Origin of the sequence: Acidovorax sp. WCS2018Noco2-16 (assembly GCF_031843945.1) — a bacterium.
GTDB lineage: Bacteria > Pseudomonadota > Gammaproteobacteria > Burkholderiales > Burkholderiaceae_C > Paracidovorax.
In genome coordinates this window covers 1-111770 of record NZ_JAVTJJ010000011.1, presented here as the reverse complement: position 1 = coordinate 111770, position 111770 = coordinate 1, and the positions used below count along the sequence as shown (strand labels likewise).

Genomic DNA, 111770 nt, shown 5'->3' with positions numbered 1-111770 from the left:
TCCGCGCGGCGGGCTCCACGGCGCAGATCGTCACGCTGTCGAACAACGCCTCCAGCGGCTTTGCCAAAAGCCTGGGCAACAACGCGCGCGGCGTGATCGTCACCCAGGTGTTCCCTAACGAGCGCTCCATCAACTTCCCCATGGTGCGCGAAGCACAGGAACTGGCCAAGGCCAAGGGCAAGGAAATCAGCCCCGCCATGCTGGAAGGCTTCGCCGCGGCCAAGGTGCTGGTGGAAGGCTTGCGCCGTGCGGGTCCCAAGCCAACGCGCGAGCGCATTCAGGCGGCGCTGGAAGGGCTGCAGAAGTTCGATTTGGGCGGGCTGGAAATCTCGTACACGCCCGATGACCATTCCGGCCTGGACTTTGCCGACCTCTCCATCATCGGCACCGACGGCAAGTTTCGCCGCTGAAGCACCGGCCGCAGGGTAGCGGTCACAGGCGACCGCTGTGCATTTTCCAAAAGCAAAAAGCCCGCATTGCGGGCTTTTTGCATGGTGTAGCGACGGCGAGCCACCGGCTCAGCTTCCATCGTTGAGTGAGTCAAGCGCAGGGCCATGGCGGTCCATCAGGCCAGCACACCGACCGGTGGAGGTGGATGGCAGCCATCACGGCAGCAGCATAGGCACCAAAGCCAAGCTCCCGCTGCCTTGCTGCCTTACTTGGCGGCGCTGGCGGCGGATGCTGCAGAGGCTGCCGGAGTGACCACCGTGGAAGCAGGTGCCACGGGTGCCGGCGCATGGGCGACATCGCCACTGTGCTTTTCTCCGCTCATATCCACTTTGTCTCCGGCCTTCATGATCACGAACAATGACAGGGCGGCGAACAGAACGAAGCCCACGACGATTTTCCACATGCTTTTTGTCTCCTGGATGGTTGAACTGACGACTTGAACTGGAGGATAAGGAAAAGAAAAAGCCCCACGCCCTTGCGGGGGTGGGGCTCTTGCACTTGAGTCACCACCGGCGGCAGGCTCCTTCAAGCCCGCAGCCGGTGCGGCCATCAGAAAGCGTGGCGAACGCCTACAGCCACGGAGCTGAAGTCGTTGCCGGCGGCCGAGCTGAAGTAGCTGGCACCTGCCTTGTTGTCCACACGGGTGTAGTAGCCGTACAGCTTGGTGCGCTTGCTCAGGTTGTAGTTGTAGGCCAGCGTGTATTGCATGGCGGAGCTGTTGGCGACGTTGTCGTACTTGCCGGCGCGGCCCACGTTCAGGTGGAATTCGGAAGCGCCCATCATGTAGGCGCCCACCAGACGGTAGTTGTCACGCTTGCCCACGGCAGCAGCCGTGTCGGTCATGGCGTTCCAGTCGTCGCTGCGCTGGTAGTAAGCGCCGACGATGAAGGGGCCCATCGTGTACATGGCGCGCAGTGCGACCTGGTTCGCGTCGTCCAGCTTGGAATAGCCGCCACCCAGTTCGAGGGCGCCCAGCGTGTAGTAAGCAGCCAGGTCATACACGTTCTTGCCGCCGACGGTCTGCTCATGCATGCCCACCGAACCCTGCACGGTGAGGCCACCGAAGTCAGGGGTCTTGTAGGCGACCGTGTTGGAGTTGGTGAATGCGTTGCGCATGACGGATGCGTAGAACGCGTCCGACGAAGAGCCGGTGTCGTGGTTGTGCAGACCGATGTAGTCGGCGGTGGCGTAGTACGACTCGGCGGTCATGCGGCCCAGGCGCAGGGTACCGAAATTGCCCGACAGGTTCAGTTCGCTCTGGCGAGCGAAGAAGCCGCGCGAGTCGGTGGTGCCGGTATCGGAATTGAAGCCGCTTTCCAGAACGAAGCCAGCCTTCAGGCCGCCGCCCAGATCTTCGGTGCCACGGAAGCCGAAACGCGAAGCGTTGTTGGCCACGACGGTGTTGGTGGTGCCGCCGTCTTTTTGACGCTCGACCGTCGTGTTCACGCGGCCGTAGATGGTCACGCTGCTTTGAGCGAATGCAGCGGAGGTGCTCAGCAGTGCCAGGGAAGCGAGCAGCAGGCGATTGGTTTTTTGCATGTGGAGTCCTTGAATGCTTGTGTCCATCGGGTGATGTAGGCACCGCTTGCAGCCTGGTGGGCCGTCAGCACCGTGTGCGACTACTCCGTCAAATTCTAGGTGTAACGGTCCGGTTAACACATGCGAAAGTAGTTTTCATGATTGTCCTGATGTATCGCCACCACACTTTTAGAGACATTCCCCAATCGTGTGCGGCGACGCACCAGGAAAACCAGGTTCTGCGCCAAGGCAGGTCAGTCGTCGGCGTAAATGTCGACGTCCTTGGTTTCGCGGATGAACAGCGTGCCGATGATGGCCGTGGCGCCAGCAATGATGATCGGGTACCAGAGGCCGTTGTACATGTTGCCGGTCTGCGCCACGATGGCGAACGACATGGTGGGCAGCAGGCCGCCGAACCAGCCATTGCCGATGTGGTACGGCAGGCTCATCGACGTGTATCGGATGCGGGTTGGGAACATTTCCACCAGCATGGCGGCGATAGGACCGTAGACCATGGTCACCAGCAGCACCAGGTAGAACAGGATTCCGACGATCAATACCTTGTTCATCTTGGCCGGATCCGCCTTGGCTGGGTAGCCGGCGGTGGTCAGGTCGGTCGCGACTTCCTTCTTGAACGCGGCGATGTTCTTGACCGAGGCTTCATCGAACTTCAGGTTGACGACGTTGCCCGAGGGTGCCGTAACGAGCTTGTCGCCGATCTTGACCACAGCGGCAGAGCCTGCAGGGCCGGCCACGTTTTCGTAGCTGACCGAGTTCTGCACCAGATAGCGCTTGGCGATGTCGCACGAGCTCTTGAAGTCAATTTCACGCGCCACCGGGTTGCCCTGGAAGGAGCAGGTGGCAGGGTCGGCGGTCACGGTGACGGCGGCAGTGGCCTGCGCACGGGCCAGATCGGGGTTTGCAGCAGTGGTCAGCGCCTTGAATGCCGGGAAGTAGGTCAGCACAGCCAGCACACAGCCCGCCATGATGATCGGCTTACGGCCGATCTTGTCCGACAGCGTGCCGAAGATCAGGAAGAACGGGGTGCCCAGCAGCAGCGCTGCGGCGATCAGCAGGTTGGCCGTGGTCGCGTCGACCTTGAGCTGTTGCGTCAGGAAGAACAGCGCGTAGAACTGGCCGGTGTACCAGACCACGGCCTGGCCGGCGGTCAGGCCGATCAGCGCCAGGATCACGATCTTCAGGTTCTTCCACTCGCCGAACGATTCAGCCAGCGGCGCCTTGGAGGTCTTGCCCTCGGCCTTCATCTTCTGGAAGGCGGGCGACTCGGACAGCGACAGCCGGATCCACACCGAGATGCCCAGCAGCAGGATGGACACCAGGAACGGAATGCGCCAGCCCCAGTCACCGAAGGCTTGCTCGCCCAGAATGGTGCGGGTGCCCAGGATCACGATCAGCGACAGGAACAGGCCCAGCGTCGCCGTGGTCTGGATCCAGGAGGTGTACGCACCGCGCTTGCCCTGCGGAGCATGTTCGGCCACGTAGGTGGCGGCACCACCGTACTCGCCGCCCAGGGCCAGGCCCTGCAGCATGCGCAGCACGATCAGGATGACCGGCGCGGCCACGCCGATGCTGGCGTAGGTCGGCAAGATGCCCACGATGAAGGTGGACAGGCCCATGATCAGGATGGTGACCAGGAAGGTGTACTTGCGGCCGATCATGTCCCCCAGCCGGCCGAACACCAGTGCGCCGAAGGGCCGCACGATGAAGCCCGCAGCGAAGGCGAGCAGCGCAAAGATGAAGGCCGCGCCAGCATCCAGACCGCTGAAGAACTGCTTGGCGATGATGGCCGCGAGCGACCCGTACAGATAGAAGTCATACCACTCGAAGACAGTGCCTAGCGAGGAGGCAAAGATGACTTTCTTTTCTTCCGGCGACATGGGCCGGGGAGCGACATTGGTAGCCATGGTATTGGTCTCCATGAATTTCGGGGCGATAACGGCAGCACCCATACAGGTGCCTGCGGCGCAATATGTGCGCGCCATCTGACCGAAAACTGACAACCCAACTGCGCCTCCCGCCGCGGGTCTTACGCGCCGCTGACAAAACCGGGCGCAACCCCTAGCGCCGTTTTCTTGATGTGAGATAAGCCTGCTTTTCGCGTGGCTCGACCGTCAGTAGCTCCTCTGTGGTGCGGGTAAACACCGAGGAAGTTTTGCGGGTTATCCCTGCCAAGGACAAACCCTGGTGGCTCTGCTTTGATAGGGCCTGCGGGCAATGCAAGATGCGGGCAGCCACTGAACGAGGCTGGGACCAACCTCAGTCTGGGCGACTCGCCAGCCCGCTGGGCACGCGCGACGCGGCGTCCCAAGCGGGCCCGTCGAACCAGGCATCTGCCTGCAGGCTGGCACGCAGCATGGGCAAGCCGTCCAGGCCCCAGAACAACCGGTCCGCAACCAGGAAGCTGGGCACGCCGAACACGCCCCGCGCCGTGGCCTCGTCGGTGTTGGCGCGCAAAAGCGCTTTCGCTTTGGCACCCTGGCCGTCCGGATCGGGCCGCAACTGCGCCGTCAGCTCCACCTCCAGCGCCGCGAGCCGCGCCGGGTCGAGCGCATCGTGCCCGCCCAGCCAGACATGGCGCAGCACGGCACCGGCCACAAAGCGGTTGATGTAGCCGTCGTCACTGCAGGCCAGCGCCAGCCGCAGCAGCGGCAGCGGGTTGAACGGGTGGCGGGCGGGCATGTCCAGCCCGCAGCCTTGGGCGTGGCCCAGCCACGATGCGTGGCGGTAGGTCCAGTCGCGCTTGGGCGGCACACCGGCCGGGCCCGGGTTGCCATGCTGTTGCAACAGCGCGCCCAGCAGCACGGGCCGATAGCGCACCTCGTAGCTGAGCCCTTGCAGCGCCTTCGGCAAGGCATCGAAAGCGAGCCAGGCGTAAGGCGAGACGAAGTCCAGGTAGAACGTGATCTGGTGCATGGCGAAGTCCTTTGCGATGGCTGGGGCGAGAGCTTTCTGTTTGCGCGGCGCCCGATCCTTCAGCGCGTAGCCGGCTGCGCCGCCAGCGGGGGCAGCCCGGCGCGATGCAGCAGCGTGGCCCAGATGGCGCGGCGCTGCAGGCTGCTCGCCGTGGACCAGACGCGGATCTCGTCGAGCGTGCGAAAGCAGCCCTCGCACTGGCTGCGGTCCGCCGTCATGCGGCACACGCCGATGCAGGGCGACGGCACCGCAGCCTCGCTTTCAGCATCAAAATGGCCTGCAGCGCTTATCTCACAAGCGCGAGCAGCTATTAATTCAATAGCATCAGCCATCAGAGTGCCGCTTGTCATCCCACCACAGGCGGCTGCACCACGTCGGCCACCGGCGCGTTGGTGAGCGCTTCTAGGTCGTGCGGTCGCAACTGAAACACGCCGTTCGGATGGCCCGCCGCCGCCCAGATCTCGTCGAAGCGGAACAGGTCGCGGTCGATCAGCGTGACGGGAGGCGTGGCGTGCGCCACCGGCGAGACGCCGCCGATGGTGAAGCCCGTGCGGGCTTTGACGAACTCCGCGTCCGCACGGCCTGTCTTGCCCACCAGCGCATCAACCTTCTTTTCGTCCACGCGCCGGTCGCCCGAGGTGATAACCAGCACGGCCACGTCGTCGCTCTTGCGCCGGAAGATGATGCTCTTGGCGATCTGCCCGACGGCGATGCCCAGGGCGTCGGCCGCCTCCTGCGCCGTGCGCGCCGAGCTGTCGAGCATGCGCGGCGCATGCGGATGGCCCTTGGCCTGCAGGGCCGCAGCGACGCGTTGCACGCCTTCGGGAAGGGACTGGAGTTCAGCGCCACACATCAGAAAGATCCTTGCTCGGGTTGGGTTGGACTGGGTTCGTTGCTTGGTGATCTTAGCGAGCATCGCCCACTCAGATCACCGTCCTTGCGCCCCTATCCCGCCCGCTTGTTGAGCAGGGCCGTCGCCGCCCGCGAGTTCGGCTTGCGGCCCAGAAAGTCGCTGATGTAGGCGCCTGCATCGATCAATTGGTCCAGGTCAATGCCGGTCTCGATGCCCATGCCGTGCAGCAGGTAGACCACATCTTCCGTCGCCACATTGCCCGTCGCGCCTTTGGCGTAAGGGCAGCCGCCCAGGCCGGCCACGGACGACTGGAAGTTCCACACGCCCAGGTGCAATGCCGCCAGCGTGTTGGCAAGCGCCTGGCCGTAGGTGTCATGGAAGTGGCCCGAAACGCCATTGATGTCGAAGTGCTGCAGCGTCGCCTCGATGGCGCGCTGCACCTTGAGCGGCGTGCCCACGCCGATGGTGTCCGCCACATCCACCCGCTGCACGCCGATGCCCTTGAGCAGGCCCGCTAAGTAGGCCACGCGCTCCGGGGCGACCTCGCCCTCGTAAGGGCAGCCGACGGTGCAGCTCATCGCACCGCGCACGGCGATGCCTGCCGCCAGGGCGGCCTGCACCACCGGCGCGAACCGCTCGATGCTCTCGGCGATGCTGCAGTTGATGTTGCGCTGGCTGAAAGCTTCGCTCGCCGAGCCGAACACCACGATCTCGTCGGGCTGGTCGAGCACCGCGGCCTCGAAGCCTTTGAGGTTGGGCGTCAACACCGAGTAGCGCACGCCGGGCTGCCGCGCGATGCCGGACATGACGGCATGGTTGTCTGCCATCTGAGGCACCCACTTGGGGCTGACGTAGCTGGTGACCTCGATCTCGCGCAGACCAGCTTGCTGTAGACGCTGCACCAGCCCGATCTTGATGTCGGCGGGCACGGGCGACTTCTCGTTCTGCAGCCCGTCGCGCGGGCCGACGTCGATCAACTGGACGCGGGAGGGAAGACTGCTGCTCATGACAAATTTCCTTGAAAGAATCAATAACCCCGCGCCGCATCCACCGTACCCGCCAGCGCCTCGCCGCGCTGCAGGGCGGCGATCTTGCCGGCGATCTGCGCAATGCTTTCTTCGCGCAGCGTGCGGGCCGAGGTGTGCGGCGTCGCCACGATGCGCGGGTGGCTCCAGAACGGGTGGCCGGGCGGCAGGGGTTCGGTGCGGAACACGTCCAGCGTGGCGCCCGTCAGGTGGCCGGCGTCCACCAGTTCCAGCAGGTCTTCCTCGACCAGGTGCGCGCCGCGCGCCACATTGACCACATAGGCACCTGCAGGCAGGCGCGAAAGCGCGTCACGGTTCAGGATGTCTTCGGTGTCGGGCGTGAGCGGCAGCAGGTTCACCAGCACTCGGCTGGTGGCTAGGAAGTCATTGAACTGTTCTGCACCGTGGAAGGCGCGCACGCCCGGCACCGACTTGGGCGATCGGCTCCAGCCGACCACCGGAAATTCGAAGTGCGCCAGCGCGCGGGCAACGCGCTCGCCCAGCACGCCCAGTCCCATCACACCCACGGTGAACTCCGACCGCGCACGCGGCCGGCGATAGCCCCAGCGGCCGTCGCGCATGTCGGCCTCATAGGCGTCCAGTTCGCGGTAGTGGCGGATGACGGCATGGCTCACGTACTCGGCCATCTGCACGGACATGCCCGCGTCGTCCAGCCGCACCACGCGCACGCCGGGCGGCAGGCGCAGACGCAGCAGCGCATCCACGCCCGCGCCGATGTTGAAGAGCGCTTGCAGGCGCGGCTGCTCGTCCAAAAATTGTTGGGGCGGCGCCCACACCACGGCCACGTCGGCCTGCGGGGCGCCCGGTTGCCAAACAGTGACGATGGCGCCAGGCAGGGCCGCGCTCAGCCCGGCCACCCAGGGCTCTGTTTTCGTATCGGTACAGCAGATGGTGATGTTCATGACCACCGAGCCTACCGCGCGAGAACCACACGTGCTCTCACGCTGCGGAAAGCCTGAGCAATTCAGCGCCTTCGGTCACCTGGTCGCCCGGCGCGTAAAGCAGTTCCTGCACCACCCCGTCGGCCGGTGCTGCGATGGTGTGCTCCATCTTCATGGCCTCCATCACCGCGAGCGGCTGGCCGCGCGAGACGGTGTCTCCGGCGCGCACAGCGAACGACACCACCTTGCCCGGCATGGGCGCTGTCAGCCGTCCGCCCTCAGCCTGGGTGTCGCCCGCGTGGGCCAACGGGTCGATGATGTCGATGCGCGTGGCGCCGTGGAGCGTGAAGACATGCACGGCATCGCCCAGTACATGCACCGCGGCCCGCGTGCGGCGACCGGCGAACGTAAGGTCGATGGCGCCGTCATGGGCGGTGCTGAATTCCAGCGGCCCGGCGACCTCGCCCACTTCCAGCGTGGGCGCGCCGCCCGGTGCGTACGTGAGCCAGGCCTGCGCCGGCTCGCCGCCGAATTCGAAGTCGAAGGGCCGGCGATAGGCGCTGTTGGAACGCCAGCCATCACGCTGCCCGAAAGGGCTGGCGCCCTCGCCTTGGCCCGCACGTTCGCGCAGCAGCGTGTGGGCCACCGCCACGGCTGCAGCCGTCGGCAGGCCCACGGGCTCCTGGTGGAACAGCACGGCCGCTTCGCGCTGGATGAGCGCCGTGTCGAGCTGGGCTTGCAAGAAAGCATCGCTTTGGGCCACGCGCCGCAGAAACTGCACGTTGGTCGCCAGGCCCACGATGCGGGTCTGCGCCAGTGCATCGTCGAGCCGGGCCAGCGCCTGCTCGCGCGTGTCGCCTTGCACGATCAGCTTGGCGATCATCGAGTCGTAGAACGGGCTGATGGCGTCGCCCTCGCGCACGCCGTCGTCGATCCGCACCACGGCCCGCTCGAAGCTGGCGGCCTGCGGCTTGCGGTAGACGTGCAGCGTGCCGGTGGCGGGCAGAAACTGGTTGTCGGGGTTTTCGGCACAGATGCGCGCCTCGATGGCGTGGCCGGTGATGCGCAACTCATGCTGCGCCAGCGGAAGCGGCTCGCCTGAGGCTACGCGCAGTTGCCATTCCACCAAGTCCTGGCCGGTGATGGCTTCGGTCACCGGGTGCTCGACCTGCAGCCGCGTGTTCATCTCCATGAAGTAGAACTTCATCTGGTCGGGCCGCTCATAGCCGCCCGGCTGCTCGACGATGAATTCCACCGTACCCGCGCCCACGTAGTTCACGGCACGCGCGGCAGCCACGGCGGCCGCGCCCATGCGTTCGCGCAGCTCGGGCGTCATGCCGGGTGCGGGCGCTTCTTCCAGCACCTTCTGGTGGCGTCGCTGCACGGAGCAGTCGCGCTCGAACAGATAGACGCAGTTACCTTGCGTATCGCCGAACACCTGGATCTCGATGTGGCGCGGGCGTTGCACGTACTTCTCGACCAGCACGGCGTCGTCGCCGAAGCTGTTGATGGCCTCGCGCTGGCACGATTGCAGCGCCGCTGCAAAGTCTTCGGACTTGTCCACCGCCCGCATGCCTTTTCCACCACCGCCGGCGCTGGCCTTGATGAGGACGGGATAGCCGATGCGGTCCGCCTCGCGCTGCAGCAGCGCCGGGTCCTGGTCGGCGCCGTGGTAGCCGGGCACCAGCGGCACGCCGGCCTTTTCCATCAACTGCTTGGACTCGGCCTTCAGCCCCATGTCCTTGATGGCCGACGGTGGCGGGCCGATGAAGACCACACCCGCATCGGCGCAGGCGCGTGCGAAGTCTTCGTTTTCCGACAGGAAGCCATAGCCGGGGTGAATGGCCTGGGCGCCGGTGGTGCGCGCTGCTTCAAGGATGCGCTCCCAGCGCAGATAGCTGTCCTTGGGCGCGCTTCCGCCGATGTGGACGGCCTCGTCGCAAGCAGCCACATGCTTGGCGCCCGCGTCGGCGTCGGAATAGACGGCCACGGTCTTTACACCCAGGCGGCGCGCGGTGGCCGCAACCCGGCAGGCGATCTCGCCGCGGTTGGCAATCAGGATCTTGTTAAACATGGCGTCCTCCCGAGGCCAGATCGCCTGCGCACGCTGCGCGTGCCAAGCCATTTGCAGAAACACCCACTGCGCGGATTTTTTCACCGCGGTTGGCCATCAGAATTTTTGTCAACATGTCACGCCACCTTCGCAGGGCTGGAAAAGAGAGAAGACACGCGCCGCAGCACGGCACGCAGGAACTTGAAGAGCACCACCAGCAGCAGCACCGACAGCACGACCATGACCACCAGCGCCACGCCGAACAGCACCGGGTGTTGCGTGGCCATCCAGACCACGGCCACGACCAGGCCGTCTTCGAAGAGCGAGAGCAGCCAGTTGGAAAAGGGCTCGGGCGAGGTGTTGACGGCGGCGCGCGTGGTCATCTTGGTGGCCAGCGCCGTGGCCGAGAGCGAGCCTCCCACCAGCCCCGCCGCCACAGCCATGGCGCCGTTGTCAGCCCCGAAGACACCCGCGGCCAGCAGGGCACCGGCGGGCACGCGGATGATGGCGTGCGCCGCGTCCCAGGCACTGTCCAGCCAGGGCACCTTGTCGGCGAAGAACTCGACGAAGAGCATGAAGCCGCTGGCGAACAGCACCATCGGGTGCTGCAGCAGCGCCAGGCCGGGTGGCAGCGGCAGCCAGCCGGCCCATCCCATCATGCCAACCAGGAACATCACTGCATACAGCCGAAAGCCGCTGGCCCAGCCCAGCGCGGCCGCCAGGGCCATCAGGGCCGGCATGTCGAGCGCGCTGGTGGCTTGGCGTGCGCCTTCGGCCACGGCCTGCGCCGCGCCCGCATCGACATGCAGGCCCAGCGTGTGCAGCCACTGCACGATGGAAAGCCAGAGCGAATCCATGGCGAATGTCAATCCGTCGCCAGCCACGACGGCTTGCGCTTGTTCAGAAAGGCCTGCACGCCTTCCCGGCCCTGTTCGCTGGCGCGGATATCGGCGATGCCCTCCACCGTGCTGGCGATCAGGCCGGCATCGATCTCCCGCTCTGCGACCTGGAGCACCAGTCGCTTGCAGGCGCGCACGGCATGCGGGCTGGCCTGGGTCAGTGCCTTGAGCAGTTCGTCCACCTTGGCGTCCAGTTGCGCGACCGGCACGACGTCATGCACAAAGCCGATGCGCAGCGCCTCGGCCGCGTCAAAGCGCTCTGCCGTCAGAAAGTAGCGGTGCGCCGCGCGCGCGCCCATGGCGCGGGCCACGTACGGGCTGATGGTCGCGGGGATCAGGCCCAGCTTGACCTCGGACAGACAGAACCCCGCGGTATCGACCGCCACCGCCATGTCGCAGGCGGCCACCAGGCCCATGCCGCCTGCATAGACATCGCCCTGCACGCGGGCTATTGTTGGCGTTGGGCATTCGTATATCACGCGCAGCATCTCTGCCAGCTTGGCTGCATCCGCCAGGTTCTCGGCCCGCGTGTAGTCGGCCATACGCCGCATCCAGTTCAGGTTGGCGCCGGCGCAGAAGGCCGGGCCTTCGGCCGCCAGCACCACGGCGCGCACGTCGCTGCGGGCGCCCACATCCTGGAAGGCGGCAGTGATCTCGGCGATCACCTCGTCGCTGAAGGCGTTGCGGATCTCGGGTTGCGTGAGCGTGATGCGCGCGACCGCGCCAGCTTGGGTGATGGAAAGGTTCTGGCTCATGGTGTGGAGGGGTCCAGGAGATAGGGAGCAAAGTCGAGTGACGGGCACGGCTGGCCCAGCGCCGTCAGCGCGGCCGTGATCTGCCCCCGGTGATGGGTGGAATGGTTGAAGACGTGAGCCAGCGCGGCGGTGAAGGGCAATGAAGCCGCGACGCCACGGGTGGTGGTGTAGTCCAGCGTGCCGCTCCAACGCTCGGGCGGCAGGGTGGCGATCAACGGCTCCCAGCGCGCCACGCCCGAACGCAGGCGCGCGTCCAGCCGGGCCCGGTCGGGTTCCAGCTCCGCATCCAGCGCCAGCTGCGGCGCGGCGCCTTCGGCAAAGCGCGGAAACCACAGGTGGTGTTCACCCACCAGCAGATGATTCAGCGTGCCGTGGATGCTGCGAAAGAACAGCCTGACGTCGCGCCGGTAATCATCGTCATGCAACTGCGCCACCGAATCCAGAAGGCGCGCGGTCGCCCACGCGTTGAACCGCGCCAAGCTGCAAAAATGGCCCATCGCGTCCACGGCAGGCCTTACATGCGGAACAGGCCGAACTTCGTCTCGCCGATGGGTGCGTTGCGCGACGCCGCCAGGCCCAGTGCCAGCACGCGGCGCGTGTCGGCAGGGTCGATGATGCCGTCGTCCCACAGCCGCGCGGTGGCGTAGTAGGGATGGCCCTGGTCCTCGTACTGCTGGCGGATGGGCGCCTTGAACGCCTCTTCCTCCTCGGCGCTCCAGCTGCCGCCCTTGCCCTCGATGCCGTCGCGCTTGACGGTGGCCAGCACGCTGGCGGCCTGCTCGCCACCCATCACGCTGATGCGTGCGTTGGGCCACATCCAGAGAAAGCGCGGTGAATACGCCCGGCCGCACATGCCGTAGTTGCCCGCACCAAAGCTGCCGCCAATGATGATGGTGAACTTGGGCACACCCGCCGTGGCCACGGCCGTCACCATCTTGGCGCCGTTGCGGGCGATGCCTTCGTTCTCGTACTTGCGACCCACCATGAAGCCGGTGATGTTCTGCAGAAAGACGAGCGGAATCTTGCGCTGGCAGCACAGCTCGATGAAGTGCGCACCCTTCAAGGCGCTTTCAGAGAACAGAATGCCGTTGTTGGCGATGATGCCCACGGGCATGCCTTCGATGCGCGCAAAGCCCGTGACCAGCGTGGTGCCGAAGCGCGACTTGAACTCGTCGAACTCGCTGCCGTCGACGATGCGGGCAATGATCTCGCGCACGTCGAAGGGCTTGCGCGTGTCGGTCGGAATCACGCCGTACAGCTCTTCTGCTACAAATTTAGGAGCTGCCGGCGCTTGTCCATCAAGCGCTGGAGGCTCTTTTTTATTCAAATTCTTCACCGCTGCACGCGCCAGTGCCAGTGCATGCAAGTCGTTCTGCGCCAGGTGGTCGGCCACGCCCGACAGGCGCGTGTGCACGTCGCCACCGCCTAAGTCTTCGGCCGTCACTACCTCGCCCGTAGCGGCTTTGACCAGTGGCGGGCCGCCCAGGAAGATGGTGCCCTGGTTCTTGACGATGATGGTTTCGTCGCTCATGGCCGGCACGTAGGCGCCGCCGGCCGTGCAAGAACCCATCACCACGGCGATCTGGCCGATGCCCTTGGCGCTCATGTTCGCCTGGTTGTAGAAGATGCGGCCGAAGTGGTCGCGGTCGGGGAACACCTCGTCCTGGTTGGGCAGGTTGGCGCCGCCCGAATCCACCAGGTAGATGCACGGCAGGTGGTTCTGCTCGGCGACCTCCTGCGCGCGCAGGTGCTTCTTCACGGTGAGCGGGTAGTAGGTGCCGCCTTTCACCGTGGCGTCGTTGCAAACGATCATGCAGTCCACGCCCGCCACGCGGCCGATGCCGGCGATCAGGCCCGCGCCGGGCGCGTCGTTGTTGTAGAGGTTCAGCGCGGCCAGCGGCGCCAGCTCCAGAAAGGGCGTGCCCGGGTCCAGCAGCCGGTCGACCCGCTCGCGCGGCAGCAGCTTGCCGCGCCCCGTGTGCTTGGCGCGGGCCGCTTCGCCGCCGCCCTGGGCGACGCGCGTCACCTGGGCGCGCAAGTCCTCCACTACGCTGCGCATGGCGGCGGCGTTGGCTTGAAAGTCCGCCGAACGCGGGTTGAGTTGGGATTCGAGAATCATGCTGTGGTGCTTTCCTGCAAACCGAGTTCGCCCTTCATGGCGTCGCGGATCTTGAATTTCTGGATCTTGCCGGTCACCGTCATCGGAAACTCGGCGACGAAGCGGATGTAGCGCGGCACCTTGTAGTGCGCGATCTGGCCCTTGCAGAACGCGCGGATGTCGTCCTCCGTGGGCTGCGTGCCGGGCTTGGCGATGACCCAGGCGCACAGCTCTTCGCCGTAGCGTGCGTCGGGCACACCCACCACCTGCACGTCCTGCACCTGCGGGTGGCGGTAGAGAAACTCCTCGATCTCGCGCGGATACACGTTCTCGCCGCCACGGATCACCATGTCCTTGATACGGCCGACGATGTTGACGTAGCCCTCGGCATCCATGGTGGCCAGATCGCCCGTGTGCATCCAGCCCTCGGCATCGATCGACTCGCGCGTCTTGGCTTCATCGCCCCAATAGCCATGCATGACCGAATACCCCCGCGTGCACAGCTCGCCCGAGGTGCCTCGGGGCACCACCTCGCCAGTCTCGGCGTGGATGATCTTCACCTCCAGGTGCGGCTGCACCGTGCCCACGGTGGACACGCGTTTTTCCAGCGGCGTTTCGGTGCTGCTCTGGCAGCTGACCGGGCTGGTTTCGGTCATGCCGTAGGCGATGGTGATCTGCTCCAGATGCATATCGCGCACCACGCGCTTCATCACCTCGGTGGGGCATGGCGAGCCGGCCATGATGCCGGTGCGCAGCGTGGACAAATCGAACTCGGCAAAGCGCGGATGGTCCAGCTCGGCGATGAACATGGTGGGCACGCCGTGCAGGCCGGTGCAGCGCTCGGCCTGCACCGCCTGCAGCACCTTGAGCGGGTCGAACCCGTCGCTGGGGTAGACGATGGCCGCGCCATGCGTGATGCAGGCCAGGTTGCCCAGCACCATGCCGAAGCAGTGGTACAGCGGCACCGGAATGCACAGGCGATCAGCGGGCGTGAGCCGCATGCATTCGCCGATGAAGAACCCGTTGTTCAGGATGTTGCGGTGCGTGAGCGTGGCGCCTTTTGGAAATCCGGTGGTGCCGCTGGTGAACTGGATGTTGATGGGGTCGGTGTTCTGCAGGCTCGCCGCCACAGCGTCGATGCGTGCGTCCTCGGCGTCGCCCTGCTCCATCAGTTCAGAAAATCGCAGCAGGCCGGGCTCATCGGTGCCCTGCCTGGCTTCGTCGATCCACACCACCGTCTTCAGTTGCGGCAGACGTGGCGACTGCAGCCGGCCGGGCGCGCTGGCGGCCAGTTCAGGCGCCAGCTCGCGCAGCATGCCCAGGTAGTCGCTGGTCTTGAACCGCGCCATGGTCACCAGCGCCTGGCAGCCCACCTTGTTCAGCGCGTATTCCACCTCGGCCGTGCGGTAGGCCGGGTTGATGTTCACCAGCACCAGGCCCACCTGCGCGGTGGCGAATTGCATCAGCACCCATTCGGCGTTGTTGTGCGACCAGATGCCGACGCGATCGCCTTTTTGCAGCCCCAGGCCCAGCAACGCGCTGGCCAGGCGGCGCACTTCGGCGTGCAACTGGCCGTAGGTGTAGCGCAGGTTCTGGTGCAGACTGACCAGCGCCAGGCGATCCGGCCCCTGGCGCACCATGTCGTCAAAGAACGCGCCGAGGGTTTGCTCGATCAGCGGCACGTCGGTGGTGCCGCGGTCGTAGCTCAGACCCGGCTCCGCGGCGGGGGCGCTAGAGGGTTGCATGTCATGTCTCCTGGTCTTTTCGCGTTCAAGGAACAGCGCTTTTCCTGGCCACAGCATACGCCCGCCACCCGCCCACATAAAGCCACGCGGGTTGCAATTTACGCCACGTCACAACACACTTTCGGCCATGACCGTACCTGCCTCCGCCGCACGCGACCTGCCCCCGCTGGCCGTCGCAGCCACGCCCGGTGCCTTCGTGGCCGCCATCATTGAGGCCTACCACCAGCGCGGCATGGACCCAGCGCCCGTGCTGCAGCAGGCACAAATTGCGCCAGCCCAGTGGCAGGGCGAACATGCCCGCATCACCGCCTGGCAGATGGAAGCGCTGTCCGACGGCGCCATGCGCGAGCTCGACGACGAGGCGCTGGGCTGGTTCGGGCGGCGCCTGCCCTGGGGCAGCTACGGCATGCTGGCACGCGCTTCCATCAGTTCGCCCACGCTGGGCCTGGCGCTGCACCGCTGGTGCCGCCACCATGCGCTGCTGACCGATGACATCGCTCTGCAGCTGACTGTGCAGGACGGCATGGCCTGCGTCACCCTGACCGAACACCGCGGGCTGGGCACGCTGCGCGAGTTCTGCATCGTGTCAGTGCTGCGCAACCTGCACGGCGTGGCCTGCTGGTTCATCGATTCGCGCCTGCCGCTGCACGGCGCGCAGTTTCCCTATGCGCCGCCCGTGCATGCCGACGCTTACGCCGTCATGTTCCCCGGCCCCGCCACCTTCCAGGCACCGGTGGCGGCGATTCGCTTCGACGCGCGTTACCTGGCGCTACCGCTCACCCGCGACGAGGCCGCGCTGCGCGTGATGCTGCAGCGCGCCCTGCCGCTCACCGTGCTGCAGTACCGGCGCGACCGGTTGCTGGTGCAGCGCGTGCGCCAGGCGCTGGCGGCCGACCCGTCCGCGCCGCACAGCGCCGAAGCACTCGCCGACCGGCTGCACCTGTCGGCGCGCACGCTGCACCGGCAGTTGAAAGAAGAAGGCGCCTCGCTGCAGGCGCTGAAAGACGAGGTGCGCCGCGCCCGCGCCGTGGAGCTGCTGCAGCGCACCGACCGGCCCATCAAGCAGGTGGCGCAGGCGGCAGGTTTCATGAACGAGAAGAGCTTCATTCGCGCTTTTCGGAGCTGGACGGGCAGCGCGCCGGCGCAATTTCGGCGGCATTCGCGCATGCCGTCCTGATGTGCGCCCCTGGTGGCAACATTTGCGCCGCCTGCTGCGGCACGCTGTGCACATGACGATGACCCTCTACCACTGCATGAGCGCCCGCTCGTTCCGCCCGCTCTGGATGCTGGAAGAGCTGCGCCTGCCCTATCGGCTGCACATGCTGCCGTTTCCGCCGCGTGTGCTGGCCCGCGACTATCTGCAGCAGAACCCGCTGGGCACCGTGCCGCTGTGGGTCGATGGCGATGTCCGCATGACCGAATCCGCCGCCATCTGTCAGTACCTGGCGACCCTGCACCCCTCGGCAAGGCTGGATGTACCGACCCACGATCCAGCCTACGGCGCCTATCTGAACTGGCTGCACATGGGCGAGGCGACGCTGACTTTTCCGCAAACGCTGCTGCTGCGCTACGGCCGTTTTGAAACACCCGACCGATTGCAGCCCCAGGTGGTAACCGATTACACCCGCTGGTTTCTCGCGCGCCTGCGTGCGGTCGAAGCCGCCGTGGCCAGCGCGCCCTACCTCTGTGCGGGCCGCTTCACAGCGGCGGATGTGTCGGTGGGCTATGCACTGCTGCTGGCTCAGCACCTGGGCCTGCAAGACCAGTGGGGCGACGCCACACGGGCCTACTGGCACCGCCTGCAAGAGCGGCCCGGCTACCAGCGCGCGCTGGCGGCGCAGCACACCGCAGCAGAGGAACAGGGCGTGTCCACGGTGCCGTCGTCCCAGGTGCAGCCAGGATGATTTGCTATTTAATTTATAGCTAATAGCGCTTTACCCATAAGCGCTAGAGGCCGATTTGGCTTAAAAAACGCTGGACAACAGCTCTGGCAACTCCGCCATGTCACCGATCACATGGCGCGCGCCCGCTGCCAGCAAGGCATCGCGCGAATCGTGTCCGTGGGTGGAAGGGCTGTAGCCGACCACCGTGGCACCCGCCGCCACGCCCGCCGTCACACCGGTGGCGGAATCTTCCACCACCAGGCAGCGGCCCGGCTCCACGCCCAAGGCAGCGGCCGCCGCCAGGTACACGTCGGGCGCGGGCTTGGTGCGAGGCATTTCGTGGCCGCTGAACACGCGGCCGTCGAAGAAATGCGCCAGGCCGGTCTTGGCCAGCTGCAGTTCCACCTTGGCCCGGTCGGCCCCCGAAGCGCAGGCGATGCGGCCCTGCAGCCGCTCGTGCACGGCCGCGACGGCCTCGGCAGCGCGCGGAATCGCCTGCAGCTCGGCCTGCAGCGCCTCGTTGCGGCGGGCGTAGAAAGTGGCCATCCATGCGTCGGTCAGCGGTTGGCCGGTGTGGGCCTCAATGCGCGCGGCCTCGGACCGCACGGCCTTGCCCAGAAAGATGTGCAGGCATTCCTCCTGCGTCAGCACCCAGCCGGATTCAGCCAGCTGCTCGCGCAGCACGCGGTGGGTGATGGGTTCGCTGTCCACCAGAACACCATCGCAATCGAACAGCACCGCATCGAAGGCCAGCATGGGAAGAAGTCTTTCTTGGAAACGAGAGGGACGAATGAACGGCACTGCAGCTGTGCCGCGAGCAGAACGCAAAAAGGCGCCCGAAGGCGCCTGGGAGCAGAGACCAAGTATGCCTTGGCCGTGCGTCAGATCACGACGGGAACGTGATGCCCGCCAGCGGGTTGCGCAAGCTGGCGGCGTTGCGCACCGACAGCGTGAAGCGCGCCCGGTCGTCGGTGACCAGATCGCTGTAATAGAAATAGCCTTGCGCCGCACGCTCGTTGATGCCGGCCAGCAACTGGGCAATCGACGCCTGCGGGTTCGCGTCGCGCAGGTCGTATTCGATGGCGCCGCTCTGGGCCGAGCTGCGCTCGAACACCTGCGCCCCGGCACCGCCCTGCAGCACGAACGCGCCCAGGAACAGCTGCCCCTGCGAACCTTGGGCATTCAGGCGCTGGCGCAGCGCTTCGCCACTGGCCATGCCGTAGGGGCTGGGCAGATCGAACAGCGTGTAGCTGTACGTGGTGGCGGAGGAATCCTTGGCATACAGGTTGAACGAATCGGCACCTGCCAGCAGCGGGCCGACCAGGCGGTAGCCGCGTGCGCCCTGGGCGTTCAGCTGCGCCAGAAAAGCGGCGGTAGACAAGGTGCCGGATGCCGGCAGTTGCTCGTACGAGAAGGTGGTGCTGCGCGATGCGTCGCGCACCGTGATCGATCGCGAATCGCTGCCGCCGAAGAAGCCGGGTGCCTTGTAGGCAAAGCCGCGAGCGCCCTGCTCGTTCAGCCGGGCGATTGCACCGGCAGCCGATTCCGGCACGGTGATGGTTTCGTATTCCAGCCGAGATCCGCTGTGCGCGCTGTCGCTCACGTAGAAGTCGCCCTGCTCCGAGTTGGCGCCGGTGACATTCGTGGCCAAGCGCCCCAGATAAGCGTACCCCTGCGCGCCCTGCTCGTTCCAGGCGGCAAGCAAGGGCGCGCCGTTGGCGGCAGCGGCCAAGGCGCGGTACTGGCCGGTGACGCTCACCGGATTCGGCGTGGGTTCGGGGGTGGGTGTCGGTGTCGGCGTGGGGGTTGGCGTGGGCGTCGGTGTAGGAGTGGGAGTGGGAGTGGGAGTGGGCTCCGGTGTGGGCGTCGGCGAGGCGATGAGGTCGCTGTTGCCACCGCCACCGCAAGCGGCCAGCGAAGCGACAAGAATCAAAGCCGCCGAACGGCGAGTGAAGTCAAGAGTTTTCATGAAGGATTTCAGTCAAGCGTGTGAAAGATGCAAAGCGGTGGCGACACGCCGGCTGTTACAGGCACAGGTGTCAAGAGCGAGCCGGATTTTCAGTACAGTGCGGGGATTACCCCTACCCCCCCACCGTCGGGTATTTGTTACGCACTGCACGCGCTGCGGCTTATGCACCTGGCAATGGCCGGCCCCTCGAGCCCGGCGAATCTGCCCTTCTACGACTGTTCGACTTGAGTCTCTCCGACACCCCCCTTCGCACCCACGGCGACCGCTATGCCCTGGTGGTGGACGACCACCCGCTGGTGGCGCGCGGCATGAGCGAATTCCTGCGGCTGCACCCGGGCCTGGACGATGCCGTGTGCGTGTGCACGACGCAGGAAGCCCTGCGCACCATTGCCGCCCAGGGCGCGCCGGCGCTGGCGCTGGTGGACTTCTGGCTGGCCGACGGCACGACCACGCATTTCATCCGCGACCTGCTGGCGCTGGCGCCGCAGGTGCGCGTGCTGATGGTGAGCGGCGACAGCCACCCGGCCATCTTGCTCAAGGCGCAGGGCAGTGGCGCGCACGGCTTCGTGCATAAGCAGCACAGCCCCGAGGTGTTTGCCGCCGCTGCCACGGCGCTGCTGCAGGGCGGCACTTGGTTCGAGACCCTGCCGCCCATCGACGACGCCCCGCTGCAGTCCCACGCCATACCGCTGGCGCCCACCGATCTGGGCCTGACGCCGCGGCAGGGGCAGATCCTGGCGCACGTGCTGGAAGGCCAGCCCAACAAGCACATTGCAGGCGCACTGAACCTGTCGGAGCACACGGTCAAGGAGCACGTCACCGCCATTCTGGGCAAGCTGGGCGTGCGTAACCGGGTGGAAGCGATTGCACGGCTGCGCGGCGTGCGGCTGGAAACAGGCGATGACCCGCGGTTGCGCTAAACACTGCGCGGCAGCACGCTGCAAGCAGGTAAACCGAGCGGCTGCGCGAACACGCTCTTACAAAACCGCCGACTTTTCTGGCGGATCGCGCAGCTGACCGCTCAGGCTGGCGGCAGTGCCCGGCCGGCAGCGGGCAACCAGCGCGCCAACAGAGCATGCAGTACTGCGGGCTCGAGTGGCTTGCGCAGTACCAGATACCCATCTTCTTCGGCCTGCAACAGCTCGGGTGCAGCATGCTCGCCGGTCAGCATGGCGCCACGCGTGTGGCCGCAACGCGCCTGCAAGGCCTGCAGCACGGCCAGGCCGCTCTCTGCCGCGCTCAGGCGGTAGTCGCACAGGATCGCGTCAGGGACGAAACCACGCTTCAGACGGGCCAGCGCATGCGCGCCGCTGGGCGACACCTGCACCTGCACGCCCCACGACTGCAACAAACGGCGCAATGCTGAGCCGACCTGGGGGTCGTCGTCCACCAACAGGCAGGTGCCGCTCAGCGATGCGGCCCGGGGCAGCGCCAGCGGGCCAGCCGGCGTAACCGGCGATGGGCTGGGCACCGCGGCGACCGGCATCTGCAGCCAAAAGCATGAACCCCGGCCGGGCGTGGAGTCGAAACCGTATTCGGCCCCCGTGAGCCGCGCGCAGCGGGCCACCACGGCCAGGCCCAGTCCGTGCCCTTCGAGCCCGCGACCCTCCACGTCCTGTCGCCTGCCGGCCCCGCCCCGCGCGTAGGGCGCGTAGATGCGTTCGCGATCCTGCGGGTCGACGCCGGCGCCGGTGTCCCACACTTCCACGCGCCACTGCCGGCCCCGCAGGCGCACGCCCAGCAGCAGCCCGCCCGACTGGGTGTAGCGCAGCGCGTTCTGCGTGAGGTTGAACACCATCTGCCGCAGCAGGGCCGGGTCGGCCCGCACCCAGGGGGCCCGCCCGCGCGGCAGAAAGGTTTTCAGCCGCAAGCCACGCTGGGCCGCATCGGGCCGGAAGACGGTGGCCACGTCGTCAAACACCGCAGCCAGCGACACGTCTTCACGGCGCGCGGTGAATTCACCCGACTCCAGCCGCGACAGATCGAGCAGCGCGTTGAACATGAAGTTGAGCGAGCGCACACAGTCACGCACGTCGTGCAGCACGGGTGCCAGTTGCGCATCGGCATTGCGTTGCAGCGCGGCCTCCAACAGCAGGCCCATGGCGTGCAGGGGCTGGCGCAGGTCGTGGCTGGTGGTGGAGATGAAGCGGTTGCGCTCGGCCAGCGCGCGTTCGGCCTCTTCCTTGGCCAGACGATAGCGCTCGGCCAGCCGCTGGCGCTGGCGCTCGTGCTCGATCTGCTGCACCAACAGGCGGCGCCCGCCCATGGCGTGCCGCACGATCACCGCGCCGTACAGCAGCACCAGCGGCATCAGGTACATCCACCGCAGCGGAAAGACCCAGTACACCGCCACCACCATGGGCACGTAGATGGCGGCGAAGAACCGCCAGAAAAGCCCCGGCAACGGCGCCAGATACGTGGCACTGGAGGCCACCACGGCGCACAGCACCATGTAGAGAAAGAGCTTGAAATCGGTGCTGCCGCCTTGCAGCGTGAGCACCAGCGGCGCAGCCCAGAACCCGCCCATCACAGGCGCGGCGCGGTGGAACACCCGCTCCCAGTGCATCACCGACGCCGCGTCGGGCAAGGCCTGATCGCGCCCGAAGCTGCGCCGCAGCCACACAATGCCCAGCGTGGCGATGACGAAGCACGCCCACCAGGCCCAGAGCGCGTGGTAGCCCGCCGAGCGGCCGTACATCCAGCAAAGCACGCCGGGAATGACCAGGACCCCAGCCTCGGTGGAGCCCCGTTTGGACAGCGACAGCATCAAACGCCGGCGCATGGCCAGCTCCAGCTGATCCGGGCCTTCGTGCGGCAGCAGCGACGCCGCCCATTCCGAAGCACGCACGTCTTCCTGGTCCTGGCGCGCGCGGTTGCGGGGAAAGCTGCGCACGGCCTTCCTTCAGCGCAGGTCGCCGTCTACGTAAAACCAGCGGCCGCCGGAGCGCACGAAGCGGCTGGTTTCGTGCAGCCGGTGCGCCCGGCCCGTCGCATCGCGCTGGCGGGCGACGAATTCGACCTCGGCCCGGTCATCGCCCGTGGTGCGGTGCGCGCGCACTTCCAGGCCCAGCCAGCGGGTGCCTGCGTCGAAATCGATGGTGGCCGGCCGGTGCTCCGCGGCCCAGGTGGCCAGCAGATAGGCGCCTTCTTCGCGCACGAAGGCCGTGTAGCGCGAACGCATCAGGCTTTCAGCATCCGGTGCCGGGCACTCGCCCCAGTGGCCGAGATAGCGCCCGCAGCAGTCGGCAAAGGCCAGCGGGACGCCGGCGCGGCCGGCTGGGGCGGTGCGCCCGCACGGGCAGGAATCTCGGGAGTCAGAAGGCATGAAAAAAGCGTGCGCCGAAGGCAGGAGGGGAAAGCAGCGAAATGGCAGGCCCGCATTCTTGCAGACGCCCTGGCCGCCACGGCGATCGCCATCAGCTGACAGGCAGGCCCGCATGTTCCTGCCATCATGGCGCTCCCCGGCCGCAGCACGCTGCTGCGGCCGGGGTTGATCATTCAGGAGAGTCCTTCGATGTTGTCGCTGAGCGTGCCGTGGTGGGAATTTATTGTGCGGGGCGTGGTGGTCTATGCCTTCCTGCTGGTCTTTCTGCGCCTGACCGGGCGGCGGCAGACTGGCCAGTTCGCGCCCTTCGATCTGGTGCTGCTGCTGGTGCTGTCGAACGCGGTGCAGAACTCGATGAACGCGGGCGACAACTCGCTGCTGGGCGGGCTTATTTCCGCCGCCACCCTGCTGATGTGCCACGTGCTGCTGGCCCACGTGACCTACCGCTTTCCGAAGCTGGCCTTGCTGGTGGACGGCAAGCCGAAGGAGTTGGTCTACCAAGGCCGGGTGAACGAGGCGCTGATGCGCCAGCAGCTGCTGTCCGCCGACGACCTGGCCGCCGCCCTGCGCGCTGGCGGCTGCCGCCATCTGCACGAGGTGGAAAGCGCCACGCTGGAGGTCAACGGGCAGGTCACCGTGGTGCTGCGCAAGCGGGATTCGGAATAGCGGCGGTCGCCGAAATTTGAGTCAAATTGGCCTGTAGCGCTTTACCCATAAGCGCTACCAGCTATTGATTCAGTAGCAAAACAAGCTCAAGCCAGTGCGCGCTGGATGATGATCTTCTGCACGTCGCTTGTGCCCTCGTAGATCTGGCACACGCGCACGTCGCGGTAAATGCGCTCTACGGGGAAGTCGTTCACCACGCCGTAGCCGCCCAGCGTCTGGATGGCTGCGCTGCACACGCGCTCGGCCATCTCGCTGGCAAAGAGCTTGGCCATGGCAGCCTCCTTCAGGCACGGCAGGCCGGCGTCGCGCAGCGCTGCCGCATGCCAGATCAGCTGTCGCGCCGCCTCGATCTGCGTGGCGCACTCGGCCAGCCGAAAGCCCACCGCCTGGTGGTTGAAGATGGCGGTGCCGAAGCTGGTGCGCTCCTTCGAATACGCCAGCGCCACATCGAACGCGCTGCGCGCCATGCCCACGCTCTGCGCGGCGATGCCGATACGCCCGCCCTCCAGCGCGCCCAGGGCGATCTTGTAGCCCTCGCCCTCGGCGCCGATCAGGTTCTCAGCCGGAATGCGGCAGTTGTCGAAGTTGATCTGCGCCGTGTCGCTGCTGTGTTGGCCCAGCTTGTCTTCCAGCCGCGCCACCACGTAGCCGGGGTTGCTGGTGGGCACTAGGAAGGCGCTCATGCCCTTCTTGCCCTGCGCCTTGTCGGTCACCGCGATGACGATGGCGACGTGGCCGTTCTTGCCGCTGGTGATGAACTGCTTGACGCCGTTGATGACGTATTCGTCTCCCTCCTTGACCGCCGTGGTGCGCAGCGCCGACGCGTCGGAGCCCACATGCGGCTCGGTCAGGCAGAAGGCGCCCAGCATCTCACCACGCGCCAGCGGGGTCAGCCAGTCGCGCTTTTGCTGCGCATTGCCGTAGCGCATCAGGATGGCGTTGACCGGGCAGTTGGTCACGGAAATCGCCGTGCTGGTGCCCCCATCGCCCGCCGCGATTTCTTCCAGCACCAGCGCCAGCGTCACGTAGTCAAGCTGCGCCCCGCCGAATTCCTCAGGCACGCAGATGCCGTAGGCACCCAACCGCGCCAGGCCCTTGTGTGCGTCGTGCGGAAAGTGGTGCTCCCGATCCCATCGCGCGGCGTGGGGCCACAGCTCTTCCTGGGCAAAGGCGCGCACCGCGTCGCGGATCATTTCCTGGTCTTGGGTCAGCAGCATGTTTTGTCTCGAAGGTGTTGTTGTGGATTGATCGAATGGATGCGCGAGCTCTTACCACTCGGCAGCACGCCGGCCGTCGTGATGCAGCAGCCGGCCCCGGTCGGCCGGGGTGATGCTGGCGATGGTGCGGATGAGGCCGGCGACGCTCGCCTCCACCGTCAGCGGGGCCTGCGGGCCGCCCATGTCGGTCTGCGTCCAGCCGGGGTCGAGCGCGACCAGGGTGGCGCGGGGCCAGGCGGGCTGGGCGGCGGCGACGGCCATGTTGAGGGCGGCCTTGCTCACGCGGTAGAGCCACGCGTTGCTCTCCGCCTGGCTGATGAGCGACATCTGGCTGGAGACGAAGCCGAACACGCCGCCCGCGTCTTCCACCAGTGGCGCGACCTGGGGCAGCGCCTGCATGGCGCCCAGCACGTTGGCGTGCATCACGCGGTCGAAGTCTTCGCGCGTGGGAGGCGTGGTGGCGCCGCGCTCGTCCCACACGCCGGCCACGTAGAGCGCGATGTCGATCTTCTCGCCGTCGAGCTGCCAGGCCAGGCCGCTCACGCTGGCCGGGTCGCTGACATCCACGGTGAGCGCCTGGGCGCCCAGCGCCTGCACGCGCTCGCGGCCGGCGGCGTCACGCACGGTGGCCACCACGCGCCGGCCAGCGGCGCGGTACTGGCGCACCAGCTCCAGGCCAATGCCGCGCGAGGCGCCAATCACGAGAACGATGGACATATTCAGCCTTTCAATTTCTTTGAAGCCTTTTAGGCCTCTAGCGCTTGATACACAAGCGCCGACAGCTATTAAAATAATAGCAATACTATGAACGACTTTGCTCGGCCTCGATCTGCTGGGCATAGCGGCTGACCATGTCGGCCTGCGATTCGGGCGCGGCTGCGTTGCCGATCTGGTCGTGGATCATCTGGTTGAGCGTCGGCAGCACGCTGCGCTGCACCTGCGATTCAAGCTTCCACAGGCGCGAGCGCATCAGCGCCTTGGCGCAGTGCAGATAGGCCTCCTGCACCTGCACTTGGACTACCAGTTTGGGCAGCTGCCGCTCGGCGGCGAACCGCCCCGTGAACTCGGGTTCGTCGCGCAGCCGGGCCGTGCCGTTCACGCGCAGGGTTTCATCGACGCCGGGCAGCAGGAACAGCAGGCCGATGCGCGGGTCGTGCAGCAGGTTGGCCAGCGTGTCCAGCCGGTTGTTGCCGCCCGCATCGGGCAGCAGCAGATCACCGCCTTCGGTCACCTGCACGAAGCCGGGCGGCCCGCCGCGCGGTGACGCGTCGAGCAGGCTGCCCGCCGTGCCGCCGGTGGCGATCACGCACAGCGGTGACAGCGCCACGAACCGGCGGCAGTGCGCGTCGAGCCGGCCCAGCTGCTTGCGCACCGCCCGCTCGGCCGGGGCGGCGTAGAGCGCACGCAATTGGTCTTCGGTGGTGATCATGGCGCGCGCCCTTTCTTTAATGGATGTGTCAGACCAGTTCCAGCGCCACCGCCGTGCCCTCGCCGCCGCCGATGCACAGCGTGGCCAGGCCGCGCTGCAGCCCGCGCGCCTTCAGCGCATGGATCAGCGTGACCAGAATGCGCGCGCCGCTCGCGCCGATGGGGTGGCCCAGGGCGCAGGCGCCGCCGTTCACGTTGACGATGTCGTGCGAAATGTTCAGCTCCTTCATCAGCGCCATGGGCACGACGGCGAAGGCCTCGTTGATTTCCCACAGCTGCACGTCGGACACGCTCCAGCCGGCCTTGTCCAGCGCCTTCTGCGTGGCACCGACGGGCGCGGTGGAGAACCATTCAGGCGCCTGCGCATGGGTGGCGTGGCTCACGATGCGCGCCAGCGGCTGGCAGCCCAGGCGGGCCGCGGTGGAGGCGCGCATCATCACCAGCGCTGCGGCGCCGTCATTGATGCTGGAGCTGGAGGCGGCGGTGATGGTGCCGTCCTTCTTGAACGCGGGCTTGAGCTGCGCGATCTTGTCCAGCCGGGCCTTGGCCGGGCCTTCATCGGTGGTCACCACCGTCTCGCCGGAACGCGTCTTCACGGTGACGGGCGTGATTTCGGCTGCGAAGGCGCCCGATGCGGTGGCGGCCTGCGCGCGCTGCACGCTGGCGATGGCGAAGGCGTCCTGCGCCTCGCGCGTGAACTGGTATTTGGCGGCGCAGTCTTCACCGAAGGTGCCCATGCTGCGGCCGGGCTCGTAGGCGTCTTCCAGGCCGTCGAGCATCATGTGGTCGAAGATGCGGTCATGGCCCATGCGGTAGCCGCCGCGGCCTTTTTGCAGCAGGTAGGGCGCGTTGGTCATGCTCTCCATGCCGCCGGCCACGATCACCTCATGCGTGCCGGCCAGCAGCAGGTCGTGCGCCAGCATGGCGGCCTTCATGCCCGAGCCGCACATCTTGCTGAGCGTGACGGCGCCAGCGCTCTGCGGCAGCCCGCCTTTGAAGCCGGCCTGCCGCGCGGGCGCCTGGCCCTGGCCTGCCAGCAGGCAATTGCCGAACAACACCTCGCCTACCGCTTCGGGCGCAACGCCGGCGCGCTCCACCGCCGCGCGGATGGCCGCGCCCCCCAGGTCGTGCGCGGCCAGGCTGGCGAAGTCGCCCTGAAAGGCGCCCATGGGCGTGCGCGCGGCGCCGACGATGACGATGGGGTCGTCGCTGAGGTGGCTTGTCTGTGCGGATGCGGTCGTCATGCGGTGTCTCCTGCAGTGTGATGAATGGGTTGAGGGGAAGATGTCGCGCGGGTGGGCTGCTGAAAGCGGCGCTCCACGTCATAGGGAAACACGTCGTACACCTGCCCGGCGCGAATGCGCTCCTGGTGGGCCTGCCAGAAGCCGGCATCGAGCAGGTCGGCGTGGTGGCGCATGAAAACGGCGCGCACGGCGTCGTTGCCCAGCAGGAAGGGAGCGAAGGTTTCGGGGAACACGTCGCGCGGGCCCACCGGCCACCAGACCTCGCCGCTCATCTCTTCTTCTTCGTTGCGCGGCGCGGGCACGCGGCGGAAGTGGCAGTCGGTCAGGTACTCGATCTCGTCGTAGTCGTAGAACACGACCTTGCCGTGGCGGGTGATGCCGAAGTTCTTCCAGAGCATGTCGCCAGGAAAGATATTGGCCGCGACCAGGTCCTTGATGGCGTTGCCGTACTCGATCACGCAACGCTCGATCTGCCGCGCAGCAGGCGCGTCGTGCGGGCCGGCGTCGAAGGCTTCCTGCAGGTAGAGGTTGAGCGGAATCATGCGCCGCTCGATGTACAGGTGCTTGATGATGACTTCGGTGCGGCCATCGCCGTCGCGGTCGCTGATCTCCAGCTGGCTGGGTGCGAAGCGCTCGATCTCGGCGATCAACTCGTCGCTGAAGCGTTCGCGCGGAAACGCCACCTCGCTGTATTCCAGCGTGTCGGCCATGCGGCCCACGCGGTCGTGCTGCTTGACCAGCTGGTACTTGCCCTTGACCTGTTCGCGCGTGGTGTCCTTCGGCGCCGGATAGAAATCCTTGATGACTTTGAAGACGTAAGGAAAGCTCGGCAGGTCGAACACCAGCATCACCATGCCCTTGATGCCGGGCGCGATGCGAAAGGCGTCGCTGGAATACTTCAGGTGGTGCAGAAAGTCGCGGTAGAACAGCGTCTTGCCCTGCTTGGCCAAGCCCAGCGCGTTGTACAGCTCCGCCCGCGGCTTGCGCGGCATCAGGCTGCGCAGAAAGCGCACGTAGGCACTGGGAATCTCCATGTCCACCATGAAGTAGGCGCGCGCAAAGCTGAAGAGCGCCAACAGGTCGTCTTCACCGAACAGCGCCGCGTCGATCACCAACCGCCCGCCAGTGCCGTGCAGCAGGGGCAGAGCCAGCGGAATTTCGGCAAACCCGTTGATCAGCTTGCCCACCAGATAAGCGCCCTTGTTGCGGTAGAAAAGGCCCGACAGCACTTGGATCTGGAAGTTGGCGCGCAGCTTCATGTGCGCGATGCGCGGCTCCATGGCGGCCACCACGCGGGCGGCATCGCGCGGCAGGTCTTCAAATTCGCACTGCAGGCCGAAGTCCTGCACAACGCGCAGCAGCGTGGCCTGCAGGCCATCGCCCGCCGGGTAATAGGCGCGGTAGGTGGGGCGCGCGCCGGGGTCATCGTTTTCGATGTATTCGGTGCTGACTGCCGGCCGCACGAAGATGAAGTCGTTCTGAAAATGCGTGCGGTGCAGGATCTTGGTGGTAACCGAATTGAAGAAAGTCTCGGCCAGCTCGGGCTGGAAGTGCCCCACCAGCAGGCCGATGTAGTGCAGCTTGGCCTGCTGCCACACCTCCATGGGCTGGCGGCCGGCGTCGAACTCTTCGTCGAGCTGGCGCACGCACTCCATCACGCGCAGGTCGTAGAACTCGATGCGCCCGCGCTGCGCGCGCTGCTGGCCGTGCCAGTCCTGCGCCTCGAACCGCGCCTGCGCCCGCGCTGATTCGGCGCGGAACAGCCGGTAATGGCGGTCGAACCCGTCCATCATGGCCTGGGCAATGCCCCAGGCATGTGGCGAATCCAGGCGTTGGGGAAACATGTGCCTCTACCGAACGGCCAACAAGGCGATCAGCCGCGCGGCGCCTTCGCAACGGCCTCTATGGCGGCCCGGTACTGGACCTCCAGCCCCTCGTTGCCGTCCACATTCATGCGCAAGTCGTTGATAAGCCCGTCTTTGAGGCCGTAGCACCAGCCGTGCAGCGCGACTTTCTGGCCGCTGCCCCAGGCGTCCTGCATGACGGTGGTCTGGGCGACGTTCATGACCTGCTCAATGGCGTTGAGCTCGCACAGCGCATCGTGGCGCCATTCGGTTGCAATGCCAGCCAGCAGGTCGCGGTGGCGGTCACGCACATCCTTCACATGCCGGATCCAGTTGTCGGCCAGGCCCACGCGCACGTCGTTCAACGCCGCCAGCACGCCGCCGCAGCCGTAATGGCCGACGACCATCAGGTGCTCCACGCGCAGCTGATCCACCGCGTACTGGATGGTCGAGAGGCAGTTCAGGTCGGTGGGCACCACCACATTGGCGACGTTGCGGTGGACGAACACCTCACCCGGCTCCAGCCCCGTGATCTGGTTGGCCGGCACCCGGCTGTCGGAGCAGCCGACCCACATGTACTTGGGCTTTTGCTGCGCCATGAGGCCGGTGAAGAACCCAGGACGTTCCCGCTCCATCTGCGCCGCCCATTCGCGGTTGTGCACAAAAAGTTGTTCGATGTCAGGAACGTTCATGTCAGCCCTTGGGGAAATTGTTCAACAAATCAGCATGTTTCCGCGAACAATTCGCGGCCGATCAGCATACGGCGAATTTCGCTGGTCCCCGCGCCGATCTCATAGAGTTTTGCATCGCGCCACAGCCTTCCCAGGGGAAATTCGTTGATGTAGCCGTTACCCCCATGGATCTGCAGGCCTTCGCCGGCCATCCAGGTGGCCTTCTCGGCGCACCACAAAATGACCGATGCGCAGTCCTTGCGCACCTGCCGCACATGCCCTTCGCCCAGCAGGTCGAGGTTCTTGGCCACGGTATAGGCAAACGAGCGGCCGGCCTGCAGCACGGTGTACATGTCGGCCACCTTGCCCTGGATGAGCTGGAATTCACCGATGCTCTGGCCGAACTGCTTGCGGTCGTGGATGTAGGGCACCACGCTGTCCATCACCGACTGCATGATGCCGAGCGGCCCACCAGTGAGCACGGCGCGTTCATAGTCCAGCCCGCTCATCAGCACCTTGGCGCCGCCGTTCACGGTGCCCAGCACGTTGGCAGCGGGCACTTCCACGTCCTGGAACACCAACTCGCCCGTGTGGCTGCCGCGCATGCCCAGCTTGTCGAGCTTTTGTGCGACGGAAAAGCCTTTCATGCCTTTTTCGATCAGGAAAGCGGTGACGCCGCGCGCGCCCAGTTCCGGCTCGGTCTTGGCGTAGACCACCAGCGTGTCGGCGTCGGGGCCGTTGGTGATCCACATCTTGGTGCCGTTGAGCACGTAGTAGCCGCCCTTGTCCTCGGCCTTGAGCTTCATGCTGATGACGTCGGAGCCGGCACCCGGCTCGCTCATGGCCAATGCACCCACATGCTCGCCGCTGATCAGCTTGGGCAGGTACTTCTGCTTTTGCTCATCGCTGCCGTTGCGGTTGATCTGGTTTACGCACAGGTTGCTGTGCGCACCGTACGACAGGCCCACCGATGCGCTGGCGCGCGAGATCTCTTCCATGGCCACCATGTGCGCCAGGTAGCCCATGGCGGCACCGCCGTAGGACTCCGGCACGGTGATGCCGAGCACGCCCAGCTCGCCCATCTTGCGCCACAGGTCCATGGGGAACTGATCGCTGCGGTCGATCTCGCCGGCGCGCGGCGCAATTTCGGCCTGGGCGAAGTCGTGGACGGCGTCGCGCAGTGCGTCGATGTCTTCGCCCAACTGGAAGTTCAGGCCGGGAAGGGAAGTGGCGCTCATGGTGTGTCTCCTGAGGACTGTTTTAAAGTGGTTCTGAAGTGACGTTTACGTAAACGTCAATTATCAAGCATTTTGCTTCTTCTGCTGTTTGTCGGTCTTGGCCAGCAGCGCGCGTGCTTCCTTTTCGTGTTCGCGCACTTCGTCCAGGTTGGCCTGTAGGTCGGCCATCTGTTCTTCCAGCTGCTTGCGGTGCTGGCCCAGCACGTCCAGAAACCGGCGCAGCTGCACGCCCGTGTCGCGCGGGCTGTCGTACAGGTCGATGATCTCCTTGGCCTCGGTCAGCGACAGCCCCAACCGTTTGGCGCGCAGCGTCAGCCGCAGCCGGGTGCGGTCCCGCGCGCTGTATTCACGGTTGCGCCCGCCCGGGCCGGTGCGCTCCGGCTGCAGCAGGCCCATGTCTTCATAGAAGCGCATGGCCCGGGTGGTCAGGTCGAATTCCTTGGCAAGGTCGCTGATGGTGTAGGTCGTTGACATGGGCTGGGTGCGCCGGCCGGGTTTCTGCCCGCACGCCGGCTTACGTTGACGTTAACGTCAATGCTAACGCAGGCCGACCCAGCCCGGCGTCGATCAGCGGCCGGGCGGCTGTGCCAGCGTGTCCAGCGGCAGCGCGTCGATCTCTTGCAGCAGCTGGCTGAGCGCAGACGCGGCCGCCTCGACCACGGCGCGGCCCTTGTCCGCCGTGGCGGCCGCTGCGTTGCCCACCGCGCCGGCTGCGTGGTAGTCCTGCATGGCCCAGCCCAGCTTGGCCGAGCGGCCATTGCCCAGAATGGGAAAGCGCTCCGCCCGGTCTTGCGAGGTGGAGCGCCACCGCTGGGCATGCTGCATGCGCACGGCGTGCGGCGCCAGGTGCAGCATCATCGATGTTTCAACCTCTCCGCCGTGGATGCCGAAACGGTGCTCCTCTGCGCTGAACAAGCCGCTGACCGCCTCGGGCAGCGGCAGGCTGAACCAGCTGGCGCTGTAGACCAGCAGGCCGCACTGCTGGCGCAGTTCGCGCGCCACGACGTCCATCACGCTGACCTGGCCGCCGTGGCCGTTGAGCAGCAGCAGCTTCTTCACACCGGCGCGGGCCACGCATTCGCCAAGCTCGGTCCACAGAGCGATCAGCGTGGCGGGCCGCAGCGTCAGCGTGCCAGGGTAGGCTGTGTGTTCGGTGGAAAAGCCCACGTTCTGCGGCGGCAGGAAAAGCGCCGGCAGCTCCGCCGGCAGCAGCGGCAGCGCCGCGTCGATCACGCCCTGCAGCAAGCTGGCATCGACCGACAGCGGCAGGTGCGGGCCGTGCTGCTCCACCGCGGCCACGGGGAGCACGGCGACCGTGCGCGCGGCCAGCCCACTGCGGGCGGCCTCGCTGAAGTCGCGCGTGCTCAGGTCGGCCCAAAAGCGGGAAGGATGGGACATGGGTGCTGCTCGGTGGTCTGTACAAGATCGGTGAATGCCGGATTGTCGCCCGGCACCGGCTAACCGGCAGCCCGCCCGAACCCTTCCAGCACATTGACCACGTTCACGCCAATTTCTGCGACCGCATAGCCGCCTTCCATCACCAAAACCGTCGGCAGGCCCGCCGCTTCGATCAGCTGGCCGATGCGCAGGTAGTCGGGGCTTTGCAGCGTGAAGCGGGAGATTGGGTCGCCCTCGAACGTGTCCACGCCCAGCGCCACCACCAGCGCCTGCGCTCCGGACTGCGCCACGCGCGCCAGGCCAGCCTGCAGCGCACTGAACCAGGCCTCGGTGCCCGTGCCGGCGGGCAGCGGCAGGTTGAGGTTCCAGCCCGCGCCAGCGCCCTCGCCGGTCTCTTCGGCGTAGCCCAGATAGAACGGGTACTCGGTCATCGGGTCGCCGTGGATGGACACGGTGAGCACGTCGCTGCGCGCGTAGAAGATCTGCTGCGTGCCGTTGCCATGGTGGTAGTCCACGTCCAGCACCGCCACGCGCTCCAGGCCAGCCTCACGCAGCGCCTGCGCGGCCAGCGCGGCGTTGTTGATGAAGCAATAGCCCCCATAGAAGTCCGTGCCCGCGTGGTGGCCCGGCGGGCGGGTGAGCGCAAAAGCGGCGCGCGGCCCCCCGGCCTGCGCCACGGCGCGCGCCGCATCGATGGCGCAGGCCGCGCCGGCTTCGGCCGCCTCCCAGGTACCGGCGGTCAGCGGCGAGCCGCTGTCGAAAGTGAAGCGCCCGACCTGCGCGGCGAAGTTCGTGGGCCGCGCGTCGCGCCGCAGGCCGTGTGCCGGCCAGATCGAAGGCAGGATGTCGACCGCCGCGTTGGCCGCATCCAGCGCCACCCATTCCGCCCAGGCGCCCTGCAAAAAGTCGACGTACTCGGGCGCATGCACGCGCCGCACCAGCGCCAGGTCGGCCGCGCCGGGCGTGCGCAACGGGCCTTGCGGGCGCCGCGCCAGCTCGTTCATCACATGGTCGAAGCGACCGGGGTGTTCGTGGCAATCGACCAGCCGGCCACGGAACATTTCCTGGCGGCCGGCGTGCCGCGATTGCAAAGGGTTCTGCAGGATCAGCATGCGAAAAGGTAGAGAAAAGAACGTACCCGTTTATGCCACGCGCCGCAGGCCGGCGCGGCGGCGCGCACCGGCCGTCAGGCCAAACAGGTCCTTGGGGTCGTCCAGCTCGGGCACCAAGGCGATGTCCTGCCCCACGCCCTGCTCGGTGGCCAGCCGGTGCACGTAGCGCAACGCAGAAAAGTCCTCCAGCGCGAAGCCGACCGAGTCGAACACCGTCACCTCGCGCGCATCGCGGCGGCCCGGTACGGTGCCGGCCAGCACCTGCCACAGCGCCTGCACCGCAAAGTCGGCCGGCATCTGCTGAATGTCGCCCTCCACCCGCGTTTGTGGCTCGAACTCCACGAACACGCTGGCGGCGCGCAGCACGTCGGGGTGCAGCTCGGTCTTGCCGGGGCAGTCGCCGCCCACCGCGTTGATGTGCATGCCCGGCTCAATCATGTCCGCCGTGAGGATGGCCGCCCGCGTCTTGTCCGCCGTGACGGTGGTGACGATGTCGGCCCCGCGCACCGCCTCGCGCGCCGACGCCGCGCGCACCACCTTGATGCCCGGCTGCTGCAGCGCCAGGTTGCGCTCCAGCTTCTGTGTGGCGGCCGGGTCGGTGTCCCATGCCCGAATCTCCTGCACGCCCAGCAGTGCGTGAAAGGCCAGCGCCTGGAATTCGCTCTGCGAGCCGTTGCCGATCAGCGCCATGCTGCCCGCGCCGGGCCGTGCCAGCGCACGGGCCGCCAGCGCCGAGGTGGCAGCGGTGCGCAGCGCGGTGGTCAGCGTCAGCTCCGACAGCAGCACCGGGTAGCCGGTGGCCACATCGGCCAGCACGCCGAAAGCCATCACCGTGGGCAGGCCGCGCGCAGTGTTGGCGGGGTGGCCGTTGACGTATTTGAAGGCGTAGGTGCCGGCGTCGGACACGGGCATCAGCTCGATCACGCCCAGGCGGGAGTGCGCGGCGGTGCGGGGTGACTTGTCGAAGTCGTTCCAGCGGATGAAGTCGGCATGCAGCTCGTCGGCGAGTTCGGACAGAAAGCGCTCGATGCCGCGCTCCTCCAGCAAGGCGAGCAGACTGGGAATATCGATGAAGCGGGTCATGGGACCTCCCTTGTTGGAATACGGTGAAGACCAAAGAGATTCTTGGCCCGCTCGCTGCCAAAGGCCAGCCGGCAAACTGCAACGCAACCATCATCTGGCCGCGCAATCTGCCAGGTGAGGCGGTACAAAGTGATCGATCGCCCTGCGCTGCGCCCCTACACTGCCTGCGTGACCACCCCTTTGGACGACACCGACCACCGACTGATCGCACTGCTGCGGGGCGATGCCCGCCTGCCCGTTGCCACGCTGGCCAAACGGCTGGACCTGGCGCGCGGCACGGTGCAGAACCGGCTGGCGCGCCTGGAGCGCGACGGCGTGATCGTGGGCTATACCGTGTTGCTGAAGCCGCTGGCCGTGCGCACGGGCGTGCGCGCGCTGATGACCATCGCGGCCGAAGGCAACCAGGCCACACAGGTACTGCTGGCGCTACGCGGCAACCCGAACGTCACCTCGCTGCACATGACCAACGGCCGCTGGGACATCGTGGCCGAACTGCAGACCGACACGCTGTTGGAGTTCGAGCAGTTGCTCAGCAGCCTGCGCCGGCTGCCGGGCATCGCCAGCTCCGAAACCAGCATCCTTCTGTCCACGCAGAAGCTGGGCTGACGACGCCAAGCTTCCGCCAGCTCCTCAGTCCAACACGCCGTCCTGCGCCGCCAGCGCGGCAAAGCACTGCGCAAGGTGCTCCACCAGCGCCCGCACCCGCGCCGGCACGAAGCGGTTGCTGGGCAGCACGGCGTTCACTTCATAGCGCTGGCCTCGCCAGCCGGGCAGCAAGGCCACCAGCGCACCCGACTGCAGATGCGCCCGCACATCCAGTGCCGACTTGTAGACCACGCAACGGCCGGCCAGCGCCCAGTCGTGGGCGATGGCGCCGTCGTCCACGCTGCGCGTACCGGGTACCGGCACCGAGACGGCGTCGCCGCCGCCTTCGGGTTCGAACCACCAACGCAGTTCACGCCGGCCCGCGATGTGCAGGGTCAGGCAGTCGTGGTCGGCCAGCTCGGACGGATGCGCAGGCGCGCCGCAGCGGGCGACATAGGCCGGCGCGGCGCAGGCCACGCGCCGCGTCACGCACAGCCGGCGCGCCATCAGCTGCGAATCGGCCAGCTCGCCGTAGCGCATAGCCACATCCACCGCATCGCGGCGCACGTCCTGCAGCCGGTCGCTGACCGACAGCGCGATGTGCACGCCAGGGTGCTGCAGCATGAAGTCGTCGAACCAGCCCAGCAGCAGGCTGCGCGACAGGTCGGACGGCGCGGCCACCCGCACCGTGCCGCGCAGTGCGCCGGCCTGCGATGCCGCCTGGCTGGCGCCCTCTTCCAGCAGTTCCAGCGCGCGGGTGGCGTAGTCCAGCAAGGTCTGGCCCTGCTCGGTCAGCCGCATGGCGCGGGTGGACCGCTCGAAGAGCCGCGCACCCACTTCGGCCTCCAGCCGCTTGAGCATGGCGCTGGTTGCCGCCGGGGTGATGGCCAGCGCCTGGGCGGCGGCGGTCAGGCTGCCGCCCCGGGCCGTTTCCACCAGCACGCGCAGATCCGCGATATTTTCAAATTTCATTTGAAACAGAAGAAAGCAGGAAGGTATTCCAACCTCCATTTTGACAATCTAAAGTGCATTGCACCGGGGCGTTCAGGGCAAGACCCACTTTTGCGCGATACGCCTCTTCCCTTTCACCTACTGCGACGGAGATCTCATGAAAGCCATCGGCTACCACGCCCCTCACCCCATCGACCACCCCGAAGCCCTGCTCGACCTGGAACTGCCCGCCCCCGTGCCCCGCCCGCACGACCTGCTGGTGCGGGTACACGCCGTGTCGGTGAACCCGGTGGACACCAAGGTGCGCGCTGGCAGCGCACCCGACGCCGGTACGGCCAAGGTGCTGGGCTGGGACGCGGTGGGCATCGTCGAAGCGCTGGGCGATGCCGTGCAGGGCTTTGCCGTGGGCGACCGGGTGTATTACGCCGGTGCCATCGACCGGCCCGGCACCAATGCCGAGCTGCACACGGTGGACGCCCGCATCGCCGCCCGCGCCCCCGCATCGCTGAACGACGCCCAGGCCGCCGCCCTGCCGCTGACCGCCATCACCGCGTGGGAGCTGCTGTTCGACCGGCTGCGCATCACCCGCCTGGACGACGCGGCCTCAGACCACTCTGGCGACCCCGCCGGCCGTCCAGTGCTGCTGATTGCCGGCGGCGCGGGCGGAGTGGGCTCCATGCTGATCCAGCTGGCGCGCCAGCTGACCGGCCTGCGCGTGGTGGCCACCGCGTCGCGGCCCGCCACGCGGCAGTGGTGCCTGGATATGGGCGCGCACGACGTCATCGACCACCGCGAGCCGATGACGCCCCAACTGGCCGCGCTGGGCATCACCGAGGTGGACCACGTGGCCAGCCTGACGCACACAGCCGACCACCTGCCCCAATATGTGGAGCTGCTGCGCCCCCAGGGCCAGATCGCGGTGATCGACGACATGCCGGCGCTGGACGTGATGCCGCTCAAGCGCAAGAGCCTGTCGCTGCATTGGGAATTGATGTTTACACGTTCCCTCTTCGGCACGCCCGACCTGGACCGCCAGGGCGCGCTGCTGGCTGATGTCGCCCGGCTGGTGGACGCCGGCCACCTGCGCACCACGCTCGCCACCGAGATGGGCGCCATCAACGCGGCCAACCTGCGCCGCGCCCATGCGCTGGTGGAAAGCGGCACGGCCATCGGCAAGGTGGTGCTGCAACGCTTCTGAGGCAGCCGGCACCCGCCGCCACACGGCGGGCACAATGCCGCATGCCCGCCCAGCCCCCTGCTTCGCTACCCGTTTCGCCCTCTGTTTCGCCCGGTGCGACCTCCACTGACGCAGTGCCCGGCGCCCCGCCCCGCGCCGCCACCCGCGACCTGACCCAAGGCCCCATCGGCCGCACCTTGCTGGTGTTCGCCCTGCCGATCCTGGCGGGCAACATGCTGCAGTCGATGAACGGCTCAGTCAACGCGGTGTGGGTGGGCCGCTTTCTGGGCGAGGCCGCGCTCACCGCCACGGCCAACGCCAACAACATCTTGTTCTTGCTGATCGGCGCGGTGTTCGGCGTGGGCATGGCGGCGACCATTCTGGTGGCGCAGGCGATGGGTGCGCGCAACGTGGCGCAGGCGCGCCGGGTGATCGGCACCAGCGCCACTTTCTTCGGCGGCACCTCGGTGCTGATCGCGCTGGCCGGCCCGCCGCTGTCGCGCAGCATCCTGGGCTGGATGGGCACGCCCGCCGACGCGCTGCCGCTGGCAGAGGCCTATCTGCGCACGCTGTTCCTGGCGATTCCGCTGCTGTATTTGTTCGCCTTCATCTCGGCCGTGCTGCGCGGTGCGGGCGACACGCGCACGCCGTTTCTCTTTTTGCTGCTGGTGGTGGTGCTGGACACCGCGCTGAACCCGCTGCTCATCTTCGGCCTGGGACCGCTGCCGCGCATGGGCATTGCCGGCTCGGCCATGGCCACGCTGGTGGCCAATGCGATCAGCTTCGTCGCCTTGCTGGCCTGGCTGCGCTGGCGGCGGCACCCGCTCTGGATCGGGCGGGCCGACTGGCGGCTCTTCGTGCCCGACGGCACCATCCTGCGGGCGCTGGTCGTCAAGGGCCTGCCCATGGGCGCGCAGATGGTGATGATCTCCACCGCCATGCTGATGCTGATGGGCCTGGTGAACGCGCAGGGCGTGATCACCGCGTCGGCCTACGGCGCGGCGCTGCAACTGTGGACGTATGTGCAGATGCCGGCCATGGCCATCGGCGCGGCCTGCTCGTCCATGGCCGCGCAGAACGTGGGCGCGCAGCGCTGGGACCGGGTGGACGGCGTGGCCCGCAGCGGCACGCTGTTCAACTTCGTGCTGACCGGCGCGCTGATCGTGCCACTGGTGCTGCTGGACCGTTTCACGCTGGCGCTGTTTCTGCCCGAGGGCAGTGCGTCTCTGGAGGCGGCGCGGCACCTCAACCACATCGCCGTGGGCTCGTTTCTGTTCTTCGGCGTGACCTTCGTGCTCTCGGGCGTGGTGCGCTCGACCGGCGCCGTAGTGCCGCCGCTCATCATCCTGGGCCTGGCGCTCTGGGGCATCCGCCTGCCCATTGCCTACGGCCTGCAGCCCTGGCTGGGCGCCGATGCGATCTGGTGGAGCTTTCCGGCCAGCGCTTTGTGCGCGATGCTGATGTCGATGGCCTATTACCGCTGGGGCGGCTGGCGCCAGGCCCGCATGCTGGCGCCGGGCGAATCGGTGGTGGCGTCGCCGGCCGAGGTGGGCGGCCTGCCGCCCTCGCCGGTCTGCGCGCAGGCGCACCCCGACGCCGCCCTGGCCCCCTCTGGCGCGGGCTCCGGTCGCCCGGCTGTGCCCGTTACCATCCGGGCATGACCACCCCCGCTACCAACAACGCCTTCGCGCCCACGCTCGATCTCTTCCGCGCCGACGCTTACCTGCGGGAATGCAGCGCCACCGTGGTGGCCCTGCAGCCCGACGGCGGCATCGTGCTGGACCGCACGGTGTTCTACCCGCTGGGCGGCGGCCAGGCCGGCGACAGCGGCACGCTGGTGCGCGCCGACGGCAGCGCCATCGCCATTGCCGACACGCGCAAGTCCAAGGACGCGGACGGCGCGCCCACCGCCGCCATCGTGCACGTGCCCGCCGACCCGGCCGGCGCCCCGCTGTCTGTGGGCGAGGCCGTGACGGCCCGCATCGACTGGGACCGCCGCCACCGGCTGATGCGCTTTCACACCACCACGCACCTGCTGTGCCACCTGGTCGCCCAGCCGGTCAATGGCTGCTCCATCACGCCCGACGCGGCGCGGCTGGACTTCCACATGGACGGCGCGCTCGACAAGGACGCACTGACTGCCGGCATCGCGCAACTGGTGGCGGCGGGCCACGCCGTGACACTGGGCGAGATCTCGGACGCCGAGCTGGATGCCCAGCCCGACCTGGTCAAGAGCATGAGCGTGCAGCCCCCGCGCGGCAGCGGCACGGTGCGCACCGTGAAGGTGGGCGGCAACGGCGCCAGCGACGGCGCCGGCCAGCCGCACATCGACCTGCAGCCTTGCGGCGGCACGCACGTGGCCAACACGCGAGAGATCGGCGCCGTGGTGGTTACCAAGATCGAGAAGAAAGGCGCCATGGCGCGCCGCGTGGTGCTGGGCTTAGCGGCCTGACGCCGCAGGCGACGCTGCACCGACCTCGCCCGCAGGAACCAAAGGCGCTGCCGCCGCTCCCACCTTGCTCCATGCCCCAACGCACGCTGCAGCGTCTGCTGCTCACTATACTTTTCATAGCTGCTAGCGCTTTATCCATAAGCGCTAGAGCCCAATTTGGCTCAAAAACTGCCTCTGCCGGCAGCAGCACCGTCACCACGCCGCACGTGCAGGCCGAACTGGTCGCACACGCGTCCGACGGCATCGGGCCGGGCAAGCCGCTGTGGCTGGGTCTGTCGATCACTCACCAGCCCGACTGGCACACCTACTGGAAGAACTCCGGCGATTCCGGCCTGCCCACGCAGATGGAATGGCAGCTGCCTGCCGGCATCGACGCGGGCGAGATCGCCTGGCCGGTGCCCAAGAAGATTCCCATCGGCCACCTGGCCAACTACGGCTACGAAGGCACGGTGTTGCTGCCGGTGCCCATGCAGGTCACCAGCGCCTTCGCGCCCGGCCCGCTGGCGCGGGAAGCCACCTTCACGCTGCGCGCGTCGTGGCTGGTGTGCCGCAAGGAATGCATTCCGGAAGAAGGCACGTTCACGCTGCAGGTGCCGATCAACGGCACTACGGCGCTGAACGCGGCGGCCTTCGACGCGGCAGCGCGCGCGCATCCGCAAACCCTGCCGCTGGTCGCCGGCACGCAGGCACATGTGGAAGGCACCGACGTGGCGCTGACCGTGGCTGGCCTGCCGGCAGCGCTGCGCGGGCAGACGCTGGACGTGTTTGCGGAAACCCCCGGCGTGGCCGAAACCGCCGCCGCCGTGCCGCAGAACTGGCAAGGCGATGTGTGGACGGCACGGATGCCGCTGTCGCCCCAGCGCAGCGCCAGCCCCGCGCCGCTGCCCATCGTGCTGGCCCACGCCGGCCAGGGCTGGCGGGTGGAACTGCCCGTGCAGAGCGGCTGGCCGGCGCTGCCTGCCGCAGCCACCGTGTCGCCCGCTTTGGAGGCCGCGCTGCGTGCGAATGCACAGGCGGGCGGGCAAGCCGGCAATGTCAGCAACAGCGCGCTGCCCGTCACTCCCGCGCCGCTGGGCACCTTCCTCGTCGCGCTGGCCGGCGCGCTGCTGGGCGGGCTGATCCTGAACCTGATGCCCTGCGTGTTTCCGGTGCTGGCGATCAAGGTGGTGGGCTTTGCCCGCCCCACGACCAGCCTGCGCGCGCACCGCCTGAGCGGGCTGGCGTACACCGCCGGCGTGGTGCTGTCCTTCGTGCTGCTGGGTGCGCTGATGCTGGGGCTGCGCGCTGCCGGCGAGGCCGTGGGCTGGGGCTTTCAGCTGCAGTCGCCCGCCGTGGTGGCGGGGCTGGCGGCGCTGTTCACGCTGCTGGGCTTGAACATGGCGGGCGTCTTCGAATTCGGCCGCATGCTGCCCGGCTCGGTCGCCGGCCTGCAGGCCCGCCACCCGGTGGTCGATTCGTTTTTGACCGGCGTGCTGGCCGTGGCGGTGGCTTCGCCCTGCACGGCGCCGTTCATGGGTGCGTCGCTGGGCCTGACGGCCACGCTGCCGGGCGTGCAGGCGCTCACGCTGTTCGCCGCGCTGGGCCTGGGGCTCGCGCTGCCGTATCTGCTGGCCAGCTGGATACCGGGCTTCGCCCGCCTGCTGCCGCGCCCCGGCGTGTGGATGGACACGCTGCGCCGCTTCATGGCGTTTCCGCTGTTCGCCACCGTGGTCTGGCTGGTGTGGGTGCTGGGCCAGCAAAGCGGCATCGACGGCGCCGCCGCGCTGCTGGCGCTGCTGGTAGCGCTGGCCATGGCGGTGTGGTCGCTCACGCTGGTGGGGCGCGGGCGGGCCGTGCTTGCTCCTCTTTCAATAGCTGCTTGCGCTTATCTGGTGTGGGCTTGGGGGCCAAAAGTCATTGAACCTGCTCCGGTGGCGCCGCAAGCGGCATCGGCCACCGCCAACGGCTGGCGCGCCTGGCAGGCCGACCTGCCTGACGCCCTGCTGGCCCAGGGCCAGCCGGTCTTCGTGGACTACACGGCCGCGTGGTGCGTGACCTGTCAGTACAACAAGCAGACCACGCTGTCCGACCCCGAGGTGCTAAATGCCCTGGCCAGCAAGAACGTCGCCCTGCTGCGTGCCGACTGGACGCGGCGCGACCCGGCCATCACCGCCGCTCTGGCCGCGTTGGGCCGCAGCGGCGTGCCGGTCTACGTGCTGCACGCGCCGGGCAAGGCGCCGGTGGTGTTCTCCGAAATTCTGGGTAAGAGCGAGTTGCGCGCGGCCGTGGCGGCGCTCTGAGAACCTGTTCCAGGCCGGTGATTGCGGCGGGCCAGGGTTGACGCCATGATGGCGGCGGGCATCCGCCCCACTTCCATCAAGCCCGCCATGCCTGCTGCCGCATCCGACACCCGCCCCACCACTGCGGCCACTGCCGCATCCACGCTTTTGGTCTGCGGCGCGGCCCGCACGGCGCAGCTGCTGGACTTTGCCGCGCTGATGGACGCGGTGGCCACTGCCGCCACCGACTATGCCGCCGGCCGCATCCTGAGCCCCGAGCGCCTGGTGGTGCCGCTGGGCGAAGGCGGTGTGCTGCTCAGCATGCCCGCCACCGCGCCCGACATCGCCATCCACAAACTAGTCAACGTGCAGCCCGCCAACGGGCGGCACGGCCTGCCCACCATCCATGGCGTGGTGACGGTGTGCGACACCGCCACGGGCCGGCCACTGTGCCTGCTCGACGGCCCCGAGGTCACCGGCCGGCGCACGGCGGCGGTGACGATGCTGGGCATCCGCCATGGCCTGGGCCATGCACCCGGCCCATCGTCTTCAAGAGCGTGGGCTGCGCCGCGTGGGATCTGGCAGCGGGGCGCACGGCGCTGCAGGCGCTTCAGGCGCTGGGTCAGCAGGCCTGCTGAGCATTTGTTGACGAAGCCTTCACGGCGTCACGGCGGTGCAGATCCAGGCGCCGCCTTGGGATCGCGCTGCGCGGCAGCCGGTGCCGGCGCATCCAATTCCCGCACCAGCCGGATACCCACCAGCGTGTAGCGCGTGTCCGGCGCATTCCAGTTGCGGTACGAGCACCGCGCATACACGGGCCAGGTGTGCCACGAGCCGCCGCGACGCACTCGCACGTTGCCGGTAGCCGGCCCCTGCGGATCGTCGCGCGGGCTGACGGCGTAAGTGGCCTCGTCATGAAAATCAGACACCCATTCCCACGCGTTGCCCACCATGCCGTGCAGCCCGAACGCGTTGGGTGCCTGCGCGGTGACGGGCGATGTGAAGGCGTAGCCGTCGTTGCCCGGCACGGCGTGTTGCTGCCAGCGCGGCCAATAGGGCGCGGCGGACTGGTCGAACAGGTTGGCTTCGCGCGGCAAGGCGGCCGGGTCGTCGCCCGACGGCCAGCGCGTGGTGGTGCCGGCGCGGCAGGCGTATTCCCATTCGGCTTCGGTCGGCAGGCGGTAGCGGTGGCCTTCTGTGGCGCTGAGCCAGGCAGCCAGCGCATGTGCGTCGTGCCAGGTGACGTTGACCACGGGGTGGTCGTCGCCTTGCGCAAAGCCGGGGTTGCGCCACGAATAGCGCGGGTCGCGCCCCTCGAACGCGTCGCCGCGCCGGGTGGTGGCCGGGTCATAGTCAGGGTTGTAGCCATAGCCGCCGGTGCCGTCGGCCTCCGACTCGGCCCGGTAGCCCGAGGCTGCAACGAAGCGGCGGAATTGACCCACGGTGACTTCGGCCTGCCCCAGATAGAACGGCCGGGTGATGCGCACGGTGTGCACGGGCGCCTCGTCGGCCAGTTCCACCAGCCGTTGGCGCTCCAGCAGCGGAAAGTCGCGTGCCATGCGCTCCAGCGGCTCGTCGCTGCCCATGCGGAACTGACCGGCTGGCACCCGCACGAACGGCATGCCCAGCGTGTTGGTCCACACGGGAGCGGCCGGGGCTGCTGGCGCGGACTGCACAGCCGACCAGGACAGGCACAGCACCGCCATGCCGGCGCAGCGCAGGGCGAGGAACGTGGGAGGGAACATGAACGCACTCCTGCAAAGTCATCGCCGCGACGAAATTCCGGCGCAGCAGAACGGAAACCAACACAACCTACTGCATGCAAGCAGGGCACTGGCAGCGAGCCCAGCCATCGTGCCACTTCGCCTGCACAGCAGCCAGCGCTCGGCTATCGGGCTGCCTTCTTCGCAGACATCGCCCCGCGTGCGGTCACCAGCCGTTCATCGGTGCCTTGCGCCATGCACACCTGCACCCACTGAGCGACCTGCTGCGCCGTGGGCGTGCCTGCGCCCATGAGCAGGCGGTAGATGATGGGCGAGACCACGGTGTCAAGCACAGCATCCACCGAAGGCGTCGCCTGGCCACGGGCCTGCGCGCGCTCCACCAGCATGGTGATCTGGCCGGCGGTGATCTGCAGGCACTGACAGGGCGCGGAACCGTCGCCATAGCCGCTGGCCGACAGCACGTCCTTGAGCACCTGCCGGCCCAGGTCGGACGACATTTCTTCGAGAAACTGCTCGCTCCAGGCCAGCAGGTCGCCGCGCACGCTGCCGGTGTCGGGCGGTTCGGCCTCGTCGCGCAGGCGCTCGATGGACACGTCCGCCAGCAGCTCGACCAGATCGCCCCAGCGGCGGTAAATGGTGGAGGGCGTCACGCCCGCCTGTGCGGCGATCTGCGGAATGGTGAGCGCATCGCGGCCATGCAACGCCGTCAGGTCGTTCACGGCCTGGTGCACGGCGGCCTGCACGCGGGCACTGCGCCCGCCGGGGCGCAATCGGGTGGCTGCAGAGGTCATGGCGTCGATTCTACGAGCGCAGGCAAGACAACCGAGCCATAAAGCAAAGACTTTGCGTTAGTACCACAATGTTGCTAACGCAATTTTTTAGCGTTAATGCCACGTCCACTGCTTCTGCTCCTTCCACCTCCGCCGCCTGGCCGGCGCGCCGGCTCGGGCCCGATGCCGCGCTGTGGCTCACGGGGTCCATCGTGGTGATGTTCCTCGCCGCATCCAGCGCGCCTTCGCCGCTGTATGCGCTGTACCGCGAGATGTGGGGCTTCTCGGCGTTCAGCCTCACCGTGATTTTCTCCAGCTATGCGTTCGCGCTGCTGGCTTCGCTGCTGTGCTTTGGCGCGCTCTCCGACCACATCGGCCGGCGCGTCGTGGTGATCGCCGCGCTCGCGCTGGAATTCGTGTCGGTACTGGCCTTCTGGTGGGCCGATTCGGTGGCCTGGCTGTTGGCTGCCCGCGTGCTGCAGGGCTTTGCCACGGGCGTCGCCACCAGTGCGCTGGGCGCCTTGCTGGTGGACCTGCACCCTGTGCGCGGCCCGCTGATGAACAGCGTGGGGCCCATGGTCGGCATGGCCCTGGGCGCACTCGGCACCAGTGTGCTGGTGCAGTACCTGCCCTCACCCACGCATCTGGTGTTCGAGCTGCTGCTGGTGGTGATCGCGCTGCAATGCGCGGCCACTTTCTGGCTGCCCGACACGGTGGCGCGCCGCCCGGGCGCCTGGCGCTCGCTGGTGCCGCGCATGCACGTGCCTGCGGCGGCCCGCGCGCCGCTGCTGCGCGTCCTGCCGCTGAGCACGGCCGGCTGGGCGCTGGGCGGGTTCTATCTGTCGCTCGGCCCCTCGCTGGGCCGGCTGGTGACGGGCAACGCGTCGCCGCTGGTCGGTGGGCTGCTGATCGCTGCGCTGGTGTTGCCCGGCGCGGTGGCCATCGCCGTGGTGCGCCAGCGGCCGCCGCGCAGCGTGCTGCAGGGCAGTGCCGCCGCGCTGGCGGTGGGCCTGGCCATCACGCTCGCGGGCGTGGCATGGGGGCAACCTGTGGCGTTCTTCGGTGGCACGCTAGTGGCAGGCCTGGGCTTTGGCGCGGGTTTCCATGCAGCCGTGCGTTGCCTGGTGCCCATGGCCTCGGCGCAAGACCGCGCCGGCCTGATGGCCAGCTTCTTCGTGCTCAGCTACCTGGCCTTCAGTCTGCCGGCCATCGCCGCCGGCCTGCTCACCGGGCTGTACGGCCTGCGCGCCACGGCGCTGGGGTACGGCCTGCTGCTGATCGCGCTGGCCTGCGTGGCGGCGTTCACCGCGCGGTCGGTTCCGCACCGCTGACGGCGCCCTTGCAGCGGGTGTGCGACCAATCCAGTGCCGCGATCGGGGTAGCGCTGGGCCTGGAGCGGGCCTGCGCCGATACTGCAAGCGTCACCATCCCAGGAGGATCGTTCCATGCTGCGTCGACGCACCCTGATCGCCATCTCTCTCACGCTGGCCGCCGCAGGCGCCCAGGCAGCGGCCACCGTGGGCCAGCCCGCGCCCGACTTCTCCGCCAGGGACGCCACGGGCAAGACCGTGCGCCTGTCCGACTTCCGCGGAAAGACCGTCGTGCTGGAATGGACCAACCCCGGCTGTCCGTTCGTGCGCAAGCACTACGACAGCGGCAACATCCCCGCCACGCAGAAAAGCGCCGTGGATCAGGGCGTGGTGTGGCTGTCGGTCAACTCGACGGAAAAGGCCGCCAGCGACTACCTGGAAGGCCCCAGGCTCACCGGCTGGCTCAAGGAACGCAAGGCCGTACCCACCGCCGTGCTGATGGACGAAGAGGGCGCCGTGGGCCACACCTACGGCGCGCGCACCACGCCGCACCTGTACATCGTGAACGCGCAGGGGTCGCTGGTGTATGCGGGCGGCATCGACAGCATTGCCTCTGCCCGCCCGGCCGACATCGACAAGGCGACCAATTACGTGAAGGCAGCGCTGGCGGATGTCGCTGCCGGCAAACCGATCGCGGCCGCCACCACGCAGCCGTATGGCTGCTCGATCAAATACAAGTCGCCAGCATGAGCGGCGCCCATCGACAACGCTTGCTATTAATAGAATAGCAATGAGCGCTTACTCAGCAAGCGCTACAGGCTCTTTTTACCAAAAGCCCATCGTCACCGACTGCGCATCAACCACGTGGGACGCTGGCGTGAACCGCGGCGGCCCGCGCACGGCGCCACCGGCGACCGCGCTGCACGGCCGGCGCCAGCCACAACACCTGCACCGCCAGGTAGCCCAGCGCCGCCAGCAGCACACCCAGCACCGGCAGTCCCACCAGCACGGGCATGCCCAGCGCTTGAATCCAGGCGCCCAGGGCCTGTACGGTGAAGTCGCCGCCGGGGGCCACGCTGCTCCAGGCGGGCAGCAGCTGGTCGCCCGGCAGCAGCAGCGCGCCGATGTGGAAGGCCAGCGCGTACAGCGGCACGGTGGTCAGCGGGTTGGTATAGAAGGTGGTGACGCCGCCGGCCACCACGTTGCCGCGCACCCAGGCGCAGACCAGCGCCGTGGCGGGGATTTGCAGCGGCCCGGGAATGAGCCCGCAAAAAGCCCCGGCCGCCACTCCGCGCGCCAGCGGCTGGCGCTGAAAGCGGAACAGCTGGCGCCGCTCCAGCCAGGGCTGCATGCGGTGCAGCCAGCCGCGGTCCATGTAGGCGCGGGCCCGGGGTTCGAGCCCGCGCAGCCAGCGGCGCAGGGTGCACAGGGATTGCATCAAGCCGGAGCCCGTCATTCCTTGGGCGGCAGGGCCGCCGGCGTGTCCGCAGTGACGGGCACGGGACGCGAGGAACGCAACGACAGCACGATGGAGCCGGCGATCAGGCCTGCGGTCACCAGCAGCGCGTAGCCGATCGGGATCTTGTACACGTCGATCAGCAGCATCTTTGCGCCGATGAACACCAGCACCAGGGCCAGGCCGTAGGCCAGCAGGTGGAAGCGGTCGGCCAGGTCAGCCAGCAGGAAGTACAGCGCGCGCAGGCCCAGGATGGCAAAGATGTTGGCCGTCAGCACGATGAACGGGTCGCTGGTGATGGCGAAGATGGCCGGAATGCTGTCCACCGCGAAGATCACGTCGGTGATGCCGATCATCACCAGCACCACGAACAGCGGGGTGAAGAGCTTCACGCCGTTGACCACGGTGGTCATCTTCTCGCCGTCGAAGGTGTCGGACATGCGAATGCGCTTGCGCAAGAACTTCAGCACCGGGTTGCTCGCAATGTCCGGCTCCTTGCCCGCGGCGATCCACATCTTCACGCCGGTGATGACCAGGAACGCACCGAACACGTACAGCAGCCAGTGGAACGTGGCCAGCAGCCAGGCGCCCACCAGAATCAGGATGGTGCGCAGCACGATGGCGCCGATGATGCCGACGATGAGCGCGCGCTTCTGGTATTCGGCCGGTACGGCGAAGTAGCTGAAGATCATCAGGAAGACAAAGATGTTGTCGACCGATAGGCTCTTTTCAACCAGGTAGCCCGTGATGAACTGCATCGACACGGTGTTGGCGACCTCTCGCCCCTGCGATCCGTTGAGATACCACCACAGCAGTCCGACGAACACGAACGCGAGCGAGAACCACAGCACGCTCCAGCTGAGCGCCTCTTTCATGGTCACCTTGTGCGCCCCCTGGCGCTCCATGACCAGCAAGTCGATACCGATGGCGACCACGACGAACACGCCGAAGGCCGCCCACATCCACCAGGTTCCAATCGTCTCAACCATGGCTCAGGCCCTCCTGGCGCAGCGAGCGGGAAGACGCAGCCGTGCGGGCAGGTTCCAGAGGACCTGTCGGCGGCACATATAAGAAGCACGAGGTGGTGTTCATGTTTGGAGAAGTAGTGTTGAACGGGAACCGGGACTGTGGGGCCGCCGCTGCCGAAAGGGAAGATGGCTAACCGGTACCATCACTTCGGTTTTTCCGAACTGTTCAACGATTTTTGCCCCCACTCCATGAGCCAAAGCTTCAACTACCGCCACCTCTACTACTTCTGGGTGGTAGCCAAGGAAGGCGGCGTGGCCCGCGCGGCCGAGCGGCTGGACATGGCCGTGCAGACCATCAGCGCCCAGGTGCGGTCGCTGGAAAAAGACCTGGGCACCGCCCTCTTGCGCACCGAAGGCCGCAACCTGGTACTGACCGACGCGGGCGTGGCGGCGCTGCACGAGGCCGACCACATCTTCGCCCTGGGCGAGCAGTTGCCCCAGCGCGTGCTCGAAGCCACCAGCGGCCAGACGGTGCGGCTGCAGCTGGGCATCTCCGACGGCATCGCCAAGCTGGCCGTGCACCGCCTGCTGACGCCCGTGCTGGACGAGCCGCACCTGCGCCTGTTGTGCCACGACGGCGAATTCCAGCCCCTGCTGGCCGAGCTGGCGCTGCACAAGCTCGACGCTGTACTGGCCGACCGGTCCGCGCCACCCAACCCGGCGCTGCGCACCACCAGCCAGCTGCTGGGCACCAGCGAGGTGGGCTGGTACGCCCCGCCGCTCTGGGCGCGTGCAGCGGCGCAGAACTTTCCGCACAGCCTGGCCACCGTGCCGGTGCTGCTGCCGACGAATCACGCCGCGCTGCGCGAGCGCATCGACCACTGGCTGGAGCGCGAACGCATCCGCCCCCGGCTGGCGGGCGAGTTCGAAGACAGCGCCCTGCTCAGCACCTTCGCCGCCTCTGGCATGGGCGTGATGCCTGCGCCGCTGATACTGGGTGAACACCTGCAGCGCACTTACGGCCTGGAAGCCGTGGGCACCACGCCCGAGGTGCACGAACACTTCCACCTGATCTACAGCGCCCGCAAGGTCATGCACCCGCTGGTCACCCGGTTGTTGGAAGCCGGTGCCAGCGGTTTGCTACAAAAATAATAGCTACTCGCGCTTTACTATCAAGCGCTACAGCCAAAAAAGACCATGAACCCGATGGAATGGGTGTCGCCCGCGTCACAAGCCACGGCTCCATCGCCAACCCTGCCGTGAAGGCCCTGCGACAATGCCCGCATGCCCTTCGCCCCCCTCATCAACGACACCTTCCTGCGCGCCTGCCGACGCCAGGCCACCGAATACACGCCCCTGTGGCTCATGCGCCAGGCAGGCCGCTATTTGCCCGAGTACAAGGCCACGCGCGCGAAGGCCGGCAGCTTCATGGGCCTGGCCACCAACGTCGACTACGCCACCGAGGTCACGCTGCAGCCCCTGGAGCGCTTCCCGCTCGACGCGGCCATTCTGTTCAGCGACATCCTCACCGTGCCAGACGCCATGGGCCTGGGCCTGACGTTCGCCGAGGGCGAAGGCCCGCGCTTTGCCCAGGTGGTGCGCGATGAAGCCGCCGTGGCCGCCTTGCAGGTGCCCGACATGGACAAGCTGCGCTACGTGTTCGACGCCGTCACCTCCATTCGCCGCGCTTTGAACGGCCGCGTGCCGCTGATCGGCTTTTCGGGCAGCCCCTGGACGCTGGCCTGCTACATGGTCGAGGGCAAGGGCAGTGACGACTACCGCCTGGTCAAGACGCTGATGTACAGCCGCCCCGACCTGATGCACCGCATTCTGGCCATCAACGCCGATGCCGTGGCCGCCTACCTGAACGCGCAGATCGACGCGGGCGCCCAGGCGGTCATGATCTTCGACAGCTGGGGCGGCGTGCTGGCCGATGCGGCCTTCCACACCTTCAGCCTGGCCTACACCCGGCGCGTGCTGGCCCAGCTCAAGCGCACCGGCGTGGACGGCACCGACGTGCCGCGCCTGGTCTTCACCAAGGGCGGCGCGCTGTGGCTGGAGGCCATGAAAGACCTGGATTGCGAGGTGCTGGGCCTGGACTGGACGGCCAACCTGGCCCGCGCCCGCGCGCTGGTGGGTGGCGCCGTGGATGGCCCCGGCAAGGCGTTGCAAGGCAACATCGACCCGAACGTGCTGTTCGCCCCGCCAGAGGCGGTGGCTGCCGAGGCCCGCGCGGTGCTCGACAGCTTCGGCAAGCCCCACACCGACCGCACCACCACCGGCCCCACGCACATCTTCAACCTGGGCCACGGCATCAGCCAGTTCACCCCGCCCGAGCATGTGGCGGCGCTGGTGGAGGCCGTGCACAGCCACTCGCGCGCCCAGCGGGCGGGTGTTTGAACGCCCCCACCGCCTGCCGGAATGGGTGCAAGCCCCGCGCACGAGGGGCTTGACTTATGCACACAAGCGGGCGAGCGACGCCAAACGGGCGGCCGTCGCCACCTGGGCACTGGCAATCCATCAAAAATAGATCCTGCAGCGCTAAGTGCTTGATTCATAAGGATGCTGAGCGGTTGCCGTTTTTGCGTGCAATGTAACGAAACCCAGTGTTTTCAAGGCTTGGCGGGCGATGCGGCGTAGATATCAACATAGTTATCCACAGAAACTCTGAATTTCTCGCCAAACCCAGCAAAATCAAGCACTTGGCGCGTCAAGTACACGCACAATCCAGCAGCACCCACCCTGGCTAGCACATTTTTCACCCTGGCCAAGCTATTGACAGGCGACTTATGCACACATTTTTGCGAGCGGCGGAAGAATCCAGGGATCGGCATTCAAAAATCGAGCTTGCGTTGCACTGCAGCAAAGATCTTTGATTCATATACGTTTTTTAAAATGGCCGTTTTGATTGCAAACTGTTCAAAGCCAGCAACCATGCGGCCTGGGCGGTGATCGAAGACAGATGTCAACAAAGTTATCCACAGAAATCGGGGAGGCCTGTGGATTCCCTGACAAATCAAGCACTTAACCCCGTTTCTCGCCCCACCGTCTGAAGAAGTGCCCGCAAGTTCCTCGCCCCCCTCTGCCGCCGATGTGACCGACCTGCCCACCCTGGTGCACGTGGCCGTCCAGACGCCCGCGCACAGCAGCGTGGGCGATCTGCTGAGCTACGCCAGTGAGCGCCCGCTCGCGCCCGGCACCCTGGTGCGCGTGCCGCTGGGCCGGCGCGAGGTGCTGGGCGTGGTGTGGGACGTACCCGCCCAGCCCGCCGGCCTGCCGCCGGGCATGGAGGCACGGGCCGTCGCCGGCGTGCTGGAAGGGCTGGCGCCGCTGGGCGCGCCCTGGCGGCGGCTGGTGGCCTTCGCCGCGCGCTACTACCAGCGGTCGGTGGGCGAGGTGGCGCTGGCCGCCTTGCCGCCCCAGCTGCGCGACCTGTCGACCGAGCAGCTGGCACGCCGCCTGCGCCGCCCGGTAAAGGTGGCAGAGGGCGCCGTTGCCACTGCAGATTCATCAAAAAACATAGCAATGAGCGCAGAGCAGGCAAGCGCTTGCGCCCAAATTCATTCCGAACCCGGCCCTTTTTTGCTGTACGGCAGCACCGGTAGCGGCAAGACCGAGGTCTACCTGCATGCCGTGGAGCAGGCACTGGAGGCCGACCCGGCCGCGCAGGCGCTGGTGATGGTGCCGGAGATCAACCTCACGCCGCAGCTGGAAGAGCGCTTCAACGCCCGCTTCGCCGCGCGCTGGGGCGCGGGCAGCGTGGTCAGCCTGCACAGCGGCCTGACCAACCCGCAGCGCCTGAAAAGCTGGCTGGCGGCACACGCCGGCACGGCGCGCATCGTGCTGGGCACGCGCATGGCGGTGTTCGCCAGCCTGCCCGGCCTGGCGCTGATCGTGGTCGACGAGGAACACGACGCCAGCTACAAGCAGCAGGAGGGGGCGCGTTACTCAGCGCGTGACCTGGCCATCTGGCGCGGGCGCGAACAGGGCGCCAAGGTCATCCTGGGCTCGGCCACGCCGTCGCTGGAAACCTGGCACGCCAGCCGCCCGCCTGAAGAGGGCGACGCGGGTGGCCGCTACCTGCGGCTGGCCATGCCCAGCCGCATCGGCTCAGGCAGCGGCGCCGGCGCCCTGCCCCGCGTGCGGCTGGTGGACCTGGCCCAGCAGCCCCGGGGCGTGGTCTTCTCGCCCCCGCTGCTGGCCGCCATCACCGAACGCGTGGAGCGCGGCGAACAATGCCTGGTGCTGCTGAACCGCCGCGGCTTCGCACCCGTGCTGCACTGCCATGAGTGCGGCTGGAAGAGCGACTGCCCGCACTGCAGCGCCCACCAGGTATTCCACAAGGTCGATCGCTCGCTGCGCTGCCACCACTGCGGCTTCGCGCAGCGCGTGCCGTATGCCTGCCCCACCTGCGGCAACCCCGACATCGCGCCCATCGGCCGCGGCACCGAGCAGCTCGAAGAACAACTGGCCGCGCTGCTGCGCAACGTGATCACGCCCGAGCGCCGCGCCGCGCGCGTGGCCCGCATCGACGCCGACACCACCCGCGCCAAGGGCGCGCTGGAAGAACAGCTGGCGCAGGTGCATGCCGGCGAGGTGGACGTGCTGGTGGGCACGCAGATGATCGCCAAGGGCCACGACTTTCGCCGCATCACGCTGGTGGCGGCCGTGCAGCCCGACGGTGCGCTTTTCTCCAGCGACTTCCGCGCGCCCGAACGCCTCTTCGCCCTGTTGATGCAGGCCGCCGGCCGCGCCGGGCGCGACGCGCAATACGTGGCCGCACAGGGCGGCCAGCCCAGCGAGATGTGGGTGCAGACCTGGCACGCCGACCACCCCCTCTACGCCGCCTTGCGCCGCCACGACTACCCCGCCTTCGCCGCCAGCCAACTGGCCGAGCGCGCCGAGGCCGGCATGCCACCCTTCGCCTACCAGGCGCTGGTGCGCGCCGACGCCCGCACGCAAGAAATAGCGCAGGCTTTTCTAAAGGCCGCAGGCGCCGCCGCCCAGGCCGCCGCGCTGCCCGGGCTGGAACACGTCTTCATCTTCCCGCCCGTGCCGATGGCGGTGCAGCGCGTGGCGAACGTCGAGCGCGCGCAGATGCTGCTGGAGAGCCCGAACCGCAATGCGCTGCAGCACTTTTTGGCGGCCTGGCAGCCGCTGCTGCACGCCACGCGTGCAGTGCCGGAACACAAGGGGCTGATCCGCTGGTTGGTGGATGTGGACCCGCTGGCGATTTGAGGGGGTGACAATTTCCAGTTCAATCGGCCTGTAGCGCTTGATTCACAAGCGCCTATTGCTATCAATTTGATATTGCTGTCGGAGCGATGTACCGCTTAGGGCAAAGTACTCTCCCATGGATGTCGTCACGCGCTTCGCTCCAACGAACCACCGTGGACTGCCGTGAACGGACTACTAGCGTCAATCACGCTCCGCCACCCTTTGGGCAGTAAAGATGGCGGCCCGGCTACGATGCTCAGCGGCTGCTATCGGCCAAAAGCGGAAGTACGTTACGACCTTCCAGTTTTATTCCCCATAGCTGGCATCGGTGTCCAACGGTTAGCTACATTCACACGACAAATCATGAGCCAGATGCACCGCTATCCGTACAACGAGTTCATGCTCGAACTGCCGGACCATTGGAGGCAGTATGCGAACCCTGACCCTGCTGCAGTCGCCTTTCACTCCGAGGAACTGGGCGCATCGCTCATCGTCAGCGTGCAGTTTTTTGTGATTGCCCATGACAAGGCCGAGGCTGTAGCGGCGAACAACTTGGATGCTCGAATTGCCGCTCATGAACAGCAGTACCCCGGGCGGGTTGAGACACTGCGTCGGTCCGTCCAACTGCACTCGGCAGGCAACTCACTGGAGACCTCCTACGTCGCCGAGGTCTCGGGTGAAGCGATGTTACTGTACGTCGGCCACGTCACGCCACGAAAGATTCAGAGCGCATTGTTGGTGACCAAGCCCGACCGACAAGCAGCAAGCGCTGTCTTCAACGCAGCAATGCAGGGATATTTGCCCAAGACACCTTGACCGCCTGCAGGCGGCAAGAAGAAGACATTTGAGATATGACTTATGTATGCCTTGGCACGGCTTGACGCGCTTGTCGACGAGCGATTGGGAGGTGACAAGTCTCGCCTCCTCGAACTGTTTGAAAGTCGAGAGGTCTTCGACCTTTTACGAGCTGCCGGCCAACCTGGGGATTGGTATCACTTCGAACCCAAAACCTTCGACGGGGACTATCTGGTGGAAACGCCTGAAGGTTTTCAGGTCTTTTGGCAAGAGCGAGGCTCCAAGGTCGCCGTTCGAAACTTCACATCGCTACGCGATGCAGCAAGGGAATTTTTCCGCTGACGCCGAATTACTGCTTTCGCAAGTCTCGAACTTCTGCAAAGGGCCCAAAGTTGCCGCTGATAACCACCAGTGACTACTCCGCATAGGAAGTTTGCAAGCCATGGAATCGGCTGCCGTTGGACTGTCGGTAAACGTGTAATCCAGCTGCGCGCTTTTCGGATTTGAAAGATCAATGAGCGCCCGCAACCTACGAGTTCAGCCTTAACAGCCCCGCGACCGGCCCCTGATGCACATGGCAGCCGTGGCGCTGCAGCAGCTCGCCAAACTGATCCGACATCAGATACGCGAACTCCACCGGCCGCTGCGTGCCGATGGCGTCGCCCTGCACCACGCCGGTGGCCGGGTGACACATCAGCAGCCCGCCGGCGGCCATGTGCGGCAGCCACTGCGCCATCTGCGCGCCATAGCTGGCCTCGTCGGCCGCGTCGAAGCCGTAGACCCCGCCGAAGCCCTGGTTGGTAGACACGCCGGCGCGGCGCAAGCGGCGTGTGGCCGCCCAGCCGCCCAGCAGTGCGATGACGGCAGCCTTCGGGCTGCGCCACAGGCCGCCGGCCGGCGCGGTGGATCGCACCCAGGGCCGCTCGTTCGGGGCATAGCGCGCCTCCAACTCAGCCAGCATCGCGTCGCGCATGCCGGGCAGTTGGTGCACGTGCTGGTGGCCGTCGATGAAGTCGGGCGGCGTGCCCAGGGCTTGTTCAAAGGCGTCCAGCTGCGTGCGCCAGGCGGTGCGCAACTGCGTTGGCGCCATCTGCCGCGCGTAGGCCTGGCGGATCACGGCGCCCAGTGGCTGCGCCGCATGCGCGCCGCCGTGGCCCTCGGTCAGATTGAAATGCAGGCCCACGGCCAGTTGGGGGCGCAGCGCTGCCAGCCGGGGCGCGGCGGCCGGCCACAGCGGCGAGGTGGTCATGCAGCTGGTGGCGGACAGGCGCTGCGCGAGTGTCAGCCGCTCCACCGCTTCATCCACCAGCGGGTGCAGCGCGTAGTCGTCTGCGCACAGCAGGATGGCGCGGGTATCAGCGAGGGGCATGGAGGCTTTCAGGAAGCAGCAGGCGCCTTGAACGCCCAGAACTTGCTGAGCAAGAAGGTGCCCACCGCCACCAGCACCAGCACGCCGGCCAGGCTCCACAAGTAGTGCCAGTGCAGCCAGTGCAGGGCGACGTAATAGAGCAGCTCGTTGACCACGAACGACAGGCTGGCCACGGCGAAGTAGCGGGCCACCACGCCCCAGCCGCGCGCCTGGGCGCTGGCGAAGGTCAGCAGCGCATGGCCCTGGTAGCTGACGACGAAGGCCACCAGAAACGCCAGCACGTTGGCCGCCAGCGGCGGCACGCCGGCCAGCGTCACCGCCAAGCCCACCACGGCCAGGTGCGTGGCGGCGGCCGCGCCACCGACCGCAATGAACTGCAGCCCTTGCGGCAAACGCTGCAGGGGCCGCAGCCATGCCATGCCCTGGGGCGAAGGGCTCATGGCGAGTCGCGCAGCGGGCTGCGGTCTTCGTCGCGCGCCACCAGGTAGGTCGGGCGGCGCTTGACCTCGTCGTAGATGCGGCCGATGTATTCGCCCAGGATGCCGATGGACATCAGCTGCACGCCCGAAAACAGCATGATGCTGGCGGCCAACGTGGGCCAGCCGTCCAGCTCGTTGCCGAACACCAGCGTGGACAATGCGATCCAGAAGCCATAGGCCAGCGCGACCAGCGAGATGATGCCGCCCACCATGCTCCACATGCGCAGCGGCAGCGTGGAAAAGGAAGTCAGGCCCGACAGCGCCAGCGAGCCCAGGCTGCGCAGGTTGAAGCTGGACACGCCGCCCGCGCGGTCCAGCGGCACGAACGGCAGGGCCGCGGTCTTGAAGCCCACCCAGGCATACAGGCCCTTCATGAAACGCTTGCGCTCGGGCAGCGCCTTCATGGCGTCGGCCACCTTGCGGTCCATCCAGCGGAAGTCGCCTGCATGCGGCGGAACCTTGACCTTGTTGCTGGCGTTCATCAGCCGGTAGAACAGGTGGGTGCCCAGGCGCTTGGCGCCGCTCTCGGCGCAGCGGTCGGCGATGACGCCATAGACCATGTCGTAGCCCGACTGCCACAGCGCGTGCATCTGGGCCAGCAGGTCCAAAGGGTGCTGGAAGTCCGCGTCGATCAGCAGCACGGCGTTGCCGCGCGCGTAGTCGATGCCGGCCGACAGCGCCGCCTCCTTGCCGAAGTTGCGCGACAGCGCGAGGTAGCGCACCGGCAGCTTCTGCGCCAGCCGCAGGGCGATGTCATGCGTGCGGTCGCGGCTGCCGTCGTTGACCACGATGATCTCGAAGTGGGGCGTGAGCCGCTGCGCGGCCTGCGCCAGCGCCCGCACGAAGCCTTCGAGGTTGTGCTCTTCGTTATGAGCGGGCACCACGCAGCTCAGCCGCAGGGGCGCACGCGGCAGCACACCGGCAGGCGCAGCCGGGGCGAATTCGGCGTGGAAGTCGGTGTGCGCGGCCGCAGCGGCGGCCAGGGGAGCCAGGGTCATCGGGCGAGGTCCAGGGTCAGGAAGAGCGGCCGCACGCAGCCGGCACGTAGGTGCGCCAGTGCACGGTCAGCGGTGGGCCGGCGCTTCGCTCAGGCCAGTCGATCTGCCACTGCCCTTGCTGCAGGCGCATGCCGGGCACGGCCTGCAGTTGTTCCAGCATCGGCTGGGGCGCATGGGCAAGGTCGCCCTCCAGCCCCACCCAGAGCGTGCCACGCGACTGCAGCCGCTGCGGCGTGATCCAGGGAGAAAAGCGCTCGTCGCCAGAAATGAAGACCGACGGCCGGGCCGGCAGCTGTGCGGCCACGGTGCCCACCAGCCAGTAGTCGCCCGACACCGAGTCCAGCGCGCATTGCGGCAGCGCCTGCGCCAGCCAGGTGGCCTGCACCTGCTGTGCCAGCGCGGCCTGGGGCCAGTCGGTCCGCGCGGGGCGATGGCGCCATTGCGCGCCGTAGGCCAGGAAGGCGCCGGACAGCACCGAGATCAGCACCAGCCACACGGCCAGCCCGCGCAGCAGCCGCGGCTGCATCGACGCGAGCCAGCTCGGAGGCAGCCAGGCGGCGACCAGCAGACCGCTGAAGACCCACATCGGCACGCCCCACATGTCGCGCAACCGCAAGCCCGTGCCCAAGCCCGCCAGGGTAACCAAAAGACAGGAACCCAGCGCCAGCGCCAGCAGGTAGCCCGGCATGCGGCAGTGCAGCCGCCAGCCAGCGGCATCGCCCTGCACCGCCTGGGCGGCACGACGCTGCGGGCGCGTGCGCAGCAGCGCGACCAGCACGATCACCGCCAATGGCAAGTGGTTGACAGCCTGCGTCACCACGAACGCCAGCGCGTCCATGCGGGCACTGCCGCTTTCAGTCACCGCACGGCTCTTGGCATAGGCCATGGGCAGCCAGCCCGACCGCCACAGCCAGTGCAGATGCGGCACGAACATCAGCAGCATGATGGCCAGCGCCAGCCAGGGCCCCGGGCGCAGCAGCACACTGCGCGCCGGCGTCAGCAGCAGGTAGAGCGCGAGCGTCGCCAGCAGGGCGCCCACCGAATACTTGGTCAGCAGGCCCAGGCCGGCCGCCACGCCCAGCAGAGCCCAGTGGCGCAGGCGCCCTTCCTGCAGCGCCGCCGCCATGCAGTAGCCCAGCGCGGCCCAGATGGGCATCTGCGCGATGTTGTGGTTGAACTCTAGCGCCGGGCGCGTGTAGTAGGCGACGCCCATGGTCAGCAGCGTGCCGATGAAGGCGCGATCGCGCGACATGAGGCGGCAGCCCGTGCGCCACACCAGCCAGAGGGTGGCCGCGATGAACAGCTGGCTCAGCAAGAACGGGCCGACGTGGCCGAACGCGCGGTAGGAAAGCTCCAGCACCCAGGGCGCCAGCGGCGGATGCTTGTAGTAACCCCATTGCCATTCACGCCCCCACGACAGGCTTTCCACCACGTCCAGCGGCAAGCTGGAACTGAGCAGCGGCGGCAGCAGCGACCACGCGAGCACATAGACCACGGCGACCCAGGCAACTGCGCGCAGGGGTAGGGAAAGCTGCGGAGGGGCAGTCGCTTGCATGTAGGAAAAGCCAGGCAGAGGGAAGAGTGTGCGATTGTAAAGTTGGGTCTCTGCGCCAGCGTGACAGCGGCAGAAACGAGGGGGGGGTGTGGTTCAGCGACATCACCGGGCCCGTGATTGCGGCTGCGCGACAGCGTCCCAAACGCCGCGGTGGTAGCCTGCGCCGGCCCTTGGAACGTGTTCACGATCTCGCAGGGGCCGCGTTGAAGCGCAATCGGGATGAGTGGATGCCTCGGATGCGCCGCACGGGCTCGTGCCCATGCAAGCAACCGGGGCGTTCAATCGCCCGATTTCGCTTCAACCCTTCGGGCAGTGGCGTTTGCGGGCGGTCTGCGGCGTTGCGGCGCTCGCCATTAGCCGAGCTATTGGCAGCGCACCGCGCCTTGCATCCCATCCCGCAAACGCCGCTGCGCGGCCCCAGGGAGATCGTGAACACGTTTTTATTCACCCCGCACCGCCATGGACGCCACCACCTTCCAAAGCCAGCTCGCCCAAGAGGGCTTCGACACCATCGTGCGCGTGGAGCGCGAAGCCGACGGCCTGTGGGACGACCACACCCACCCGTTCGAAGCCAAGGCGCTGATCGTGTCGGGCGAGATCCGCATCCGCACGGCGGACGGCGCCGAGCGCACCTACCGCGAAGGCGATGTATTCCACCTGGGGCGGGAAGAGCCGCACGCCGAGTGGTACGGCCCGCAGGGCGTGGTGTATTTGGTCGGCCGGCGCGGCGCGCCTGCGGCTTGAGCCGATTTGAGGTCTTTTTGGCCTCTAGCGCTTGATGGATAAGCGCAAGCAGCTATTAAATAGATAGCATCACACCAGCAACGCCACGGCCCCTGAAAAGCTCAGGAACGCCAGCGCGGTCGACACCAGGATGATCCGCGCGATGCGCCCGTTGTGCGCGCCGAAGCGCTCGGCCAGCAGCGACACGTTGCTGGCGCTGGGCAACGCCGCCGCCAGCACCAGGGCGGTGTGCGCGAAGGGCGTGAGCGGCAGCCCGGCGGTGATGGCGGCATGGCCGGCGGCCCACACCAGCAAGGGGTGCACGAACAGCTTGGCCAGCGCGATGGGCACGTAATTGCGCGGCGCCACGCGTTCCAGCGGGTTGGCGACGGCCTGCATTCGCGACCGCGCCAGCACCGCGCCGATGGTGAACAGCGCCACCGGCGAGGCCGCATCGGCCAGCAGCGCCACCGTGCGGTCGATGGGGCCGGGCAGCTGAAAGCGCGCCGCCGACGCCACCGCGCCCAGGGCGATCGCCCACGGCATGGGGTTGGTCAGCATGCCGCGCAACGCGCGCCGCACCGCCACCGCCATGCCGTGCGTGCCCGCGCCATCCAGCCGTGAGAGGGCGATGCACAGCGACGTGGTCAGCACCATGTCCACCAGCATGGTCAAGATGGCCGGCCCCGCCGCGGCCGCGCCCAGCAGCGCCACCAAGAGAGGCACGCCCATGAAGCCGGTGTTCGGAAAGGCAGCCACCAGCGCGCCGAAGGCCGCGTCGTTCCAGCCTTGGCGGCGCCGCGTGAACGCCACCGTGCCCGCCACCATCGCCAGCGCGCAGGCGATGTACACCCCCGCCACGACCGGGTCCAGCAAGTCGCCGATGGGCGTGCGCGCGCCGAAGCGGTAGAGCATGCAGGGCAGCGCGAAGAACAGCACGAAGGCGTTCAGCCCCGGAATGGCGGCCTGCGGCAACACGCCACCGCGCGCGGCCAGGTAGCCGCACAGCACCAGCGCGAAAAAGGGAAAGGTGATGGCGAGAATGGAGAGCACGGGCGGCATTCTCCCAGCCCGGGCTTGGTGGGTATCATTCGCGCTCGCCGGGCAGCACCCACGGGTGGCTCGCTCGGCGCATCCGGCCCGCCCGTGGCCTTCGTGCTCCCTTTCTTTCTCCCCTTCTCCACCCTCCCTCCAATGTCCGCAGGCCTGAACCTCGCCCAGCTCAGGGCCGTCCATTACACCGAGGGGCCGTGCCTGGTGCTGGCTGGCGCCGGCTCGGGCAAGACGCGGGTCATCACGATGAAGATCGGCCGGCTGATCGAGGCGGGGCTCGAGCCCAAGCGCATCGCCGCCATCACCTTCACCAACAAGGCGGCGGCCGAAATGCGAGAGCGCGCCAAGGGCCTGATCGGCCGCGCCGCCAAGGACGTGCTGGTGTGCACCTTTCACGCGCTGGGCGTGCGCATGGTGCGCGAAGACGGCGCCGTGCTGGGCCTGAAGCCGCAGTTCAGCATTCTCGATTCCGACGACGTGACAGGCATCTTGAAGGAGGCGGCTGGCGGCACCACCGACCTGGCCACCGCGCGCCAGTGGCAGTGGACGATCAGCGCCTGGAAGAACGCGGGGCTGGACAGCACCCAGGCGCTGGCGCTGGCCAAGGATGACAACGAGCGCAGCATCGCCGTGCTGATGCAGCGCTACGAAGAGCGGCTGACGGCCTATCAGAGCGTGGACTTCGACGACCTGATCGGCCTGCCGCTGAGGCTGCTGCGCGACTTTCCCGAAGTGCGCGCCAAGTGGCAGGCGGCGCTGGGCCATGTGCTGGTCGATGAGTACCAGGACACCAACGCCACGCAGTACGAACTGCTCAAGCTGCTGGTGGGCGAGCGCGCTCGTTTCACCGCCGTGGGCGACGACGACCAGTCCATCTATGGCTGGCGCGGCGCCACGCTGGACAACCTGAAAAAACTGCCCGTGGACTACCCGCAGCTGCAGGTCATCACGCTCGAGCAGAACTACCGCTCCACCAGCGCCATCCTGCGCGCGGCCAACAACGTGATCCAGCCCAACCCCAAGCTGTATCCGAAGACGCTGTTTTCCGAGTTGGGCGAAGGCGAGCCGGTGCGCATCGTCGATGCCGACAACGAAGAGCACGAGGCCGAGCGCGCCGTCGCCCGCATCCAGAGTTTGCGCGCCACGCTGAACCCGCAGCCGACGTGGAAGAGCTTTGCCATCCTGTACCGCGCCAACCACCAGGCCAAGCCGTTTGAAAAAGCCCTGCGCAAGGCCAACGTGCCCTACAAGGTTTCGGGCGGCACCAGCTTCTTTGACCGCGCGGAGATCAAGGACCTGTGCGCCTGGTTTCGTCTGTGGATCAACAACGACGACGACCCGGCGTTTTTGCGCGCCGTCACCACACCCAAACGCGGCATTGGCCACACCACGCTGGCCAAGCTGGGCGAATTTGCCACGCAGCACAAGGCGAGCATGTTCGGCGCGCTGTTCAACCACATGCTCGAAGCTGTGCTGCCGCGCAAGGCGCATGAAAGCGTGCTGGAGTTCGGCCGCTACATCAACGACCTGGAATACCGCGCCCGCCGCACCCTGGGCGCCGAAGATTCCCGCGCCTTCATGGCCGAATGGCTCAAGGAGATCGGCTACGAGCAGCACCTGTACGACAGCGAAGACAGCGAGAACGTGGCGGCCGCACGCTGGACCAACGTGCTGGAATTTTGTGACTGGATGAGCCAGCGCGCGGGCGGCCAGATCGAAGACGCGGCCGGTGCCGTGGAGGCCAAGGAAACCAAGAGCCTGCTGGAAGTGGCGCAGACCATCGCGCTGCTCTCCACCATCAGCGAACGTGAGAAGGACGAAGACCTGGTCACGCTGTCGACCCTGCACGCATCGAAGGGGCTGGAATGGCCGCATGTGATGCTGGTGGGCGTGACCGAAGGCATGCTGCCCTTCAAGCTCGACGACAACGAAGGCCGCGCCACGGCCATCAGCGAAGACACGCTGCAGCGGCTGCAGGAAGAGCGCCGCCTGATGTACGTGGGCATCACCCGCGCGCAGCGCAGCCTGGCCGTCAGCTGGACCAAGCGGCGCAAGAAGGGCCGCGAGATGGTGGCCGCGCAGCCCAGCCGCTTCATCGCCGAAATGGGCCTGGACAAGAACACCGCCCGCGAAGACCCGCGCGAGAAACTGCGGGCCCTGCGCGCCGAATTTGCCGCCCGCAAGGCGCAGAACGCCGGCGGCAGTTGAACTGTTTTGCTATTATATTAATAGCTACCTGCGCTTGACTGGTAAGCGCTAGAGGCCGTTTTGGCTTAAAAACATCAGTCGGTAAAGCGCATTCCACGTGGCAGGCCGCGCGGCGATACTCCTCGACTGCCGCCCGACAACCCAGCGCACCATGTCATTTTTCTCTGCTTCCTCCTCCAATCCTTTCACCCCCGCCACGCGCCTGAGCGCTCTGGCCCTGGCGCTGTGCGCCCCCGCCGGCGCTGTGCTGGCCCAGCCCGCCGCTCAGAACGCCGCCGGCCCGGGCAGCGACGCCGCGTGGCGCCGCTGCTCCGCCATGACCGGCGACAGCAACGCCCGGCTGGCCTGCTTCGACCAGTGGGCCGGCCAACAGGCGTGGCAAGCCCCGTCTGCCAGCGCCGCCGCACAGGCCCCCGCCGACGGCAGCGGCGCGCCACCGAAGCCGGTGGACGCCACGCTGCCCGCCACCCGCGTCATCGAAGTCGCACAGACCGACGGCTGCCGCGACGAGCAATACAGCAGCCTGTCGCGATTCTGGGAGCTGGAAGCGGGCAGCGACTGCGGCAGCTTCCGCTTTCGTGGCTACCGGCCCATCAGCGTATCGGTCGCCAAGGGCAGCAACGTGAACCGCCAGCCCACGTCCGATGCGCCCGACCACAACGCACTGACCGCCATCGACTACCGCACTACCGAAATGCGCGTGCAGCTGTCGGTGCGTACCAAGCTGGCGCAAGACCTGCTCACGCAGGGGCACCCCACGCTGCGCGATTCGATCTGGGTCGGCTACACGCAGCAGTCGTACTGGCAGCTGTTCAGCCCCGACATCTCGCGCCCCTTCCGCTCCACCGACCACGAGCCGGAAGTGATGTACGTGTACCCCACCGACGCCAAGCTACCCTTCGGCTGGCGCTGGCGCTACACCGGCATCGGGCTGGTGCACCAGTCCAACGGCCAGAGCCAGCCGCTGTCGCGCAGCTGGAACCGCGCCTATCTGATGAGCGGCATCGAGCTGGACAACCGCTGGACGGTGACCGGCCGCGTCTGGAAGCGCCTGAGCGAAGGCGCCGACAGCGACGACAACCCGGGCATCAGCAACTACCTGGGCCGCGGCGAGATGACCGTCACCTGGAACAAGGACCGCAACAACACCTTCATGGTGACGGGCCGGCATGCACTGGGCTCGGGCCACCGCGGCGCGGCGCGGCTCGAATGGATGCAGACGCTGGGCCAGAACCTGGGTGCCGGCAAGAGCAACCTGCGCCTGCACACGGCACTCTTCAGCGGCTATGGCGACAGCCTGATCGATTACAACCGCAAGCGCACGGTGTTCAGCGTGGGCCTGAGCCTGGTGGATTTCTGACCTTTCAAGGTTCGGGCGGACAGGAGTCTGCGCGGCAGAAGGCGTCGATAGCGAGAAGCAGCCCCAGCGAGGACAGTTTTTGCCGGATTCGCAGGCCCATAGCTCGACTATGGATCAAGAAGTCGGTAAAAAATGGGCCGCTTCTGCCGCGCAGGCTCCCGGCACCATCGCGGTGCCGGCCGCATCACAACCCGTTACCCTTTGGCCGCGTCCATGTCTTGAAGCGGCCTCACAGCGCACACACAATGCACCTGCCCGGCAGGCACGCGGTGTACGGCTCCTGAAATAAGAGCGGTTTTCTTCCCGTTTTCTCCGCCATTGCCGGCGACGAGCCCCCTTGAAAATGTCGCTCGGAGGACGAAAACATGGACATGCAATACCAGCTCAAGTCAGGCAGCTATTACCTGTACGACATGCGCGACACGCCCAGCACCGTGACCGGTGAACGCCGGTTCAAGCTGAAGACCGACAACGTGGCGATTGCCTTCGACGCCCACACGGGCGAGGTGCACCAGCACGGCAGCCCCACACGCATCCAGTCGTGGGCCAGCAACACGCGCCGGCGCCTGCGCGCTGCGGGCGCGGTGGAAGCGGCCAACGACATCGTCGTCGTCTCCGGTCCGCTGCCGGTCGATGAGCTGAACAAGTGCCTCTGGATCAACGGCTACTGCCGCCGCATGCTCAAACGCCTGGCCAGCATGCCGCACGGCAAGCTGCAGCGCCCTGCGGAGCCTTTCCGCAAGGCCGCCTGAACGGGTCTAGCAAAAGCCCCGCCCGTTTTGCCCGCGCGGCTGCCGCTTCTTCAGCGGTTTTTTAGACGCTGCCGCGCTCTGCGCTTCCTTCTTCCAACTCATCCTGGGCTGCAATCACGTCGGCATGCTTGACGATGGTGACTGGCACCGGGCTGGCCTGCACCAGCGCCTGAGACACCGAGCCCAGAAGCGCATTGGCGATGGCGCCCTGCCCCCGTGCGCCGATCACGATCAGATCGCATCCGCGCCGCTCGGCGATGTCCACGAGCGTATGCGCCACGTCGCCCACGCCCACGTCGGTTTCATAGTCCGTCCCGGTCGCCTCGATGAGGGCGCGGGCCGATGCCAGCAGGTGCTGGCCGGCTTCGAGGCTGGCCGCGGCGATCAGGTCCGGATCGCGCGTGGTCACCATTTCATACAGGGTGGCGGGCTCTTGCACATGGGCCAGCACCACGGTGGCGCGCAGGCCGCCACGCAACAGCGACAGGGCGTGGTGCACGGCGTCCAGCGAGAGGTCGGAGCCGTCGACGGCGATGAGAATTTTGGTCATGGTCGGTCCTTTGGCAACTGACGAGGGGGAGGCGGAAAGTCTGAGAGTCAGTGTAGCGACGGCACGCCAGCCCGACGCCCGAAAGCCCCGCCCTGCGGTCTGGGACAATCCCGCCCATGCTTCAGTTCGACCTTCTCAAGACCGACCCCTCCAGCCACGCGCGGCGCGGCACCCTCACTTTGAACCACGGCGTGGTGCAGACCCCAATCTTCATGCCCGTGGGCACGTACGGCACCGTCAAGGGCGTGATGCCCCAGAGCCTGCACGACATGGGCGCGCAGATCATCCTGGGCAACACCTTCCACCTGTGGATGCGCCCCGGCCTGGACGTGATGGAGAGCTTCGGCGGGCTGCACCAATTCGAGCAGTGGGACAAGCCCATCCTGACCGACTCGGGCGGCTTTCAGGTCTGGAGCCTGGGCGCCATGCGCAAGATCACCGAGGAAGGCGTTACCTTCGCCAGCCCGGTCAACGGCGACAAGCTGTTCATGTCGCCCGAAGTGAGCATGCAGATCCAGACCACGCTCAACTCCGACATCGTGATGCAGCTGGATGAATGCACACCCTACGAAACCAAGGGCCACAAAACCACTGAAGACGAAGCGCGCAAGTCGATGGAGATGAGCCGCCGCTGGGCCAAACGCTCCAAAGACGAGTTCGAGCGCCTGGGCAACCCCAACGCGCTGTTCGGCATCGTGCAGGGTGGCATGTTCACGAACCTGCGCCAGGAATCGCTGGAAGCGCTGGTCGAGATGGACTTCCCCGGCTACGCCGTGGGCGGCGTGTCGGTGGGCGAGCCCAAGGACGAGATGCTGGAGATCATGGCGCACACGCCGCATCTGCTGCCGGCGAACAAGCCGCGCTACCTGATGGGCGTGGGCACGCCGGAAGACCTGGTGCAGGGCGTGGCCGACGGCGTGGACATGTTCGACTGCGTGATGCCCACGCGCAATGCGCGCAATGGCACCATCTTCACGCGCTTTGGCGACCTGAAGCTGCGCAACGCCCGCCACAAGGCCGACCACCAGCCGCTGGACGCCACCTGCACCTGCCACGCCTGCGCGGGCAAGGACGGCGTGGCTTGGGGCCAGGGCGGCCGGGGCGGCTTCAGCCGCGCCTATCTGCACCACCTGGACCGCTGTGGCGAGATGCTGGGCCCCATGCTCACCACCATCCACAACCTGCACTACTACCTGAACCTGATGCGTGAAGTGCGCGAGTCGCTGGACGCGGGGCAGTTCACCGCGTTCCGCCAACAGTTCGCTGCTGACCGCGCGCGGGGCGTGTAGCGGCTGGATCCTGACTTGCCGCCACCGAGAAGATCGATGGCGCCTGACTCACCCAGCACGGAGGCACGGGACGCGCTGTAGACCGTGCCGCCAACCAGCAGATGGCCACCGGCACCAGGACTGCTGCGCCCAGGGCATCGCACTGACACCCCGAAGCAGCGGGGCACGGCTACGATGCGGCCATGCTCACCGTTCACCACCTCGACACCTCGCGTTCGCAACGCGTCCTCTGGCTGCTGGAAGAGTTGGGCGTGCCCTACACGCTCAAGCGCTATCAGCGCGACCCGCGCACGCGTCTGGCGCCGCCCGAGCTCAAGCGCATCCACCCGCTGGGCAAGTCGCCGGTGATCACCGACGGCGACGACGTCATCGCCGAGTCGGGTGCCATCCTCGAATACCTGGCCGACCGCTTCGGTGCAGGGGCGCCGGCCGGTCTGGCGCACCTGGTACCCGCCCGCGGCACGCCCGAGCTGCGCCAGTGCCGCTTCTGGATGCATTACGCCGAAGGCTCGCTGATGAACTGGCTGATGCTCAAGCTGGTGTTCAAGACCCTGCCCACCCAGCCTATGCCGTTCTTCGTGCGGCCCGTGGCAAAAGCCATCTGCGGCAAGGCGCAGCAAAAGCTGGTGGACCCGAACCTCGCCACCGCGCTGGCCTTCATGGAAGACCACCTCTCGCGCCACACCTGGTTCGCGGGCGATGCGCTCAGCATGGCCGACTTCCAGATGAGCTTTCCGGTCGAGGCGGCCCTCTCGCGCGCTGAAGGCGCGGACCAACACAGCCACCTGCGCGCCTATCGCGACCGCATGCGGGCCCGCCCGGCCTACCAGCGCGCGCTGGAAAAAGGCGGTCCGGTGGTCATGTCGGCCTGAATTACGCGCGGCGACCCAACGTCGCGATCAGATGATCGGCACGCCGCCCGTCACCGCGATGGTGGCGCCCGAGATGTAGCTGGCCTGGTCGGACGCCAGCATCACATAGGCAGGTGCCACTTCAGCCGGCTGGCCGGGGCGCTGAAAGGGCACCTGCTTGCCGAACTCCCGTGCACGCTCGATGTCCAGCGTGGAAGGAATGAGCGGCGTCCAGATCGGCCCCGGCGCCACGCAGTTCACGCGAATGCCCTTGTCGGCCAGCAGCTGCGCCAAGCCGCCGGTGAAGTTCTGCAACGCGCCTTTGGTGGAGGCATACGCCAGCAGTGTCTTGTTGGGCTTGTCTGCATTGACCGACACGGTGTTGATGATGGCGCTGCCGGGCGGCATGTGGCGGGCGGCGGCCTTGCTGAGGTAGAACGTGGCGTAGACGTTGGTGCGGAAAGTGCGGTCGAACTCCTCGGCCGAGATCTCGTCGATGCTGTCGTGCGACATCTGATAGGCCGCGTTGTTGACCAGAATGTCGATGCCGCCCAGCTCCTGCACGGCGCGTTCGATGATGGCATTGCAGTGCGCCTCTTCGCGGATGTCGCCCGGCACGCCCACTGCACGGCGGCCTTCGGCGGTGACCAGCTCCAGCGTCTGGCGGGCATCGTTTTCTTCTTCGGGCAGGTAGGCAATGAGCACGTCGGCACCCTCGCGTGCATAGGCCAGCGCCACGGCGCGGCCAATGCCGCTGTCACCGCCCGTGATGACGGCGCGGCGCCCCTGCAGCTTGCCAGAGCCCTGGTACGACGACGCGCCGTAGTCGGGGCGCGGATGCATGTCGGTTTCCGCACCGGGCGGCGTGAGCGGCTGCTGTTCTGAAAAAGGGGGACGGGGGCCAGCGGTTCTAGGGTCGAGTGGCATGGTTTGCTCCTGCAAAAGATGATGGGATCGGGCTGGGCGACATCGCACAGCACGCACCCTTGCAGTCTTTAAAACCAGCGCCCGACCGCCTTGTAGGAGAAGCCGCCCCAATCCTTGTCAGTACGCTGCCTCCATCCGCACCCCTCTTAAACAGGGCCCGGCGCGGCGGCACCGCCCAGGGGCACGGCCGGCGCAGCGGCTGCGTTGGCCGGCGCCGCCGCCGTCGTGCCGCAGGCATGGCAGAACCGCGCGAACGCGCTCTTGCGGGTGCTGCAGTGACCGCAATGGTCAAAAAGGCCAATGCCGCAGTGCGGGCAGAAATCGATGGACTCGTTCTTCAGATCGACCGTGCGCTCGCAGCCCGGGCACACGCCCTTGGCCAGCCGCGCCAGGGCCACGTCGTAGCTCAGGTCCTTGCGGCGCTCCTGGTCGGGCAAGGCCTCGGCCTGGCGCTGGCGCTCCAGGTAGCGGTTGAGCGCGACGATGGCGTAGCGGCCCACCAGCACGGTGACGACGATGCCCACCACGTAGCGCACGTAGCCGCCGTAGCTGGGCAGGTAGGGCACCAGCTCGACGAAGAAAGCGAACAGCGCGAAGAAGATGAAGCCCCACACGAAGGGCCAGTACGTGCTTTTGCGCTTCTTAGCAAACAGCCAGCCGGCGGCGACCAACAGGGGCAGCGTGAGCGCCAGGCGGTAGAGGAACACACGCAGTTCGACCTTGCGCATTTCGGTCGCCATCCGCTCATAGCCGCCTTGCTCCAGCGCGGACAGGCTGTGGCGCGCTGCTTCGGCGCCCTGCTGGGCGTCGAGCTGCGCCTGCTGCTGCGCCTCCACGGCCTGCTGCGTCTGGCGCTCGCGCACCTTCAGCGCGTCCAGCGCCTGGGTGCGTTTGACCACCTCAGGGTTGTATTCGGCCTGCTGCGTGACGCCGCGCGTGGCCAGCCAGTTGTCGAAGGTCTCGCGCGCAGCGGCGGTTTCGCTGCGCGCCTTATTGCGCTGCAGCCGGGCCTGCTCCAGCGCCGTTTCAGCGGCGGACTGGGCCTGCTCGGCGGTGGTGACCTGCGCGCGCAGTGCCTGGGCTGCCGCCTTGTCCAGGTAGTCGTCCAGTTGCAGCGGCGCCTCCACGCGCGGCAGGTCGCCCACCACGGTGCCGCCCAGGCCGATCAGGAAGCTGGCGAACACCAGCGACACCAGCCACAGGCCCCGGCGAAACCATTTTTCAGACAAACGCAAACCCTTGCTCATGCTCTGCTCCTTCGTGCAATTGCTATTGTATTGATAGCTAATAGCGCTTGATATATAAGCGCTAGAGGCCATTTTCATCATTATTTCAGCTCAGCCAGCCTCAGGGCTGCAGATTCAGCGTCACCGCAGCACCGGCCAGCTGCGCCCGCTGCAACCAGGCAAAGACCGAATCCACCGTCACCGTTTCTATGCGGTCGGCAAAGCGCTTGTCGTTCGGATGATCGTCGAACGCCACGTTCGCCGACGTGACGCGCCCGCCCAGCCGCGTGAGCGGGCCGATCTTCAGCACCGTGGGCTCGTAACCCTTGAACTGCAGCCACGCCTGGGCCTGGCTGCGCGTGCGGATGGTGGCGGGCTCCATCGCCGCGGCCAGCGCTTCCAGCGCCCACTGGTTGGACTGCTGGTAGCGCGTGCCCCACACATAACTGACCATGTTGTACGCGCGTTGGTGCAAAGCCGTGGCACGGGCGCGGTCGGCCAGCACGGGCAGCATCTGCTGCTGCACGGCGGGCGTGGGCACGGCCCAGGCCGCCTCATAACGCCACAGGTCGTCCATAAAGAATTCGCCCAGGCCCTGCCGATAGACGTGGGCCACGGCGGTGCCGCATTCGTTGAGCTTGTGCACCACGCGCCAGGCGCCTTCGGGCGTTCGGTAGGCCCAGCCCAGGTGCGAATAGCGCAGGCCGTACTTCGACAGGTCTTGCCCCGCACGCGCCAGCACCACCACCCGGGTGCCCGAGCGCGCGTGTTCGGCATCGAGCGCGCGGGCGGTGCGCTCGGCCAGTTGCATGCCGCGCTCGATGAGTTGCGGCGTGGGCTTGCGCTGCTCGCACGAGCGGCCCGCGTGGGCAGCGCCAGCGCCTGCCAGGGCCAGCACGGCGGCGAGCGCCAGTTCGCGCCAACATGGGGGGCACACGGGGCGCTGCATCACAGACGCTCGTTGTGCAGCAGCGCGCGGCCGATGGCGTTGGGCACGAAGGCCAGCGCCTCGCCCGCTACCGACAGGATCACGCCCGTGCCGATCACACTGCAGGTGACCACCGTGCCTACGCCGTGCGCTGCGGCGGAGGTGGCGCGGCCCGCGACCTCGACACTGGCCTGCGCGCCGTCCGAGGCACGCTCGAGCAAATACACCGTGCCAGTCGCCGAAGCCTCCACGGCTTTGACGGTGAGCACCGCACCGCCCGCCGACAGCGCCACCGGCAGGGCGACCACGGCCCCGGCCACCGCCGAGCCAGCCCCCACCGAGCCGACGACCGAGGCGACCGGCAACAGCGACAGCGCGGCCGAGGCCTCGCTCTGCGAACGCGCCGGGCTTGCGGCCGTGCACAGCATGCCGACGACGAGCGCCGTGCAGACGAAATGGGTCGGGCGAATAGCGAATTTCATGGCGATGGCTCCTGGAACGAGATGTCTGAACAATAACGACGCGATCATTGGGCGGCCTGCAGGTCGGCAGCGGCTTCACGGCGGCCTTGCAGGCGGGCCTCTGTCAGGTCGGCCTCGTGGCGGTCGCGCAGCATCTTGGCCAGCGTGAACGCGGTGGTGATCAGGTAGAGCCAGCTCACGCCCAAAAACGCCTTGTAGGTGACGTTGATGTCCATGCCCAGCAGGCCCCAGCCGGTCAGGCCCATGGCCACGGCAAAACCGCCCCAGACGACCAGCTTCCACATCGGCACATCCTTCCCACCCTGGCCGCCGCCTCGGCGGGCCGCGCTGTCGCTGTCCCGCACGAACTTGGCCAGCACGAATGCGGCGGACAGACAGAACACGTAGCCCATCACCATGAATGCGCGCTCCAGTTGCTGGCCGGGCAACCAGGCCAGGCCCACCCCGCACAGGAACACGGCAAGACCGAAGGACACCCAGACCTGCAGTTGCCAGGCACGGGTGTCACGCTGAATGATGAGGGGGGCAGTGGACGACATGAATGAGGTGGCAGCAAAGGCCTTGGTTGAACACGGAGCGAATGGTGACGGCACACCGCGCTGGCGCCCGCAACCAATGGCTGCAGTGGCCCGGCGCTCACTGGCGGGTATCGCATAGCGATACTTCTTCCGACCGTAGCCCACCGTGTAGACCGTATCTGCGCGGAATCTGGGCGACAGGCGGCTGCAGCATGGCGTCTCACAATCGCGACCAAGACCCTCAAAGACACTGTAAGGAGACCCATCACATGACCGCACCCGCTTTCGATCTCGTCGTCCACGGCGCCACGGGCTTCACCGGCCGGCTGGTGGTCGAATACCTGCTTCAGCGATACCCGGCAGGCAGCGGCCTGCGCTGGGCCATGGGCGGGCGCAACGCCGACAAGCTTGCGGCAGTGCGCGATGAACTGGGCGCACCGGCCGACACGCCCTTGGTGGTGACCGACACCGCCGACCCGGCCAGCCTGCAGGCGCTGATGGCCCAGACCCGCCTGGTGCTCACCACCGTGGGGCCCTACCAGCTGTATGGCAACGAACTGGTGGCCGCCTGCGCCCAAGCCGGCGTGGACTACGTGGATTTGTGCGGCGAGCCCGCCTGGATGCGCAAGATGATCGACGCCCACGAGGCTGCGGCCCAGGCCAGCGGCGCCCGCATCGTGTTTTCTTGCGGGTTCGACTCGATCCCTTTCGATCTGGGCGTGCATCTGCTGCAAAAGGAGATGAAGACCCGCTTCGGCCATCCTGCCAACCGCGTGCGCGGCCGGGTGCGCAAGATGAAGGGCACGTTTTCAGGGGGCACTGCGGCCAGCCTGAAGGCCACGCTGGCGGCATCGGCTGCCGACCCCGCCGTGCTGGACCTGCTGAAGAATCCCTTTTCGCTCACGCCCGGGTTCGAAGGCCCGCGCCAGCCGTCGGGCAGCAAGCCCATGGTGGACGAGGCACTGGGCGACGTGGGTGGCGAAAGCGTGTGGGTGGCGCCGTTCGTGATGGCGGCCATCAACACCCGCAACGTGCACCGCTCCAACTTCTTGCTGCAGCACGCCTGGGGCAAGGATTTCGTTTACGACGAGATGCTCGTCACCGGCCCTGGCGCAAAAGGCGAAGCCATGGCCAACGCGGTGGCGGGCGACCGGTCGATGGGCTCTGGCAACGGCCCCAAGCCCGGTGAAGGTCCCTCGCGCGAAGAGCGCGAGAGCGGTTTCTACGACGTGCTGTTCCTGGGTACCGACAGCGCAGGCAACACCCTGCGCGTGGGCGTGAAGGGCGACCGCGACCCAGGTTACGGATCGACGTCCAAGATGATCACGGAAGCCGCCGTGTGCCTGCTGCAGGAAGCCACCGACACCCCCGGCGGCATCTGGACCACCGCGCCCGCGATGGGAGACAGGTTGATCGCACGCCTGCAGGCGAATGCGGGCTTGAGCTTCGCCGTCGAATCGGCCTGAAACCGGGCATCACACCGCCAACGGCAGCTCGGTGGTCGACAGCACGCTGCGGATCACCATGAACGATCGCACCTGCCGCACGCCCGGCAGGTACAGCAGCTGCTCCGCATGCAGGCGGTTGAAGCTCTCGCTGTCTTTCGTGCGCACCAGCAAAAAGTAGTCGAACTCGCCGGTGACCACGTGGCATTCCATGCAGCCCGAGATCTTCACGGCGGCCTTTTCGAATTCGGCGAATGAATCCGGCGTGGAGCGATCGAGCACCACGCCGATCATCACCAGCATGCCGGCCCCCACCGCCTTGGGGTTGAGCAGCGCCACCACGCCGTCGATGAGCCCCAGGCGCTTGAGCCGCTCCACGCGCCGCAGGCATGCCGGCGCGCTCAGGTGCACCTTGGCGGCGAGTGCCACATTGGAAATGGACGCGTCCCGCTGCAGCGCCCGCAGGATGGTCTTGTCCGTGCGGTCGAGTTCGCCGGAGCGGTCGGCCGGCTGCACGGAACGAGAGGCGGCACTTACTTTTGTTGCACACATAGCGTTTTTGAAGAAATTTAACTTCGGTAGACCGTTGTCTAGGGCTTTTTTCAGCCACTTATGAGCATCTATTCGCAACCCTGTTGCAGTCGCATTTTCCTACTATTTGTGCAACGGACGACCCGATTGCCAGACGGCACAAACCGGTCGCCGGAACACCCCCTCTTTCTTTCAAGCACCGCCAGAGAGCCTTCCATGAACCTGCAGAAATTCGAACGCTATCCCCTCACCTTCGGCCCCACGCCCATCCAGCCGCTCAAGCGCCTGTCGGCCCACCTGGGCGGCAAGGTCGACCTGTATGCCAAGCGCGAAGACTGCAACTCCGGCCTGGCCTTTGGCGGCAACAAGACGCGCAAGATGGAATACCTGATCCCCGAAGCCGTCAACGGCGGCTACGACACGCTGGTGTCCATCGGCGGCATCCAGTCCAACCAGACGCGCCAGGTGGCCGCAGTGGCCGCGCACCTGGGCATGAAATGCGTGCTGGTGCAGGAAAACTGGGTCAACTATTCCGACGCCGTGTACGACCGCGTGGGCAACATCGAGATGAGCCGCATCATGGGCGCGGACGTGCGGCTGGATGCCGCAGGCTTCGACATCGGCATCCGCCCCAGTTGGGAGCAGGCCATGGAAGACGTGCGCAAGGCTGGCGGCAAGCCGTTCCCCATTCCCGCAGGCTGCTCAGAGCACCCGTACGGCGGCCTGGGCTTCGTCGGCTTTGCCGAAGAAGTGCGCGAACAGGAAAAGGAGCTGGGCTTCCAATTCGACTACATCGTCGTGTGCTCGGTGACCGGCAGCACGCACGCCGGCATGGCCGTGGGCTTTGCGGCCGACGGCCGGGCGGACCGCGTGATCGGCATCGACGCATCGGCCAAGCCCGAGAAGACGCGCGCGCAGGTGCTGCGCATCGCCCAGAACACCGCCAAGCTGGTGGAACTGGGCCGCGAGATCACCGACGCCGACATCGTGCTGGACGACCGTTTTGGCGGCCCCGAGTACGGCCTGCCCAACGAAGGCACGCTCGAAGCCATTCGCCTGTGCGCCCGCATGGAAGGCGTGCTGACCGACCCCGTGTACGAGGGCAAGTCCATGCACGGAATGATCGAGAAGGTGCGCCTGGGCGAATTCCCAGCGGGCTCCAAGGTGCTGTACGCCCACCTGGGCGGCGTGCCAGCCTTGAATGCCTACAGCTTTCTTTTTCGCAACGGCTGATATCGGTTCGCGGCAGGAAGCGGCGCAGCTCACGCGGCTGTTGTCCATGGCATTGATCTGAGACCTGGGCGTTGGCGCGGGTCTCTCCAGAGGAGCATTGCAATGACGAAACACATCCCGCGCAGACGCGCATGCGCCGCCCTGCTGACCGCAGCGGTAGCAGGTCTCGGCTCCTGGCAAGCAGCGCATGCCGAGAGCTACCCGTCCAGGCCGGTGCAGTTAGTCGTGCCCTTCCCACCGGGAGGGGCTGTCGACATCGTCGGCAGGTTGGTCGGCAAGAAGCTGGGCGAACGGCTGGGGCAGGCCGTGGTGATCGAAAACAAAGGCGGCGCCGGCACCATCGTCGGCGCGGCCTTTGTGGCCAACGCACCCGCCGACGGCTACACGCTACTGATCAGTTCGGGCTCCACCTTCACCGTGAACCCCGCGCTCAACGCCAAGCTGCCTTACGACCCGGTCAAAAGCTATGAGCCCATCGGCATGGTGGCGCGGGTGCCATTGATTCTGCTGGCCCACCGCGACGTGCCGGTGGACAACATCAAGCAGCTGATCGCCGCCGTGCAAGGCGCGCCGGGCAAATACGTGTATGGCTCCTTTGGCACCGGCACGACCGGGCATTTCGCGGGTGAGCTGATGTGGTCCGCCATCGGCGTGAAGCTGCTGCACATCCCCTACAAGGGCAGTGCACCGGCCATGAGCGACCTGCTTGGTGGGCAGATTCCTTTCACCGTAGACACGGTGGCCGCGGCGCTGCCCCAGCTGAAGTCCGGAAAGATCAAGGCGATTGCCGTCACCGGCGCTGCCAGGGCGGCCCAGTTGCCGGATGTGCCCACGGTGGCGGAGAGCGGCTTCGCCGGCTTTTCCGCCGATTCATGGCTGGCCGTGGTCGCACCGCGCGGCCTGCCCGCTGAAGTGACGGCGAAACTGCAGAAGGCCCTGGCAGAGACCATGGCAGACGCCGACATCCGCAGCAAGCTCATTGCCAGCGGGTTGGAGCAAGCCTGGGAACCCGCCGACGCCGTGACGGCGCGCATCGAGGAAGAACTGCCGCGCATGCGTGCCATCGCGCAGCGGGCCAATATCCGTACGGATTGATGGCCATAGCCACCAAGAACAACCGAAATGTAACTTTTGTTTACAATTCGGAAATACTTCCAATGTCGAGGAAGCAAAATGTTCAAGGTGGATACATGAAAAATTTCTTCGCACGAATGAAGCTGGGAACCATGCTGGGCGTGGGTTTTGCGGCGGTGATCTTCATCGGATTCGCGCTGGCACTGTTGGGTCGCTTCTATGTTGTTGCAGCGAGCAACGATGTGCGTCAGATCTCCGAAGACAGGCTTGTGAAAATTCTGTTGATACAGCAGATCAAGGACAACATCAACGTGGTCGCGCGTACGGTGCGGAACATGGCACTGCTCACTGATCCGGGATTGATGAAAGAAGAAAAAGCGCGCATGGATGACGTGTCGCAAAAGAGTGGCGAGCAATTGAAGCAACTGGATCGGTTGATTGAATCCGGAGAGGCCCAACGCCTGCTCGGGGCTGTCACACAGACCCGTGGTCCCTATCTGGCTGTCATCAACAAGGCATCTTCTCAAGCCCTCGACAATCAGGCCGAAGCAGCACGCAACACCCTGTTGATTGAAGTGCGGCCGCTTCAGAACTCGTATTTCAAGGCGCTGGAAGAATTGAGCGTCTACCAGCAAGCGCAGACCACCGAAACCGTGAACGACTCGCGCAAGCGCGCCGATGCGGCCGCCACCATGCTGCTCGGCCTGGCCATCGTCGCCACATTGCTGGGCGCTGCCATCGCCTGGGCCATCACGCGCCACGTCAAGCGGCAATTGGGTGGCGAGCCAGCCTACGCAGCCAGCATCGCCCAGGAAGTAGCCCGCGGAAACCTCGCCATGCAGGTGGATCTGCGCGCGGGTGATTCGTCCAGCGTGCTGGCGGCCATGGGCATGATGCGCGCCAATCTGGCGCAGGTCGTCTCGGAAGTGCGCCTGAGCAGCGAGTCCATCGCCACAGGCGCCTCGCAAATCGCATCGGGCAATGCCGATCTGAGCCAACGCACGGAAGAGCAGGCGTCCAACCTGCAGCAGACGGCCGCATCGATGGAGGAGATGAACTCCACCATCAAGCAGAACGCGGACACCGTGCGCACCGCCTCGCAACTTGCCTCGTCCGCCAGCACCACCGCCGCTCGGGGAGGCGAAGTGGTGGGCAATGTGGTCCGCACGATGGAAGACATCACTGCCAGCTCGCGCAAGATCGGCGACATCATCGGTGTGATCGACGGCATCGCCTTCCAGACCAACATCCTGGCGCTGAACGCCGCGGTGGAAGCCGCACGCGCTGGAGAACAAGGTCGCGGCTTTGCCGTGGTGGCGTCGGAAGTGCGCAGCCTGGCCCAGCGCTCGGCGCAGGCCGCCAAGGAGATCAAGGATCTAATCGGTGAGAGCGTTTCCAAGGTGGAGGCGGGCTCGCAACTGGTGGGCGAAGCGGGCAGCACCATGGTCGACATCGTCGATCAGGCGCGCCGGGTGGCGGACCTGATCGCAGAGATCGGAGCGGCCACGCACGAGCAGGAGCAAGGCCTCTCGCAGGTCAGCGATGCCGTCAACCAGCTGGATCAAGTCACCCAGCAAAACGCTGCATTGGTAGAAGAATCTGCCGCCGCAGCCGACAGCCTGAACACGCAGGCTGCGCGCATGGTGGAACTGGTCAGCGTCTTCCAGATAGATACCGCCGTGACCGATGCGGTCATCGCCCAGGTTCGCCAACGCAGCCAGGCCACGCAGCGCACGAAGCAGGCTTCCTTGGCGCAACAAGCCACGACCAGCGCGCCAGCAGCCAAGCCGGCAATGCTTCGCAAGCCCGCCGCGGCGGCTCCAAAGTCCAAGCCAGCCGTGCCCAAGAAGGTGCCGGCCTTGGCGACGACGGCTGCGGCCAAGCCAGCAGCCCAGAACGCGGACGACTGGGAAAGCTTCTGACCTCAGCGCCGCGCCTGAACCCAGTCAGTCCGGCAAGGACAACTGGGCTACGTGGCTCTGCAGGTTTTCCGGGGATACCGCGCTCGCGGCCAAGGGCGTGCCCACGTTCAGCCCTACAAGGTTGAACGCCCCCCGCCGGAAGGGCCGCACCATCGCGCCGCCCTGCTCGATGCGGCTGAAGAACGAACCCCACAGCCCGTTGAGCGCCATAGGCACCACCGGGGGCTCGAGCCCATCGGCCCGCGCGCGTTCGATGATCTTCATGATGCCGCCCTTGAAGGGCTGCAGCGTGCCGTCGCGCGTGATGCCGCCCTCGGGAAACAACGCCAGCAGATCACCATCGCGCAGCACCTGTGCAGCGCGCTCGAACGCGGCGTCGTAGACTGCGGGATCTTCTTTCTGCGGCGCGATCGGAATGGCCCGGGCGAGCCGGAACAGCCAGCCAAGCACGGGCACGCGGAAGATGCGGTGGTCCATCACGAAGACGATGGGCCGGGGGCTGGCCGCCATCAGCAGCACTGCGTCGATGAAGCTCACATGGTTGCAGGCCAGGATGGCGGCGCCGTGCGCGGGAATGTGCGTCTCGCCCCGCACGCGGAAGCGGTAGATGCAGCGTGACAGCACCCAGGCCACGAAGCGCAGCAGGTATTCGGGCACGATCAGGAAGATGTAGAACGCCACCAACGCGTTGGCGATGCCCGTGAACAGGAAGATCTGCGGCACCGAGAAATCGGCCGCCAGCAGTGCGCCGGCGATGAGCGAGCTGCCGATCATGAACAGCGCATTCAAGATGTTGTTGGCCGCAATGATGCGTGCGCGGTGCGTGGGCTGGCTGCGCATCTGGATCAGCGCGTACATGGGCACGCTGTACAGGCCCGCGAACAGGCTTAGCAAGGCAAGGTCGGCCATCACGCGCCAGTGCGCCGGTTGCGCGACGAACGCGGCCAAGCCCATCACTTCAGCGGCCGGCAGGCTGCGCGAGGCGAAATAGAGGTCGATGGCGAACACGCTCATGCCGATGGCGCCCAGCGGCACCAGGCCGATCTCGACCTGCCGGCGGCTCAGCACCTCGCACAGCAGCGAGCCCACGCCGATGCCCACCGAGAACACCACCAGCAGCAGCGAGGCGACCTGTTCGTTGCCATGCAGCACGTCCTTCGCAAAGCTGGGGAACTGGCTCAGGAACACGGCGCCGAAGAACCACATCCAGCTGATGCCCAGCAGCGAGCGGAACACCACGATGTTGCCGTGTGCGAGCTTCAGGTTGCGCCAGGTCTCGCTGACCGGGTTCCAGTTGACGACCAGGCCCGGGTCGGTGGCCGGCGCATCGGGAATCCACTGCGCGGCAAGGCGCCCCACCACCGCCAGCGTCAGGCAGGCCGCAGCCACCGCGCCATGGCCAATGCCGGGCAGCGCCACCAGCAGGCCGCCCGCCACGTTGCCCAGCAAAATGGCGACGAAGGTGCCCATCTCCACCATGCCGTTGCCGCCCGTCAATTCGCGGTCGTTCAGCACCTGCGGCAGGTAGGCGAACTTCACCGGCCCGAACAGCGTGGAATGCAGCCCCATGAGGAACACGCAGGCCAGCAGCACCACCGGCTGCGCCAGCACGAACCCGGCAGTCGCCACCAGCATGATGGCGATCTCCAGGTTCTTGACGAAGCGGATCATTCGCGTCTTCTCGAACTTGTCGGTGAGCTGGCCCGAGGTAGCCGAGAACAGCAAAAACGGCAGGATGAACAGCGCACCGATCACCAGCCCCGCCAGGCTGGGCGGCATCCACGACACGCTGAGCTGGTAGGTGACCATCACCGTGAACGCGAACTTGAACAGGTTGTCGTTGGCAGCCCCCGCGAATTGCGTCCAGAAAAACGGTGCGAACCGTTTCTGCTTCAGCAGCGCGAACTGGTTCGGGTGCGCCGGCTCGGCGGCGGCAACTTCGGGGGCCGTGAAGGCCTGCTCCTGGCTCATGCCTTAGCTCCTGTCGGATGGGAAAGAGTGCGAACTGCGGGCTTCTTGCGCGCCGGCGGCGATTGTGCCCCGGCCCGGTGCGGCCCGACCGCGCCACGCCATACGGCTGCAGCGTGCCCAATAATGGCCGGTACCGACTGCTGCAGGCGGTTGCAGCAAAGCGGCCATCACCGGCCAGGCCGCCAAGGCGGCCGCCACATGCTTGAGGCTGTGGCCCGACACGATGCCGCCGCTGGCTTGCCAGACGGCGTGGTCGCCCAGCTCCAGCACCTTGGCCAGCGCATACCAGCCGATCAGAGCAGCCAGCGACACGGGCAAGCGCCCCGCCAGCACCGGCTTCGTGGCCAGCCACACCATCAGCAGCATTCCCCCGCCCTGCAGCACGCCCCAAGGCAGCAACTGGCCAGACAGCCCCCAGGCGCGCAGAGCCAGCCAGCCGGACACCAGCACCACCCCTGGAGTCACCCAGGCTGCCCGTGTGCCGATGCGGCTGGCCACGGCCAGGCCGAGCGCACCGGCGAACGCCACCAGCATGCCCGCGCGGTCAGCCAGCAGCGTGATGCCGTGCGGCTGCCAGTGGTAGAGCGAGGAACCCGCCGCCGTCAGCAACAAGCCGGCGAAGAACAGGCCGGCCATGGCAGCAGTCACGACTTGGCCGTTGCGTTGACCGTTCGCACCGCGCGCCAGCCACCGGCACACCGCCCACAGGCCGATGCCGCCCGCCACGGCGAACGGCAGGTTGGTGAGCACGTCCATCGCATGCGCCAGGCCCCAGAGCGTGCGCTGGTCGGCAAACGCGTGCGGATCCGCGCCTTGCGTCACGTGCGGACCCCAGGTGGCAAGCGCCGCCAATGCGGCAAAGGCAAGGTACAGCGCTGCTTCGGATGAGGAATGGTGCCGGGAGGAATCAGAGGCCATGGGTCAGACTTTCAGAAGGTGGCCGCCCTTGCAGCCACTAAGCGCAGTCTCTATTGAAGGAGCCAAGACAGCCGCCGGAAAAAGCTACCAGGCTTGAAAATCAGCACGCACAGTATCCATAATCGATACCCATGAGCACCACCGCCGATCTCGTTCTCGCGCTGAAGAAAGAACTCAAAGCCGCGCAGATGACCTATGCCGACCTGGCGCAGGCGCTGGGCATGGCCGAATCCAGCGTCAAGCGCATGCTGGCCAAGGGCGACATGCCGCTGTCGCGCATCGACGCGATCTGCCGTGCGCTGCGCCTGGACTTCGCCGACCTGGCCCGCCGCGTGGCGGACAGCCAGCCGCTGCTCAAGGAGCTGACGGAGCCGCAAGAGCAAGCTGTGGTGGCCGACAAGAAACTGTTGCTGATGGCCATATGCGTGCTGAGCCAGTGGACGCTGGAACAGGTCACCACCACCTACCGGCTGAGTGAAGCCGAAGGCGTGCGCTACCTGGCGCAACTCGACCGCATCGGCATCATCGAGCTGCGCCCACTGAACCGCTACCGCCTCAAGCTCGCCAAGACCTTCCGCTGGCGCCCCCACGGCCCGGTGATGCACTACTTTCGCGAGCACGCGCTGCTCGACTACTTTGCCGGCAGCTTCGACGGCCCGGGCGAAGGTGTGCTGCTGGTGCACGGAGCCATCAGCCGCAGCCTGGCGCCCGCCTTCTGGGAACGCATGCAGCGCGTGGCACAGGACTTTGCCCAGCAGCACCTGGCCGACCAACGCATGGCCGAGCGCGAACGCGAGGGCTACACGGTGCTGCTGGCGATGCGCAGCTGGGAATTCGAGGTGTTTTCGGGAATGCGTCGCTGACGCGAGCGCCGGATCCCACCGCGTCGAAGGCCCCGTCAGAGGCTCTCGCTACCCATATGCACCACTTGGCCGATCAGCAATGCGTTGGGCGACACCAGTTCCTTGCGAGGATGCCGCAGGGCGTCGTCGGCGGTAAGCCACCACGCCCCCTTGTCACGCACCAGGCGTCTGATAAGACATGCGCCTTCGTCATTGACCAGATAGACACGCCCCTCCAGCGGCTGGGTCAGTGCGGTATTGACCGTGATGACGTCCCGGGGGTGCAAGGACGGCCGCATGGATTCATCCTGCACACGCAGCGCGATCAGATCCTCAGCGCGGTACCCCCGACGTTTCAGCCACCCGCGCGGAAAGCATGCACCGGCTGCATCTTCCCCCTCCGCAGCGCCATGCTCGCGCACAGATTCAAACCCCTTCTTACCAGGCACGAGCGACAGCTTCACCAAAGCCACTGACATCGCGGCGTCATCAATGCCGTCGCGAGCAACCCGATACGTGGCGACTGCTTCGGATGCGTGCGCAGGTACATATGCATACACCGCCGCAAACCAGCCATCCATCCCACGCAGGGCTTCAACGGCTCGCACCGTCTTTTCAGACACGACCCTGCTGCCGGACAGCATCTGACGCACGAAAGCGCCGTCTCGGTACCCCACCAGACGCCCGAACGCGGCAATGTTGCCGTTGGTGAGCCGATCAATCGCAGCTTTAAGACGTTGGCGCCGATACGTTTGAAGAACCATGTCATCCATCTCGCAACCGTAGCACATGCTACGGTTGCAATTGCTACCTACTGACAATAAAATCAGTAGCTATTGCTACCTAAAAAAATAACGAGGGATGACACTCAACGACTACCTCCGGGGGGAAGGTGCCTTGACCGTGCGCGCGTTGCGCAAACGCATGGCGGAGTACGGCTCCTCCATCAAGAGCGACGCGCAGATTCGGCAGTGGCAGCACCACTATGCGGAGCGCTGCCCCTCTCCGCTGAATTGCGTTGCCATAGAACACGCTACAGGTGGACAGGTCACGCGCCGCGATCTACGTCCGCACGACTGGGCCTCCATTTGGCCCGAGTTGGCCAACCTCTCCACATCGTCTTGCCACCGCGGCCTGCCACCCGGCCGTACCTGCTTGCCTGCCCCCGAAACCGAATGACCACGATCACTTCCAGCCTTCCTCGCCACCCTCGCCCCTCCTCCCCGCTGAGTTCCGGCAGACTGCCCTGGCGGTTACGCAAGTCGCCACGGAACGGCTCTCATGCTTGAAGGGATCTACCACTTCTGGTTCTACTTTCCTGTCGTGATGGTGGTGGCGCAGTTCGGCGGTGGGTTGCTCGCCCGGCTGACGACGCGCGCAGCCAATCCGCTGCGGGACTACACCTACCAGCCCACGGTTAGCGTGCTGCTGCCTGTCTACAACGAGGGGGAGCACGTGCTGGCCACCATCGAAAGCATTCTCGCGTGCGACTGGCCTGCCGAGCGGCTGGAAATCGTGGCCTTCGACGACTGCAGCGCCGACGATTCCTGGCATTGGCTGCAGGTCGCAGCGATCCGATGGCCAGCGCAGTTGCGCATTCACCGCAACCCCATCAACAGCGGCAAGCACGTCTCCCTATCGAACGCGCTGGCCCGATCCACGGGCGATGTTCTCATCTGCATCGACAGCGACTGCATCTTTGATCGCCAGGTCATTCGTGAGTTGGTGGCGTGCTTCGCCGATCCGCAGGTCGGCGCGGTAGGCGGAAACATCGGCGTGACCAACGTGAACGACAACGTGCTCACGATCGGACAGACCATGGTCTATTACATGAGCTTCCAGTTTGGCAAGATGTTGCAGAACCTGTCAGGGCACGTCTTCTGCATCAGTGGGTGCCTGTTTGCCGTGCGCCGTCCTTTGTTCGAGGCGGTTGAGGGCGAGGTCAAAGGGCGCAACTGGTTCGGCCTGAGCGTGCGCGACGGCGAAGACCGGTACATGACGCACGCCATCATGATGCGCGGCTGGAAAACCATCGTGAACCCGCATGCCACCTGCTGGACCGCGGTACCCCACCGGCTGTCGCAGTTCTTCTCCCAGCAAGTGAGATGGCGCCGCTCCGGCCTGCGCGATCTGTTCTGGACCTGGCGGCGCATGCCCGAGCACCTGCGGCTGATCGGCCTGCTGCCACTGATGGCTGCACTGGTACCCGAAACCTTCACCGTCCTCTGGACCTTTCTGGTGATTGCCACGGTGTTGTCCAACGGACTGGTGCAGGCTGCATCCACCCTTATCGTCGCCGTCCTGTCGTTCTCCAGCCTGTTCGTCGCTGCGGCGGTCCTCTACAACGCCACGTGCCATTCCTTGGCACCGGGCTCCACGCGCATCCGACTGCCGGTGCTCGCCGCAGTGTCCGGCATCTGGTTCTTCGTGGACGCCATGGTGATCACGCTGGTCGCACTTTTCACCTTCGACGTCGGGGCATGGGGCACTCGCGAGAAAGCCGCCGTCTCAACCGATCCCGCCCTGCCTGTCACATCGGATCAGCAGACATGACGCCTTTGCAAAAAATTATCGTGGCGGCCTACCGCTACCTTGCCATTGCCGTGCTGGGCACGGTGCTGTGCACCGCCATGGCCTATGCCGCCGTCACGCTGTTCTACGTGGTCAACAGCAGTTGGGCCGCACCCGTCGTCATCTCTCGCACGAACGAAAAGATCCTACGACTGACGGCCGAGGTGTTCCGCACACGCCAGGCGGCCGACGGCCTAGACAGCGCTTGGCAGGGACTGAACCGTGAGTCCGAGGCCATGCAAGAGCAGGCCCGCGTACTGGAAAAGCTGATTGCCAGTGCGAGCCACGCGGCATCGCAGCAACGCCAGGCAGACGTGATCCTGTCGCGCAAGGTCGAGCAACTCGGCACAGCCAAGCAGGTCGATATCGCGAAGACGCGCAAGGTTCTCTCCGAGATCGCCTCATTGGAGTCGGCCATCGACCGCGACCTCAAAGCGGGCCTGATGACGCGCGACGACGCCGTGCGCATGCGTGCCACACTCAACAGCTACAAGAGCTCGGCGACGGACTCAGCAGCGACCGGAGTGGCACTGGAGCGCCAACTGTCAGACCTGCGCAGATCCGCCGCCACACTGTCGGGCGGTCCAGCCCAGATGCCACAGGCGCTTGAGGTCCTGGCACGCATCACCGGCTACCGCATGCAACTTGAAAACCTCCAACTCAAGCTGCTGCAGAACACGCAGGATGCGGGCAACAAGCAACGCGAGTCCAACCAACTGCGCGAGATCATCGAGACCCTGTCTGACAGCCCGTACTTTCGCGTGACGCAGTCCGGCACGCCGTTGTCTTTCGCCTTCGTGCCGTACGACAACGAAGCCGTAGCGCGTGTCGGGCAGCCGGTGTTCGACTGCGTCTTGCATGTGCTCTGGTGCAGGCGCGTCGGCACGATCACACGGGTGCACAGCGACGAGGAGCGAGCGCAGCACCCCCTGTTCCGACTGGAAACGCGCGGCTTCCTGGTCGAGTTGGAGCTCGAGACACCGCAATCAGCCAAATCCCGCGTCTTGTTCATCGGCCGCGCCCCCCTGTTTCTCTGAAGGTGACCATGCGCCCTACCCACCCTCTCCTTTTGTCTGTGGCCGTGTTCCTCCCGGCATTTGTTGCGGCTGGTGAAGTCGAAAGCTACTGTGCACTAACAGCCGCACAGGGCCAGGTGCAGTCCGCTCAACTGTCCGCGCCTGAAGCTTTTGCCAGCCTGGGCGATCCTGCCACCGACAAGCGCAACATGGTGCTGGGCGTGCGCAAGAGCTTCAGCCGCGCACGGCAAGGTCGGCGGGTGACCGAGCTAGCCGAAGCCCAATGCGCTGCCTATCGTTCGCAACAGCGGCTTGGATTGCGCCTGGCGAGCCTTGAGTTGGTCACGGAACAGCGCGGAATAACGCACTTGATTCCTCCCCTGAAGGGCGCGCTGGCGGCAGCTGAATCCCAGTTGCGCCAAGAACGCCTGCTGCTGGCTCGTCGGCAGGCCACGCTGCAAGACGTTCACACCGCTTTCGACACGCGCGACCGCCTACAGGAAAAGCTGGCGCGTGCGGAGCAGCGGCAGAGTTACCTGTCCGTCCATGCCCCCGTGGAAGAAGCACCGCTGCTGCCCGATGCCGAGCGAGCCATCGCAGACCAGGCACGGGTGACCGAATTGGGAGCCTTGCTACAGGCCGACGCAGGCTGGGACGTGAGCGTTGCGGTGGGCATGCGGCGGGGCCTGTCAGACGGCGCGCAATCCGCGTTTGCCAGCGTGGCTCTGTCGCGCAGCTTCGGCGAAGGGGCGTCGCGCGCTTCTGCGCAACAAACCGGCACTCTGGCCGCACGCTGGCTGGCCGAGCAGCAGGAAGGCCCGCTACAGAAGCTGCAGCGGACCCGCGACGCGGTAGCCGGCGCCTATGCAGCCGGGCGCGTCATTCACGACGGCCTGTTGCGGCGGCGCGGCGCGCTACGCGAAACCCTGACCACCGTGGAAGGCAGTGACACGGCCACCGCGGCACGGCTGGCACGGGGCCTGCGGGTGGAGCTTTTGTCCACCGACGCCGAGTTGGCGGAGTCCGTGGCGCGGCAGGACTACCTAGTCTCGTGGCTTGCGTTGAATGGAGGGCAGCAGTGAGCCGTATCGTGGTCGTGGGTTTGGGGTACGTCGGTGCACCCTTGGCCATTGCACTCGCACAGCACTTCACCGTCACCGGCTACGACATTGATGAGAGCCGTGTGGGCCAGTTGAGCACGGGCTGCGATCGCACAGGCGAAGTCCGCGCCGACATGCTGGCGAGCAGCACGGTGCGATGGACCATACAGGCTGAGTGCATTGCCGAGGCGGACATCGTGATCGTCACGGTGCCCACGCCCATCGACGAGTTTCGCGTTCCAGATCTGGGGGCGGTGCGAAAGGCGACCCAAACGATCGGACACTGGATCCAACCTGGCACCACCGTGGTCTATGAAAGCACGGTATATCCGGGCGTCACTGAAGACGTCTGCGTTCCCCTGCTGGCCCAAGTTTCAGGTTTGACCTATCCCCGCGACTTCCATGTCGGATATTCACCCGAACGCATCAATCCCGGCGACCGAAAAAATACGCTGACCACCACTACCAAGGTCGTGGCAGCCGACCGGCCCGAGGTGCTTCAACGACTCGTAGGTATCTACGGGCGAATCACTCAGGTGTACTCGGCGGAATCCATCAAAGTGGCCGAGGCTGCCAAAGTGCTGGAAAACACACAGCGCGACATCAATATCGCGTTGATGAATGAACTCAGCCAGATCTTTTGCCGACTTGGAATCGATACCCACGATGTCCTCGCGGCAGCCCGCAGCAAGTGGAACTTCCTGGACTTCCGGCCGGGTTTGGTGGGCGGGCATTGCATCTCGGTGGATCCCTACTATCTGACACACAAAGCCGCGTCGCACGGCATCGTGGCTGACTTCATCCTGTCAGCCCGGCAGGTGAACGAGAGCATGGCGGCCTTCATCACGGACCAGTTGATACAGCGCATGGTGCAGCAGCGTTTGTTGCACAGCGCCGCAGTGGTCACCCTGTTAGGTGTGACCTTCAAGGAAAACGTGCGGGACGTCCGCAACTCGGGCGTGGTAGCCATCTACCGACGCCTGAAGGAATTCGGCATCCATGTCCAAGTCATTGACCCGCTGGCAGACATGGAATCACTGCACGCAGAGCAAAGCCTGCAGTTGACGCCGTTGTTTGAGGCACAACCCGCGGATGCCATCGTGCTGGCGGTGGCGCATGCGCCGTTCCGCGAGCAAGGTTGGCAATTGATGCAGCGGCTGGCTCGCCCGGGACAGCCCGTTGTGATCGCCGACGTGCAAGCGGTGCTGCCGCGTTGCGGCAAGCCCGAGCACATGCATCACTGGCGTCTCTGATGATCCTACCGCTCCGGCATGTCGAAAAGCACATTCGGACACATCGCTTTTCTGCGGCGCGACAACACAGCACGACACCTTGACAGAGGCGCTGCACGATGCAGTCTCCAGCCCTGAAGAAGGGCGCGTCAAAGGAGATTTAGATGCTTCGTTTCATGCATGCCGCCGCCGTCGTTCTGACCTCGCTCGTCGCAGTGGGAGCAGCCCACGCAGCCACCAGCGCCACCGTCGTGATTCAGGCGGGAGTTCCCCAACATCAACGTGGTCTGCACGGATGGGTACCCGTGCAATACGGCCCCCCGCCCGCGCCCCGATACGAGGCCGCACCTCCTCCACGGCGGGGCATGGTGTGGGCTGAAGGCCACTGGGTGCGCCGCGGCCACCGCGACGCATGGGTGCCCGGCCAATGGATTCAGGCACGGCCCGGCTATTTTTACCGGCAACCCCACTGGGATCAACGGGGCGACCGCTGGAACATGCAGCGCGGCGGCTGGGACCGCGATCGCGACGGCGTGCCCAACAGGCAAGACCGCCGCCCGGATAATCCGTACCGACATTGAGAACGACCGAGGACGGGGGCGGCGCATGCATTCTCCGCGTCGCCAGCCCAGCCCCGGGCTAGGTCACTCCAGGCGCAGCTCCGCGTGGCCGACCCCGGGGAAGTCGGCGACCACCACGTCTCCCTGCATGACCATGGGCGTGCCGGTCCAGGAACCCGTGGTGACCCAGTGCCCGGCGCGAAGCCCTCCGAGGTTGCGCGCCCCTTCATTGGCCAGCCACACCAGTAACCGCAGCGGTTCGCCAGAGGGGTTGCCGCCAGCTTCGTGTGATACCACCGTGCCGCCATTGACCTCCAGGCGCACCGGCTGGCGCATTACATCGACGGGGCGGCATTCATCGAGCCCGGAGCCCACCACCAGCGCGCCGTGGCAGGCTTGGTCCGCCAAGCGGCTCCACACGCTCTGACCGCCCCAAGTAGCAAACCGGGTATCGCAGACCTCAATGCCGGCATGGGCCGGGCCAAAGGCTATCCGAACCTCGTCCAGCGTATAAGGATCGTCACGCGCAGGAAGGTCGGCAAGGCACTGGAAGACCAGTTCCGCCTCTACGCCCATCACCAGGAAATCGGCGGCAGGCAGGCGCACCACAGTGCCGACATGCACGCTGTCCAGCGTCAGCGCGGCGCGTGCAGGCTCGGCGTCGGGGGACAGCGCGCCGACCTTCCAGCCGGCGATGGGTCCTCGTGCCTCAACGACCCGATCTTGCACGGCATAGGCCTGCGCAGCATTTCCAGGTCGCAGCGATGCAGGAAGCTCGGCGGGCCGGGGACCAGCGCCTAAGCGGGAATGGGTCAGCAGATCGGCAGCAGGCTGGGGATTGAAATCAGAAGATTGCGACATCGAAGTATCCATGGGCAACGTATTGGGATTGGGCGCGCCGACGGCCCGGCAACGCAAATTATGGGAGCCTGAAGGAACACGCATGGCATGAACCGCACCGGTGCACGCCATATGCATATAGCGCGCGGCGCATGTGCACTTCACCACAATCTCGCGCTCATTCCCTCTCCAACGACGCGACGCGTTTCCGGAAACCTGCCATGTCAATTCTCTTCCCCTACGGCCGCCGCGCCCTGCCGTTGCTCGCTTCCACGCTGGCCTGCGCTGCCGCCCTGTCGGCCAGCGTTCATGCCTACGCCGACACCACACACTGGCCCCAGCACCCTGTCACGCTGATCATGGGCTTTCCCGCGGGCTCGGGCGTAGACGTGGTGGCTCGCGCACTGCAGGAGCCGCTGTCGCACAAACTCGGCCAGCCGGTCATCATCGATTACAAGTCCGGCGCTGCTGGCAACATCGCCAGCGAATACGTTGCCCGCGCCAAGCCAGATGGCTACACCCTCTCCTTCGGCACCGCCGCCACGCACGGCAGCAACGCGGCGCTGTACAAGAAGCTGCCCTTCGACGTGGAGGCCGATTTCGCGCCGGTGGCACCGGTGTTGGACGTATCCAATGTGCTGACCGTCAACCCCGACGTCATCGACGCGAAGACGCTCAAGGAATTTGTGGAGTTGGTGAAAGCCCACCCGGGCAAGTACAACTACGCCTCCACCGGCAACGGCGCGGGCACGCACATGGCATTTGCCGAATTCAATTCGCGCCTGGGCCTGAACATGGTGCACGTGCCCTACAAGGGCGGGCCGGAGGCCATCGCGTCAGTGGTGCGCGGCGAGACCTGCTGCATCATGAACCAGGTGCAGACCGTACTGCCGCACTACAAGGCCGGCAAGGTGCGCCTGCTGGGCATCACCACCGCCAAGCCGGTGGCGGCCGTCAAGGAAGTGCCGACCATCGCCTCCAGCGGCCTGCCAGGCACCAGGGGTTTCGACAGCTCGATCTGGTTCGGCATCTTCGCGCCCAAGGGCACCGACGCGGCCATCGTGCTCAAGCTCAACACCGCGATCAAGGAAGTGCTGGAGCAGCCCGAAGTGCGCGAGCGCTTCGAGTCGCAGGGCAATGCGATCCGTGTCGAAACGCCCGAGCAGTTCCGCCAGACCGTGCATGCCGACCGCAACAAATGGGCCCAGGTCGTCAAGAACGCGAAAATCAGCATTGACTAGATAAGGGCCCCCCCCTGAGCGACTGCGCCGCTCCCCCCTTCTCTCGTGGCGCTGCGCGCCTCGGGAATCGGGGCACCCCCAGCGGCCTGGCAAAGCCAGTTCCGCGGGGGTTGCTGGTCTAGCCCGCGCCGGTTTCAAGTTCCGTGAGCACAGCGCTTTCCGCCCTCCGCACCCACTGGCTACTGCATCGACCCTTTTCATGACCCCTTCTTCTCCTACGGATACAGCCGGCATCGCGGCCCTTGAACAACGCCTGCAGCATGACCTGCTGACCCTGAACTGGCGCGCCAAACCCTGGCTGCCGCAGCGCTCGCACGCGGGCAAGCCCGTCGTCGACGTGCTTGTCATCGGGGCCGGCCAGGCGGGCCTAGCGGCCAGCATGGCGCTGGCGCAACAGGGCATTGCCGCCGTGCTGCTGGACCGTGCACCGCTCGACCAAGAAGGCCCCTGGGCCACCACCGCGCGCATGGAAACACTGCGTTCGCCCAAAGAGCTGACCGGGCCCGCGCTGGGCCTGCCATCGCTCACCTTCCGCGCGTGGTTCGAGGCCCAGTTCGGCGCTGCCGCCTGGGCTGCTCTCGACAAGATCCCGCGCCTGCAGTGGATGGACTATTTGCGCTGGTATCGCCGCGTAACGCGGGCCGACGTTCGCAACGGCCATGCCGTCACTGCGGTGCGCCCGCGCAGTGATGGCCTGGTGGAAGTGGATGTGCAGGCACAGGGCAGCACGACGACCTGGTTCGCCCGCCGCGTGGTGCTGGCCACGGGCCGCGACGGCCTGGGCGGGCCGCAGATTCCCGCCTTCATGCAGGGCGTGCACCGCAGCCGTTGGGCGCATTCGTCCGACGCGCTGAACTACGAGCAATTGCGCAACCTGCGCGTGGGCGTCGTAGGTGCGGGTTCGTCCGCCATGGACAGCGCCGCCACCGCACTCGAATGCGGCGCAGCCAGCGTCGACCTGCTGGTGCGCCGCACCGACCTGCCGCGCATCAACAAATCGAAGGGCTCAGGCGTGCCCGGCCTGACGCACGGCCACCATGCGCTGCCGGCCGAATGGAAATGGCGCATTCGACACTACATCAACACCACGCAGGTGCCGCCGCCGCACGGCAGCACGTTGCGCGTGTCGCGCCACGCTAATGCCTTCTTTCACCTGGGCTGCCCGGTGCAGCGAGTGGACGATTTGGGCAGCGAACTACGCGTGACCACTCCGCGCGGCGTTTTTGCACTCGACTTCCTGATCGTCTCCACCGGCTTTGCCATTGACTGGGCACAAAAGCCCGAATATGCGCCGTTCGCACCCCACGTGCGCACGTGGGGCGAACGCTTCCAGCCGCCCGCCGGCGACGAAGACCAGGAACTGACCGACTCTCCGGACCTGGGGGCGGTGTTCGAATTCCGCGAGAAAACGCCCGGCGCCTGCCCCGGCCTGGATCGCATCCATTGCTTTTGCTACCCGGCAGCGCTGTCGCACGGCACGGTGTCAGGTGACATTCCCGCCATCAGCGATGGCGCGCGGCGCCTGGCCACCGGCCTGGCGGGTTTGTTCTACAGCGAAGATGTGGAGCACCACTTCAACGTGCTGCAGGCCTATGCCGAGCCCGAACTGCTGGGCGACGAATGGACGCCCGCAGACACCTCCCTGCGCGTTCTGCCCAACTGAATTCCTGAACGCATCCTTGAACGAATCCTTCCCATGACCGCCATCACCACGCACGACACCATCGACCAGATCGCCGGCCTCTCGCCCGGCAGTGCGGCCCACGCCGTGCGCCATCAGCGGGGCAAGGTCGCCACCGCCACGCAGGGCTGCGAAGACGCGCTGCTCGGCCCCGACCTGCCCGGTGGCCTCACACAGGCCGAGCGCCTGGCCGTGGCCCACGATATCGCCAGAGTCAGCGGCCTGCCTGCGCTGGCCGCGCACTACCGAGCTGCACTGGAGCCCCTGCGCCCCACACCCGCGTTGCAGGCGCTCATCGAGACGCCCGACGCCGCCATCGCCGACACGCGCCTGCAGGCCATCGTCCACTTCGCGCGCACGCTCGCCACACAGCCGGCGCAGAGCGACCAGGCCGCCCTGCTGGCGCTGCCGGCTGCGGGCCTGTCCGTGCCCGACACGGTGCTGCTGGCGCAGTTGATCGGCTTCGTCACCTACCAGTTGCGCCTGGTGGCTGGCGTGGCCGCATTGTCGCAATTGGGTGATGCCGGCACCGCGCCCGCATTGACAGCAACGCCCGTGCAAGCGGCCGACGCCGCGCCCTTCGTGCACCCCGCCAACCTGCCCGCCCCCGGCGAGCCGCTGCGGCTGAACGGCTACACCAGCGAGACACTGGACTGGAAAAGCTGGCTGCCCGTGCTCGACGTGGCATCGGCCAGCGAAGAGCAGAACGCCGTGCTCGACCTGTCGCACCCGAAGGCCCGCACGTCCGACTTCTACCTGCTGCTGGCGCACCAGCCGCGCGTGCTGTCGGAGCGCTCGCAGGCCTTCAACGCCATCATGTACGCGCCAGGCGGGCTGGCACGCGCCGATCGCGAAGTGGCGGCCACGGTGGTTTCGCGCGTCAACGGTTGCGTGTACTGCGCGTCGGTGCATGCCCAGCGCTTCGAGCAGCTCGCCAAGCGCAACGACGTGATGGCGCAGATCTTCACCGACCCCGACACCGCCGGCACCAACGCCCGTGAACGTGCCATCGGCCAGGCCAGCGCGGCCCTGACGCGCGCGCCGGGCACTTTCAGCGCGCAGCACCTGCAGCCGCTACGGGGTGCCGGCCTGTCAGACCTGGAGATCCTCGACGCACTGCATGCCGCCGCCCTGTTCGCCTGGGCCAACCGGCTGATGCTGAATCTGGGCGAAGCGGTGTTTCCCAGCCCGCAGTGATGCAGCGCTGAAGCCGCACTGACGCGCCGCCGCTACGCCGCACTGTTGTGCGCGGCGCGCCTTCGCGGTTACCATGCCACCCGCAGGAGAGCGAACGGCCACGCACAGCGGGCCGCTCCACCGAAGGCGCAAACTCCCATACACGCTCAGGTTCCGTACTGCACCATTATCAAAGCCGTCTGGAGAGCCGCCATGCAAGCCATGGCGCACCGAAGGAGCAAACCCCGCGCCATGTTGGCGCAGGGTGAATCTCTCAGGTACCAAGGACAGGGGGAGCGGCAGCTGGGCTCACGTACGCCTGCTGCACGCTATAAATTCAATAGCTGCCCGCGCCCGTATTCCCAGCGCTTGAACCCTCAAAGGCTTCAACATGCGCGTGATCGTTCTCGGCGCCGGCTTGCTCGGCACCACCTCCGCTTATTTCCTGCAACAGCTCGGCCACGACGTGACCGTGATCGACCGCCAGGCCGCGCCCGGCGCGGAAACCAGCTTCGCCAACGGCGGGCAGATCTCGGTCAGCCACGCCGAGCCCTGGGCCAACCCCAGCGCGCCGCTGAAGGTGCTGCAATGGCTGGGCCGCGAAGATGCGCCTTTGCTGTTTCGCCTGCGGGGCGACATGCGCCAGTGGCTCTGGGGATTGCAGTTCTTGCGCGAATGCACGCCGGCGCGCACGCGCCACAACATCGAGCAGATCGTGAGCCTGGGCACGTACAGCCGCGAGACACTGCAGCAGCTGCGCCGCGACACGAACATCCAGTACGACCAGCGCACGCAGGGCATCCTGCACTTCTACACCAGCCAGAAAGAATTCGAAGGCGCCCTGGCACCCGCCGAGCAGATGCGTGCCTTGGGCTGCGAGCGCCGCGTGGTCAGCGCCGACGAGGCCGTGCGGCTGGAGCCCGCCCTCGCTCACATGCGCCCGCAGCTAGCCGGCGCCACCTACACGGCTGAAGACGAATCGGGCGACGCCAACACCTTCACGCGCGAACTGGCACGGCTGGCGGAGGCGGCAGGCGTTCAATTCCGCCTGGGCTGCCACATCACCGCGCTGCGCACGGTCGGTGGCGCCATCGATCATGTGGAGATCACCAACGCCGACGGCCGCTTCGAGCGCGTGCGCGCCGACGCCTACGTGATGGCCATGGGTTCGTTCAGCCCGCTGCTGGCCGAGCCGCTGGGCATTCGGCTGCCGATCTACCCTGCCAAGGGCTATTCGGTGACCATGCCGGTGCGCGACGCTGCAGCGGCCTACGAGGTGAGCCTGACGGACGACGAATACAAGCTGGTCTTCTCGCGCTACACCAGCGAGCGCGGCGACAGGTTGCGCATCGCCGGCACGGCCGAGCTGAACGGCTACGGGCGCGACTTGAACCCCGTGCGCTACGACGCCATCGTGCGCCGCGTGGAGCAGCTCTTTCCTGGCGCGGGCGATGCCGCCCAGGCCCAGTTCTGGACCGGCCTGCGCCCGGCCACGCCGAGCAACGTGCCGCTGATCGGCAAGACGAAGATCGGCAACCTGTTCTTGAACACGGGCCACGGCACGCTGGGCTGGACGCATGCGTGCGGCTCGGGCAAGTCGATCGCGCGCATCGTGAGCGGGCTGGCGCCGGAGCTGGACTTCGCTTTCGCCGGCATGCCGCCGGCACCTGCGCCGCAATGGCAGCCGGCGTAAGGCCCACGTATTTTTGCTATTAATTTAATAGCATTTAGCGCTTATTGGATAAGCGCTAGAGCCCTATTTCATTCAAAACCGAGATGAAGAGGATCGATCAGTGGATCGCTTCGTCGATGAACACTGTGAGCACGCCGGTGTAGCCGTACAGCCGGTGGTGCGCGATCTCGCCTGCGGCGAAGAAGCCCACCAGCGGCACGTCGCCCAGCGCGTGCCGCACGATCTGTAGCTCCGCGCTCGGGCCGCCAAAGTGCGGCCCGCCGCGCCCTGAACAGCTGACGTAGATGGCGCCCAGAATCTGCCGCTGCGGGTCTTGCCGTTGCAGCCCGCCGTCTATGGCCGATGCCTGCGCCAGCGCGTCTTCGTCCTGCGTTTCGGGCGACAGCTCTTCGCGGATTTCGGCACACACGCGCATCAGGTCGGCGCGCGCCGCATTCACGTTGCGCTGGCAGAACGCCAGCCGCATGCCGGGCTCCACCCGGTCGGCCAGGGCCACGCCGCGCCGCGTGGCGTCCAGCCCAACGATGTGGCGCACCCGCACGTCGGTGCCGAAGTGCCCGGTGCGGCCCAGCGGCTGCGTGCCCTCATCCACCAGCCCGGCCAGCGTGGCACGCACGGTGCGCAGGGCGGGTTGCGGATCGCCGTCGAGCGAGATGTTCAGCGTGTCCAGCAGCGCATCAAGCGCGGGCTCATGGTTCAACTCCAGCGCCACGTTGTCGTGCGCCGCCGTCACCGTCATCAACGGCCCGATGGGCTGGCAGCCTTGCGTAACGCGCGAGAGCAGCGGCACGCCAGCGCCAAAGGCCACGCCCGACAGTCCGCCGTCGAACACGCCGCCGGCAGCGCCCTGGCCGGCGATGTTGCCGTTGCCGCCCACGGCGAACTGCACGCTCGGGCCCCGGCTGGCCACCAGGCCGCCGAAGAGATAGCCGGTGGCCGTGCGGTCTGCCACCTCGTTGATCAGCTCGGCCAGCTCGGGCGTGCCGCCGTCGGCATGCACCAGCGCCGTATGTGCCTCAAAGCCGCCCGTGGCCGCACCACTGTGCGCCAGCGGCGCCACGCCGGAGAACACGCGGTATTGGTCTGCGGGCAGATCCAGCAGCATCACCGACAGCGCCGGCTCGTCGAAGTATTCGGCGTTGTTGGCAGCCACGCCCACGCCCACGGTGCCGCTCCAGTCGGTCACCTCGGGCAGTTCGGCGGAAAGAAAGTCGAGCAGTTCAACCGCATCGCCCGCGTAATGGTCGGTGATGTAGAGCAGGCCCAGCGCGGGCGCAGAGGCGTATTGCGGCAAAGCCATCTGCGCACGCAGTTGCGCCAGCACCAGCGCGGTGGCCATTCGCCATTGCGGATGGGTGGCGTGCCCGTGGGGAAAGAGTGGCATGGTTTGAAGTCCGGGGATGGCGGGCAGATCGCGGAAGGGTGAGCCGCCCTGTCCCTATAAGCGCGCCGCTGATCCAGGCGCGGCACATGAAGGCGAGTCGATGAAGCGATGACAACGCGCGGACGCTGCCGCGCGCGTCAGCAGGCAACGCGTCAGCGTGCAGGCCGGGTGCGCGCGGCGCGCGAAGGAGTGGGCTTCTTGGCAGGGGTTTTTGCTGCAGCCTTCGCCGGTGTCTTTGCTGCGCTTTTCTTTGCGGCGGTCTTTGCGGCCACCTTCGGTGCAGCCTTCTTGGCCGGAGCCTTGGCCGCGCTCGGCTTCTTGGGCGCGGCGGCCGAAGCGGTCTTGCGGGTCACGTCCTGCACGCCTTGCAGCCCTTGCGCAGCCAGTTGCGACGCCACGCCTGTCGCCGTCTTCACGGCTTCAGCGGCCATGTCGCGGGTGGCGTCCAGCGCGCTCTGGTGCTGTGCGACGTCTTTCAGCGCATGCGTGGCGATCTGCTGGAACTGCGTGCTCAAGGCTGTCCACCATTGCATCGGGTCGACCACGCCCGCCGCTGCGCCAGCGGCGCTCGATGCACCGGCGCCGGCCTCGTCCGCAGGGCCAGCGTTCGGGTCTTCATCGCTGCCGTGGTCGTCCTGGTCATCCGGCGCCGGCCCGGGTTCAGGCGCGGCAGCGCGGGAAGCGGGTGGCGCAGCGGTGAAGAAAGATGAAGCAGAGGTAGCAGACGCAGCCGGTGCATCCGCTGCGGCCTGTGGCTTGGGCGTGAACGCATTGGCCAGGTCGCCCATGGCCACGTTCATGCCTTTGAGCGTGGCTAGCGTCATCTTCTGCACTTCCAGCGCCTGCACGGTGGCCGTGAGCGCGCGCGAATTCTGGTCCAGCCAGAACTGCACGGCCTTCAATTCCTCGATGCGCTTTTCCAGCTCTTCTTCGTTGACGGTGGGCGCCACCCAGCTCGACATGCCGGGCATCGCGGGCACGCCAGCGGTCGAATTCTTCGCCAGGTTTTGCAGGAAGTCGAACCCCGGAACGAAGCGTCCGAAGCCAAAGGGAGAGTTGTCGCTCATGGTCATTCCTTCGCAGGATGTTGTCTCGGTTGGTGGCGCGGGGCACGGCCTGCTGCGCCCGCGTGCCAGCAGCTTAACGCCAACACTCAAGCCCTCCAAACGTGTGCACCCGCTTGCTGCAGCGGCCCAAAAGCACGTCGCCATGCGGGTTTCAGGCCCATTTGGCCCGCGCGCGCCGCACCACGCCGAGCAAACGCCCTAGAATCCGCCGACCAGCCTCGCTGGAATGTCGTGTTCACTTCCATCAAGAGATAAATCAACACCATGGCAACTGCAAAGAAAACCACCGCGCCTGCAAAGAAGGCCGCTGCTCCTGTGGCCAAGAAGGCTGCAGCTCCCGTAGCAAAGAAGGCCGCCGCTCCGGCCGCCAAGAAGGCCGCAGCGCCTGTGGCCAAAAAGGCCGCAGCACCTGCAGCCAAGAAGGCTGCCGTGCCTGCGAAGAAGGCTGCCGCCCCGGCCAAGAAGGCTGCTGCAGCGCCCGCTGCCAAGGCTGTGCCCGCTGCGTTGAAGCCCGTGAAGGACGCCTTCAACAAGACGTCGCTGGTGGCTCACTTGGCTGCACAAGCTGGCGTGGAACCCAAGGCTGTCAAGGCTGTGCTGACCGCACTGGAAGGCGCCATCCTGGGCTCCGTGCACAAGAAGGGCTCCGGCGAGTTCACGCTGCCCGGCCTGCTGAAGATCGGCCTGCAACAAGTGCCAGCCAAGAAGAAGCGCTTCGGCAAGGACCCATTCACGGGCCAGGAACGCTGGTTCCCCGCCAAGCCTTCGGCCGTCAAGATCAAGACCCGTGCGCTGAAGAAGCTCAAGGACGCGACGATCTGATCGCCTGCTGCTGACGCCGTCTTCGCGCGGCTTGGCAGCACGTGAGCTCAGAAAGCAGAAAGCCGGCTCACGCCGGCTTTCTGCTTTCTGAGCGCCAGGCGGGGGCGTCAGGCCTGCAAGTACAGCGCCGCCAGCCGCTCGCGCTGCGCGGGTCCCACGCCCAGTCCCTGCGCCAGGTAGCGGTCGAGCCCGCCGTGGTCGCGCTCGACCGCTTCGAGCGCGGCGTGCAGAAAGTCTTCCTGCACGCGCCACAGCACGTTGAGCACGGCCTCCGGCGCCGCGCTGGCAAAGTGCGCGGGCCGCTGGTAGAGCCCGTTGGTGAGCAGGTAGTCGTCCATCACCACATGGCGCGGCACGCCCAGCGCCAGCAAGATGAGCGCCGCCGCAAAACCGGTGCGGTCCTTGCCCGCAGTGCAGTGAAAGACCAGCGGTGCGTCGCTCTCCAGCAGGTGTTCGAACAGCGCGGCAAACTGCGGGGCGTTGTCGGAAACGAAGGCACGGTAGGTGTCCTGCATCAAGTCGACCGCGATGGCCGGCGTCAGTTCATGTCCCGCTATTGCCATGTCCTTGGCGCGCTGCACCACCGTGGGCTCGATGGACAGGGCGTGATAGGCGACGTCGGGCATCGCATAGGCGAGCGATGCGCGTTCGGCCGCACCGCGAAAGTCGATCACGCGCGCCAGATGCAGGCCGGCGAGCACCTGTGCGTCCTGCGGCGTCAGCGACGCCAGGTGGTCGGAGCGAAACAGCCGGCGCCAGCGCACGCTGCGGCCGTCTTGCGTGGCGTAGCCGCCCAGGTCACGGAAATTGGTGGCGCCCGACAAGGGCAGAGATCTTGAAAACTCTTGCATGCAGGCACTTTAGCGAAAGCGGGTGCGCCGTCCAATCACCTGGGCGCCAGCGTCCGGCCATGCGGGCCACATGCGCCATCGCCCTACAGCCGCCGCTGCAGGGCGCCTCGACACTGGCACGCGCTGAACTTTTTTCTTCCAAGACATCAGGCCGATGCCCACTGCCCAGACCGCACAGCCCCTGGGGGCGCCCTCCTCTTCGCCGACCCATTCCGACGCATCCCCCGCGTCACCGTACCGGTGGCAGTTCTTCCGCGCGGGCGGGGTGGACCAGGTCATCATCCGCACGGGCCAGGACATCGCGCACTTGCCCGCGCTGGACCAGAAGCTGTGGGTGGCACTGGCCTGCCCTACGCGCGGCATCGAATTCGACACTCGCACGCTGGACCTGATCGACACCGACAGGGACGCCCGCATCCGCCCGCCCGAGCTGTTGGCCGCCTGCGCGTGGGCCTGCAGCGTGCTGGCCGACCCAGAAGATCTGGCACATGCCGGCGACACGCTGCAACTGAAGGCGCTGTCCACCCATACCGACGAGGGTGCGGCGCTGCACGCACAGGCGGTGCGCATACTGGCCCTCGCGGGCCGGCCCGAAGCCGACACGCTGTCGCTGGCCGACGTGCTGGACCGCAGCGCCCACCTGAGCGCACAGCGCTTCAACGGCGACGGCGTCGTCAGCCCCGAGACCGCGCAGGACGACGCGCTGGCCCGCCAGACCCTGCGCTGGATGATGCAGACGCACGGCACCGTGCCGGCGGTGGACGACGAGCCCGACGGTGTGAACCGCAAGCTGGCCGAGGCCTTTTTCGCCGACGTCGCAAAGCTGCGCGCCTGGCACGAGGCCGCCCGCCAGGCCACCGCCGACCTGCCGCTGGGCGAGCGCACCATGGCTGCCACCCAGGCGGTCAACAAAGTGCGCCACAAGGTCGAGGATTTCTTTGCCCGCAGCCGCCTGGCGGCCTACGACATGCGCGCTGCCGCAGCGCTAAACCCCACGCAGCAGGAATACGCCGCGCTGGCCTCGGGCCACGATCTGGCGCTGTCGTCCGAGGCCATTGCCGCGCTGCCGATCGCGCCCGTTTCTGCCGTGGGTCTGCACGGCGTGCTGCCGCTGACGCGGGGCGTGAACCCGGCCTGGGCTGCCGCGCTGGCCGCTCTGCGCGCCAAGGCCGTGCAGCCCCTGCTGGGCGATGACATCGACAGCCTGACCGAAGCGCAGTGGCAGCAGTTGAAAGACGCCGTCTCGCCGTGCCAGGAACGGCTGGCCGCCAAACCCGTCACCGCGCTGGCGCCCATTGAGGGCGAAGCGCTGTTCGAGCAAGTGCTGCAGGGCGACGCCGAGCAGCGCGTGATGGCGCTCATCGCGCAGGACGAGGCCGAGCAGGCGCACAACGACGCCACGCTGGGGCTGGAGAAGCTGCTGCGCTTCAAGCGCGACCTGATGGTGCTGCTGAACAACTTCGTGTCGTTCTCGGCGTTCTACCAGCGGCACGGCGCCATCTTCCAGGCCGGCACGCTGTACCTGGACGCGCGCAGCTGCGAGCTGACCGTGCAGGTGCCCGACGCCGCCGCGCATGCCAAGCTGGCCGGCCTGGCCAAGACCTACCTGGCTTACTGCCACTGCACGCGCCAGGGCAAGAAGGGGCCCGAAAAGATGACCGTGGTGGCCGCCTTCACGGCGGGCGACGTGGACTTTCTTTTCGTGGGCCGCAACGGCGTTTTCTACGACCGCCAGGGCCGCGATTGGGACGCCACCATCACCAAGGTCATCGAGAACCCCACCAGCATCGGGCAGGCGTTTTTCTCGCCGTACAAGAAGTTTCTGCGCGCGATCGAGGAACAGGTGGCCAAGCGCGCCGCCGCCAGCGATTCGCTGGTGCAGAAGTCGCTGGGCGCCAAAGCCAGCAATCTGGCCAACACCCCTCTGAACGCCAGCGCGGCGGCCGCCGCACCAGTGGCCGAGCCCGCCATGCGGCGCACGGACGTGGGCACGGTCGCCGCCATCGGCGTGGCGCTGGGCAGCATCAGCGCCGTGCTGGTCGGCGTATTCGCCAAGTTTGTCGACCTGGGGCCGTGGATTCCGCTGGCGCTGGGCGGCATCGTGCTGGCCATCTCCGGCCCCAGCATGCTGATCGCCTGGCTGAAGCTGCGCCAGCGCAGCCTGGGGCCCATCCTGGACGCAAGCGGCTGGGCCATCAACGGACGCATGCGCATCAATACGCGGCTGGGCGGCGCGCTGTCGCAGACGGCGCATGTGCCGCCCAACGCCAGGCGCCTGCTGGACGACGCATTCGCCGACTCGCCCCGGCGGGGCTGGATGGTTGCGGCCGGGCTGGCCGCATTGGGCGCCGGGGCGTTTGCGGTGTGGCGGACGATCAGCTTTTAGTGCGGGCTGAACCCGCCAAGCCCTCTGTCGCCTACACCAGCAAATGCTATTATTTTTATAGCTACCAGCGCTTATGCAGCAAGCGCTAGAGGCTTATTTGACTTAAATAATGGTTTGGTAGCTGCAAGGCATGCACACCCACCGGGGGCGTCAGCGTGTGCTCTTGAGCTTGCAGGCTGCCTGCACGATCTTGTGCAAGGCATCGCCGGGGATGTCCTTGAACCGCATGGGCGCTTCGTTGCTGGCATAGACCTCACGGGCAGACACATCGCCTTGCCACGCAGGCTGCTGGTAGTAGGTGCCTGACTGGTACCAGCCCTCCCGCTGTGCGCAATCGATCAGGGCCGTGCCCCTGTACGAGCGGTAGCGATGGCCCTGAAAGCTGGTGCGCATCTCGCTGCGCGACACCCGCAGGCGCACGACGGGCATCCCGTTGACCTCGCCCGAGGTTGGGTCTACCTCGATCAGATCGGTGTTTTCCACCTGAGGAAACCCGTGTACGGTCAGCCATTCCGCCGCCCCGGCAGGCAGACCGAATGCCAACGCGAACACACCAAGAAAGACGACACGGCGCTGCATGCGTAAGCCCCAGCCAAGTGGACAAAATGGAGTGATTGTGGAACATTCGCCACCACCCGGGCGACGCACCACGGCGGATCATATTCGGGCTGCCGCTCGGCTGCGGCGCCAGTCAGCCGCTGTGTGGCGCGTGCGCTGCAGCTGCACGCAGGGCAGCCATATCAGTGTCACAAAGATGAACCTGGGCTGCACGCTCCAGCGCATAGGCCGAGAGCTTCGCACTTGCCGCCGCCAGCCCGGGGTGCAACCCAGCCACCGAGTGCAGGGCCCGCTGCAGCGCCACGCCGACCTCCACGGAGCCCGCCGCATAGCGCGCCAGCGGATCGAAGACGTCTTCCACCATGCCGGCATGGCGCAGCGCAGGCGCGGTCACGCGGTCGAAGGTCACGGCCGCATCGGTGGCGGCATCTGCTTGCGCCCTGCTCTGGTGAGCCCAGTAGCCCAGCGTGCGCACGGCCGTCGCCATCACGCTCAAAGCGGTGCCCGGGTCGTTAATGGAAGCAGACATCGCCCGGGCGGCGACCTCGCCCATCACCACGAAGCCGAAACGCGGATCGTGGTCGAACGTGCGGCTGTCGCCGATCAGCACGGCGCCCTGGATGGCCTGCCGTGCTGCTTCGTCCAGCGGCGCATCGCTGGTGACGATGACCGTGTTGGGTGCCACGAAAGCGCCTGGCAAGACGTGCAGGTGCAGCCGCCCCTGCGCGGCCTGCGCCTGCAGCAGATCCATCGACACGTGCTGCACGAAGCCGGTGTGGTCGCTGCGCACTGCATGCGCGCCACGCTCACCGGGCTGCTGCCGCTGGCCGCCCAGAAAGGGCTTTTCCAGCCGCTGGTCGATGGCCTTGCGGGTGACCCTCTCCAGCCGGTTGATCGTCTCGCCCAGACGGCCGAGCACCGACAGATAGTCGATCCAGCGCAGCAGCACGATCACCACCACCAGCAAAATCAGCAGCGTGAAACCGAACAGCACCAGCCGCCCGCCGTCGCCGTACACATGCGCGTGCAGGCCGACCAGTGCGATCACGCTGTAGAGAAACGCGCCGATGAACACGGCCAGCGTGTTCTGCACGGTGGAGTCTTCAATCAACAACTGCGAGGCGCGCGGCGTGGCGCTGTTGGCCACGGCGGCGAACGAGGCCACCATGGTGCTGGCCGAGAAGATGGACACCGTGAGCATGCTGGAGGCCAGGATGTTCAGCAGGCTCTCCAGCGCGTCGGACCCCAAGTTCAGCGCGATACCGGTGGGAATGTAGGGGCCGGCCCACGTGGACAGCGTCACGGCGGCGAACGCCAGCACGGCGAAGAGCGAACACCGCACCCAGGTCTTGCGCACCAGGCGCTGCAGTATGAAAACCAGCTTCTCGGACATGGCGAGAACTATCGCCCAGGCCAGCGGCCATTCGGCTCACCGCCGCCGCGTGCGCGTGTAGGCCGGCGCCGCTGCTCTGGCGCGGGTTTACTTCATCACCAGCCCGCCATCGACGAACAGCACCTGGCCGGTCATGAAGCTGCTCCAGTCCGAGGCGAGAAACAGCACCGGGCCGGCGATGTCTTCAGGCCGCGCGATGCGCCGCAGCGGAGTGACTGCCGTGAGCGTTTCGCGGAACGCTTCGGGCGTCGACTGGCTGGCCTGCGTCGGGTAGACCAGCCCCGGAGCCACGCAGTTCACACGAATGCCCAGCGGCCCCATCTCGGCCGCCAGGTTGCGGCTGAAGGCCACCAGCGAGGCCTTGGCCGTGGTGTAGTCGTGATAAGGCACCACCGGGTTGTCGACCAAGTTGGTGGTGATGTTGACGATGCTGCCCCGCGCCTGCTGGCGCATGTGCGGCAGCACTGCGCGGCACACATGGAACGCGCTGCCCACCGCGCCGTCGAACTGCGCCTGGTAGTCGCTCCACTCCAGGTCATCAAACAGCGTGCGGCGGCGCGGGTCGAACGCATAGGGCCGAAAGGCGTTGTTCACCACCACGTCGATGCGGCCCACCTCCATCACGATGGCGTCGACCATCGCGCGGACTGCAGATGCGTCGCCCACGTCGGCCTTGATGGCCCAAGCATCGCCGCCGGCAGCGCGGCAGGCCGTCACCGTCTCGGCCGCGGCGGCGTCATTCGACAGGTGGTTGACGACGACGGTGGCGCCTTCTTGCGCAAACGCCTGGGCGATGGCCGCGCCGATGCCCCGGCTGGCACCGGTCACCAGAACGACCTGGCCTTTGAACTTCATATGCGGGCTTTCATGCGGCGGGCAGCAGGCTGGCATCGACCACGTCCGCCACGCGAATCGGGCGCTGCACCAGGCCCAGCGCGTGATACGCGTCGGCGCCCTTTTGCAGCGAGGCGAGGTTGAAGGTGCCTAGCGCCTGTACCGCCGTGGCGGGCAGCGATGCCGCATTGCGCAGGCGGATGACTTCCAGGTTGATGTCTGGCTGGGTGCCGTCAATGGCGTACTTGCCGGCCAAGGCGGCGGCCTCTTCGGGCTGGCCGATCATCCAGGCGGCGCTGTCGCGGTAGCCCTTCAAAAAGGCGCGCAGCAGGGCCTTCTTCTGCTGCAACACCTCTTGCCGCACGACAAACAGGTCGCTGGACACGTTCAGGTAATCGCGCACCTGCATCACGTTGACGTCGCCAATGCCCTTGCGCCGCCCCACGGCCAGGCCAGTGTCGGTGGCGGCGGTGGCATCGACCTGGCCTTGCAGCAGCGGGGCGAAGTTGAGCAGGCCGGTCACCACGATGGTCACGTCCGACTCCTTCAGGCCAGCCTGGTGCAGCATCACCAGCAGGTTCTGCCGCGTGCCGCTGGAGAGGCTGTACACGCCGATGCGCTTGCCCTTCAGATCCGCCGGCGTGCGGATGTTGGCGGACTTGAGCGATACCACGTTGAACACGTTCTGCGGATAGATGTCGTAGAGCGCGATGAGCTTTTCGCCCTTGTCCAGCGCCATGAAGAACGAGCCCGGATCGGTGAACGCCACGTCGCCCTGGCCGCTGAGCGTGTTGCGAATGGCGTCGCCGCCGCCCGCGCCGGGCAGGTAGGCCAGTTCCACGCCCTGGGCTTTGAAAAAGCCCTTTTCAGGCTCGACCAGCAGGTTGGTGATTTCGCTGATGGGCTTGCTCCAGCCCGCCACGTTGATCTTGCCGCGCGTCTGCGGCTGCGCTTGCGCCGGTCCGGTGATGTGGGCGGAAGCCAGCGCAGCGGATGTGGCGAGCAGCGCCCGGCGCGAGAAGGTTCGATGAGAAGGCATGGTCGTCAAGGCTGTTGGAGAAGCGTCAGGAAATGTCGGTGTAAGGTCGCAGCAGCAGCCGTTCGAGGAGCAGTGTGGCTTGGTACAGCAGCAGCCCGATCACGGCGATGAGCAGCAAAGCGGCGAACATCAGGGCGGTATCCATCATTCCCTGGGACGCGATGATCACCGCGCCCAGGCCACGGCTAGCGCCGACGAATTCACCCACCACCGCGCCCACCAGCGCCAGCACCACGGCCATGCGCAGGCCCGCCAGAATGGTCGGCAAGGCCACAGGAATCTTCAGCCGCACCAGCGTCTGCCACCGCGTGGCGCCCAGCATGCGAAACAGCTGCAGGCGCTGCGGGTCGGCCTGCTTGAGGCCTGTCAACGTGTTTTCCATCAGCGGAAAGAAACAGATCAGCCCGGTGATCAGCGAGATCGACGTGATGCCGAATCCGAACCACAGCACAAACAGCGGCGCCAGCGCCAGCTTGGGGACGACCTGGCTGACCACCACGTAGGGCCGGAACACGCGCTCCAGCAAGGTCGATTCGGCCAGCGCCATACCGACCAGCAGCCCGAAGACCCCGCCGCCCACGAGTCCCAGCCCCAAGGCCGACAGTGTGGCGGCCATATGCGGCAGAAAGTAGCCGCTGCGCAGCCCCGCCCACAGCGATGCTGCCACGACGGACGGCGCGGGCAGCACCAGCGCCGACAGGCCCGACTGGCGCGCCATCCACTCCCAGGCCGCCGCCAGCATCAGCAGCAGCGCCATGCCCAGCACGCGAGGGAACCAGAGAGACGCCTTCGTCATGCGCGGGCCTTGTCCATGCTGGCGCGCACTCGCGCGCACTGGCGGTTGAAAGGGCCGTCGTGCCGGATGGCCTGGGTGCGCGGCGCAGGCAGGTCGATGGCGATGTCATCGACCACACGCCCGCCTTGCATCACCGCGATGCGGTCGCCCAGGTAAACGGCCTCGGTGATGTCGTGGGTGACGAACAGCACGGTGGCGCCACGCTGCCGGCAGGTGCGCAGCAGGTCGTCCTGCAACTCGGCGCGGGTGATGGCGTCGAGCGCGGCGAAGGGTTCGTCGAGCAGCAGCAAGGGCGGATCCAGTATCAGAGCGCGCGCCAGCGCCACCCGGCTTTGCTGGCCGCCGGAGAGCTGGCGCGGGTAGCGCCGCGCATGGTTGGCCAGCCCCAACTGAGCCAGCAGCGCCTGCGCACGGTCTTGGTCCTGCGCAGTCGGGCGGCGCTGCAAGGAAACAGGCAGCAGCACGTTGTCGATGACGTGGTGCCAGTCGAGCAGCGTGGGCGACTGGAACATGAAGCCGAGCTGGGGGCCGGGCGCCAGAACATCCTGGCCCTGCATGCGCACGGCGCCCGACTGCGGGTGCAGCAGGCCGGCGGCCAACTTGAGCAGCGTGGTCTTGCCACAACCGCTGCGGCCGATCAGGCAGTGCACTTCGCCTGCGCCGATACGCCAGCTGACGCCGTTCACCACAGCGGGCTGGCCGGGGTAGGCGAAAACGGCCCGGTCGATGTCGAGGAAGGCCGGTTCGATGGGCATATCGGCCTGCATGGCAAGCGGCACGTCAATCGGCATAGGGGGCAAACGGCTCGGCCGCACTTTCTGCAGACTGCTCGATCTCCACCATGCGCACCAAGTCGAGCAGGTTGAACCGGCCGTCGTGGTGCCACCCGGCCTCGGGCGTGCTCATAGATCCGATGGCGCTGATGCGGGTGACGCCCGCAGCGCCCAGCAAGGACGCCAGGCGGTACAGCTCCTCGGGCGCGGCGGCAACGCCGGCGGTTTGCAGAAACTGCTGGTGCGCAGCGACGACGGGCAGGACGTCATCCAGCGTGTCGACACCCACCACCTGGATGGTGCGCTGCAGTGCTGTGGGCGACAGCGGCTGAAGCGCGTCGCTGTACGCCACGCTCCATGCGTCCGTGGGCGTGCCGATGAGCTGCGGCGCTTGGCCGGTGCCTGGTGCGGCCGACAGCGCCTGCCATTCGAGGGCCTGGCGCCAGTGCGCCACGGCAGCGGAATCATCCACCTCCAGCGGTCGCCGAGGAAACCGGCGGTGCAACTGGGCGAGCTCGCCCGCCAGGTAGTCGGCAAACCCACGGGGTGACACCGCGCCGCCACGCTGCACGTAGAACACGTGTGGCGAGTAGCAACCCTGCTGGTCGTAGCGCATCACGTCCCACGCGGCCAGGCGCGCCAGGGGCGGCGCCTTCAAGGTATCAAGCGCTGCTGCACTGACCATGCCGAAGCCGAGCTTGTGCCCGTGCGGCAAGAAGCGCGTGGTGACGGGCAGCCGGCGCCGAATGGCGTCTAGCGCATCGTTGCCGCCGTAGGCGAGCACCGCGTCGGCCTGGGCATAGAGGGCCGATGCATCGTCGCCACCCGCGCCCTTCCACCACACCACCGCAAAACAGTCGGCGATGGGCGGGTGCACCTCGGCCAGCAAGTGTGCGAACCAGCCGGCGAAGAGCGGCTCGGCACTGGGCAGCTTGCCGATGTTGCCGGCCTTGACGAGCAGGCCGCACACAAAACTCCAGAGCGCCAGCGCAGGCACATTGCCGGCCCAGCTGTGCACCAGCAGATCCGGCCCAAAGGCCTGCACCGCGCCGCCCTTTGCCGTGGGCTGAAAGTTGTCGAGCAACTGCGGGTTGGCGAAGTCTTCGGCCACGAAGCGATGCAGCTGCGCCGAGCGAAAGGTCTTGAAGAACCCGGTCAGCCCCAGCCGCACCATCTCGCGGTCATAGCCGCTCACGGTGGGCAGCAGGGCTTCGGCCTGCTGCCGGTAGGGGTCGCTGCGGTCGAGCAGCCGGGCGATGGCGCGGTCGATGACGTCGATGATCTGCGGCACCGTCATGGTCTTCAGGTGCAGCGCGCTGGCCTGCCGCACGCGGGCCGCCAGTTGGTTCATCTGCGTTGCAGACAGCACGGGTACGGACACCTCAAGCGATGTGTTGTGGTGCTCGCCGCTCTTCTCGAACGTGAGCACCTGCCAATCGACATCGCCCGGGTCGATGCCCGGCAGGTAGCCCGCCTGCACCTGCTGAATCGGCTTCATGCAGCGGTGGCCCGCACGAACTCCTCTACCGCCAGCGAACATCCCTTGGCCTGGGCGCCTTCAGCACGGCCCACCAGCAAAAAGCCGCCGCCCGCCGCCAGGCCCACGTCTTCCGTCAGGATGGTGGTGACGGAATTGAAATTGGCCAGGTCGCAATGCACGAGGATGCCGCGCTCGCCCGTGGGCACGCTGCGGCCCGTGGCCGGGTCTACCAGGCGCGAGCGTATCCAGTGCGGCCCCGACTTGACCGATGGCACCACCGCGTTGCCGTCGTCATAGAACTGCGTGCTCAACTCCGTCATGCCATACATGTTGATGCAGTGGCTGCGCGGCACGCCAAGCGCTTGCGACAGCTCGGCGTAGAACGCGTCGAGCGGCAGTTCGCGCGACTGGCCCTTGTAGCCGCCGGTGTCGAGCAGGCGGCTGCCGGGTGGCAACCGAAACGTGCGGCCCTGCTCGCGCAACGCGTCCATCATGTGCACGAAGCTGTAGCTGGCACCCAGCAGCGCATAGGGCTTGCCGGTTTGCTCAGCCACCTCCAGCGCCCGCCACAGGCCGCTCAAATCAATGCCCTGCTGGTCGACAAAATGCCGGCTGCCCGGGCTGCCGAAAGCAGCCTTGGCCAGCGCCAGGTAATGCGCGAGCGAAGAGTTGGGCATGACGTCTTCGTCCGGAAACAGAATGCCCATCGGCATGCGCTCTGTGCCGCGCATGAAGCGCTGCGCAAAATGACGCGCCATCGACAGGTCGTACACATCGAGCCGGGGGTGAAAGTGCCGCCCCCGCGTGTCGCCACGGGTGGTGCCGCTGGTCATGAAGACGCGTTCGGTGGGCGAAGCCTGCTCGCAGCGTAGTTCCATCGCCTTGAAGGCATCGATGGGCACGGCAGGAATGTCGCTCCAGGCCTGCACGCTGCGCACGGTGGCGCCACGGCGCTGGCAGAAGGTGCGATAGGCCGCGTTGGCGGTGTATTGGTGAGCGAACAACCGCAGCGCGAGCTGATCGAACTGGCTGTCTGTGCAACCCTCTTCCATCGCGATGAATGCGAGGATGTCCGCAACCAGCGGGGCGACCTTGTCCATGAGCTTCCTTCGTGACCGGTGACTGGTGCTCCGAAGGCCACTCGCCCGACCACGCCTTCAAGCGCCAAGCAGCGCCGGTGGTAGCGAGTGAAGCTCTTCTTCCGCCGGCATGACCCGGTTCAAGTTCGCGGGTTTGGATCTCAGCAGGCTGTGCACCCCGGAGCGTTGCGGGCATCTTAACCGGCATAGCAGCCCCAATGATGCAGTGAACCGCCCCGGATTTCTAGGAAGCTCAACACCCCGAGAGGAGTGAGCCATGAACGAATGGTTCAAGCGCGACGGGCAGCCAACGGCATTCAGAAGGCCTCACGACCAGCGAGACCCAGCGGATGAAGGAGCTCGAGCGCGAGGTCAAGGATCTGCACCGGGTCAACGAGTTCCTGAAGCTGGCGGGCTCGTTTTTCGCACAGGCGAAGCTGGGCCTCCGGCCGAAGTCCTGAGGGATTTCATCGACACGCACCGCAACGCCTTAGAGGTCGAGCCGATCCGCAAGGTCTTGCAAGTTGCCCCGTCGGGTTATCGACGCCAGGCGGCGCTGGTGCGCAAGCCGCACGAGCGCTGCGCCAGGGCGCAACGCGACGGCGCCCTCATTCCGGCAAAACAACTCGTCTGGCAGACCAACATGCAGGTCTAAGGCGTCCACAAGGTCAGGCGGCAGCTAGCACGCAGGGGAACCGCGGTGGCGCGTTGCACGGTCGAACGGCTGATGCAGCGCCTGGAACTGCGAGGTGCAAGGCGCAGCAAGCCGAGCTCGGTGACAGCTTGACTTGTCACTTCGATTGCGGGTTGCAGTATGTCAGCATCCGGTGCACCGAACGGCTTGCAGAGGCTGGCATCGAGCGGTCACTGGGCAGCAAAGGCGGCCGCTATGACAACGCCTTGGCCGAGACGATCAACGGCCTCTGCAAGGCCAAGTTGATCCGTCGCCGGCTTCCGTGGAAGACAAAGAAGGCGGTAAATTTTGCGAGGCTTGAATGGGTGTCTTGGTTCAACCACCAACGGCCGCTCGAACCCATTGGCTATATCCCGCCTACAGAAGCTGAGGCAAACTATTAACGATAACTCGCCAGTCAGGCTATTGCGGTGCAGTCTGGCTGAAACCAAACAGCCTTCATGAAAGCCAGGGCGATTCATGTGAGGAAGAAAGTGAATCCTTCGACAGGGGGCGTCGTTGTCTTACTTTCACGGTCTAAACAGGTCTTGAGCATTGCTCTTCGTCTACATCCGATCAGGAGCAGTCATGACCCTCAAAACCGTCGAAAATCTCTTCATTTACGAGATTTCCGCCACATACAGCGCCGGACGACGCATTACATGTGCCGTGACGGAGGGATTGATTGAAGAGGGTAAAGACCTCGTCAACGAGATTGATAAAAGGCCGATCTTGAATGTCGCATTGATCGGAGCCGCAAAAAAAGTAGAACGCGACGAAACTACTAGCTACACCACGCTTATCGCGCTCGCCTCCAAGCTACGCTACACCGAAGCATTCCCCTCCTTCAGACTTCGCTGCATGAGGCGAAATCGACCGATGAGAAGCTCAGACAGATGGTCCAAGCTGCAGCGATTGATGAGGCCAAGGCTTCTTAATAAGCAATTGACGTGTAGAAAATAGAGGTCATCTACCAACTTCACGGAGCTGCCGGCCCAAGACAACCCTGGAAATTCACCGCCGTAAGCAGATGCGGGGGAATACATGTTGACGGACGCAAGGCAGGCGGATTAAGTCGCAGCAAATCTCATGAAACCAGGTGATCTTCCCAAATGCAGTAAAGCACTGCTATTAGTCGACTTCATCAATCCTCTGGATTTTCCAGAGGCTGAGCAGCTGGCACCATTTGCAGTAGAAGCTGCCCAACGTACGGCGCAACTGAAGAAGGCGGCGCGTGCAGCGCATGTGCCGGTCATTTATGCCAATGATAACTTTGGCAATTGGACGTCCGACTTTCCGAGTCTTTCTAAAAGGCTGGCAACCGGGAAGGGTCCAAGTGCATATATCGCGAAAGCACTGCGCCCCCTTCGTGGTGATATCTCAGTCTTGAAGCCTAGGCACTCCGCGTTTTACGGAACTCCACTTGACATCTTGCTAGAGACTATCGGAGCACGTCATATCATCATTACAGGGCTTGCGACGGATATTTGTGTTCAGCTGACAGCAGGGGACGCCTTCTTGCGAAACTACAAGGTGTCTGTCCCAGAAAACTGTACTGCCGCCGAAACCATCGAAGCGAAATCACGTGCCCTTCAGCACATGAGCGGTGTATTGCGCTGCGACGTTGCACCTGTTCACAACCAAGCTTTCACGTGATTTCTACGTAAAAGAACTGGGAAAGTCTCTAGTACATTGGCCTTAAACACAACGGCATTTGGCATTGTGAATATCTGCAAGTTGCCTGAACGCTGTAGAAAATAGCACTCTTAGTTCGGAGCTTCGAAACACGAAGCAACTCATGTGCAGCAGCCTCTTCACGAACGTTACATTGAGCTCATCACGAACCCACTGTTTTCCGACACGCAGACGGAGAGAACGGTGATGAACGCTGCGCATCCTTAAGCTCTGCTCAAAGATCCTGTCCAACAAGCTATCGCGCGGGAGCTCCTTCACTTGTCGAGCTATGTATCAACGACGTTTTCCCGCAGGGAGCAAAAGCGTAGAGACGGCTGCGACAAGTCGTCACTAGAAAACATATGGCGGTCAATGAACCGCCCCGAACCAATGAGCTGCCACGTCCTTAAGCGTAAAAGTGCGCATCGGCCAAGCAAAAAGCCCCTGGCTCCGTAAAGAACCAAGGGCTTCTGATGATTGGTGGCTGTTTCTGGATAGGTGCCCAGAGAAATCCGCTTTTCTTTCCCGGCTATGCGGTACTTGAGTCGCCACCACTTGCCCCCAGCCGGGGAAATCTCAAGGTAGAGGCCTTTTGCGTCGGCGAGCTTACGGGCTTTGGCCCAGGCTGGGCCTTGCGAATTGCAGTGTCTGTCAAAGGCGCATTGGAGGCAACT

The 111770-nt window shown here is 66.5% G+C and carries 104 protein-coding genes, 3 pseudogenes, 2 riboswitches and 1 other annotated feature (1 of these 110 running past the window's edge); of the genes and pseudogenes, 44 read left to right on the top strand and 63 right to left on the bottom strand.

The window, feature by feature from the left end; translation table 11 throughout:
- On the top strand, positions 1-410 hold the end of the coding sequence (locus RQI28_RS17675; protein WP_311223627.1) for an ABC transporter substrate-binding protein. It extends 706 nt beyond the left edge of the window; only the last 410 of its 1116 coding nucleotides appear in the window; its start codon lies off the left edge, out of view; it ends in the stop codon at positions 408-410.
- Between the two features lie 245 nt (positions 411-655).
- Here the strand turns inward: RQI28_RS17675 and RQI28_RS17670 are convergent, their stop codons facing one another.
- The 14 genes from RQI28_RS17670 to RQI28_RS17605 form a co-directional block, all read right to left on the bottom strand.
- On the bottom strand, positions 656-853 hold the full coding sequence (locus RQI28_RS17670) for a hypothetical protein (RefSeq protein WP_311223628.1): 198 nt from the start codon (positions 851-853) through the stop codon (positions 656-658).
- A gap of 146 nt (positions 854-999) precedes the next feature.
- Positions 1000-1989, bottom strand: a complete 990-nt coding sequence (locus RQI28_RS17665) for a porin (protein WP_311223629.1) — start codon at positions 1987-1989, stop codon at positions 1000-1002.
- Positions 1990-2222: 233 nt separating this feature from the next.
- Positions 2223-3893 carry an MFS transporter gene (locus tag RQI28_RS17660; protein WP_311223630.1) on the bottom strand — a complete coding sequence of 557 codons (1671 nt, stop codon included), beginning with the start codon at positions 3891-3893 and terminating at the stop codon, positions 2223-2225.
- A gap of 352 nt (positions 3894-4245) precedes the next feature.
- A complete protein-coding gene (locus tag RQI28_RS17655) occupies positions 4246-4902 on the bottom strand; it encodes a DsbA family protein (RefSeq protein ID WP_311223631.1) in 657 nt (218 codons plus the stop codon).
- A gap of 59 nt (positions 4903-4961) precedes the next feature.
- On the bottom strand, positions 4962-5234 hold the full coding sequence (locus RQI28_RS17650; RefSeq protein ID WP_311223632.1) for a DUF1289 domain-containing protein: 273 nt from the start codon (positions 5232-5234) through the stop codon (positions 4962-4964).
- A gap of 14 nt (positions 5235-5248) precedes the next feature.
- Positions 5249-5755, bottom strand: coding sequence for a YbaK/EbsC family protein (locus RQI28_RS17645; protein WP_311223633.1), 507 nt, complete (start codon positions 5753-5755; stop codon positions 5249-5251).
- Between the two features lie 92 nt (positions 5756-5847).
- Positions 5848-6762 (bottom strand): hydroxymethylglutaryl-CoA lyase, encoded by a 915-nt coding sequence (locus tag RQI28_RS17640; RefSeq protein ID WP_311223634.1) that lies wholly within the window; start codon positions 6760-6762, stop codon positions 5848-5850.
- 20 nt (positions 6763-6782) lie between these two features.
- Positions 6783-7703, bottom strand: coding sequence for a glyoxylate/hydroxypyruvate reductase A (locus RQI28_RS17635; protein ID WP_311223635.1), 921 nt, complete (start codon positions 7701-7703; stop codon positions 6783-6785).
- A gap of 37 nt (positions 7704-7740) precedes the next feature.
- Positions 7741-9756 (bottom strand): acetyl/propionyl/methylcrotonyl-CoA carboxylase subunit alpha, encoded by a 2016-nt coding sequence (locus RQI28_RS17630; protein WP_311223636.1) that lies wholly within the window; start codon positions 9754-9756, stop codon positions 7741-7743.
- A gap of 116 nt (positions 9757-9872) precedes the next feature.
- Positions 9873-10592 (bottom strand): DUF4126 domain-containing protein, encoded by a 720-nt coding sequence (locus RQI28_RS17625; protein ID WP_311223637.1) that lies wholly within the window; start codon positions 10590-10592, stop codon positions 9873-9875.
- An 8-nt stretch (positions 10593-10600) separates the two neighbouring features.
- On the bottom strand, positions 10601-11389 hold the full coding sequence (locus RQI28_RS17620; protein ID WP_311223638.1) for an enoyl-CoA hydratase/isomerase family protein: 789 nt from the start codon (positions 11387-11389) through the stop codon (positions 10601-10603).
- Positions 11386-11895: a DinB family protein gene (locus tag RQI28_RS17615; RefSeq protein ID WP_311223639.1), complete on the bottom strand. Its 510-nt coding sequence runs from the start codon at positions 11893-11895 to the stop codon at positions 11386-11388. The genes RQI28_RS17620 and RQI28_RS17615 overlap by 4 nt, the downstream gene beginning before the upstream one ends.
- Positions 11896-11903: 8 nt before the next feature.
- Positions 11904-13508, bottom strand: a complete 1605-nt coding sequence (locus RQI28_RS17610; RefSeq protein WP_311223640.1) for a carboxyl transferase domain-containing protein — start codon at positions 13506-13508, stop codon at positions 11904-11906.
- The gene (locus tag RQI28_RS17605) at positions 13505-15232 is read right to left on the bottom strand and encodes an AMP-binding protein (protein WP_311223641.1); all 1728 of its coding nucleotides are present in this window, start codon (positions 15230-15232) and stop codon (positions 13505-13507) included. The genes RQI28_RS17610 and RQI28_RS17605 overlap by 4 nt, the downstream gene beginning before the upstream one ends.
- 127 nt (positions 15233-15359) lie before the next feature.
- Between RQI28_RS17605 and RQI28_RS17600 the strand changes: the two genes are divergently transcribed.
- Together RQI28_RS17600 and RQI28_RS17595 are read left to right on the top strand one after the other, a co-directional pair.
- Positions 15360-16409, top strand: coding sequence for an AraC family transcriptional regulator (locus RQI28_RS17600; protein ID WP_311223642.1), 1050 nt, complete (start codon positions 15360-15362; stop codon positions 16407-16409).
- Positions 16410-16461: 52 nt separating this feature from the next.
- Positions 16462-17136 (top strand): glutathione S-transferase family protein, encoded by a 675-nt coding sequence (locus RQI28_RS17595; protein ID WP_311230450.1) that lies wholly within the window; start codon positions 16462-16464, stop codon positions 17134-17136.
- Positions 17137-17196: 60 nt separating this feature from the next.
- On the opposite strand, the gene RQI28_RS17590 is transcribed toward RQI28_RS17595, so the two are convergent.
- Together RQI28_RS17590 and RQI28_RS17585 are read right to left on the bottom strand one after the other, a co-directional pair.
- Positions 17197-17871 carry an HAD family phosphatase gene (locus tag RQI28_RS17590; protein WP_311223644.1) on the bottom strand — a complete coding sequence of 225 codons (675 nt, stop codon included), beginning with the start codon at positions 17869-17871 and terminating at the stop codon, positions 17197-17199.
- 130 nt (positions 17872-18001) lie between these two features.
- Complete coding sequence (locus tag RQI28_RS17585; protein WP_311223645.1) at positions 18002-19084, bottom strand: hypothetical protein; 1083 nt, start codon at positions 19082-19084, stop codon at positions 18002-18004.
- A gap of 308 nt (positions 19085-19392) precedes the next feature.
- Between RQI28_RS17585 and RQI28_RS17580 the strand changes: the two genes are divergently transcribed.
- Positions 19393-20004 carry a LuxR C-terminal-related transcriptional regulator gene (locus RQI28_RS17580; protein ID WP_404976932.1) on the top strand — a complete coding sequence of 204 codons (612 nt, stop codon included), beginning with the start codon at positions 19393-19395 and terminating at the stop codon, positions 20002-20004.
- Between the two features lie 101 nt (positions 20005-20105).
- On the opposite strand, the gene RQI28_RS17575 is transcribed toward RQI28_RS17580, so the two are convergent.
- Together RQI28_RS17575 and RQI28_RS17570 are read right to left on the bottom strand one after the other, a co-directional pair.
- Entirely contained in the window at positions 20106-21977 is a 1872-nt protein-coding gene (locus RQI28_RS17575; protein WP_311223647.1) for a hybrid sensor histidine kinase/response regulator, read from the bottom strand.
- A 9-nt stretch (positions 21978-21986) separates the two neighbouring features.
- A complete protein-coding gene (locus RQI28_RS17570; RefSeq protein ID WP_311223648.1) occupies positions 21987-22409 on the bottom strand; it encodes a YchJ family metal-binding protein in 423 nt (140 codons plus the stop codon).
- 189 nt (positions 22410-22598) lie between these two features.
- Between RQI28_RS17570 and RQI28_RS17565 the strand changes: the two genes are divergently transcribed.
- Complete coding sequence (locus tag RQI28_RS17565) at positions 22599-23075, top strand: YetF domain-containing protein (RefSeq protein ID WP_311223725.1); 477 nt, start codon at positions 22599-22601, stop codon at positions 23073-23075.
- Between the two features lie 86 nt (positions 23076-23161).
- Here RQI28_RS17565 and RQI28_RS17560 read toward each other — a convergent pair whose 3' ends face one another.
- From RQI28_RS17560 to RQI28_RS17510, 11 genes are all read right to left on the bottom strand, one after another.
- Entirely contained in the window at positions 23162-24292 is a 1131-nt protein-coding gene (locus RQI28_RS17560; protein WP_311223649.1) for an acyl-CoA dehydrogenase family protein, read from the bottom strand.
- A gap of 51 nt (positions 24293-24343) precedes the next feature.
- Positions 24344-25009: an SDR family oxidoreductase gene (locus RQI28_RS17555; protein WP_311223650.1), complete on the bottom strand. Its 666-nt coding sequence runs from the start codon at positions 25007-25009 to the stop codon at positions 24344-24346.
- Positions 25010-25094: 85 nt separating this feature from the next.
- On the bottom strand, positions 25095-25721 hold the full coding sequence (locus tag RQI28_RS17550; protein WP_311223651.1) for an MSMEG_1061 family FMN-dependent PPOX-type flavoprotein: 627 nt from the start codon (positions 25719-25721) through the stop codon (positions 25095-25097).
- 28 nt (positions 25722-25749) lie between these two features.
- Positions 25750-26964 carry an acetyl-CoA C-acyltransferase gene (locus RQI28_RS17545; RefSeq protein ID WP_311223652.1) on the bottom strand — a complete coding sequence of 405 codons (1215 nt, stop codon included), beginning with the start codon at positions 26962-26964 and terminating at the stop codon, positions 25750-25752.
- Entirely contained in the window at positions 26961-28808 is a 1848-nt protein-coding gene (gene aceK / locus RQI28_RS17540; protein ID WP_311223653.1) for a bifunctional isocitrate dehydrogenase kinase/phosphatase, read from the bottom strand. Before aceK ends, RQI28_RS17545 begins: the two co-directional genes overlap by 4 nt.
- A gap of 29 nt (positions 28809-28837) precedes the next feature.
- Positions 28838-29500 carry a carbonate dehydratase gene (can, locus tag RQI28_RS17535; RefSeq protein WP_311223654.1) on the bottom strand — a complete coding sequence of 221 codons (663 nt, stop codon included), beginning with the start codon at positions 29498-29500 and terminating at the stop codon, positions 28838-28840.
- Between the two features lie 29 nt (positions 29501-29529).
- Positions 29530-30717 carry an isovaleryl-CoA dehydrogenase gene (locus RQI28_RS17530; protein ID WP_311223655.1) on the bottom strand — a complete coding sequence of 396 codons (1188 nt, stop codon included), beginning with the start codon at positions 30715-30717 and terminating at the stop codon, positions 29530-29532.
- 63 nt (positions 30718-30780) lie between these two features.
- Positions 30781-31191, bottom strand: coding sequence for a MerR family DNA-binding transcriptional regulator (locus RQI28_RS17525; RefSeq protein WP_311223656.1), 411 nt, complete (start codon positions 31189-31191; stop codon positions 30781-30783).
- Between the two features lie 93 nt (positions 31192-31284).
- A complete protein-coding gene (locus tag RQI28_RS17520; protein WP_311223657.1) occupies positions 31285-32115 on the bottom strand; it encodes a creatininase family protein in 831 nt (276 codons plus the stop codon).
- Between the two features lie 59 nt (positions 32116-32174).
- Positions 32175-33227, bottom strand: coding sequence for a histone deacetylase family protein (locus tag RQI28_RS17515; protein WP_311223658.1), 1053 nt, complete (start codon positions 33225-33227; stop codon positions 32175-32177).
- A 30-nt stretch (positions 33228-33257) separates the two neighbouring features.
- Positions 33258-34310: an ornithine cyclodeaminase gene (locus RQI28_RS17510; protein ID WP_311223659.1), complete on the bottom strand. Its 1053-nt coding sequence runs from the start codon at positions 34308-34310 to the stop codon at positions 33258-33260.
- 180 nt (positions 34311-34490) lie between these two features.
- Between RQI28_RS17510 and RQI28_RS17505 the strand changes: the two genes are divergently transcribed.
- Positions 34491-34916, top strand: a complete 426-nt coding sequence (locus RQI28_RS17505; protein WP_311223726.1) for an Lrp/AsnC family transcriptional regulator — start codon at positions 34491-34493, stop codon at positions 34914-34916.
- Between the two features lie 24 nt (positions 34917-34940).
- On the opposite strand, the gene RQI28_RS17500 is transcribed toward RQI28_RS17505, so the two are convergent.
- Positions 34941-35867 (bottom strand): LysR family transcriptional regulator, encoded by a 927-nt coding sequence (locus RQI28_RS17500; protein WP_311223660.1) that lies wholly within the window; start codon positions 35865-35867, stop codon positions 34941-34943.
- Positions 35868-36003: 136 nt separating this feature from the next.
- On the opposite strand from RQI28_RS17500, the gene RQI28_RS17495 reads away from it, so the two are divergent.
- The 5 genes and pseudogenes from RQI28_RS17495 to RQI28_RS17475 form a co-directional block, all read left to right on the top strand.
- Entirely contained in the window at positions 36004-37044 is a 1041-nt protein-coding gene (locus RQI28_RS17495; protein ID WP_311223661.1) for a zinc-binding alcohol dehydrogenase family protein, read from the top strand.
- Positions 37045-37085: 41 nt separating this feature from the next.
- On the top strand, positions 37086-38684 hold the full coding sequence (locus RQI28_RS17490; RefSeq protein WP_311223662.1) for an MATE family efflux transporter: 1599 nt from the start codon (positions 37086-37088) through the stop codon (positions 38682-38684).
- On the top strand, positions 38681-39475 hold the full coding sequence (locus tag RQI28_RS17485; RefSeq protein WP_311223663.1) for an alanyl-tRNA editing protein: 795 nt from the start codon (positions 38681-38683) through the stop codon (positions 39473-39475). The genes RQI28_RS17490 and RQI28_RS17485 overlap by 4 nt, the downstream gene beginning before the upstream one ends.
- 71 nt (positions 39476-39546) lie before the next feature.
- Positions 39547-41754, top strand: a complete 2208-nt coding sequence (locus RQI28_RS17480; RefSeq protein WP_311223664.1) for a thioredoxin family protein — start codon at positions 39547-39549, stop codon at positions 41752-41754.
- Between the two features lie 87 nt (positions 41755-41841).
- A pseudogene (locus RQI28_RS17475) lies at positions 41842-42270 on the top strand (delta(1)-pyrroline-2-carboxylate reductase family protein); the annotation flags it as partial.
- Between the two features lie 128 nt (positions 42271-42398).
- Here the strand turns inward: RQI28_RS17475 and RQI28_RS17470 are convergent.
- Entirely contained in the window at positions 42399-43478 is a 1080-nt protein-coding gene (locus RQI28_RS17470) for a formylglycine-generating enzyme family protein (RefSeq protein ID WP_404976928.1), read from the bottom strand.
- A gap of 143 nt (positions 43479-43621) precedes the next feature.
- Positions 43622-44248 (bottom strand): TetR/AcrR family transcriptional regulator, encoded by a 627-nt coding sequence (locus RQI28_RS17465; protein ID WP_311223665.1) that lies wholly within the window; start codon positions 44246-44248, stop codon positions 43622-43624.
- 68 nt (positions 44249-44316) lie between these two features.
- Here RQI28_RS17465 and RQI28_RS17460 point away from each other — a divergent pair, with 68 nt between their 5' ends.
- Both RQI28_RS17460 and RQI28_RS17455 read left to right on the top strand, forming a co-directional pair.
- Positions 44317-45558 (top strand): MFS transporter, encoded by a 1242-nt coding sequence (locus RQI28_RS17460; protein ID WP_311223666.1) that lies wholly within the window; start codon positions 44317-44319, stop codon positions 45556-45558.
- Positions 45559-45672: 114 nt separating this feature from the next.
- Positions 45673-46287 (top strand): redoxin domain-containing protein, encoded by a 615-nt coding sequence (locus RQI28_RS17455; RefSeq protein WP_311223667.1) that lies wholly within the window; start codon positions 45673-45675, stop codon positions 46285-46287.
- 106 nt (positions 46288-46393) lie between these two features.
- Here the strand turns inward: RQI28_RS17455 and RQI28_RS17450 are convergent, their stop codons facing one another.
- Together RQI28_RS17450 and RQI28_RS17445 are read right to left on the bottom strand one after the other, a co-directional pair.
- Positions 46394-46975, bottom strand: a complete 582-nt coding sequence (locus RQI28_RS17450; RefSeq protein WP_311223728.1) for a DUF2062 domain-containing protein — start codon at positions 46973-46975, stop codon at positions 46394-46396.
- 14 nt (positions 46976-46989) lie between these two features.
- On the bottom strand, positions 46990-47982 hold the full coding sequence (locus tag RQI28_RS17445; RefSeq protein WP_311223668.1) for a TerC family protein: 993 nt from the start codon (positions 47980-47982) through the stop codon (positions 46990-46992).
- A gap of 228 nt (positions 47983-48210) precedes the next feature.
- Between RQI28_RS17445 and RQI28_RS17440 the strand changes: the two genes are divergently transcribed.
- Together RQI28_RS17440 and hemE are read left to right on the top strand one after the other, a co-directional pair.
- On the top strand, positions 48211-49113 hold the full coding sequence (locus RQI28_RS17440; RefSeq protein ID WP_311223669.1) for a LysR family transcriptional regulator: 903 nt from the start codon (positions 48211-48213) through the stop codon (positions 49111-49113).
- A gap of 132 nt (positions 49114-49245) precedes the next feature.
- Positions 49246-50361 (top strand): uroporphyrinogen decarboxylase, encoded by a 1116-nt coding sequence (gene hemE / locus RQI28_RS17435; protein ID WP_311223670.1) that lies wholly within the window; start codon positions 49246-49248, stop codon positions 50359-50361.
- A gap of 434 nt (positions 50362-50795) precedes the next feature.
- On the opposite strand, the gene RQI28_RS17430 is transcribed toward hemE, so the two are convergent.
- A complete protein-coding gene (locus tag RQI28_RS17430) occupies positions 50796-50930 on the bottom strand; it encodes a hypothetical protein (protein ID WP_311223671.1) in 135 nt (44 codons plus the stop codon).
- 133 nt (positions 50931-51063) lie between these two features.
- Between RQI28_RS17430 and priA the strand changes: the two genes are divergently transcribed.
- The 3 genes from priA to RQI28_RS17415 all read left to right on the top strand — a co-directional run bounded on the left by priA (position 51064) and on the right by RQI28_RS17415 (position 54315).
- A complete protein-coding gene (gene priA, locus RQI28_RS17425) occupies positions 51064-53199 on the top strand; it encodes a primosomal protein N' (RefSeq protein ID WP_404976931.1) in 2136 nt (711 codons plus the stop codon).
- Between the two features lie 342 nt (positions 53200-53541).
- Positions 53542-53994: a hypothetical protein gene (locus RQI28_RS17420; RefSeq protein WP_311223673.1), complete on the top strand. Its 453-nt coding sequence runs from the start codon at positions 53542-53544 to the stop codon at positions 53992-53994.
- Positions 53995-54036: 42 nt separating this feature from the next.
- Positions 54037-54315, top strand: a complete 279-nt coding sequence (locus RQI28_RS17415; protein WP_311223674.1) for a hypothetical protein — start codon at positions 54037-54039, stop codon at positions 54313-54315.
- A gap of 187 nt (positions 54316-54502) precedes the next feature.
- On the opposite strand, the gene RQI28_RS17410 is transcribed toward RQI28_RS17415, so the two are convergent.
- From RQI28_RS17410 to RQI28_RS17395, 4 genes are read right to left on the bottom strand one after another with little or no spacing between them, the layout of a single operon-like run.
- The gene (locus tag RQI28_RS17410) at positions 54503-55342 is read right to left on the bottom strand and encodes a ChbG/HpnK family deacetylase (RefSeq protein WP_311223675.1); all 840 of its coding nucleotides are present in this window, start codon (positions 55340-55342) and stop codon (positions 54503-54505) included.
- A gap of 8 nt (positions 55343-55350) precedes the next feature.
- On the bottom strand, positions 55351-55782 hold the full coding sequence (locus tag RQI28_RS17405; protein ID WP_311223676.1) for a GtrA family protein: 432 nt from the start codon (positions 55780-55782) through the stop codon (positions 55351-55353).
- Positions 55779-56819, bottom strand: coding sequence for a glycosyltransferase family 2 protein (locus RQI28_RS17400; RefSeq protein WP_311223677.1), 1041 nt, complete (start codon positions 56817-56819; stop codon positions 55779-55781). Before RQI28_RS17400 ends, RQI28_RS17405 begins: the two co-directional genes overlap by 4 nt.
- 16 nt (positions 56820-56835) lie before the next feature.
- The gene (locus RQI28_RS17395; RefSeq protein ID WP_311223678.1) at positions 56836-58374 is read right to left on the bottom strand and encodes a glycosyltransferase family 39 protein; all 1539 of its coding nucleotides are present in this window, start codon (positions 58372-58374) and stop codon (positions 56836-56838) included.
- A gap of 459 nt (positions 58375-58833) precedes the next feature.
- Here RQI28_RS17395 and RQI28_RS17390 point away from each other — a divergent pair, with 459 nt between their 5' ends.
- Complete coding sequence (locus tag RQI28_RS17390; RefSeq protein ID WP_311223679.1) at positions 58834-59118, top strand: cupin; 285 nt, start codon at positions 58834-58836, stop codon at positions 59116-59118.
- Positions 59119-59187: 69 nt separating this feature from the next.
- Here the strand turns inward: RQI28_RS17390 and RQI28_RS17385 are convergent, their stop codons facing one another.
- Positions 59188-60150, bottom strand: a complete 963-nt coding sequence (locus RQI28_RS17385) for an AEC family transporter (protein ID WP_311223680.1) — start codon at positions 60148-60150, stop codon at positions 59188-59190.
- Between the two features lie 141 nt (positions 60151-60291).
- On the opposite strand from RQI28_RS17385, the gene RQI28_RS17380 reads away from it, so the two are divergent.
- The 3 genes from RQI28_RS17380 to RQI28_RS17370 all read left to right on the top strand — a co-directional run bounded on the left by RQI28_RS17380 (position 60292) and on the right by RQI28_RS17370 (position 64470).
- A complete protein-coding gene (locus RQI28_RS17380) occupies positions 60292-62358 on the top strand; it encodes a UvrD-helicase domain-containing protein (RefSeq protein ID WP_311223681.1) in 2067 nt (688 codons plus the stop codon).
- Positions 62359-62509: 151 nt separating this feature from the next.
- Positions 62510-63718: a phospholipase A gene (locus RQI28_RS17375; RefSeq protein WP_311223682.1), complete on the top strand. Its 1209-nt coding sequence runs from the start codon at positions 62510-62512 to the stop codon at positions 63716-63718.
- Between the two features lie 365 nt (positions 63719-64083).
- Entirely contained in the window at positions 64084-64470 is a 387-nt protein-coding gene (locus RQI28_RS17370) for a hypothetical protein (RefSeq protein WP_311223683.1), read from the top strand.
- A gap of 61 nt (positions 64471-64531) precedes the next feature.
- Here RQI28_RS17370 and RQI28_RS17365 read toward each other — a convergent pair whose 3' ends face one another.
- Positions 64532-65020, bottom strand: coding sequence for a universal stress protein (locus RQI28_RS17365; protein WP_311223684.1), 489 nt, complete (start codon positions 65018-65020; stop codon positions 64532-64534).
- A gap of 116 nt (positions 65021-65136) precedes the next feature.
- On the opposite strand from RQI28_RS17365, the gene tgt reads away from it, so the two are divergent.
- Positions 65137-66309 (top strand): tRNA guanosine(34) transglycosylase Tgt, encoded by a 1173-nt coding sequence (tgt, locus tag RQI28_RS17360; protein WP_311230449.1) that lies wholly within the window; start codon positions 65137-65139, stop codon positions 66307-66309.
- Positions 66310-66491: 182 nt separating this feature from the next.
- On the top strand, positions 66492-67181 hold the full coding sequence (locus RQI28_RS17355; RefSeq protein WP_311223686.1) for a glutathione S-transferase: 690 nt from the start codon (positions 66492-66494) through the stop codon (positions 67179-67181).
- Positions 67182-67208: 27 nt separating this feature from the next.
- On the opposite strand, the gene RQI28_RS17350 is transcribed toward RQI28_RS17355, so the two are convergent.
- The 5 genes from RQI28_RS17350 to RQI28_RS17330 all read right to left on the bottom strand — a co-directional run bounded on the left by RQI28_RS17350 (position 67209) and on the right by RQI28_RS17330 (position 71262).
- Positions 67209-68087 (bottom strand): SDR family oxidoreductase, encoded by an 879-nt coding sequence (locus tag RQI28_RS17350; protein ID WP_311223687.1) that lies wholly within the window; start codon positions 68085-68087, stop codon positions 67209-67211.
- A gap of 146 nt (positions 68088-68233) precedes the next feature.
- Entirely contained in the window at positions 68234-69334 is a 1101-nt protein-coding gene (locus RQI28_RS17345; protein WP_311223688.1) for a zinc ribbon domain-containing protein, read from the bottom strand.
- Positions 69335-69434: 100 nt separating this feature from the next.
- The gene (locus RQI28_RS17340; RefSeq protein ID WP_404976927.1) at positions 69435-70262 is read right to left on the bottom strand and encodes a DUF2145 domain-containing protein; all 828 of its coding nucleotides are present in this window, start codon (positions 70260-70262) and stop codon (positions 69435-69437) included.
- On the bottom strand, positions 70262-70723 hold the full coding sequence (locus RQI28_RS17335) for a hypothetical protein (RefSeq protein ID WP_404976926.1): 462 nt from the start codon (positions 70721-70723) through the stop codon (positions 70262-70264). Before RQI28_RS17335 ends, RQI28_RS17340 begins: the two co-directional genes overlap by 1 nt.
- Before the next feature lie 44 nt (positions 70724-70767).
- Positions 70768-71262, bottom strand: coding sequence for a YiaA/YiaB family inner membrane protein (locus RQI28_RS17330; protein WP_311223689.1), 495 nt, complete (start codon positions 71260-71262; stop codon positions 70768-70770).
- A gap of 248 nt (positions 71263-71510) precedes the next feature.
- Between RQI28_RS17330 and RQI28_RS17325 the strand changes: the two genes are divergently transcribed.
- Complete coding sequence (locus RQI28_RS17325; protein ID WP_311223690.1) at positions 71511-72707, top strand: saccharopine dehydrogenase NADP-binding domain-containing protein; 1197 nt, start codon at positions 71511-71513, stop codon at positions 72705-72707.
- 9 nt (positions 72708-72716) lie between these two features.
- On the opposite strand, the gene RQI28_RS17320 is transcribed toward RQI28_RS17325, so the two are convergent.
- On the bottom strand, positions 72717-73238 hold the full coding sequence (locus RQI28_RS17320; RefSeq protein ID WP_311223691.1) for an Lrp/AsnC family transcriptional regulator: 522 nt from the start codon (positions 73236-73238) through the stop codon (positions 72717-72719).
- 195 nt (positions 73239-73433) lie between these two features.
- Here RQI28_RS17320 and RQI28_RS17315 point away from each other — a divergent pair, with 195 nt between their 5' ends.
- The 3 genes from RQI28_RS17315 (at position 73434) to RQI28_RS17305 (ending at position 77446) form a co-directional block, all read left to right on the top strand.
- On the top strand, positions 73434-74450 hold the full coding sequence (locus RQI28_RS17315) for a 1-aminocyclopropane-1-carboxylate deaminase (protein ID WP_311223692.1): 1017 nt from the start codon (positions 73434-73436) through the stop codon (positions 74448-74450).
- A gap of 102 nt (positions 74451-74552) precedes the next feature.
- The gene (locus RQI28_RS17310) at positions 74553-75545 is read left to right on the top strand and encodes a tripartite tricarboxylate transporter substrate binding protein (protein ID WP_311223693.1); all 993 of its coding nucleotides are present in this window, start codon (positions 74553-74555) and stop codon (positions 75543-75545) included.
- Between the two features lie 95 nt (positions 75546-75640).
- Positions 75641-77446: a methyl-accepting chemotaxis protein gene (locus RQI28_RS17305; RefSeq protein ID WP_311223694.1), complete on the top strand. Its 1806-nt coding sequence runs from the start codon at positions 75641-75643 to the stop codon at positions 77444-77446.
- Positions 77447-77470: 24 nt separating this feature from the next.
- Here RQI28_RS17305 and RQI28_RS17300 read toward each other — a convergent pair whose 3' ends face one another.
- Complete coding sequence (locus RQI28_RS17300) at positions 77471-79417, bottom strand: MFS transporter (RefSeq protein WP_311223695.1); 1947 nt, start codon at positions 79415-79417, stop codon at positions 77471-77473.
- Positions 79418-79420: 3 nt separating this feature from the next.
- Entirely contained in the window at positions 79421-80335 is a 915-nt protein-coding gene (locus RQI28_RS17295) for a hypothetical protein (protein ID WP_311223696.1), read from the bottom strand.
- A 131-nt stretch (positions 80336-80466) separates the two neighbouring features.
- On the opposite strand from RQI28_RS17295, the gene RQI28_RS17290 reads away from it, so the two are divergent.
- Complete coding sequence (locus RQI28_RS17290; RefSeq protein WP_311223697.1) at positions 80467-81198, top strand: helix-turn-helix transcriptional regulator; 732 nt, start codon at positions 80467-80469, stop codon at positions 81196-81198.
- Between the two features lie 35 nt (positions 81199-81233).
- On the opposite strand, the gene RQI28_RS17285 is transcribed toward RQI28_RS17290, so the two are convergent.
- Complete coding sequence (locus RQI28_RS17285; protein WP_311223698.1) at positions 81234-81941, bottom strand: S24 family peptidase; 708 nt, start codon at positions 81939-81941, stop codon at positions 81234-81236.
- A gap of 97 nt (positions 81942-82038) precedes the next feature.
- Here RQI28_RS17285 and RQI28_RS17280 point away from each other — a divergent pair, with 97 nt between their 5' ends.
- The 6 genes from RQI28_RS17280 to RQI28_RS17255 all read left to right on the top strand — a co-directional run bounded on the left by RQI28_RS17280 (position 82039) and on the right by RQI28_RS17255 (position 87677).
- Positions 82039-82356 (top strand): YdaS family helix-turn-helix protein, encoded by a 318-nt coding sequence (locus RQI28_RS17280; protein ID WP_311230448.1) that lies wholly within the window; start codon positions 82039-82041, stop codon positions 82354-82356.
- Between the two features lie 102 nt (positions 82357-82458).
- Positions 82459-83730 carry a glycosyltransferase family 2 protein gene (locus RQI28_RS17275; protein ID WP_311223699.1) on the top strand — a complete coding sequence of 424 codons (1272 nt, stop codon included), beginning with the start codon at positions 82459-82461 and terminating at the stop codon, positions 83728-83730.
- Positions 83727-84785: a hypothetical protein gene (locus tag RQI28_RS17270; protein WP_311223700.1), complete on the top strand. Its 1059-nt coding sequence runs from the start codon at positions 83727-83729 to the stop codon at positions 84783-84785. Before RQI28_RS17275 ends, RQI28_RS17270 begins: the two co-directional genes overlap by 4 nt.
- A gap of 8 nt (positions 84786-84793) precedes the next feature.
- Positions 84794-85846: a hypothetical protein gene (locus RQI28_RS17265; protein WP_311223701.1), complete on the top strand. Its 1053-nt coding sequence runs from the start codon at positions 84794-84796 to the stop codon at positions 85844-85846.
- Complete coding sequence (locus tag RQI28_RS17260; protein WP_311223702.1) at positions 85843-87117, top strand: nucleotide sugar dehydrogenase; 1275 nt, start codon at positions 85843-85845, stop codon at positions 87115-87117. The genes RQI28_RS17265 and RQI28_RS17260 overlap by 4 nt, the downstream gene beginning before the upstream one ends.
- A 143-nt stretch (positions 87118-87260) precedes the next feature.
- On the top strand, positions 87261-87677 hold the full coding sequence (locus RQI28_RS17255; protein ID WP_311223703.1) for a hypothetical protein: 417 nt from the start codon (positions 87261-87263) through the stop codon (positions 87675-87677).
- 63 nt (positions 87678-87740) lie between these two features.
- Here the strand turns inward: RQI28_RS17255 and RQI28_RS17250 are convergent, their stop codons facing one another.
- On the bottom strand, positions 87741-88529 hold the full coding sequence (locus tag RQI28_RS17250; RefSeq protein WP_311230897.1) for a 2-keto-4-pentenoate hydratase: 789 nt from the start codon (positions 88527-88529) through the stop codon (positions 87741-87743).
- Between the two features lie 188 nt (positions 88530-88717).
- On the opposite strand from RQI28_RS17250, the gene RQI28_RS17245 reads away from it, so the two are divergent.
- The 4 genes from RQI28_RS17245 (at position 88718) to RQI28_RS17230 (ending at position 94287) form a co-directional block, all read left to right on the top strand.
- The gene (locus tag RQI28_RS17245) at positions 88718-89737 is read left to right on the top strand and encodes a tripartite tricarboxylate transporter substrate binding protein (RefSeq protein WP_311223705.1); all 1020 of its coding nucleotides are present in this window, start codon (positions 88718-88720) and stop codon (positions 89735-89737) included.
- A 199-nt stretch (positions 89738-89936) separates the two neighbouring features.
- Positions 89937-91400, top strand: coding sequence for an NAD(P)/FAD-dependent oxidoreductase (locus RQI28_RS17240; protein WP_311223706.1), 1464 nt, complete (start codon positions 89937-89939; stop codon positions 91398-91400).
- A gap of 33 nt (positions 91401-91433) precedes the next feature.
- The gene (locus tag RQI28_RS17235) at positions 91434-92615 is read left to right on the top strand and encodes a peroxidase-related enzyme (RefSeq protein ID WP_311223707.1); all 1182 of its coding nucleotides are present in this window, start codon (positions 91434-91436) and stop codon (positions 92613-92615) included.
- 169 nt (positions 92616-92784) lie between these two features.
- Positions 92785-92895, top strand: a riboswitch (glycine riboswitch).
- Between the two features lie 90 nt (positions 92896-92985).
- Positions 92986-94287: a D-amino acid dehydrogenase gene (locus tag RQI28_RS17230; RefSeq protein ID WP_311223708.1), complete on the top strand. Its 1302-nt coding sequence runs from the start codon at positions 92986-92988 to the stop codon at positions 94285-94287.
- 97 nt (positions 94288-94384) lie between these two features.
- Here RQI28_RS17230 and RQI28_RS17225 read toward each other — a convergent pair whose 3' ends face one another.
- Both RQI28_RS17225 and RQI28_RS17220 read right to left on the bottom strand, forming a co-directional pair.
- Positions 94385-95671: an FIST N-terminal domain-containing protein gene (locus RQI28_RS17225; protein WP_311223709.1), complete on the bottom strand. Its 1287-nt coding sequence runs from the start codon at positions 95669-95671 to the stop codon at positions 94385-94387.
- A gap of 152 nt (positions 95672-95823) precedes the next feature.
- Entirely contained in the window at positions 95824-96738 is a 915-nt protein-coding gene (locus tag RQI28_RS17220; RefSeq protein WP_311223710.1) for a PhaM family polyhydroxyalkanoate granule multifunctional regulatory protein, read from the bottom strand.
- A 315-nt stretch (positions 96739-97053) separates the two neighbouring features.
- Between RQI28_RS17220 and RQI28_RS17215 the strand changes: the two genes are divergently transcribed.
- Positions 97054-97560, top strand: a complete 507-nt coding sequence (locus tag RQI28_RS17215; RefSeq protein WP_404976930.1) for an HU family DNA-binding protein — start codon at positions 97054-97056, stop codon at positions 97558-97560.
- 107 nt (positions 97561-97667) lie between these two features.
- Here RQI28_RS17215 and RQI28_RS17210 read toward each other — a convergent pair whose 3' ends face one another.
- Entirely contained in the window at positions 97668-98411 is a 744-nt protein-coding gene (locus tag RQI28_RS17210; protein ID WP_311223712.1) for a tyrosine-protein phosphatase, read from the bottom strand.
- Between the two features lie 154 nt (positions 98412-98565).
- On the opposite strand from RQI28_RS17210, the gene RQI28_RS17205 reads away from it, so the two are divergent.
- Positions 98566-100797, top strand: coding sequence for a hypothetical protein (locus RQI28_RS17205; RefSeq protein WP_311223713.1), 2232 nt, complete (start codon positions 98566-98568; stop codon positions 100795-100797).
- Positions 100798-100947: 150 nt separating this feature from the next.
- Here the strand turns inward: RQI28_RS17205 and RQI28_RS17200 are convergent, their stop codons facing one another.
- The 8 genes from RQI28_RS17200 to RQI28_RS17165 form a co-directional block, all read right to left on the bottom strand.
- Positions 100948-101376 (bottom strand): surface-adhesin E family protein, encoded by a 429-nt coding sequence (locus RQI28_RS17200; RefSeq protein WP_311223714.1) that lies wholly within the window; start codon positions 101374-101376, stop codon positions 100948-100950.
- 112 nt (positions 101377-101488) lie between these two features.
- Entirely contained in the window at positions 101489-102748 is a 1260-nt protein-coding gene (locus tag RQI28_RS17195) for a DUF2254 domain-containing protein (protein ID WP_311223715.1), read from the bottom strand.
- Positions 102749-102835: 87 nt separating this feature from the next.
- Positions 102836-103603, bottom strand: coding sequence for an SDR family oxidoreductase (locus RQI28_RS17190; protein ID WP_311223716.1), 768 nt, complete (start codon positions 103601-103603; stop codon positions 102836-102838).
- Positions 103604-103613: 10 nt separating this feature from the next.
- A complete protein-coding gene (locus RQI28_RS17185) occupies positions 103614-104621 on the bottom strand; it encodes an ABC transporter substrate-binding protein (protein WP_311223717.1) in 1008 nt (335 codons plus the stop codon).
- A gap of 25 nt (positions 104622-104646) precedes the next feature.
- Positions 104647-105378: an ABC transporter permease gene (locus tag RQI28_RS17180; protein ID WP_404976929.1), complete on the bottom strand. Its 732-nt coding sequence runs from the start codon at positions 105376-105378 to the stop codon at positions 104647-104649.
- 35 nt (positions 105379-105413) lie between these two features.
- Entirely contained in the window at positions 105414-106172 is a 759-nt protein-coding gene (locus tag RQI28_RS17175) for an ABC transporter ATP-binding protein (RefSeq protein WP_311223719.1), read from the bottom strand.
- Between the two features lie 25 nt (positions 106173-106197).
- Complete coding sequence (locus tag RQI28_RS17170; protein ID WP_311223720.1) at positions 106198-107688, bottom strand: acyl-CoA reductase; 1491 nt, start codon at positions 107686-107688, stop codon at positions 106198-106200.
- The gene (locus tag RQI28_RS17165) at positions 107685-108770 is read right to left on the bottom strand and encodes a long-chain fatty acid--CoA ligase (protein WP_311223721.1); all 1086 of its coding nucleotides are present in this window, start codon (positions 108768-108770) and stop codon (positions 107685-107687) included. The genes RQI28_RS17170 and RQI28_RS17165 overlap by 4 nt, the downstream gene beginning before the upstream one ends.
- Before the next feature lie 79 nt (positions 108771-108849).
- Positions 108850-108940: riboswitch (TPP riboswitch) on the bottom strand.
- A gap of 129 nt (positions 108941-109069) precedes the next feature.
- Here RQI28_RS17165 and RQI28_RS17160 point away from each other — a divergent pair.
- The 3 genes and pseudogenes from RQI28_RS17160 to RQI28_RS17150 all read left to right on the top strand — a co-directional run.
- A pseudogene (locus RQI28_RS17160) lies at positions 109070-109826 on the top strand (IS3 family transposase); the annotation flags it as partial.
- Positions 109165-109281: a sequence feature (AL1L pseudoknot), on the top strand. Its footprint overlaps the pseudogene before it by 117 nt.
- A 184-nt stretch (positions 109827-110010) precedes the next feature.
- Positions 110011-110385: a DUF892 family protein gene (locus tag RQI28_RS17155; protein WP_311223722.1), complete on the top strand. Its 375-nt coding sequence runs from the start codon at positions 110011-110013 to the stop codon at positions 110383-110385.
- A 126-nt stretch (positions 110386-110511) separates the two neighbouring features.
- On the top strand, positions 110512-111078 hold the full coding sequence (locus tag RQI28_RS17150; RefSeq protein WP_311223723.1) for an isochorismatase family cysteine hydrolase: 567 nt from the start codon (positions 110512-110514) through the stop codon (positions 111076-111078).
- 506 nt (positions 111079-111584) lie between these two features.
- On the opposite strand, the pseudogene RQI28_RS17145 reads toward RQI28_RS17150, so the two are convergent.
- Positions 111585-111751: pseudogene (locus tag RQI28_RS17145) on the bottom strand (Arm DNA-binding domain-containing protein); the annotation flags it as partial.
- Positions 111752-111770 lie beyond the last annotated feature (19 nt).

What these genes read in the sequence shown, in the direction of transcription:
- RQI28_RS17655 (WP_311223631.1), bottom strand. Translation starts at nt 4,902, where the DNA reads ATGCACCAGATCACGTTCTACCTGGACTTCGTCTCGCCTTACGCCTGG.
- RQI28_RS17210 (WP_311223712.1), bottom strand. Translation starts at nt 98,411, where the DNA reads ATGCAAGAGTTTTCAAGATCTCTGCCCTTGTCGGGCGCCACCAATTTC.
- RQI28_RS17180 (WP_404976929.1), bottom strand. Translation starts at nt 105,378, where the DNA reads ATGGCGCTGCTGCTGATGCTGGCGGCGGCCTGGGAGTGGATGGCGCGC.
- RQI28_RS17250 (WP_311230897.1), bottom strand. Translation starts at nt 88,529, where the DNA reads ATGGATACTTCGATGTCGCAATCTTCTGATTTCAATCCCCAGCCTGCT.
- RQI28_RS17335 (WP_404976926.1), bottom strand. Translation starts at nt 70,723, where the DNA reads ATGAAATTCGCTATTCGCCCGACCCATTTCGTCTGCACGGCGCTCGTC.
- RQI28_RS17605 (WP_311223641.1), bottom strand. Translation starts at nt 15,232, where the DNA reads ATGCAACCCTCTAGCGCCCCCGCCGCGGAGCCGGGTCTGAGCTACGAC.
- RQI28_RS17585 (WP_311223645.1), bottom strand. Translation starts at nt 19,084, where the DNA reads ATGAAAACTCTTGACTTCACTCGCCGTTCGGCGGCTTTGATTCTTGTC.
- RQI28_RS17150 (WP_311223723.1), top strand. Translation starts at nt 110,512, where the DNA reads ATGAAACCAGGTGATCTTCCCAAATGCAGTAAAGCACTGCTATTAGTC.
- RQI28_RS17610 (WP_311223640.1), bottom strand. Translation starts at nt 13,508, where the DNA reads ATGATTCTCGAATCCCAACTCAACCCGCGTTCGGCGGACTTTCAAGCC.
- RQI28_RS17515 (WP_311223658.1), bottom strand. Translation starts at nt 33,227, where the DNA reads ATGCTGATCCTGCAGAACCCTTTGCAATCGCGGCACGCCGGCCGCCAG.
- RQI28_RS17470 (WP_404976928.1), bottom strand. Translation starts at nt 43,478, where the DNA reads ATGTTCCCTCCCACGTTCCTCGCCCTGCGCTGCGCCGGCATGGCGGTG.
- hemE (WP_311223670.1), top strand. Translation starts at nt 49,246, where the DNA reads ATGCCCTTCGCCCCCCTCATCAACGACACCTTCCTGCGCGCCTGCCGA.
- RQI28_RS17660 (WP_311223630.1), bottom strand. Translation starts at nt 3,893, where the DNA reads ATGGCTACCAATGTCGCTCCCCGGCCCATGTCGCCGGAAGAAAAGAAA.
- RQI28_RS17500 (WP_311223660.1), bottom strand. Translation starts at nt 35,867, where the DNA reads ATGAAATTTGAAAATATCGCGGATCTGCGCGTGCTGGTGGAAACGGCC.
- RQI28_RS17550 (WP_311223651.1), bottom strand. Translation starts at nt 25,721, where the DNA reads ATGATCACCACCGAAGACCAATTGCGTGCGCTCTACGCCGCCCCGGCC.
- RQI28_RS17155 (WP_311223722.1), top strand. Translation starts at nt 110,011, where the DNA reads ATGACCCTCAAAACCGTCGAAAATCTCTTCATTTACGAGATTTCCGCC.
- RQI28_RS17170 (WP_311223720.1), bottom strand. Translation starts at nt 107,688, where the DNA reads ATGAAGCCGATTCAGCAGGTGCAGGCGGGCTACCTGCCGGGCATCGAC.
- RQI28_RS17595 (WP_311230450.1), top strand. Translation starts at nt 16,462, where the DNA reads ATGACGATGACCCTCTACCACTGCATGAGCGCCCGCTCGTTCCGCCCG.
- RQI28_RS17560 (WP_311223649.1), bottom strand. Translation starts at nt 24,292, where the DNA reads ATGCTGCTGACCCAAGACCAGGAAATGATCCGCGACGCGGTGCGCGCC.
- RQI28_RS17320 (WP_311223691.1), bottom strand. Translation starts at nt 73,238, where the DNA reads ATGTGTGCAACAAAAGTAAGTGCCGCCTCTCGTTCCGTGCAGCCGGCC.
- RQI28_RS17255 (WP_311223703.1), top strand. Translation starts at nt 87,261, where the DNA reads ATGCTTCGTTTCATGCATGCCGCCGCCGTCGTTCTGACCTCGCTCGTC.
- RQI28_RS17200 (WP_311223714.1), bottom strand. Translation starts at nt 101,376, where the DNA reads ATGCAGCGCCGTGTCGTCTTTCTTGGTGTGTTCGCGTTGGCATTCGGT.
- RQI28_RS17555 (WP_311223650.1), bottom strand. Translation starts at nt 25,009, where the DNA reads ATGTCCATCGTTCTCGTGATTGGCGCCTCGCGCGGCATTGGCCTGGAG.
- RQI28_RS17375 (WP_311223682.1), top strand. Translation starts at nt 62,510, where the DNA reads ATGTCATTTTTCTCTGCTTCCTCCTCCAATCCTTTCACCCCCGCCACG.
- RQI28_RS17275 (WP_311223699.1), top strand. Translation starts at nt 82,459, where the DNA reads ATGCTTGAAGGGATCTACCACTTCTGGTTCTACTTTCCTGTCGTGATG.
- RQI28_RS17545 (WP_311223652.1), bottom strand. Translation starts at nt 26,964, where the DNA reads ATGACGACCGCATCCGCACAGACAAGCCACCTCAGCGACGACCCCATC.
- RQI28_RS17650 (WP_311223632.1), bottom strand. Translation starts at nt 5,234, where the DNA reads ATGGCTGATGCTATTGAATTAATAGCTGCTCGCGCTTGTGAGATAAGC.
- RQI28_RS17455 (WP_311223667.1), top strand. Translation starts at nt 45,673, where the DNA reads ATGCTGCGTCGACGCACCCTGATCGCCATCTCTCTCACGCTGGCCGCC.
- RQI28_RS17395 (WP_311223678.1), bottom strand. Translation starts at nt 58,374, where the DNA reads ATGCAAGCGACTGCCCCTCCGCAGCTTTCCCTACCCCTGCGCGCAGTT.
- RQI28_RS17490 (WP_311223662.1), top strand. Translation starts at nt 37,086, where the DNA reads ATGCCCGCCCAGCCCCCTGCTTCGCTACCCGTTTCGCCCTCTGTTTCG.
- RQI28_RS17315 (WP_311223692.1), top strand. Translation starts at nt 73,434, where the DNA reads ATGAACCTGCAGAAATTCGAACGCTATCCCCTCACCTTCGGCCCCACG.
- tgt (WP_311230449.1), top strand. Translation starts at nt 65,137, where the DNA reads ATGCTTCAGTTCGACCTTCTCAAGACCGACCCCTCCAGCCACGCGCGG.
- RQI28_RS17325 (WP_311223690.1), top strand. Translation starts at nt 71,511, where the DNA reads ATGACCGCACCCGCTTTCGATCTCGTCGTCCACGGCGCCACGGGCTTC.
- RQI28_RS17220 (WP_311223710.1), bottom strand. Translation starts at nt 96,738, where the DNA reads ATGAGCGACAACTCTCCCTTTGGCTTCGGACGCTTCGTTCCGGGGTTC.
- RQI28_RS17580 (WP_404976932.1), top strand. Translation starts at nt 19,393, where the DNA reads ATGAGCGAATTCCTGCGGCTGCACCCGGGCCTGGACGATGCCGTGTGC.
- RQI28_RS17445 (WP_311223668.1), bottom strand. Translation starts at nt 47,982, where the DNA reads ATGGTTGAGACGATTGGAACCTGGTGGATGTGGGCGGCCTTCGGCGTG.
- RQI28_RS17450 (WP_311223728.1), bottom strand. Translation starts at nt 46,975, where the DNA reads ATGCAATCCCTGTGCACCCTGCGCCGCTGGCTGCGCGGGCTCGAACCC.
- RQI28_RS17245 (WP_311223705.1), top strand. Translation starts at nt 88,718, where the DNA reads ATGTCAATTCTCTTCCCCTACGGCCGCCGCGCCCTGCCGTTGCTCGCT.
- RQI28_RS17165 (WP_311223721.1), bottom strand. Translation starts at nt 108,770, where the DNA reads ATGGACAAGGTCGCCCCGCTGGTTGCGGACATCCTCGCATTCATCGCG.
- RQI28_RS17295 (WP_311223696.1), bottom strand. Translation starts at nt 80,335, where the DNA reads ATGGCCTCTGATTCCTCCCGGCACCATTCCTCATCCGAAGCAGCGCTG.
- RQI28_RS17235 (WP_311223707.1), top strand. Translation starts at nt 91,434, where the DNA reads ATGACCGCCATCACCACGCACGACACCATCGACCAGATCGCCGGCCTC.
- RQI28_RS17340 (WP_404976927.1), bottom strand. Translation starts at nt 70,262, where the DNA reads ATGCAGCGCCCCGTGTGCCCCCCATGTTGGCGCGAACTGGCGCTCGCC.
- RQI28_RS17285 (WP_311223698.1), bottom strand. Translation starts at nt 81,941, where the DNA reads ATGGTTCTTCAAACGTATCGGCGCCAACGTCTTAAAGCTGCGATTGAT.
- RQI28_RS17495 (WP_311223661.1), top strand. Translation starts at nt 36,004, where the DNA reads ATGAAAGCCATCGGCTACCACGCCCCTCACCCCATCGACCACCCCGAA.
- RQI28_RS17405 (WP_311223676.1), bottom strand. Translation starts at nt 55,782, where the DNA reads ATGAGCCCTTCGCCCCAGGGCATGGCATGGCTGCGGCCCCTGCAGCGT.
- RQI28_RS17190 (WP_311223716.1), bottom strand. Translation starts at nt 103,603, where the DNA reads ATGAAGTTCAAAGGCCAGGTCGTTCTGGTGACCGGTGCCAGCCGGGGC.
- RQI28_RS17635 (WP_311223635.1), bottom strand. Translation starts at nt 7,703, where the DNA reads ATGAACATCACCATCTGCTGTACCGATACGAAAACAGAGCCCTGGGTG.
- RQI28_RS17600 (WP_311223642.1), top strand. Translation starts at nt 15,360, where the DNA reads ATGACCGTACCTGCCTCCGCCGCACGCGACCTGCCCCCGCTGGCCGTC.
- RQI28_RS17520 (WP_311223657.1), bottom strand. Translation starts at nt 32,115, where the DNA reads ATGTCCCATCCTTCCCGCTTTTGGGCCGACCTGAGCACGCGCGACTTC.
- RQI28_RS17510 (WP_311223659.1), bottom strand. Translation starts at nt 34,310, where the DNA reads ATGACCCGCTTCATCGATATTCCCAGTCTGCTCGCCTTGCTGGAGGAG.
- RQI28_RS17380 (WP_311223681.1), top strand. Translation starts at nt 60,292, where the DNA reads ATGTCCGCAGGCCTGAACCTCGCCCAGCTCAGGGCCGTCCATTACACC.
- RQI28_RS17280 (WP_311230448.1), top strand. Translation starts at nt 82,039, where the DNA reads ATGACACTCAACGACTACCTCCGGGGGGAAGGTGCCTTGACCGTGCGC.
- RQI28_RS17305 (WP_311223694.1), top strand. Translation starts at nt 75,641, where the DNA reads ATGAAAAATTTCTTCGCACGAATGAAGCTGGGAACCATGCTGGGCGTG.
- RQI28_RS17415 (WP_311223674.1), top strand. Translation starts at nt 54,037, where the DNA reads ATGTATGCCTTGGCACGGCTTGACGCGCTTGTCGACGAGCGATTGGGA.
- RQI28_RS17365 (WP_311223684.1), bottom strand. Translation starts at nt 65,020, where the DNA reads ATGACCAAAATTCTCATCGCCGTCGACGGCTCCGACCTCTCGCTGGAC.
- RQI28_RS17465 (WP_311223665.1), bottom strand. Translation starts at nt 44,248, where the DNA reads ATGACCTCTGCAGCCACCCGATTGCGCCCCGGCGGGCGCAGTGCCCGC.
- aceK (WP_311223653.1), bottom strand. Translation starts at nt 28,808, where the DNA reads ATGTTTCCCCAACGCCTGGATTCGCCACATGCCTGGGGCATTGCCCAG.
- RQI28_RS17355 (WP_311223686.1), top strand. Translation starts at nt 66,492, where the DNA reads ATGCTCACCGTTCACCACCTCGACACCTCGCGTTCGCAACGCGTCCTC.
- RQI28_RS17370 (WP_311223683.1), top strand. Translation starts at nt 64,084, where the DNA reads ATGGACATGCAATACCAGCTCAAGTCAGGCAGCTATTACCTGTACGAC.
- RQI28_RS17485 (WP_311223663.1), top strand. Translation starts at nt 38,681, where the DNA reads ATGACCACCCCCGCTACCAACAACGCCTTCGCGCCCACGCTCGATCTC.
- RQI28_RS17565 (WP_311223725.1), top strand. Translation starts at nt 22,599, where the DNA reads ATGTTGTCGCTGAGCGTGCCGTGGTGGGAATTTATTGTGCGGGGCGTG.
- RQI28_RS17265 (WP_311223701.1), top strand. Translation starts at nt 84,794, where the DNA reads ATGCGCCCTACCCACCCTCTCCTTTTGTCTGTGGCCGTGTTCCTCCCG.
- RQI28_RS17240 (WP_311223706.1), top strand. Translation starts at nt 89,937, where the DNA reads ATGACCCCTTCTTCTCCTACGGATACAGCCGGCATCGCGGCCCTTGAA.
- RQI28_RS17570 (WP_311223648.1), bottom strand. Translation starts at nt 22,409, where the DNA reads ATGCCTTCTGACTCCCGAGATTCCTGCCCGTGCGGGCGCACCGCCCCA.
- RQI28_RS17175 (WP_311223719.1), bottom strand. Translation starts at nt 106,172, where the DNA reads ATGCCCATCGAACCGGCCTTCCTCGACATCGACCGGGCCGTTTTCGCC.
- RQI28_RS17620 (WP_311223638.1), bottom strand. Translation starts at nt 11,389, where the DNA reads ATGAGCCAGAACCTTTCCATCACCCAAGCTGGCGCGGTCGCGCGCATC.
- RQI28_RS17630 (WP_311223636.1), bottom strand. Translation starts at nt 9,756, where the DNA reads ATGTTTAACAAGATCCTGATTGCCAACCGCGGCGAGATCGCCTGCCGG.
- RQI28_RS17300 (WP_311223695.1), bottom strand. Translation starts at nt 79,417, where the DNA reads ATGAGCCAGGAGCAGGCCTTCACGGCCCCCGAAGTTGCCGCCGCCGAG.
- RQI28_RS17640 (WP_311223634.1), bottom strand. Translation starts at nt 6,762, where the DNA reads ATGAGCAGCAGTCTTCCCTCCCGCGTCCAGTTGATCGACGTCGGCCCG.
- RQI28_RS17205 (WP_311223713.1), top strand. Translation starts at nt 98,566, where the DNA reads ATGCCCACTGCCCAGACCGCACAGCCCCTGGGGGCGCCCTCCTCTTCG.
- RQI28_RS17390 (WP_311223679.1), top strand. Translation starts at nt 58,834, where the DNA reads ATGGACGCCACCACCTTCCAAAGCCAGCTCGCCCAAGAGGGCTTCGAC.
- RQI28_RS17185 (WP_311223717.1), bottom strand. Translation starts at nt 104,621, where the DNA reads ATGCCTTCTCATCGAACCTTCTCGCGCCGGGCGCTGCTCGCCACATCC.
- RQI28_RS17310 (WP_311223693.1), top strand. Translation starts at nt 74,553, where the DNA reads ATGACGAAACACATCCCGCGCAGACGCGCATGCGCCGCCCTGCTGACC.
- RQI28_RS17345 (WP_311223688.1), bottom strand. Translation starts at nt 69,334, where the DNA reads ATGAGCAAGGGTTTGCGTTTGTCTGAAAAATGGTTTCGCCGGGGCCTG.
- RQI28_RS17530 (WP_311223655.1), bottom strand. Translation starts at nt 30,717, where the DNA reads ATGAGCGCCACTTCCCTTCCCGGCCTGAACTTCCAGTTGGGCGAAGAC.
- RQI28_RS17525 (WP_311223656.1), bottom strand. Translation starts at nt 31,191, where the DNA reads ATGTCAACGACCTACACCATCAGCGACCTTGCCAAGGAATTCGACCTG.
- RQI28_RS17625 (WP_311223637.1), bottom strand. Translation starts at nt 10,592, where the DNA reads ATGGATTCGCTCTGGCTTTCCATCGTGCAGTGGCTGCACACGCTGGGC.
- RQI28_RS17480 (WP_311223664.1), top strand. Translation starts at nt 39,547, where the DNA reads ATGCCCCAACGCACGCTGCAGCGTCTGCTGCTCACTATACTTTTCATA.
- RQI28_RS17410 (WP_311223675.1), bottom strand. Translation starts at nt 55,342, where the DNA reads ATGCCCCTCGCTGATACCCGCGCCATCCTGCTGTGCGCAGACGACTAC.
- RQI28_RS17290 (WP_311223697.1), top strand. Translation starts at nt 80,467, where the DNA reads ATGAGCACCACCGCCGATCTCGTTCTCGCGCTGAAGAAAGAACTCAAA.
- RQI28_RS17590 (WP_311223644.1), bottom strand. Translation starts at nt 17,871, where the DNA reads ATGCTGGCCTTCGATGCGGTGCTGTTCGATTGCGATGGTGTTCTGGTG.
- RQI28_RS17670 (WP_311223628.1), bottom strand. Translation starts at nt 853, where the DNA reads ATGTGGAAAATCGTCGTGGGCTTCGTTCTGTTCGCCGCCCTGTCATTG.
- RQI28_RS17665 (WP_311223629.1), bottom strand. Translation starts at nt 1,989, where the DNA reads ATGCAAAAAACCAATCGCCTGCTGCTCGCTTCCCTGGCACTGCTGAGC.
- RQI28_RS17225 (WP_311223709.1), bottom strand. Translation starts at nt 95,671, where the DNA reads ATGCCACTCTTTCCCCACGGGCACGCCACCCATCCGCAATGGCGAATG.
- RQI28_RS17230 (WP_311223708.1), top strand. Translation starts at nt 92,986, where the DNA reads ATGCGCGTGATCGTTCTCGGCGCCGGCTTGCTCGGCACCACCTCCGCT.
- RQI28_RS17400 (WP_311223677.1), bottom strand. Translation starts at nt 56,819, where the DNA reads ATGACCCTGGCTCCCCTGGCCGCCGCTGCGGCCGCGCACACCGACTTC.
- can (WP_311223654.1), bottom strand. Translation starts at nt 29,500, where the DNA reads ATGAACGTTCCTGACATCGAACAACTTTTTGTGCACAACCGCGAATGG.
- RQI28_RS17330 (WP_311223689.1), bottom strand. Translation starts at nt 71,262, where the DNA reads ATGTCGTCCACTGCCCCCCTCATCATTCAGCGTGACACCCGTGCCTGG.
- RQI28_RS17440 (WP_311223669.1), top strand. Translation starts at nt 48,211, where the DNA reads ATGAGCCAAAGCTTCAACTACCGCCACCTCTACTACTTCTGGGTGGTA.
- RQI28_RS17350 (WP_311223687.1), bottom strand. Translation starts at nt 68,087, where the DNA reads ATGCCACTCGACCCTAGAACCGCTGGCCCCCGTCCCCCTTTTTCAGAA.
- RQI28_RS17645 (WP_311223633.1), bottom strand. Translation starts at nt 5,755, where the DNA reads ATGTGTGGCGCTGAACTCCAGTCCCTTCCCGAAGGCGTGCAACGCGTC.
- RQI28_RS17460 (WP_311223666.1), top strand. Translation starts at nt 44,317, where the DNA reads ATGTTGCTAACGCAATTTTTTAGCGTTAATGCCACGTCCACTGCTTCT.
- RQI28_RS17195 (WP_311223715.1), bottom strand. Translation starts at nt 102,748, where the DNA reads ATGTCCGAGAAGCTGGTTTTCATACTGCAGCGCCTGGTGCGCAAGACC.
- RQI28_RS17420 (WP_311223673.1), top strand. Translation starts at nt 53,542, where the DNA reads ATGAGCCAGATGCACCGCTATCCGTACAACGAGTTCATGCTCGAACTG.
- RQI28_RS17270 (WP_311223700.1), top strand. Translation starts at nt 83,727, where the DNA reads ATGACGCCTTTGCAAAAAATTATCGTGGCGGCCTACCGCTACCTTGCC.